Origin of the sequence: Paucibacter sp. JuS9 (genome assembly GCF_044043925.2) — a bacterium.
GTDB lineage: Bacteria > Pseudomonadota > Gammaproteobacteria > Burkholderiales > Burkholderiaceae_C > JAUASW01.
The window spans coordinates 3,573,183-3,685,531 of sequence record NZ_CP194172.1; the positions used below are offsets into that span (position 1 = coordinate 3,573,183).

Sequence of the window (112,349 nt, forward strand, 5' to 3'; positions counted from 1 at the left end):
CCACATGGCCTTGCAGTCCTTGTCGCCGAACAGGCGCCAGCATTTGTAGAGGTACTCGTAGTAGGAGTCGATGCCGCCGCCGATGTGGGCATCGGTGCGCTCCCATTTGCCGGTCTCGACATTGATGGCCGAGCCCACCAGGCCCTGCGGCGAGGCACGGCGGTAGGTTTGCACCAGCGCGCGCTTGGCCTTGTCGAAGTAGACGCTGTTGCCTGTCAGCTGGCTCAGCAGACCGAACTCGAGCACGAGCGTGCCGGTCTCGGCCGGGTTGCTGACCTTGCCGCTGACCTTGCCGGTGCGCAGGTTCACATGCGTGTAGGGCAGGCCTGTGGGCGACTCGAAGACCGGCAGCAATCGCTGGCCCAGGTCTTCGGCCTTGGCCAGCAGGCGAGCGTCGCCCGTGAGCTGGTAGGCCGAGAGCAGGCCGCCGAGCAGGCGGATCGTGATCTCGAAGTTCTGCACCGGCATGTCGTGGTCGAAGGACAGCTGGCTGGCGATCAGCTCGCGCGCCTCGTCGGCCTCCTCCTTCAGGCCCATCAGGATCAAGGTGTCCAGCGCATCCACCGGCGTCATCAGGAGCGACTTGGCATACCAGTCATGCGGCTTCTTGCTCAGGGGCTTCAGGGCGTCGTGGCCCCAGGCGTATTGCTTGTAGCCCTGCCAGGCGTGGCGGGTTGCTTCCTTCACGCGCTGGGCCAGCACGGCGGCCTCGGCTTCGGTGACCGGCTTCAGCGTCGGTGTGACGGCCTGCGACAAAGTTGGCAGCAAGGCGACGAGCGCGGCGCACAGGCCCTTCATGACCATGCGGACAGGGGCGAACGAAATCTGATTCATCACGGGGAAACCTTTCCTTTTTGCAGCATCGCGAACAGTCGGTTCATGGCTTGCGGATCTGGTGGTGTGGCGCCTGATTGCAGGCAGGCGGCCGAGCCTGCAGCCAGCGCGGCGTGCAGATGGGCCTGCAACGGGCGGTCGGGGTGGCGGCTGAGGCTGTGGAGCAGGCCGGCCGCGCTGGCGTCGCCGGCGCCGACGGTGTCCACCACCTCGACCTGGGGCGCTCTCGCATCGGCTGACTCCTCGCCGCGGAACAGGCTCGCGCCCTGCCCGCCGCGAGTCAGCAGGCACAGCGCCAGCGGATTCAGGGCACGCAGGCGGCGCAAGGCTTCATCCACTTCGACACCGGGGTAGAGCCCGCGCAAATCGTCGTCCGACACCTTGATCAGGTCAGCCAGCGCGGCCATGCGATGCAGCGTCGGCGTGTAGCGCGCGTCCATCAGCTTGCGGTAATTGGGGTCGTAGCTGATGGCCACACCCTGCGCCTTCAGCGCCTCGGCCAGAGCGACCAGCTTCGAGGCCAAAGGCTCGCGCGCCAGACTGATGCCGCCAAAGTGCGCCCAGCGCAGTGATTGCGACCAGCCTTCGGGCAAGGCCTTGGCGTCAAAGTGCAGGTCGGCGCTGTCGTCGCCGATGAAGAAGTAGTGCGGCGGCTCGCCCTGCTCGACGATGGCCAGCAGTGGCGAGCGGTCCACGCGCTGCAGCAGGCGCGTGTCCAGACCGACGGCCTGGCTCGCGGCCCACAAGTCGTCGCCGAAGCGGTCGCTGCTGATCGCACCGGCGAACGCGGTGGGCTCACCCAGAGACGCCAGCGCACGCGCCACGTTCCAGACCGAACCGCCGACGCGGGCCACCCAGTGCTCCTGGCCCTGGTGGATCATGTCGGTCAGCGCCTCGCCGGCGCAAAGCATCAGCGGCGCGTCATCCATGGCTGGCTCCTGCGAGTGCGGCCACGATGTCGTAGCAGGCGCCCATGGTGTGATAGTCGACCTTGCCGGCCGGGCTCTTCTCGTCGCTGTACTTGCGGTTCTCCTGGTCCAGGATGCGGTACCAGGCGCCGTGCTGGTGATCGACGAAGTGCGTCCAGCTGTATTCCCACAGACGCTGGTACCAGTGCCAGTAGCTCGCGTCACCGGTGCGCTCGGCCAGCATGGCGGCGGCGGCGGCGCTCTCGGCCTGCACCCAGAAGTACTTGTCTGCATCGCAGACCGTCAGGTCCGGCGCAACCGAGTAGCAAAGCCCGCCATGGGCCGCGTCCCATCCCTTCTCGACCGCCACATTGAACAGCCGCTCGGCCGTGGGCAAGGCCCAGCTCAGGTCCAGGCCCAGTGCAGCGCCACGCGCCTCCAGCAGCAGGAGCAGCTTGGCCCATTCGGTGAAGTGGCCGGGCTGGTAGCCCCAGGGGCGGAAGAGATTGGCCGGATCTTGGATGTTGAACTGCCAGTCGGGCTGCCACTGGGTGTCGTAGTGCTCCCAGATCAGACCGCCACAGCGCTCGGCCTGGCGTTGCGTGATGTTGAAGGCGAGCATGTGGGCGCGCTCCAGATAGCGCCGCTCGCCGGTGGCCTGGTGCGCCGCCAGCATCGCCTCGCAGGCATGCATGTTGGCGTTCTGGCCTCGGTAGCTCGAGCGCACACGCCAGTCCTGGCTGGCTTCATCGGCATAGAGGCCGGCCTCGGCATCCCAGAAGTGCCGCTCCATCATCTCGAAGGCCTCGGCCACCCAGGGTCGGGCTTCGTCAAGGCCTGCTATCACCGCATGCGAATAGGCGAGCAGCACGAATGCCTGGCCGTAGGCATGCTGCGTGCCATCGCTGATCTCGCGCTGGCCGGCGTCGCATTTCAGGAGCCAGGAGTAGCCGCCATGCCTTGTGTCGCGATGCGCCTCGCGCAGGAAGCGCAGCGCATGCCTGAGCCCCTCCAGGTAGGCCGGATCGCCAAAGTGGCGGTAGGCCATCGCATAGGTGAACACGAAGCGCGTGCTGCTGACCAGGTGGCGATGCTGCGCGTCGTAGACGCTGCCATCGTCCTTGAAGAAGTGGTACATGCCACCACTCGCGTCGATGCAGCGCGGGTGATAGAAGCTCATGCTGTGCCGCGCGTGGTCGAGCAGCACCGCCCGAGAGCGGAAATCGGGGAAGTCGGACATGGTCAAGGTGTGGTGGTTGGTGTGCGAGCTATTCGTCGCAACTGCTTTCGCGCACGATCATTTCGACGGGCAGGGTCATCTCGGCGGGCGGTTCGTCAGGCTTGTGGTTCAGGAGCAGCTGGATGCCGGCAGCACCCAGCCCTTCCTTGTCCACGCGCACCGTGCTCAGCGGCGGCACAGCCACCGCCGCGCTGCTGATGTCGTCGAAGCCGACGATCATGATGTCGTAGGGAATCTTCAGGCCTTCGCTCAGGCAGGTCTTCATGGCCACCAGCGCCGTGCTGTCGTTGTAGCAAAACACGGCGTCGGGACGCTTGGACAGGCGCAACAGGCTGCGCATCGCCTCGACCACGCCCTCGTCCCCCTCACCCATGGTCGGCACGATGACCTCGAGGTCGGGGTCGGCATGCACCTTGGCCTCGAACAGCGCGCGGCGAAAACCGCGGTTGCGCTGCTGGATGCTGTAGTGTGCCAGCGAGCCCGACAGCATCGCGATACGGCGCCGGCCGCTGCGCAAGAGATGGCGCGTGGCGAGGAAGCCGCCGAGGAGGTTGTCCGGGTTGATCGAGCTGAAACCGCGGCGCTGCATGTCCACAAGCACCATGGGCTTGCCGGTCAGCATCAAGGCGCCCAGCACCTCGGGCTCGAAGAAGCCGGCGCACAGGATGGCATCGGGCTGGTGCACGCGCACCTGGTCCAGCACCGGCTCTGCAGGGCCGACCACGATGAAGGACAGCGCGATGCCCTCGCGCCGGCAGGCCTCTTCGGCGCCATGCAGCACCGGCGAGAAGAAGGGGCTGGAGGCCAGCGTGTTGTGCTGGCTGTGCAGCAGGAAGGCAATGCGGCGGATGCGGGTCTTCTTCAGTTGCGAGAAGTCGTAGCCCAGGCGCTGCGCGGCCTCGCGCACCTTGTTGCGCGTCAGCTCGGTCATGCCGGCCTGGTTCTTGAGCGCGCGCGACACCGTGCCTATCGACAGGCCGGTGGCCTCCGCGATGTCGCGGATGGTGACCTGGCTCACGGCCGCGCCTCTGGGTGTCGTGGCCGCTCATGCGGCAGGCCAGGCGGCGGAATCATCAGCATCAGGCGTCTCCGGTATTCGGTTTAATAAACGCTTCTGGGAGCGCTTCCGGGCATGCGGCGGACTGGAATCACCGCCTTTGTTCATGGGTGATGTTTGTATCCGCCGCCTCCTGAGGCGTCAATCAAAGTCGCCGGATCGGCGCTCTTTTAGCGCGTTTTACTAAACACGAGTTGAGCCGGTACAGCCCGGGGCAGTGGTGCCGGGCATGGCAGCGACGGCGTGGCCCTGCGGGGTGCGCGCCTACATTTCCTTGAACAGGGGCAGGTAGCTGCGGCTCACGGGCAGGCGTTCGGTGCGGCCCTTCAGTTCGATCTCGCCCGTCTCGTTCTCGCTGCGGGTGATGCGGCGTATCGAGCGCAGATTGACCACCACCGAGCGGTGCACCTGGCTGAAGTGTGCGGGGTCCAGCTGCGCCAGCAGGTCCTTGAGCGGCGTGCGTATCAAGGCCTCGGCCGCATGCCCCTCATCGCGATAGGCCACCAGCGTGTACTTGGTGTCGCTCTTCAGATAGTCGATGTCGTCAACCGGGATCATGCGCAGGGAGCCAGCTACCGTGGCGCGTACCCAGCGCAGCGGCTCGGGCTGGTCCAGCTTGAGCCGGCTGGCCAGCTGCGCCAGCAGCGCCTCGCTGTGCACGGCCGGCTGGGCCTGCTGCAGGCGCGCCTTCAGGCGCTCCACCGTCTCGGCCAGGCGCACTGCCGTGACCGGCTTGACCAGGTAGTCGAGCACGCCGTGCGCGAAGGCCTCGAGCGCGTACTGGTCGAAAGCGGTGACGAACACCAGGTGGGCGCGCTTGCCGATAAGCCGCGCCACCTCCACACCGCTCAGGCCCGGCATGTGCACGTCCAGAAAGCAGATGGCCGGCTGATGCTGCTCGAACAGCTCGATCGCCTGGCGGCCATTGCGCGCCTGGGCGACGATCTGCAGTTCCGGCCAGACGGCGGCCAGGCGCGCTTCGAGAATCTCCCTCAGCAGTGGCTCGTCGTCGGCAATCAGGGCGGTCGGGGCGGTCGGGGCGGCAGTGTTCATGGCTGAGCTTGGGTGAATGCTATCGCCGCCTCCACGCCATGCGGCGCCACCTCGCTCAGCTCCAGCGTGGCCGCGCCAGCATAGGCCCAGTGCAGGCGTTCGCGCAGCGCGGCCAGGCCGGTGCCGAGTCCGCCGCCACTGGCCTGCAGGCCGATGCCGGTGTCGACGACGCGCAACCGGCAGCGCCCGCCGTCCAGCACCTCGGCATGCACGTCGATGCGGCCGCCCTCTTCGCTCGGGTCGATGCCATGCTGCACGGCGTTCTCCACCAGGGTCAGCAGGGTCATCGGCGGGCAAGGCAGCTGAGCCACGCCGGGGCCGATGTGCAGCGCAAAGGCCAGCCTGTCGGGCATGCGCATCTGCATCAGCTCCAGGTAGGCGCGCACCAGCTCGAGCTCCTGGCCCAGCGTATTGGCCGAGCCATCCAGGCGCGGCACGGCGGCGCGCAAATAGTCGGTCAGGCTTTGCAGCAGTTGGGGGGCGCGCGGCGAGCCGGCCTCCACCAGCGCCTGCACATTGGCCAGGGTGTTGAACAGGAAATGCGGCTGAGCCTGCGCGGTCAGCAGGCGCATGCGCGCATCGAGCGCCTGGCGGGCCAGCTCGCTGCGTTCCAGCTCGAAGTCGATCGCTTGCTTTTCCACTCTTGCCTCACGTTGGCGCAGCAGGGCCGTCAGGGCCACCCAGGGCGCCACCAGCATGCCGAAGAAGACCAGGTTGGTGAAGCCCGTCAGGCGCTTGGGCGACTCCCAGAACATGGGTGCACCCGGTGCCGTACTCAGCATGTAGATCACGAACAGGGTAATGGGCACCGCCAAGCCGACCGCCGCCACCTGCAGCGCCCAGCGTGCCAGCCATCTGGGCAGGCGGCGCGGCCATTGCTCGAACAAGCCGAAGACCAGCAGCAGCACCAGGCCGGTCGTGAACACGCGCAACACCACGCTCATCAAGCCGGACGCCCAGTTGAAACTGAACAGCAGCGTCAGGAGCGCACAGATGAGGCCGACGACGCGAACGCGTCGCCAGGCGAGCCAGGTCCGCCATCCGCGCGCGTGGCTTGTCTGGGGAATGAGAGGAGACATCACGGCAGGTTACTCGATGGCAGCGCTGAGTTCGCCAGCTTCCCATGCCAGCGGCGCTCAGCGCCAGCGCTGGCCAGGCTTGCGGAAATAGTGGTGCGCGATATAGCGCCATGGCAGCACCAGCGGCGTCAGCACCACCCCCATCGCGCAGGCAAAGGCGGTCTCTTCCACGGCCGGGGTCATCGCCCCGCCCCGCCACAGCGGGTAGGCGATGGCAATCAACCAGACCGACTTCCAGATCAGCTCGAAGATCAGCAGCGGCAACATCTGCAGCGGGTAGCGCAGCCCCCACAGGCACAGGATCGCCAGCCCGCTCACCAGCGAGGCCGTTTCGCCCTTGCGCTGTGCCCAGAGGTCGGTGTGTTGCAGCATCACGGGGCCGAACGAGAGGGTCAGGCCCACCGTGATCAGCAGATAGAACGCGCGCAGCAGGCGCAGGCGCCAGAGAGGGACGTCGTTGTCATTCATGGGAGGGGTCCGTGGCTTGAAGTCGATCAGGGCTGCGGCGAGGTGAGGTGGGCGCCATCAGCCGAGCTTGGCCAGGCGCTTTCGGACCTCGTCCACATTGGCCGGATTGGCGCGCTTGTTGGCGATGAAGCGCTCGTAGGCGGCCAAGGCTCGCGCCTTGTCGCCCTTGGCCAGGTAGGCGTCACCCAGGCGATGGTCGACGGGCAAGGCCTCGGCGCCGCTCAGCGTCCTGGCCCGCTCCAACAGGCGAATGCCTTCGTCGAGTTGGCCCTGGGCGACGTGGACACGACCCAGGCCGTAGTGGCCGGCAGCCTGACTCGGCTGATCGCGCTGCAGGCCCTCATAAAGACTCCGGGCCTTGGCCAGGTCCTTGCCGTCCTTCAGAAAGATCAGCGCCAGCTGCATGGTGGCGTTGCGCGCCTCGTCCCGCATGGCCGAGTCCGTACCCGGCTTGAGCGCCAGCAACTCGGTTTCCATCTCGCGCCAATTCTTGGCCTCGGCGGCGATATGGACGCGGATGAGGCGCGCGGTTTCAGGCTGGCTGCTGCGCACTGCGGCCTCCAGCTCGCGGGCCTTGGAAACGCTGCCGCCCATCATGCCGGGCACCGTCAGGTAGAGCTTGGCCAGCTCCACCCGTGCCACAAAGCTGGCCGGATCCAGGGCCAGGGTGCGGACCCAGGACGCCTTCAGGCTGTCCAGCAGGCCCATGGCCTTGAACATGCCAAGGTCGAGCATCTGCATGCTGAGATTCTGGGCGGTCGCCAGATGGCAGACCGCCACCGTCGGGTGCTGTTCGGTGCAAAGCCTGGCCTGCTGCGCGCCAGCCTCGAGCCGCTTTGCATCGCGGGGATCACTGAAGGTCAGCGCCAGGGACAAAGCCGCGCTGGCTTCGGCATCGCCGGCGTTGGCCTTCAGGCGGGCCCGGGCCTGCTGCTCCAGTTCGGCGTACTTGCCGGCATCCTGCAGCGACTCCAGCTGGGCGTCCTTGAAGATGGCGGCCTGGGCGCTGCCCAGAGCACCCAGCGAGGCCAGCAGGGCAATGGCCACTGTGATCGAGCGGGGGCTGCGTGTGGGGAAGGATTGCGTGTTCATGGGTGGTTTGGGCTGAAGGCAGGCCGTTGGAGACACGGCCTGCCGTTGAAAATTCGAAGGGACGGCGTCATTGTTTTCATCCCATCGACCCTGGATGCCCGCGCTCAGACGAGTGACGGGCTGCGGCTACTCAGTCACGCCCGGTAGGGACGAACGGCCCGGCCCGGCGAGAAGCGCATGCCAGCGCCATTGGTCGCCGCCGAGCGTCACTCGTCATGGCGGCGCCGTCGCCGATCTGGCACGGCTGGGCCAAGGCCCGGTTGCCAAGGCACAGTAGGCGTGCTCACTCCATCGACCGCTTCGTCATGAACAACTTCCTGCGCTACTTGCTGCTTGGCCTTCTGGGCCTGTTCGCCCTGCTGGCCGTGCTGGCCGGCTTGTTCGGCTACTTCGTCTATACGCCCGATCCGGCGCAGCCGCAGCTGTCTGGCACCCTGGCCAAGGGATCGATCGACATGTCCGGCGTGACGCGGCGCTACCGCCTCTATGTGCCCAAGAACCTGCCCAAGGGCGCGCCCCTGGTCGTGGTCATGCATGGCTCGGGCGAGGACGCACAGCGCATCCGCGCCGGCACCGGCTATGGCTTTGACCGGTTGGCCGACCAGCATGGCTTCGCGGTCGTCTACCCGAAGTCCTTTGGCTTCAGCTGGAACGACTGCAGCGTGATAGGCGACGTCAAGGTGAACGGTGTCAGTGCCGACGACGCCAGCTTCGTGGCCGCCATGGTCGACAAGTTGGTCGGCGAGATCGGCATTGACCCGGCGCGGGTGTTCGCGACCGGCGTTTCATCTGGCGGCTCGATGGCGATCCGCCTGGCGCTGGAACACCCGACCCGCTACCGGGCGGTGGCCGCAGTTGCCGCCAATCTGCCGACGCCGCAGAACTTCCAATGCCAGCCGGCGGCGAATGGCACGTCGGTGATGATCATGAACGGCACGCGTGATCCGCTGGTGCCCTATGAAGGTGGCGAGATCAATCTGCTGGGGCTGTTCTACGAGGGCGGCCCGGTCATGTCCTCGCGCGCATCGGCCCAGTATTTCGCCGATTGGAACCACCTGGGTGGCGCGCCCCAGGTCAGCCACGTCGATATGGACGAGGGTGTCAGGGTCGAGCGAGCCCGCTGGCACAAGCAGGGCAAGAACGAGGTGGAACTGGTGAGCATTCACGGCGGCGGCCACGGCCTGCCGCAAGCCTACGCGCAGCGCCCCCGCCTGCTGGGACCTTCACCGATGCAGCCCGACGGGCCCGCAATGATCTGGGACTTCTTTGCACGCCAGCAACGCTGAAGCACCCCGCGCTCCGCCCCACCTGAAATCAAGCCCTGAACAGTCCGAGCCATGCCCATTCTCCAAGTCAACCCCGACAGTCCTGCCCTGGTTCACGCCGCCGCCGCGGCCGTGCTCTACCTGCATATTGGCGCCGGCAGCGTCGGCCTGCTCTCCGGTGCGGCCTCCATGGTGTTCCGCAAGGGCTCGCGCCTGCACCGCCGGAGCGGCAAGGTCTTCGTCATTGCCATGTTGCTCATGTCCGCCATCGGGGCTGCCGTAGCGCCCTTCCTCCCCACGCCCGAACGCGCCTCGGTGGTGGCGGGGGTGCTGACCTTCTACCTGGTCCTGAGCGCCTGGGCGGTGCTCAAGCGCAAGCCCGGTCAGATCGGGGCCTTCGACTACGGGCTGCTGCTGACTTCAACGGGCATCGTGGCAGCCGGCGCCTACTTCATGCGGCTTGCCGCACAAAGCCCGAATGGCCAGCTCGACGGGCAGCCGGCGGCGGCTTTCGTGCTGTTCATGATCGTGGGCAGCCTGGCGGCGGTGGGCGACCTGCGCCTGATCCTGCGGCGCGGCGTCAGCGGTGCCACCCGCCTGGCGCGCCATTTGTGGCGCATGTGCGTTGCGCTCTTCATTGCGGCCAACTCGCTGTTCCTGGGCCAGCAACAAGTCTTTCCGAAGTCCTTGCAAGGCTCGGCCTGGCTGTTCGTGCCGGCACTTGCGATCCTGGCGACGCTGCTGTTCTGGCTGTGCCATGTGGGCTATGGCGCCTACAGGCGCAGGCGTGCTGCCTGAATGCCAGGGAAGCTGGCTGCTCAGTCGGCCAGGGAACGCAGGCGCAGTGATTTGCGCAGCGCTTCAAGGCCGGACTGGGAAGACAGGCGCAGGCTGATGCGCTCGCCAGGCAGCAGGGTCAGGGCGTTGTCGGAGACCTCGGCGTCAAGGTCTCCGAAATCGACCCACAAGGCACGGACCAGCCTCGTCGCCTTCAGCAGAAGCTTGAAGCCTTGGCCATCGCGGCTCAGCTCGGCCTGCAGGCGAGCATCACGCCAGCTCATGTCCTTCGCCGCCCTGAAGTAGACGACGCCGCGCGACGCCGGCTCGCCCTCCACCTGTAGGTCGAACACCGCGACGGTGGATGCCGGATCGGCAACGCCCGCCAACTCGGCATCGGTGTAGTGAGCCAGCTTCGTTGCTGAAAGCGGCGCCAACTCCACCGGCCGGCGTTCGTCGCGCAGCGTCTTGCCATCGAGCGTCATCAAGCGCAGCCGCAGCTCGCCGCGCCGCGCTTGCGTGCGGTCGTTGAGCAGGCTGACCGAGGTCTTGCCTTCGGCGTCGCGCAGCGCAGCCACAGCGACCGGCGCATAGAAGCGCCGCGCATGGAACTGCAAAGCCTTCCAGCGGCAGAACCAGTCGATGCCGGACCAGGAGGCGCCCGGCCACACGTCGTTCAATTGCCAGTACAGCGAGCCCATGGTGAACGGCCGGCTGGCGCGGTGGTGCAAGGCGGCGAGCTGGATGCCCTCGGCCTGCATGACCTGGCTCAGATAGGCGAAGTCAGCAAAATCCCTGGGCTCACCGAACTCATCCTTCACGTACTTCTTCAGGCGCTCGTTGCCCTTGCCGGCCATGAACTTCTGGTGCGCCACGATCACCGGCGTGGCCAGGCCCTGCTCGCTGCGCTTGGCGAAGGCGTCGATCGTGCGCTGCACCGGCCAAGCCTGCAGGCCGTACTCGGACATGAAACGCGGCGTGATCTCCAGGTACTTGGTCACCGGATGCGCCGGGTTTCCCCAGACCTCCCAGTAATGCATGTCGCCGCTGGCCGGCGTGTTGGCCACGTCGCCCCCGTCGTCGCTGGGCGAGCTGGCCCAGTAGGCGATGCCGCCCCCCTCCTCGGCCACGAGCTGTCGAAGCTCAGTTCCGAACAGCTGCACATAGCCCTGCCAGACCTTGTCAGCGAAAACAGGATCGGCCTCCTTCAAGGCCTTGCCCTGGCCCCAGTATTTCCAGGCGACTTCTTGCTCGTTGTTGCCGCACCAGAGCACCAGGCTCGGGTGATTGCGCAGGCGGCGCACCTGCTGGCGCGCTTCCTCGATCACATTGGCGCGGAAGGCATCGTCATAGGCCGGCTGCATGCCGCCGCCGAACATGAAGTCCTGCCAGACGAGCAGGCCCAGCTCATCCGCCAGGTCGAAGAACTCCTCGCTCTCGTAATAGCCACCGCCCCAGCTGCGCAGCATGTTCATGTTCGCGTCGCGCGCCGACTGCAGCACGCGGCGCAATTGCGCCTTGGTCACCCGCGGCTGGAACATGTCGAAGGGAATGCTGTTCGCGCCCTTGGCGAACACCGGAATGCCGTTGACGACGAAATGAAAGCTGCGGCCCTTGCCATCCGGCTCGCGGCGCAGCTCGACGCTGCGAAGGCCGGTACGCGCAGTCGTCTTGGCGACGACGTTCTTGCCGTCGCTGACTTCCAGCTCGTAGCGGTACAGCGGTTGCGCGCCGTAGCCGTTCGGAAACCAGCGCTGCGGGCGGTCGATGTGAATCGGCAGTTCGATACGCTGTTCGCCGGCGCTCATGGCCACGCGACGCTCGGCCGCAAGAGAACGCCTGCCGCCCGGTTCGGTCTGCCACAGGCGCAAGTCGAACTGGCCATCGCGCTCAACCTCGGCCGACAGGATCGCAACGACGTCGGCCCGAGCCGCTTGCACATGGTCCTGTCGAAGCTGCAGGTCAGCGATACGCACGGCATTCCAGCTCTGCAGGACGATCGGCTTCCAGAGCCCGGCCGTGACATAGCGCGGCCCCCAGTCCCAGCCGTAGTGATAGCCGGGCTTGCGCGCGAAGTTGCCGGTCATTGCATCGGCCGGCTCGTCACCATGGGGCGATGGATAGTTGCCCGCAAGCTTGTGCGGCATCGCCTGCACCTGCGGCAGCAAGCTGACGATGGGCGAGCGCAGGACGATGCGCAGCGCGTTGCCCTTGGCGCGCAGTCTGGCCTGCACCGGCACGCGCCAGCTGCGGAAGGCGTTGTCGGCTGTCAGCACTTTCTCGCCATTGAGGTAGACCTCGGCGAACGTGTCCAGCCCTTCGAACACCAGGTCGCTGCGCGCACTCGTCAGTGCGGTGCTCGGTGCGTCGAAGCGCGTCTGGTATTCCCAATCGGCCAGGCCTATCCACTGCAGCGCGGCTTCGGGTGCGCCGACATAGGGGTCGGGAATCAAGCCGTGCGCCAGCAGGTCGGTGTGCACCGTGCCGGGCACTTTCGCCGCACGTGCGATCGCTGCTTCCGCATGTTTGGCGACTTGCGCGTTGCCGGGCAAGAGGCGAAAGGTCCAGCCCTTGTCGATGCCGAAACTGGCCGACTCCCTTGCCAACACTGGCAGGGCAGCGGCGAGCAAGGCCAGGCCGCACGCGGCTTGCTTGAGGGACGGCCACAGCGAATCTCTGCTCATGGGGCGGGCGCTTTCCAATAGCGGTCTATCCATTGCTGATGCGTCGGCATGGCCGCGACGGCGCTCGCCAGCGCCGCACGCATGCCGTCGACATAGCTGGCCAGTTTGTCCTCGGGCATGTCATCCACGACAGGGTGGTAACTCTGAGGCAGGATGCGCTGGCCGAGCATCACCTGCACCCAGCTCGGCAAGGCGAAGAAATCTTCACCGTTGCGGAAGTAGCGGCCATCGCAGCGGAACAGGTCCATCGCCTCCTGCAGGCTGTCCGGGATGGACATCGTGCGGCAGTAGTTCCAGAACGGCGTGTCGTCGCGCTCGGTGGCGTGGTAATGCAGGATCAGGAAGTCGCGGGTGCGTTCGTACTCGACGGCCGACTCGCGGTTGAAGCGCTCGCTCAGCAGTGGGTTGAAGTCGCGATCCGGGAACAGGCTCAAGAGCCGGCTGATACCCGACTGCGCCAGGTAGATGCTGGTGGACTCCAGCGGCTCCAGGAAGCCGCTGGCCAGGCCCAGGGCCACGACATTCTTGTTCCAGAATTTCCTGCGCATGCCGGTGGTGAAGCGCAAGGGGCGCGGCTCGGCCAAGGCCTTGCCATCAAGGTTGGCGAGCAGGGTGGCGGCGGCCTCGTCGTCGCTGATGTACTGGCTCGAATAAACATAGCCGTTGCCCACGCGGTGCTGCAACGGAATGCGCCACTGCCAGCCGGCCGCGCGTGCGGTGGCACGGGTGTAGGGCGTGATCGGGGCGACGCCTCCGCTGGGCACCGCCATCGCGCGGTCGCAGGGCAGCCAATGCGTCCAGTCCACGTAGCCGGTCTTCAGCGTCTGCTCGATCAGCAGGCCGCGAAAGCCCGAGCAATCAATGAACAAATCGCCTTCGACCACTCCGCCGCCTTCCAGCTTCACCGATTCGACGAAGCCGCTTTCAGCCTGCTGGTTCACGCTGACGATCTTGCCTTCGATGCGCTGCACGCCGCGGCCCTCGGACAGCTCGCGCAGGAAGCGCGCATAAAGGCTGGCATCGAAGTGATAGGCGTAGGCGATGTCGGCCATCGGCGAGCTGGCCGGGGCATTGGGGTCACCGGGAATGAACCTGCCCTGCGGCGCCATCACCGTCTGCAGCGAGTAGTCGCCGATGGGCGAGGCCCGGCCCGAGAGGAACTGCTTCAGCCAGAACTGATGGAAGGGCAAGGGCCCGAGCGAACGTCCGATGACACCGAAGCCATGGATATAGCTGTCGCCGATGCGGCTCCAGTCATTGAATTGAATGCCGAGCTTGATCGCGCCCTGCGTACGCTTGACGAATTCGGCTTCGTCGATGCCCAGCATCTGCCCGTTGAAGAGGCGGATGTGCGGCACGCTCGCTTCGCCGACGCCGACGATGCCGATCTCTTCGGACTCGACCAGGCGCACCGAAGCCTGCTTGCCGAGATAGGTGGCCAGCGCAGCCGCCGCCATCCAGCCGGCGCTGCCGCCGCCGACGACGACCACGCGTCGAATTCGCTTGCTGCCCGTGTCGTCCATCGCTCGCCTCGGTCTCTGCAAAAGAAAAGATCGGCAGTCGCATTGGTTGATGCTGATGACTGCCGATGTGAAGCCCCCTCACGCCGTCAGACGCGAGGGGGATCGAGGAAAAGAATCCATCAGAACTTGTAGGTCAGCCCCACATAGGCAATGCGACCGGCGTAAGCGTTCGAATAGAAGCGGTCCTTGGTGTCGTTGCCCAGGTGTGCCCGCGTCTCCTGCTTCGTCAGGTTCAGCACCGAGGCGCTCAGGCTCAGTTCCTTGCTGATGTTGTAGGCCGCGTTCAGGTCGATCTGGTCGTAGGGCTCTTCATAGACATTCAAGCCATTGACCAGGCCACCCACCACCACACCGCGGCGGTTGTAGGAGGCGCGCACCAGGTACTGATCGTTGCCGTAGAACACCGTCACATTGGCCTGGTTCTTGGCGCTGCCGACCAGCGGCGACTTGCCGACCTCGGTGCCATCCGCCAGCTTGATGGCCGCCTGGTTGGTCTTGTTGTAGGTGTAATTGAACTGGAAGCCGAGACCGGAATCCAGCGTGTGCTGCGCATACAGCTCGACGCCTTGCGAGACGCCGTCCCGGCCGCCAGCGCTGGTCGCATAGTTCTGCACCGTCACGGTATTGCCGCCGACGTTCATCGCCATGTCGCGCACCACCGGCACCGAGAAGTTGCTGACGTTCTTGCGGAACAGGCCGGCGCCGAGCACCGAGCCGCGATGGAAGTACCACTCCAGGCCCAGGTCGTACTGCGTGGCCTTGTAGGGCTCGAGGCTCTTGTTGCTGCCTTCTCCAAACCAGCCCACCTTGTCGGCGCCACCGATCAGGCGACGATCGTTCACGTACTCCTGGCTGAAGTACTTCAGCCCACCGGGCGAGGCAATGTCGCCATAGCTCGGCCGCGCAATCACCTTGGAGGCGGCGGCGCGCAGCAGCAGGGTCTTCGTCAGGTCATAGGCCAGGTTGAAGCTGGGCAGCAGGTCGTTATAAGTGCGGTCCAGCGAGCTGACCACGAACGACGAGGTGTGGCCGGTGGCCGGATTGGAATTGCTGTCCGGCAGCCGGGTGAAGCCGCTGACGCAACCCGAGCCGGCGGGTGCACCGACTGCAGGCAGGCCGCCCGCACGACAGGGGGCGGGGTTGCCATCCGCGCCGTCGAAGAAGTAGTCGTTGTAGTAGTCGACCTGGTCGGTCGAATCGGCATGCTGCCTGGTGCGCACCATGCGCAGGCCGACGTTGCCGCGCAGCCGCTCGGTGCGGATATTGGCCTGCAGATAGGCCGCCATGATCTTCTCGTCAACGTGGTAGACGAAGTTGTCTTCCTGGCGGGTCTGCATCGCCCCGTAGGTCTGGTTCAGGTAGGCAACATAGGCCGGATAGTTGATCGCCGGGAAGGCGCTGGCCTTGATGCCACCGGCCAGGTCACCCAGCGAGTCGGTGTAGAGGAAGGACGACTGGAACTTGTTGGCCGTGGGGTCGCAGCCGCTCTGGTAGCGCTTGTCGTAGTTGGCCGGGTCGGCGCCCTGGCAGACCCAGTAGTTGTTGCCCGTGCTGCGCCGCGTGCCGCCGTCGCGCAGCTTCATGCCGAACTGCAGGGAGTCCAGCCATTCGCCGTCCTGGTGCCAGGTGAAGTCGGCCTGCGCATAGTTCTGATGCGTGCCGTTCTTGGTCCACGAGGAGGATGTGGAACCGAGGTCGATCTCGCCAATGCCCTTCTGCAGGTTGGCCATCAGCTCGGGCGAGAAGCTCATCGTCGGCGTGCCGCTCAGGCTCCAGGCGCTCAGCGTATTGCCCAGGGTCCAGCTGCCGTTGCTGTTCTGCAGGCGCGGCTTGATGGGCATGGTGAACTGCATCTCCGGGCCGCCCTTGGCCCAGGTGCGGCCCGCCTTGAAGGTGGCGTCCAGCGATTCACCATGCCAATCGGCTTCGAAGTCGGCGGTCTGCGACAGCGAACGCTCGCGGTTGTAGCTGCCGGTGATCTGCGGCGTCGGGACGGTGCAGTCATCCGGCCCCCAGCCACCCGGTGCCTTGCCGCCGGCAGCAGCCGCGGATTCGCTGCAGTAGTAGGTCTTGCCCGGATGCACGCTGTAGTTCGCACCGGTCACGATGGTGCCGCTGCGATCAAAGGTGAGGCTGTCGAGCAGGCGGCCCGTCGCCCAGTTTCCATCGCCGTCGTAACGAGCCAGGTTCCATTCCGGCACCTTCAGGATGTTGGTCTGCGAGTTCTGCGACAGATTGAAGCGGAAGTAGTTGGCCGTCAGCGTCAAGTTGTCCAGCGGCTTGAACTGCAGCGTGGCCTGCGCGCCCTTGCGCTCGCGCTCCTCGTTCTTGACGCTCAGGTTGACCGAAGTCGGCATCATGAAGTTGGTGTAGTACTTGCCGTTCTGGTCGTAGAAGCCCGACTGGCCCCACCAGTAGCTGCTCATGCCGGACGGCTTGCCGTTCACATCGGTGGCCGGATTCGCCTTGTAGTTGTCGCCGTACCACTGCCAGCTCTCGGTGCTCGCGCCCATGGTGCGCGTCGTGCGCTTCTGCTGGGTGTAGCCGAGCAGCACGCCGAGGCGCTTGTCCTGGTCATGCCAGGAGTACTGGCCGGAGAACTGGCCATCGGCCTTCTTGGTGGTATCGGCCCAGGTGCCTTCCGCGTTGACGAAGCCGGTGTTGGACTTCACGTCCAGCGGGCGGCGCGTGCGCAGGATCACCGTGCCGCCCACGCCACCTTCATCGATGCGTGCTTCGGGCGTCTTGAACAGCTCGGCGCTGGACAGCATGTTCGACGGCATCAGCATGTAGTTGAAGGAACGCGTCGGGCTGCCGTTGGACTCGGCGGTGGCGATGTAGTTGCCGTTCAACTGCGTCAGCGTCAGTTCTGACGACAGGCCGCGAACGCTCACGTTCTTGCCCTCGCCGCCGCTGCGGTCGACGATCACGCCGGGCACGCGCTGCAGCGCATCGGCCACGTTCTTGTCGGGGAACTTGCCCACGTCCTCGGCCGTCACCACTTCAACGATGGCATTGGCATTGCGCTTCTGGTCGAGGCTCTTCTCGATCGAGGAGCGGTAGCCGGTGACGACCACCGTGTCCAGCTGCTTGGCCTCGGCCTTCGCATCATCCTTCCTGTCCGACGGCTTCTCGGCGGAAGCGGTTTGCGCCTGAGCACCACCGAAGGCCAGCAGCGCGATGCCCACCGCGGCAGCGATGGGCGTGGCGGGCCAGCGGCGCTGCCGTGCAGCGAGAGGGGTTCCGAAAGTCATGTCTTGTCTCCTGGTCTTGCCCTTGGACGGGCTTTCATTGCGTCGGTTCGGCAGCCGGGGGCTGCTCGAATTCCCGGGCGCGCGGGGCGCATTTCGGGAAGAACCATCGGTATTTACTAAACGACTAAAACGCGGGCCGACTGCGGCCGCAGACAGCGCATTTCACCCAGGGCAATTTGTACAAAGGAAGCAATCCAGGTTCAACTAACTTTCAAAATTGGCGCGCAGTTTAGTTTTGTTTAGTAAACCAAAGTGCAGACGACTCGCGACACTCGTCTCGCGTGCGCCGCGAGGCCCTAGACTGCGCCTCTCACCCGGCAACGAGCCCCAAAGTTCCACTCCAATGACGATGCCTGAGCCCGCCACCTTTCGCTCCTTAGATGGCAGCGCCGCGCTCGCTGCGGCCTCGCGCCACCTGCTTGTTGCAGACATCGGCGGCTCACACATCCGCCTGGCTCGGCAGGCCAGCGATGGCGCATTCGAGTTGCTCATCGATGTGCCCACACCCGCGAACGACTGGGGGCAGTTCTGCGCGGCAATCGGTGAGGCCACAAGCCTCTTCGCAACAGGCTCATCAGCCTTGTCGATCTCCATCGCGGGTGTCGTGGATCCAGGCACCGGTGAAGTCGCCGCCGCGAACATTCCGTGCATCAATGGCCGGTCACTGGCTCGGGATCTCACTGCATTGCTTGGCATGCCCGTTGTGGTGACCAACGACGCCGATTGCGCGGCCCTGGCCGAGGCTCGCATCGGCGCCGGCATCGGCCATGGCGTCGTTTTTTGCGCGATCCTGGGTACGGGCGTCGGTGGTGGCTTGATCGTCAACGGCCGGCTCGTCCGCGGCGCGGGTGGTCTCACCGGCGAATGGGGTCACGGGCCCATCGTCAACGAAGCGGTGGTCGACGCTGGCGATGGCCGAAGCCTGCGCGTTCCGCGCTTCAAGTGCGGCTGCGGCATGACCGGCTGCCTGGATACGGTAGGCGGCGCGCGCGGCCTGGAACGCCTGCATGAGTTCCTGCATGGGAGCATGCAGAGCAGCTTGCAGATCCTGGACGCTTGGATCGCAGGCGAACCGTCGGCGGCAGCCACGGTGCGCGCCTGGATCGAACTGGTCTCGGGCCCGCTGGCCCTGGTCGTCAACGTCACCGGCGCGAGCGTGGTGCCGGTGTGCGGTGGATTGAGCCGCTGCACACCGCTCGTCACGGCGCTCGATCTGGCGGTGCGCCAGCAGATCCTGCGGCGCACCGAAGCCGCCCTGCTCATTCCCAGCCCGCTGAACGACCAGGCCGGGCTCATCGGCGCCGCGTTCGCTTTCGCCGACCTCTCATGAGCAAGGCCATGAGCGTCCTGGAAGTCTGCGTTGATGACGTCGCCGGTCTGAACGCCGCGCTTGAAGGTGGTGCCGATCGCATCGAGCTGTGCGCCAGCCTGGACCTCGGTGGCGTCACGGCGTCAGCCGGCTTGATGGCGGAGGCCAGCAAGTTGGCCATCCCCGTAATAGCGTTGATCCGCCCGCGCGTCGGTGGCTTCACGTATGACGCCGCTGAAGAGCGCGTGATGCTGCGCGATATCGAGAGGGCTGGCGAGCTGGGGCTGGCCGGCGTTGCCATCGGCGCGCTGACGCGCGACGGTCGGCTCGACCTGGCGCTGCTGCAAGGTCTGGTCAAGCGCGCGCAAGGCATGCAGCTGACGCTGCACCGTGCCTTCGACCTCGTGCGCGATCAATCGCAGGCATTGGAGGACGCCATCGCGCTGGGCTTCCATCGCATCCTCACATCCGGCGGTGCATTGACGGCGCCCGAGGGCGCCGCCCAGATCGCATCGCTGGTCCGGCAGGGGCGTGGGCGCATCGGCATCCTGGCAGGCAGCGGCATCACTGCAGCGAATGCGGCCGAGTTGCTCAGCGCGACGGGCGTGCAGGAGCTGCACGCCTCGTGCAGAGGCCCGGGCGCTGAGCCGGATCCCGAGTTGCAGGCCTTCGGCTTTGCGGGTCCATCCCAGCGCATAACTTCCGCCTCGATGGTGCGCGAACTAAAGGCGCGCGTCCTGCGTGACATTCGGCCCATCTAGCCCGGCCACCGGTCGAGAAGGTGGGGCCTCCTGTCCGTGGGTTGGCGCCGCTGCGGCTGCTTGCAGCAAGCCCTGGAACTCACCGGCAGGCATGGGAATCCCCAGCAGGAATCCCTGAATATCGTCACAGCCCAGTTCGCGCAAGCATTCCAGCTGCACAGCCGTCTCGACGCCCTCGGCCACCACCCGAAGTCCCAGGGCGTGCGCCATCGAGATCACCGCCTTGACGATGGCATTGGCATTTACGTCGTCGGGCATGTTGCGGATGAAGGAGCGATCAATCTTCAGCGCATCGATAGGCAGGTGCCTGAGCATGCCCAAGGAAGAGTAGCCAACGCCGAAATCATCAATCGCGATCCGCACGCCCAGGCTGCGCAGGCGGTTCAGTATTTCGGCGCTCGGCTCGACGGTCTGCAACACGCTTTCAGTCAACTCCAGCTCGACACAGGCAGCGATGTCCTGCAGCGAATATTGCTCTAGCGCACCGCCGACCGAAGCGACCAAGTGGTCATACATGACCTGACGGCCGGAAACATTGATGGCCATCCGGATCGGTTCCAATCCTGCATCGACCCATGCGCGCAATTGAGCACAGGCGCGTTGCAGCACCCAGGCGCCCAAGGCGTTGATCAACGACGTCTGTTCCGCGACCGGTACAAATCGATCCGGCATCAGCAGCCCCAGCTTCGGGTGCTGCCACCTGAGCAGAGCCTCCACGCCAGTGACGCTCATGGTCGACAGGTCGAACTGTGGCTGGTAGTGCAGCGTCAGTTCGTTGCGCTCCAGTGCTGCCCGCAGGTCCATCTCCATGGCCAGTTGCTCGCGCACGCTGTCGGTGATCTCTGCGGTGTAGAACTCGAACGTGTTTCGCCCCTGCTCCTTGGCCCGGTACATGGCTGCATCGGCAGCCCGGCTCAGTTCATCGACGCCTTCGGCGTCCTCGGGATACAGGGCAATGCCGAGACTGGCCGACACAACCAGCTCCCGGCCCTCGAGCAGGATCGGAAGGGCCAGTGAGGAAATGATTTTCTGGGCCAGGGTGGCCACATCGTCCACGCGAGCAACGTCCTCGATCACCACCGTGAACTCGTCACCGCCCAGCCTGCACACCACATCCTCGGCGCGCACGACCTTCTTGAGCCTGTGACCGACTTCCTTCAGCAATTCATCTCCGGCGGCATGCCCCATCGAATCGTTGACCAGTTTGAAGCGATCCAGATCGATGAAGATCAGTGCCATCCTGGTCCGATGCCGCTTCGCACGCTCTATCGACTGCTGCAGGCTGCTGACGAACAACAGCCGGTTCGGCAGCCCTGTCAGCGGGTCGTGGTTGGCCAGGTGGCGAAGCCGCTCCTCGGCCTGCTTGAGTCGGGTGATGTCAGTCAGTATGGATACGTAACCCGACACGGCTCCCGCAGCATCCCTGACGACGCTGATGCTCTCCCACACCGGAAACAGCTCGCCGCCCTTGCGTCGGTTCCAGAGCTCTCCCTGCCACTGTCCCGTGGCGGTCAGGCTTGACCAGAGCCGCCCGTAGAAGCGTGCGTCCTGGCGGCCTGATTGCTGGAAGGAAGGATTGCGGCCAAGCACCTCGTCAGCCGTGTAGCCCGTCATGCTGGTGAAGGCATTGTTAACGTTGACGATACGCGCCTCAGAATCGGTCACGATGATGGCCTCCATGGTGCTGTCGAAAACGGCAGCGGCCTGGCTGAGCTGGGCTTCGACGCGGCGTCGGTCACTGATGTCCTGCACAAAGGCCTGCCATTGGCCGTCTGCCAGGATCTTTGCACTGACCTCGACGGGCAGGTAGCTGCCGTCGTTCCTCCTCAGGTTCCAGTCGGCCACATGGGTCTCGCCATGGAGCATCCGCCGCTTTGCCTCCTCAAGCCTGGGCAGATCGGTCGAAGGGATGAAGTCTGCGATGGCCTTCCCGACGATGTCCTCGCGCCGTGCACCCAGCAACCGGCAAGCGGCCCGATTGACATCGACATAGCGGCCATCAAGATCCGCCACGAAGATGCCATGCCCCGCTTGGTCGAACAGATCCCGCAGCCTTTGCTCGCTGCGTCGCATGCGCTCGTGCGAGAACGTGAACACAACGCCCATCGCGAGGAACACCAGCACGGGAACCACCGGCGCCCCGGCATCCTTGAAGAAGCGCAGCTCCGGCGGAATGAACAGGTACCAGACGAGCAGCGCGGACAGCGCCGTCGCATGCAGTCCCGCCACCCGGCCGCCGAACCATGAGCTGACGAAGACGGCCGGGTAGAACAGAAACCAAACATAAGGCCGGATCACCGACCAGAGGCTCCACTGCAAGAGCACGGCGAGCAAAGGTGGCGCAACGCTCATGCCCAAAGTTCTTGCCGGCCGTGACAACAGCCGCCGATGGAGCGCCTGCAAGGCCCTGCGCGTACTGCTCATCCACACTCCTCGGCTGAAGTCATCGCGCTCTCCCAGCTGCATTGCACTGATGGGCTATTCAGACCTTCTGCTCCAGCGGCTCTCGTGCAGACCTTGGCAGGCCGCGCAGCGCGACGCCGCGGGCAACAGCTGCAGACGGGCGAGGCCGACAGGTTCGCCGCAATCGATGCAGTCGCCGTAGCTGCCGTCGTCAACGCGTCGCAAGGCCGCCTCGATGGCCGCCATGGCACCCAGCTCGCGATGCACCTGCGCCTCGTCAAGCTCGTCATGCTGCAGCCGGTCAGCCAGGTCCTTGGTGTCGCCCGCTTCTGGCTCGTCCTGCGCCGCGCCTCGTGCGCGTTGTGCTGCCAGCAGCTCCGCCTGCAACGCCGACAAGCGCGACTCAAGACTCTGGCGCAAGCTGGCCAACTGGGAATTGGTGGAGGTATCCATGAGGCTTCCTGTTCGTTCGTTTGGAACCAGAACGATTCACGGTAGCAAGCCCACCACTGCCGCTGCTTGAGCTGCATCAAGCTGTATCTCGTTGCTCCGAGTCAAGCTCTCACCATGGCATACCCACCGATCAAGAATCCCGGCCCCGTGCGCGCGCTGGCACTGTCCGGTGGCGGCTTCCTGGGCCTATACACCGCGGTCGTGCTCGCCGGCCTGGAGGAGCGCATAGGCGAGCCGCTCGGCAGGCGCTTCGACCTGCTGGCGGGCACCTCCATCGGTGGGCTGCTGGCGCTGGCCCTGGCCTACGAGGTGCCGATGGCGCGCCTGGTGACCCTGTTCATGGAGCAGGGTCCGGCCGTGTTCTCCTCGCGTGAACTGCCCCAAGGCGCCCTGAGCCGGCTCGTCGACCTGAGTCGCTCGGTCATGGGGCCGAAGTACAGCGGCAAGGCACTGCGGGACGCCCTGCGCAACGAGCTTGGTGAGCAGCGCCTGGAGGATGCCAGGCACCGGGTGATCGTGCCTGCGGTCGACGTGCGAGATTGCCAGACCAAGGTCTTCAAGACGCCGCACGCAGCGGCATCGCTGGGCGATGGAGCGAGCAGTGCCGTCGATGTGGCGATGGCCGCCTGCGCTGCGCCGGCCTACTTCCCCTCGGTGCGCATCGGACGCCGGATCTATGCCGATGGAGGGCTGTTCGCCGTGGCACCCGACCAGCTCGCCCTGCACGAGCTGGAGCATTTCATCGGCGTGCCAGGCGAGCATGTGCTGATGCTTTCCATCGGCACCGCCGTGGCGCACTACCGTCCCTCAGGCGGTGTGCGCGAAGACGCCGGTGCTGTGGGCTGGTTGTCCGACGGCCGGCTGGTGTTGACCATGCTCTCGGCCCAGCAGCAGCATGTGCAGGCCATGCTGGAGGACCGCCTGGGCTCGCGCTACCTGCGCCTTGACGCAGACTGGCCCGCTTCAGCAGGCCTGGGCATCGACGTGGCCACGCCAGCTGCCATCGACCTGCTCGGCGCCCTGGCGCAGAAGACACTGAACAACACTGACACAGCCTTGCTGCAGGAGTTCATCGGCTGAGCCCCAAGTCCAGCCGACCGCAAGGAACCAGGACAAGGACATGCAGTCAGCGGGCTGTGACGGCTCCTGGCGGCACCCGACGATGAAAGAGTTCAAGCTTCATGAGCATCCGCAATCTGGACAAGCTGCTGAATCCCGCCTCCGTGGCCGTGGCCGGTGCCTCCGACCGGCCCGGCAGCGTGGGCACCACCGTATGGCAGCAGTTGCTGGGCGCTGGCTTTGCGGGGCCGGTGTATGCCATCAACCGCCATCATGAGCAGTTGAACGGCCAGCCCGTCTATGCCCGAGCCGAGGACTTGCCATCGGCCCCGGACCTGGCGGTGATCTGCACGCCGCCCGACAGCGTGGCAGGGCTGATCACCGAGTTCGGTCGACGGGGCACCCGCGCCGCCATCGTGATGACAGCCGGGCTGACGAGCGCCCAGCGCAGCGCCATGCTGGAGGCGGCGCGCCCCTGGCTGCTGCGCGTGCTCGGCCCCAACTGCCTGGGCCTGATGTCTCCACATCTGCGCCTCAACGCCAGTTTTGCCCACACCGATGCGCTGGCGGGCGAGATCGCCTTCATCTCGCAGTCGGGCGCACTGGTCACGGCCATGCTGGACTGGGCCAAGTCGCGCGAAATCGGCTTCTCGCACCTGGTGTCGCTGGGCGAGCATGCCGACGTTGACTTCGGCGATCTGCTCGACCATCTGGCCAGCGACGCGGGCACTCGCGCCATCCTGCTCTACATCGAATCGATCGAGGCACCGCGCAAGTTCATGTCGGCGGCGCGGGCTGCGGCGCGCAACAAGCCGGTGATCGTCGTCAAGGCCGGTCGCGCCGGCCATGGCGTGCAGGCGGCGGCCTCGCACACGCGGGCCATGGCGGCATCCGACGTGGTCTTCGATGCGGCGATCCGGCGCGCTGGCATGCTGCGCGTTGACCGGCTCCAGGAGCTCTTCACGGCAGCGGCCACGCTGGCCCACCTGCGCGACAGCGCCGGCAGCGTGCTGACGATCATGACCAATGGCGGCGGGGCTGGCGTGCTGGCTGCAGATGCAGCGGCGCTGGCCAAGGTGCCCATGCATGGGCTCGACGATGCGATGCTGGCACGACTCGATGCGAAGCTGCCAGCCACCTGGTCGCGGGCCAACCCGATCGACATCATCGGCGACGCGCCGATACAGCGTTACGTCGACACGCTGCAAGCCCTGATCGATGACCCAGACAGCGGCACCATCCTGTTCATGCATGCGCCCACAGCCATCGTGCGCAGCGAAGACATTGCGACGGCATGCGCGCCGCTGGCCGGCGCAGCGCGGCACCGCATGATGACCTGCTGGCTTGGTGGCGACTCGGTGATCCGGGCCCGCGAGACCTTCAGCGCGGCCGGTCTGGCCGACTACGAAACGCCCGAGGAGGCCGTGCAGGCCTGTGCGATGCTGGCCAGCTATCGCCACAACCAGGCACTGCTGGAGCAGGTGCCCAGCGCCAGCGAAGGACCGCCGCCCCGGCTTGCCGATGCCCGCCGCGTGATCGACCGCGCGCTGGCCGAGGGCCGCGAGATGCTCGACGAGACCGAAGCCAAGGCCGTGTTGCAGGCCTATGGCGTGCCAGTGGTCGAGACCCGCGCCGTGGGCCTGGAGGCCGCTGAAGTGCTGGCTGCAGCCGCCGCCATCGGCTATCCGCTGGCGCTCAAGCTGCGTTCGCCCGACATCGTCCACAAGAGCGACTGCGGTGCGGTGGCGCTGGATCTGGCTGACGAGGCCTCCTTGCTGCGCGCTCGCCTGGCGATGCTGGCGCAGGTGAGCGGCGCCATGCCCGCGGCGCGCCTGACGGGCTTCTCGGTCCAGTCCATGGCCAGCCGGCCGCATGCCAGCGAGCTGATCATCGGCGCCAGCGTGGACCCGATGTTCGGCCCCATCGTCCTGTTCGGTGAAGGCGGCACGGCGGTGGAGGTCCTGGCCGACCGGGCCATCGGCCTCCCACCTTTGAATCGGGTACTGGCCGGCGACATGGTGGCCCGCACCCGCGTGGCGCGAAGGCTGGCCGGCTATCGCGACCATGCGCCCGCCCGGCTCGATGCCATCAGCGATGTACTGATCGCCGTGGGGCAGATGGCGGCCGACCTGCCCGAGCTGGCCGAACTTGACATCAACCCGCTGTGGGCCGACGAAGAGGGCGTGCTGGCCCTGGATGCACGCATCCGCCTCGACGCGCGCGGCCCGGCAGGCATGGCGCACTTCGCCATCCTCCCCTATCCGGCCGAGCTGGCCGAGACCGTCGACTGGAGAGGCGAGGCCCTGCTGCTGCGCCCGATCAGGCCGGAGGACGGACCGGCGCACAAGGCCTTTGTGTGCAAGCTCGAGGTCGAGGACCTGCGGCTGCGCTTCTTCAGCTCGCGCCGCGAGCTGCCGGCGAGCCAGCAGGCGCGTCTGGTGCAGATCGACTATGCGCGCGAGATGGCGTTCATCGCCATGCGCAGCGAAGTCGATGGCTCATCGACGGTGCTGGGTGTCGTGCGCGCCGTGACCGACCCAGACAACGAGGCTGCCGAGTTCGCCATCATCGTGCGCTCCGATCTCAAGGGCCTGGGCCTGGGCCGCATCCTGATGGACAAGCTGCTGCGCTTTCTGGCGGCCCAGGGCACGCGGAAGCTGGAATGCGATGTGCTGCGCGAGAACGAGCCCATGCTGCGCCTGGCACGCCACCTTGGCATGGAGCAGGTGGCCTCGTTGTCAGGCGGTGGCGCATTGCATTTCCGTAAGCTGCTGCATCCCTAGACCGTGGACATTCGAACCATGTCGCCACAGCCACATCCGGCCGATGACGCATCCAGAAGATCGTGAAGAACGCGCACCGCATCAAGCCCTCGGAGCTGTCCTGTTGAAAGCGCTGGACCGCAAGCTGCTGCGTGACTTGCGCCTGTGTGGAGCCAGGCGCTGACGATTGCGCTGGTGGTGGCCAGCGGCATCGGCGGCTTTGTCACCAGCCTGTCTGCGGTCGATTCACTGGCGCAGGCCCGCGACGACTTCTATGCGCAGGGGCGCATTGCCGATGTGTTCGCCAGTCTCAAGCGCGCGCCCGATGCAGTGGCCGCGCAGCTGCGCGAGCTTCCCGGCGTGGCCGATGTGCAGACGACCACCGTGTTCGTGGCCGACGCCGGGCGCGCACGGCTCACCCGCGTGGTGCTGGCAGCCCGCAACGGCAGTTCGGCCTGGTTGCGCGAAGGTGTGAAAGCGGGCGCGCGGGTGATCATGTACCCGGGCGCAGCGGTCGTCGACGGCGCGCGGATACGCGAGCGCAGGGTCTGCGCGTCTAGGCGGCGTCCGGTGCCGGCACACGCACCATCAGCACGGGCACTGAACTGCCGCGCAACACCAGTTCGGCGTCACTGCCCATCAACAGGCGGCTCATGCCTCGCCGTCCGTGCGTGCCCAGCACGATCAGGTCGCATTGCTCCTTGGTGGCTTCATCAACGATCACGTTTGCAGCGCGCTCGCCGATGCCTTCGCGCAGCTGGGAAGAGACCTGCACGCCCTGCCTCTTGCATTGCTCGGCCGCCTTGCTGAGCAAGGCCAATCCTTGCTGACGAAGCACGTCCATCGATTGCAGGAAGGCCGCAGCGCTGGCATGTTCGGCATACATGGGATAGGCATCGATCACATGCAGCAGGCGCAGACCGGCGTCCAGCGGAATCGCCAGGCTGATCGCTTCCTGCAAGCCACGTTCGGCGGTAGCGCTGCCGTCCAGCGGCACGAGAATCAGCTTGTACATGGAGCCTCCTGCGAGCTGCTGCCCGTGCTTGACGCTCCCATGCTGGGCGCAGCACGGCGTGCGCAGCTTGCGCTGCGTCAAGCAAGCAGCATCCGGTACATCGCGGCCGAAGCAGGAGGCCCCTCGCCCCATGCCGCTTGGCATGAAGCGTCGCGACGGCGTCAACGAAAGGCAGCTCCTTGGCAGGCACTGCATCCGCGGGGCTGTTGAATGCGCCTGGTGGGGTAGCATTCAGCGGCGCAATCTCCCAGCCGCAGCTCGACGAATGCCCGCCAACAGCCCCTCCCCCATTCGCCGGATCGCGATCACCACAGGAGGTGGCGACGCGCCGGGCTTGAATTCGGTCATCTACGCCGTGACGCGCGCTGCCGAGCATCAGGGCTGGGACTGCCTGGGCATCCGTGACGGCTATGACGGGTTGCTGCGCCCCGAGCGCTTTCCAGGTGGCGGCTGCATGCGGCTGACGGCGGAGCGCGTGGAAGGCATCGCCGGCCTGGGCGGCACCCTGCTGGGATCCACCAACAAGGGCGATCCGTTTGCCTTTCCGACACCTCAGGCCGACGGCGGCATGCTGCTTTGCGACCGTTCCCAGGACGTGCTTGACGCCCTCGCCCATGAAGGTGTGGATGCCCTTGTCGCAGTGGGCGGCGATGGATCGCTGGCCATTGCCCACCGCTTCGCCCAACGCGGCCTCAAGGTCGTGGGCTTGCCCAAGACCATAGACAACGACCTGGCCCACACGGCCACGACCTTCGGTTTCGACACGGCCGTCGATTTCGCGACGGACTGCATCGACCGCTTGCACACGACGGCCGCCAGCCACCATCGCATTCTCGTTGTCGAAGTGATGGGGCGTTACGCGGGCTGGATCGCCCTGCATGCCGGCCTCGCCGGTGGCGCTCACGTCATCCTGCTGCCCGAGCTGCCCTTCAATCTGGACATCGTGGCCGACCTGATCCGGCGACGCGACGCACGAGGCATGGCTTACTCCATCGTCGTGGTCGCAGAAGGCGCGCGCCCGTTGGACGGCAAACGGGTGGTGGTCGCCCCGGCCGGGGGCGGCCATGCCGAGAGACTCGGCGGCGTGGGCGAGCAGGTCACCACGGAGCTGGCTCAACTGACCGGCAAGGATTCGCGCTGTGTCGTGCTTGGGCATCTCCTGCGCGGAGGCAGTCCGACCGCTTTCGATCGTGTGGCTGCACTGCGTTTTGGCACCGCTGCCGTGCGGAGTCTGGCAGCAGGGCAGAGCGACATCATGGTGGCGCTTGATGGCAATGAGGTCCGTGCCGTGCCGCTTGCCGACGTGGCCGGCCGCATGAAAGTGGTCCCCGTGGATGGAGACACCGTCGCCACGGCCCGCGCACTGGGCATCTGCCTCGGAGCTTGACGGAAGCTCCAGGTGAATGCAACGACAGCAAGCTCAAGCCTGAAGTCGAGGTCTTTGTCCGTACGGTGAAAGACCCAATCTGAAAAGACGCATCACTCGACGGTAACGCTCTTGGCGAGGTTTCTGGGCTTGTCCACATCCGTCCCCCGCGCGCAAGCCGTGTGATACGCCAGCAACTGCAGCGGGATCACGTGCAGGATGGGGCTCAGGGCGCCGTAGTGCTCGGGCATGCGGATCACATGGACGCCGGCATCGCTCTCAATACGCGTGTCGCCGTCGGCGAACACATAGAGCTCGCCGCCGCGTGCGCGAACTTCCTGCATGTTGCTCTTGAGCTTTTCAAGCAGCGCGTCGTTCGGAGCCACCGTCACCACGGGCATCTCGGCCGTGACCAGGGCCAGCGGGCCGTGCTTGAGCTCGCCGGCCGGGTAGGCCTCGGCGTGGATGTAGCTGATCTCCTTGAGCTTCAGCGCGCCTTCCAGGGCGATCGGGTAGTGCAGGCCGCGGCCGAGGAAGAGTGCATTTTCCTTGCGCGCAAAGTCTTCGCTCCAGGCAATGACTTGCGGCTCCAGCGCCAGCACAGCCTGCACGGCCACCGGCAGGTGGCGCAGGGCCTTCAGGTGCTCGGCTTCCTGCTCTTCGCTCAGATGGCCACGGGTCTGCGCCAGCGCCAGCGTCAATACGAACAGGCCCACGAGCTGGGTGGTGAAGGCCTTGGTCGACGCCACGCCGATCTCGGCGCCGGCACGGGTGATGAAGCTGAACTGGGTCTCGCGCACCATGGCGCTGGTCGACACGTTGCAGACCGTCAGCGTGTGCTGCATGCCCAGTGAGCGCGCATGCTTCAAGGCGGCCAGCGTGTCGGCAGTCTCGCCGCTCTGGCTGATGGTAACGACCAAGGTGCGCGGGTTTGGCACGCTGTCGCGGTAGCGGTATTCGCTGGCGATCTCGACGCTGGTCGGGATCTTGGCGATGCTCTCCAGCCAGTACTTGGCCGTGGAACCCGAGTAGTAGCTGGTGCCGCAGGCCAGGATCAGGACCGAGTCGATCTCCTTGAAGGCGCCGTAAGCGCCGTCACCAAAGATCTCGGGGCTGATGCTGGTGATCGCGTCCAGCGTGTTGGCAATTGCCACGGGCTGCTCGAAGATTTCCTTCTGCATGTAGTGGCGATAGGGGCCCAGCTCGGCCGCGCCGCTGTGGGCGTGCACGGTCTTGACCTCGCGCTGCACGGTCTCGAAGCGGCCACTGCCGGCATCGAGATGGCTGATCCAGTAGCGGCCCAGCTGCAGGTCGACCACATCGCCCTCTTCCAGGTAGACGATCTGGTCGGTCACACCGGCCAGGGCCATCGCGTCAGACGCCAGGAAGTGCTCGCCCTGCGCCGGGTCGGTGCCCACACCCAGCACCAGTGGCGAGCCTTCGCGCGCGCCGATCACGCGGTGCGGTTCGTCGCGGCTGAACACGGCGATGGCGTAGGCACCCTTCAGGCGGGTGATGGCTTGCTGCACGGCTTCAAGCAGGTCACCGTGATAGAGATGGTCGACCAGATGCGCGATCACTTCCGTGTCGGTCTGGCTGTGGAATTCATAGCCACGGGCACGCAGCTCGGCGCGCAGCTCGTCGTGGTTCTCGATGATGCCGTTGTGGACCAGCGCAATGCGGCCCGCCGTGGCGGCGCTGGCGTTGGGGCCGTGCGAGAAATGCGGATGGGCGTTGTGCACCGCCGGCACGCCGTGCGTGGCCCAGCGCGTGTGGGCGATGCCGGTGCCGGAGGCGATGCCGTCTTCAGCGGTCTGCCCATGCAGCTCGGCCACGCGGGAAGTGGAGCGCGCGCGCTTCAGTTCGCCGCCCTGGTGCACCGCCACGCCGCAGGAGTCGTAGCCGCGGTATTCAAGGCGCTTCAGGCCTTCGATCAGGATGGGAACGATGTTGCGCTGACTGACGGCGCCGACGATGCCACACATGGTTGGTCTCCCGGAGGGATGGCTGCAATGGCCGGGATACTAGGCAGTCCGACGTGGTATTTGCCGTCAAAATTCAACGACATTTGCAATAATCGTCCGTCGTGAAATATTCACGGCGAATAATTTCACAAATCAAATGCAAACGAACGATTCAATCATTCGCAAGCCAATGGAGTTGGATGCAACCGACTGGCGGCTGCTGGATCTGTTGCAGGAAGACGCCGCCCTGTCCAACCAGGCGCTGGCCGAGAAGGCCCATGTGTCGCCGGCCACCTGCCTGCGGCGGGTCAAGCGCCTGGTGGATGCCGGCATCATCGAGCGGCGCGTGGCCCTGCTCTCGCCAGACAAGCTGGGCGCCGGGCTCTCGGCCATCGTCGAGATCACGCTGGACCGGCAAGGCGCGGAGCACCTGGCCGACTTCGAGTCCAAGGTGATAGCCGACCCTGCCGTGCAGCAATGCTGGCGCGTCTCGCCAGGCCCGGACTTCGTGCTGGTGCTGCAGGTGGCCGACATGCCGGCCTATCACGCACTGGTGCAGCGCCTGTTCACGCAGCAGGCGAACGTTCGCAATGTGAAGAGCTTCTTCGCGGTGCAGCGGAGCAAGTTCGAGCCGAGGCTGAACCTGACGCGCCCCAGCGCCTGATCAACGTTTCAGGATCAGCAAGCCCTTCAAATACTCACCCTCAGGGAAGCAGATCGTCTGCGGATGGTCGGGCGTGGCGCCCACGCGGTCGAGGATGAAGCCGTCGGCCGGCGCGTCCAGGCCTGCACCGGCCACGATCTTGTGGAACAGGTCAGGCGGGATGCCGCCGGAGCAGGAAAAGGTGAACAGGATGCCGCCCGGCTGCAGCAGCTTCAGGGCCAGGCGGTTGATGTCCTTGTAGGCGCGCGCCGCACGCTCGGCGTGCGCGGCGGTGGGCGCGAACTTGGGCGGGTCCAGCACGATGGCGTCATAGCGCTCGCCGTTCTGCAAGGCCTGGCGCAGCGTGGCGTTCACATCGGCATCGAGCGCCTTGTGGTGCGCCGGGTCAAAACCGTTCAGCGCCACATGGGCCGTGGCACGCGCCAGCGAAGGCCCGGAGGAATCGACGCTCGTCACATCTGTGGCGCCGCCCGCTAGCGCGGCGACCGAGAAGCCGCCGGTGTAGCTGAAGCAGTTGAGCACGCGCTGACAGCCGTACTGGCGCACGGTGTCGGCGAACTTCTTGCGGTTGTCGCGCTGGTCCAGGTAGTAGCCGGTCTTGTGGCCCTCGGCCACGTCCAGGGTCAGCTGCCACTGGTGCTCCTGGATCGTGCGCTCGGTCGGGCCCTCGCCGCGCAACCAGGCGCGCACTTCGGGCAGGCCCTCGAGCGCGCGCACATTCGCGTCGCTGCGTTCGAAGATCTTCGTGAGGCCGGTGGCGGCCAGCAGCGCATCGGCAATCTGGGCCTTCCAGCGCTCGGTGCCGGCCGACGAGAACTGCACGCTCAAGACATCGTCGTAACGGTCCACCACAAGTCCCGGCAGGCCATCGGCCTCGCCGTGGACCAGGCGCATTGCGTTCGAGGCGATGGGTAGGCGCGCGCGGACTGCAACCGCTGCAGCGATGCGCCGCTGGAAAAAGGCGGCATCGATGCGCTCCGATTCATCGAAGCTCCAGACCCGCGCCCGTATCAGCGACTGCGGGCTGTAAGCCGCCCAGCCAAGAAACTGGCCGTCGGACGACTCGACCCGCACGGTCTCGCCGCTGTCGCCACCGCCCTTGGCGATGGAGCCCTCGAAGACCCAGGGATGGCGGCGTTGCAGCGAGCGCTCCTTGCCGGCGCGCAGACGAATGGTTTTCATGGGCGGCATTGTCGCCGCCGCCGGCCTCAGCGGCTCACCGCACCGAAGGCATAGCCCAGCGAGAGGTCGAAGGTGCTGGTCGACTGGGTGTCGCCGCGCAGGCTGCGCCATTGGCCGACCGCCATGCGCAAGCGGGTGCGCTTTTGTTCGCCGAAGCGCCATTGCGCCCAGAGCTCGCTCTGCGCCGCCGCGCCGCCCGAGACGGCAACACTGCCGCCACCCGCAGCGCCCAGCAACAGACCGCCGCCGAAATTGAGCCGGCCCTTCATCACCGGGCTGGTCTGCAGGCCGGCGCCGATCAAGCCAACTGAATAGCCGCCCGCCGAGCCCCAAGCCGCGCTGCCGGCACGCACCGTGGCATAGGCATGCTCACTCAGTTCCTGCGTCAACAGCATCTGCAGGTGACCGATGTCCTCTTGCCGGCCATCGCGCATGCGCAGGCCCGGCTGGTGCTGATAGCTGAAGAACAACGCCTGCGAACGCACGGTGCCACTCGTGGGCGTGAAAACCTCGTCGCGGCGGGCCGTGCTGTCCAGCGGCAGGCCGATGGCCACCCGCGTGTACGTGCTCTTGAAGCTGCCGCTCGGCGCGCCCATCAGGCCGGCCTCCAGATGGAGCGACGGGCCCCAGGGGCTGATCCAGCGCAGCGTCGGGCCGGTCTTGACGATCCAGCCATTGCCGGTGTCCAGGTTGCCACCGCCACCCAGGCCGATACCGGCATGCCAGCCGGCGCGCAGCTTCGGCGCGCTCAAGGCCCAGTCCTGCCCCGCCGAGAACAGGAGCTCCATATAGCCGTCGTTGCCCCCGGTGCTGGCGCCGGCGCCTTCGACGCCCCACCAGCTGCCCTCGGTGATGTACTGCCGCAAGGAGGCGCCAGCCTTGCCGATGGCCGCGCGCGTGGGCAGTCCGTCGCGGCCGATGCTGCTGTGCCGCGGGCGATAGCTGCCCACCGTCGGCAAGACTTCGTCGATGCCCAGGCCCGTGCGGCGATACGGCGCCGCGCGACGGCCTTCGTCGGTGGGCGAGAAGCTGAAAAAGCCGTCGGTCACACCGACGACCAGGCTGAGTGAACTCCCGCGCACATTGCCGCTGGGGAAGCGCGTATGCGCCAGCGCCAGACCCGTGTACCAGCTGCCGAATTCGACCCGGTAAGACAACTCGGGGCGCAGCATCAGCCCACCCCCGAAGCGCACCTGTTCGGAGCCGACACCGCCGCCGGCACCTGCAAACAGGCCGGCCGCGACATGGCCGTGCTGGCCGACCCGCCAGCGGCGCTGGGCGGTCATGCCCATCGTGAACAGGCCACCCATCTTGCCCCGCGCCGCGCCGTAGACGCTGGGGCCGACGCCCCAGTCCTCATTCATCGCCACCAGATAGCTGAAGCCGGCCAGCGCCATGCGGTCACCGGTGGGCAGCTTCACGGGCGTCCAGCTGGCTTCGAAGGCGGCCGGCTGGGCCCGCAGCGCGCCCGGCGTCGGTGGTATCGGGTCATCGGCCCAGGCATTGGCAACAAGGCCCAGCGCCAGGCCCGGCAGAAGGCAGTATCGGAACATAGCCGCGCACCATACCAGGGTGCGGCGGCGCATTCGGTCGCTCACTTCTTCTTGGCCCGCGGATGGGCGGCGTCATACACCTTGGCGAGGTGCTGGAAATCGAGCTTCGTGTAGACCTGGGTCGTCGCGATGTTCGCGTGGCCGAGCAGTTCCTGCACCGCACGCAAATCACCACTGGACTGCAGAAGATGCGAGGCGAATGAGTGCCGCAGCATGTGCGGATGGACGTGCGACGGCATGCCCGCCGCCAGCGCGCGGGCCTTCAGGCGCAGGCGCACCTGGCCGGCCTGGAAGCGCGAGCCGCGGGGCCCGACCAGCAAGGCGGGTTCATCGGGCTTGGCGATCTGCTGGCGCAGCGGCAGCCAGTGGTCCAGCGCCTCCAGGGCCGCACGGCCCAGCGGCACCGAGCGCCGCTTGCTGCCCTTGCCCAGCACCTGCAGTTCGGCGTTGCCAAGCTCCACCCAGCCAGCGGCGGCCGCGCTGCCATGGACGTCCAGGCCCACCAGCTCGGCCACGCGCAGGCCGCAGCCGTAGAGCAGCTCGACGATCAGGCGGTCCCGCGCTTCGTTGATCGGGTCCGCTGCCTCGCTCTTGAACTCGGCCAGCTGCACCGAGTCGTCCACCGACAAGGCCTTGGGCAGCGGCTTGCCGGCCTTGGGCGCTCGCAGCCCGTCGATCGGGTTGAAGGCCACGCGCTGCTCCGTACCGAGCCAGCGGTAGAGGCCGCGCCAGGCGGAGAGCATCAGGGCCAGGCTGCGCGGCGCCAGGCCACCGCGGTGCAGCTCGGCCACCCAGCGGCGCGCCTGCTGGGCGGTCAGGCTCAGCAGCTCGACCTTGTCGCGCACAGCCAGCGCGTTGAGGCGCTGCAGCGCCTCGCTGTAGATCGTCAGCGTGCGGCCGGCCAGCCGGCGCTGCACCTGGCAATAGGCCAGGTAGGCCGGCAGGAACTCAGGCTGTGGGTGCAGCAGAGCTTTCGCCGGCATCGGCATCCTGCAGCAGGCGCGCCAGGCCGGCGCTGGCGATCTCGCCGATGCGGGCCAGGAATTCGGTGCCCATCTCGGCCGTGTAGCGGGTGGCGTCGGGCGAACCCAGCACCAGCAGGCCGAAGCTGCGGCCCTGGATCGTCAAGGGAATCAGCGCCAGCGACAGCGCACCGGAGCCCTCGCCCAGCCAGCGTGCCGCCTCGAAACCGGAGTTGATGCCGCAATAGGGGTGGCTGAGGCTTTCGGCAAAGCTGCGCACATCGGCGCTCACGGTCTGCGCGAAGTCAGCCTCGCTGAATTCAGGAGACGTGCCCCACAGGCGCAGGCCGGCCAGCGGAATCAGGAATTGGTGGCGCAACTCGTCGAGCAGCACGGTGGGCAGCTTGGCCGCGTCACTGGTCAGCATCAGGGCACGGGTCCAGCGGTGCAGCCGGTCGGCAATGGCCACGTTCTCCTGGCCGTTGCGGATCATCTCGATCAGCTTCTGCTCCAGGCCCTTGATCTTCTCGCGCAGCATTTCGGCCTGGCGCTCCTGCAGCGACACGGCACGGGCACTGTGCGGATGGCTCAGTTGCACCGAAGCCAGCAGCTCGGCATGGCGCTCGAAGAAGGCCGGGTTGTTGGCCAGGTAGTTGGCAATGTCCTGCTCGGTGATGCCGTCGGTACCTTGGTTTTGGTTGCTGCTCACAGCGTGATCTCTCCTTCAAACACTTGCACAGCGGGGCCGGTCATGAACACGGCCGCATCAAGGCCGGCACTGGCGCCGGCCCATTCAATCGTCAGCACACCTCCGTGGGTCTGCACATCCACTCGCGCGTCCAGCAGGCCCAGGCGGATGCCCGCAACCACCGCCGCGCAAGCGCCGGTGCCACAGGCGAGCGTCTCGCCGGCGCCGCGTTCGAATACGCGCAGTTTCACATGGCTGCGGTCGATCACCTGCAGGAAGCCGGCATTGACGCGACGGGGAAAACGCGCATGGTTCTCGATCAGCGGGCCCTGGCTCAGCACCGGGGCGGCGGCCACGTCCTCGACCACTTGCACCGCATGCGGATTGCCCATCGAGACGACGGCCACCTCGACACCCAGGTCCACCAGGGGCCAGAGCTCGAAGCCATTGACCTCGCGCGGCTGCAGGGCCTTGGCATCGAAGGGCACGCGCCCGGTCTCGAAGATCGGTGCCCCCATGTCCACCGTGACCCGGCCGTCGTCGCGCAGATGCAGCTCCAACAGGGCCGCCATGGTGCGCACGCGGATGCTGCGCTTGGTCGTCAGGCCATGGTCGACCACATAGCGGACGAAGCAGCGCGAGCCATTGCCGCAGTGCTCCACCTCTTCTCCAGTGCCGCCGTTGAAGATGCGATACGCGAAGTCGTCGCCCGGCTCGCGGCCCGGCTCGATGACCAGGATCTGGTCGCAGCCCACACCGAAGCGGCGGTCGCCCAGGCGGCGCATCTGCTCGGTGGTCAGCGCAAAGGGCTCTTTCGTGGCGTCGATGACCACGAAGTCATTGCCCGCGCCATGCATCTTGGTGAAGCGCAAATTCATCAGCCGATTATCAGCTTCAATAGAGCGAGGGCTCGCCAGGCGGCCGGGTCTTGAAACGCTTGTGCACCCAGAGGTACTGCGCCGGGTTGGCGCGGATGCGCTGCTCCAGCCAGGCATGGAAGGTGTGGGCGTCGGCCAGCGCATCGCCGCTGGGGTAGTTGGGAATCGGGTCGCAGGCCTCGATCCTGATGCCCTCGCCGCCCGGCAGCATCGTGATCACCAGCGGCTGGACGATCATCTTCTGGCTGTCGGCCATGCGGGCCGGCGCCAGCAAGGTGCAGGCAGGCACGCCAAAGAACGGCACGAAGGCGGAGTCCTTCTGGCCAAAATCCATATCGGGCGCATTGACGAAGCCATAGCCCTGCTTGATGAAGCGAAGCACCGGGCGGATGCCGTCATGCCGGTCCACCAGCGCGTTCTTGCCGAAGCGGCCGCGGCCGGTCAGCATCTGCTTGTCGAAGACCGGGTTGCTCTGTGCCTGGTAGACGTCCACCGCCGGCGTCTGCTGCCTGAGCATCAAGGCCGGCCCCGACCATTCGAGGCCGATGAAATGCGGCAGCAACCACATCACCGGCTGCTCGCTGCGGTCGGCCAGTCCGAAGTCGCCCTCGATGTGCATCAGCTTCTTCAGCCGCTCCGCCGAGGCGTACCAGAGCAGGCCGCGCTCCAGGAAGCCGCGGCCCATCAGGGCGAAGTGCTCGCGGGCCAGGGCCTCTCGCGCCACTGCATCAAGCTCGGGGAAGCACAGCTCCAGGTTGCGCAGGGCAATGCGCTTGCGCGACTTGGCCAGGCGCCAGAGCAAGGCGCCCAGGCCCCGGCCCAGCGCCGTCAGCATCGGCAGCGGCAGGAAATGCAGCAGCCACAGCAGGCCCAGCAACAGCCGCGCGAACAAGCGGCCCAGCATCAGGCCCCACCCCCCGGATAACTCCCCGGCTTGCCCTCGGGCTTGGCCACGCCGATGTCCAGCCCGCGCGGCTGCTTGTAGCGGTGGTAGCCCCAAAGGTACTGGCCTGGCGCTTGCAGAATGAGGTCTTCCATGGCCTTGTTGATCAAGAGGGCTGCGGATTCTGGCGTGGATTCGGCCGGAATCGCCGGGGCGGGTCGCACCCGCGCCACATAGCCGCGTGCGCCAGGCAGGCGCTCGCCCCAGATCACCAGCAGGGCCGCGCCGGTCTGCTGCACCAGGCGGCCGGCCAGGGTCATGGTGTAGGCCTCGCGGCCGAAGAAGGGCACCCAGGTGCCCAGGCCTTCCGGCGGCACCTGGTCGGGCAGGAGGCCGACGATCTGGCCCTGGCGCAAGGCACGGATCATCTGCCGCACACCGGCCAGATTGGCCGGTGCCGTGGCCAGGCCGGGGCGCCCCCGCGAGGCATCGACCACATCGCGCATCCAGGGCTTGCGGGCCGGGCGGTAGAGCACGGTGATCGGATGCGTGTCGCCCCAACGCTCGGCAATCGCCTGCGCCGTGACCTCGAAACAGCCCATGTGCGGTGTCAGGATCAGGAGGCCCTTGCCCTGGGCCAGGGCCTGGTCGATCAGCTCCGCGCCGTCCCAGCGCAGCATGCCGCCCAGCGGCTGCGTAGGCGGCCGCAACCACAGCCAGGCGGTCTCGGCAATCATGCGGCCGGCCGAGGCGATGGCCGGCCGGCCCTGCGCCGGTGCCAGGCCCGCCTGGGCCACATTGGCAGCGAAGCGACGCCGGTAAGTGGGTGACAGAAGCCAGGTCAACCAGCCCGCCACGGCGCCCAGCGCGTGCAAAAGCCGCAGTGGCAAGCGGGAGAGCAAACGCATCAGGAGGAACATGTTTCTATAATTCGCACATCGCCGAGTTAAAAGGACAACTTGCGGGGCGACGCGGGGGCAACCCCGCCGGGCTGTTTCCACAGCTCAACAAATGCCGCTAAAGCGTTCGCCGCATCGCTCCACCAGCACGGCAACGCCGATGGACTATCTACTGGAGTGTAAAAGTGGCGAACGATTTTCTCTTTACTTCTGAATCCGTCTCGGAAGGTCACCCCGACAAGGTGGCAGACCAGATCTCCGACGCGATTCTCGACGCAATCTTTGCGCAAGACCCCCGTTCGCGCGTAGCCGCCGAGACCCTGTGCAACACCGGCCTCGTGGTGCTGGCCGGTGAGATCACCACCAACGCCCATGTGGACTACATCCAGGTGGCGCGCGACACGATCAAGCGCATCGGCTACGACAACACCGAATACGGCATCGACTACAAGGGCTGCGCGGTCCTGGTGGCATATGACAAGCAGTCCAACGACATCGCCCAGGGCGTGGACCATGCCTCCGACGACCACCTGAACATCGGCGCCGGCGACCAGGGCCTGATGTTCGGCTATGCCTGCGACGAGACGCCCGAGCTGATGCCCGCGCCGATCTATTACGCCCACCGCCTGGTGGAGCGCCAGGCCCAGCTGCGCAAGGACGGCCGCCTGCCCTTCCTGCGCCCGGACGCCAAGAGCCAGGTGACGATGCGCTATGTGGACGGCAAGCCGCACAGCATCGATACCGTGGTGCTCTCCACCCAGCACGCGCCCGAGTACTCGCTCGGCGACCGCATGACGGACGAGTTCTACGAAGCCATCCGTGAAGAGCTGATCAAGCCGGTGCTGCCCAAGGAATGGGTCAACGCCGACACCAAGTACCTGATCAACCCGACCGGCCGCTTCGTCGTGGGTGGCCCGCAGGGTGACTGCGGCCTCACGGGGCGCAAGATCATCGTCGACACCTACGGCGGCGCCTGCCCGCACGGCGGTGGCGCGTTCAGCGGCAAGGACCCGTCCAAAGTGGACCGTTCGGCCGCCTACGCCGCCCGCTACGTGGCCAAGAACATCGTTGCCGCCGGCCTGGCCCGCCAGTGCCAGATCCAGGTGGCCTACGCCATCGGCGTGGCCCGCCCGATGAACGTGACGGTCTACACCGAAGGCACCGGCGTGATCCCCGACGACCAGATCGCCAAGCTGGTCAACGAGCATTTCGACCTGCGTCCCAAGGGCATCATCCAGATGCTGGACCTGCTGCGCCCGATCTATTCGAAGACGGCGGCCTATGGCCACTTCGGTCGGGAAGAGCCGGAATTTACTTGGGAAAGAACCGACAAGGCGGCCGCGCTGCGCGCAGCGGCCGGGCTGTAAAGCCCGGCAACCGCCTTGCGGTTCGGCCGTCTTGGGGCGGCGCTCATATCGCTTGCGATGTGAGCGCAGACCACAAGGCCGCAGCGATCGCCAACCCTAAGGGCCACTCCGGTGGCCCTTTCTCATTTCCTCTGCACAATCCGGCGCATGCCCAGCATCCGCCCCTTGCAGATCACCGCCGCAGCAAGCCTCGCGCTGCTGGCCTTCAGCTACTTCGGCGCCTATGACCGTGCCACCTGGTGGATGGAGGTCGCGCCGGTGATCATCGCCTGGCCCTTGCTTCTGGCCACGCACGAGCGATTCCCTGTCACCAGGCTGCTGCTGGCCCTGGTCTTCATCCATGCCGCCATCCTGATGCTGGGCGGCCATTACAGCTATGCGCGGGTGCCGCTGGGCTTCTGGATGCAGGACCTGCTGGGCCTGGCGCGCAACCCCTACGACGGCATCGGCCATCTGGCCCAGGGCTTCATCCCGGCGATAGCCGCGCGTGAGCTGCTCCTGCGCAAGACACCGCTGAAGGCCGGCGCCTGGACCTTCACGCTCGTTACCGCCGTGTGCCTGGCCATCAGCGCCATCTACGAGCTGATCGAATGGGGCGCCGCAGTGGCCATCGGTCAGGGCGCTGACGAGTTCCTCGGCACGCAGGGCGACCCCTGGGACACCCAGAAGGACATGGCCCTGGCCTGGCTGGGCGCGATGCTCGCGCAATGGCTGCTGGCACGCTGGCACGACCGCCAGCTGAAGAGGCTGCAGGCATGAAGGCACCGACGCTCGACGAGCTGCGCCGCTACGCCATAGCCCGCACACTGTTCAAGCCGACCACCCTGCCCGCAGCGATCAGGAAGCTCGGCTTCGTGCAGGCCGACCCGATGCGAGCACCGGCCCGGGCGCAAGACCTGATCCTGCGGCTGCGCGTGAACGACTACAAGGCCGGCGACCTCGAACAGCGCTACACGCGGCTGCAGATCGAGGAAGACTGCTTCGTCAACTACGGCTTCGTGCCGCGCGACTGGCTGCCCCTGATGCACCCGCGCATCGAGCGCAAGCCCTGGGATGCGGAGCGCAGCAGGCATGCGCAGCAGCTGCTGGACTTCGTGCGGCAGAACGGCCCCACACATCCGAAACAGCTGCTGGAGGCATTTGCGCACCATGGCCGCATGCCGGGCTATTGGGGCGGTGAGCTCAACGTCAGCACGCAATTGCTCGACGGCCTGCATTACCGGGGGCATCTGAGGGTGAAGCGCAGAGACAGCGGCACGCGCGTCTACGAAGCGATCACGCATTCACCCGCGGACGACAGCCCGCAAGCGCGCCAGGCCCGTGCCGAGGCCTTGATGGACAAGGTGGTCGCGCTGTATGCGCCGCTGCCAGCAGCCAGCCTGGGCTACCTGACCACGCTGCTGCGCTATGGCGCGCCGCACCTGCAGGCGCAGACGCGCGCCGTCTGTAAATCTGCAAAGGATCGCTACGCGCATGCGCAGATCGACGGCGAAACCTGGTACTGGCCGATGGATGAGAAACCGCGCTCGGCGAAGTACCGCGCGCCCGAAGGCGTGACCCTGCTCGCGCCGTTCGACCCGGTGGTCTGGGACCGCCGCCGCTTCGAGCGGCTGTGGGGCTGGGAGTACCGCTTCGAGGCCTACACGCCGGCCGAGAAGCGGACCATGGGCCACTACGCGCTGCCGCTCCTCTGGGGCGAACAGATCATCGGCTGGGCCAATCTGCGCGTCGAGCGGGGCCGCCTTGAGTCTGAGTTCGGCTTCGTCGACAAGCGCCCTGCAGGCGCGGCATTCAAGGCCGCGCTGCAGGAGGAGCTGGACGCCGTGGCCCGCTTCCTAGCGCTTGCCTAGCCAGCGCTCGACGCGCTGGTGGGCCTGCTCGCGCTCGTGTGCGCGGCGGGCCTGCCGCGCCTGGCGGCCGGCTTCTTCGTACGCTTCGCGCAGGTCAGCCATCTGCGGCTTCAACTTCACGACCGAACCCTGCAGCGGCGCGCCCAGCACCAGGTTGGCACGCCAGCTTTCGCCCTCGCGCATCTGCAGCGGCGCCGGCAGCTTGTCGAAGTCGCTGGCAGGCATCCAGGGCACGATCTTGCCGGCGGCCAGCTTCAGGCGGGCCCGCAGGCGCGGGTCGCCGATGCGGCCCCGCTGGCCCCAGCGCACATCGCTGGTGACGAGCGCGTCGTTCACCCGCGGCACGAAAGCCGTGTCGCGCAAGACGTCCAGGCGCAGGCTCATCAGCGACTCCTCCACCGTCATTGCCAGGTCCTCGAAGCGCGAGCTGTAGGCGTACATGTCGGTCGCCAGGTCGGCTGCGAACATCGCGCCGATCTGCGTGCCGGTGTAGGCCTTCTGAGCTGCCGTGGCCGTGACACCCTGGAACTTGACCTGGCCCAGCGCCTGCAGCTCGCTGCTGGTCAGCGGGTAGGCCTGCTTCATCAGGTCAGACACCAGCAGCTGCTGGTTGTAGCGCTCGCCAATGAAGGCGTTCAGCGTGGTGCCGGACAAGAGCTTCAGGCTGGCGTAGGTCTCGGCCGGCAGGAAGTCATTGGCATGCGAGAGCTCGTGATACAGAAGCGGGCCGAGATCGGTCAGCACATCGTCCAGGCTGCGCGTGGTGCGCTTGGCTGGGTCGTAGTAGATGCCGTAGCTGTCGTTGGCCTTGGCATAGCGCCAGACATCCTGGAAGGACAGGCCATTGCTGAAAGCACCGCGATAGTCGGGTGCTTCATCGATGGTGTCGCGTTCCTCGGGCGTGATCCAGACGTTGTCGGCATCAAGGTAGATCGCGCCGGTCACCGGCTGGTAGAACGAGGGCCGCACATGCGAGCCGATGACAATGGCCGTGGTGCTCATCAGCATGCGGCGGAAGTCGCCACGCGCGTCATGCGTCTGCAGGAAGCGCTCGAAGTTGGCGCCTTGCCAGTCATGCGACACGACCACACGGTCCATCACCTGCGCGATGGTCGGCAGCGCGCCATTGCTTTCGTGCCCCAGCAGGGGCAGGCGGCCGACGGTGCAGGCGTTGCTGGCCGTCAGCGCCGGGTCATAGACGCAAGCGACCAGCTGCGAGGCGTAGGCGCCCGCCGCTCGGTAGGCATGGACGCGCGACACATGATCGCCCGCCCACACGTGGGTGTTGCTGGCGGAAGCCGGCGCCTGGTCGAGCTTCTCGACCAGGACGAACACCTCCTGGCTGTCGCTGCCGCTGGCGGTCTGGACGGTGGCGCGGAAGCGCAGCAGCGTGTCCTGCGTGACCGTGGGCGCCACGAACTGGCGGGCCAGGGTCTGGGTGTCGACCTCCTGCAGCGCGACGGTCGGGCCTTCAAGCTGCGCCCATGTGACGCTCTGGATCGTCTCGCCAGCGCCGGCCCAGGCGCGCATCGACGCATTGCCACCCATGCGCACGGCCTGGTGGTTGCGCACCAGGGCCTTGGCGGCGGTGGTCGGCGCGGTGATGTTCAGGGACAGGTCGCGCGTCTGCGTGGCGCCTGCGGGATCGGTGTAGCTGACGCGGAAGCCATAGCTGCCGGCTGCCGTCGGCTCGAAATGGATCAACTGGGTCTGGGCGCTCAGCAGCGTGACCGTCGGGCCGCTGGTCTGGGTCCATTGTAGGTTCTTGATCGGGCCGCTGCAGCCCAGGATGCCCGCGGCGGCCTGTTTGCCCACCAGCGCACCATCGGCCTGGATCGAGGCCACCGAGCTGCTGCCGGTACAGGCATTCGTGATCGGCGTGGGCGCTGGCGTGGGCGTCGAACCACCACCACCACCACCACCGCCACCGCCTCCCCCGCCACCACCGCCACATGCGGCCAAGACCATGGCAGCGCTCAGCGCCGTCCAGCGAGCCAGCGCGTGCCAGCCCTCATGCTTGATTGTCGTCATCTGCTCCCCGCTTTGCGGGCTCCCTGGTACTGTGAATGGGCCGGGCGCTGCCCCGCAAGCGGCGCGCTCGTGCTCCAAGGGCGCGAATTTTCACACGTGGACTTTCTGTTTTCGGCCCACTGAACATGCTGGTCTACCCGCATCCAGCATCGACTGGCGCTAGAATTGCGGCCGTCCGAGGAGCGTTGCAACCTTTCACCCCCACCCGGGGCACACAAGGCCAGGCTCGGATGACGAAGTTGCCCGGCAGCTTCAATTGCAACCGCGCTCACCCGCCATGTCTCGCGTGGGTGACCGTTCGTCTCAAGACCGTTTGTCTCAAGACAAGTCCCCATCAGGCATCAGCGGCTTCATGACCGAAGGAGCTATGCAATGACGACCACGACGCTGTCCGCCGACCAATACCTGATCAAGGATCTGAGCCTTGCCGCCTGGGGCCGCAAGGAACTGAAAATCGCCGAGAGCGAGATGCCCGCCCTGATGGCGATCCGCTCGGAATACGCCGCTGCGCAGCCGCTGAAGGGCGCTCGCATTACCGGCTCGCTGCACATGACGATCCAGACCGCCGTGCTGGTCGAAACCCTGCAAGCCCTGGGTGCCGAAGTGCGCTGGGCCTCCTGCAACATCTTCTCCACGCAAGATCACGCTGCCGCCGCGCTCGTCGCCGCCGGCACGCCGGTGTTCGCCTACAAGGGCGAGACGCTGGAAGACTACTGGGACTACACGCACCGCATCTTCGACTTCGGCCCCAAGGGAACTGCTGGCGAAGGCCCGAACATGATCCTGGACGACGGCGGCGATGCCACGCTGCTGATGCATCTGGGCCAGCGCGCCGAGAAGGACCTCTCCGTGCTGGCCAATCCGGGCAGCGAAGAAGAGCGCATCCTGTTCGCGGCGATCCGCGCCAAGGTCGCGCAGGACCCGACCTGGTACACCCGCAAGAGCGCCGAGATCATCGGCGTGACCGAGGAAACGACCACCGGCGTGCACCGCCTGAAGGAAATGTCGGACAAGGGCACGCTCTTGTTCCGCGCCATCAACGTCAACGACTCGGTCACCAAGAGCAAGTTCGACAACCTCTACGGCTGCCGCGAGTCGCTGGTGGACGGCATCAAGCGCGCCACCGACGTGATGATCGCGGGCAAGATCGCCGTGATCGCCGGCTATGGCGACGTGGGCAAGGGCTCGGCCCAGGCCATGCGCGCGCTGTCGGCGCAAGTGTGGGTCACCGAGATCGACCCGATCTGCGCGCTGCAGGCCGCGATGGAAGGCTACCGCGTCGTGACGATGGAATACGCCGCCGACAAGGCCGACATCTTCGTGACCACCACCGGCAACAAGGGCGTGATCCGCCATGAGCACATGGCCGCGATGAAGCACAACGCCATCGTCTGCAACATCGGCCACTTCGACAACGAGATCGACATCGCCTCGATCGAGAAGTACGAGTGGGAAGAGATCAAGCCGCAGGTCGATCACGTCATCTTCCCCGATGGCAAGCGCATCATCCTGCTGGCCAAGGGCCGCCTGGTGAACCTGGGCTGCGGCACGGGCCACCCGAGCTACGTGATGTCGTCCTCGTTCGCCAACCAGACCATCGCCCAGATCGAGCTGTTCGCACACAAGGACGCCTATGCCGTGGGCAAGGTCTATGTGCTGCCCAAGCACCTGGACGAGCATGTGGCCCGCCTGCAGCTCAAGACGCTGAACGCCCAGCTGAGCGAGCTGACCGACGAGCAGGCCGCCTACATCGGCGTTCCCAAGGTCGGCCCCTACAAGCCGGACACCTACCGCTACTGATCGAAAGAAAGAGCCAGCGATGCGCGCCGACCAAGCGCTGCTCGGCCTCGGCATCGCGCCCACCCGGTCTGCCGCCCAGCGGCTGATCGCGGCGGGTGCTGTCGAATGGCGCTCCGGCGCCAGCTGGGTGGCGATCAAGAAAGCCGGGGCCGAAGTGCCCGAGGGCGCGGAACTGCGCGTCAACGACGACGCGGAGCTGCGCTATGTCTCGCGCGGCGGCCTGAAGCTGGAAGGCGCGCTGGCAGCGGCGGGGCTGTCGGTGCAGGGGCTCACCGTGATGGACGTGGGCCAGAGCACCGGCGGCTTCACCGATTGCCTCTTGAAGCACGGCGCGGCGCGCGTGGTCGGCATCGACGTCGGTCACAGCCAGGTGCATGAGTCGCTGCTGGCGGATGAACGGGTCGTCGCGCTGGAAAACCTGCACGTGCGCGAGCTGGTCGGCTCAAGCTTCGCCGAGCATGCGCCCAAGGGCGGCTTCGAGCTGATCGTCGGCGACCTGAGTTTCATCTCGATGCTGGGCGTGCTGCCGCACCTGAAGCCCTGGCTGGCGCCCAAGGGCCAGGTCTTGCTGCTGATCAAGCCGCAGTTCGAGCTCGGAAAAAAGGCCCTCAACAAGGGCGGCCTGGTCAAGAGCCCGGCGCAATACCCGCTGCTGCAAGCGCAGGCCCGCGAGGCCGCGGCGGCGCAAGGCTGGCAGGTGCTGGGCTGGTTCGACAGCGCCATCACCGGCGGTGACGGCAACAAGGAATTCTTCCTGTGGGCAGCCGCAGGAAATGAGAACAAGGATTGAAGAGCATGACGACGACGCCGGTAAGTTTCGAGTTCTTCCCACCCAACACGCCGGTGGGCGCCGAGAAACTGAAGACCGTGGTGCAGGACCTGAGTGTCTTGAACCCCCAGTACTTCAGCGTCACCTATGGCGCCGGCGGCTCCACACGCGACAAGACCCTGGCCACAGTGATGGACATTGCGGCCGCGGGCTTCGAGGCCGCGCCGCACCTGTCGTGCGTGGGTTCCACGCGCGAGAACATCGCCGAGATCCTCGCCACCTACCGCGCGCAGAACATCCGCCGCGTCGTGGCCTTGCGCGGCGACCTGCCCAGCGGCACGGCCACGGCCGGCGAATTCCGCTACGCCGCCGAGCTGGTGCGCTTCATCCGCGAAACCCAAGGCCCGGACTGGAAGATCGAGGTCGCGGCCTACCCCGAATACCACCCGCAGCAGCGCTATGCGGCCAAGGACCTGCAGCACTTTGCAGACAAGATGGGCGCCGGCGCCAGCGCCGCCATCACGCAGTTCTTCTTCAACCCGGACGCCTACTTCAACTTCGTCGATGAAGTGCGCAGGCTCGGCGTTGACCAGCCCATCGTGCCGGGCATCATGCCCTTCCACAACTACGCGCGCATCGCCCAGTTCGCGCAGCGCGACGGCATCGACATCCCGCGCTGGGTGGCCCTGAAGATGGAAGGCTTCATGGACGACAGCGCCTCGATCCGCGCCTTCGGCCTTGACGTGATGACGCGCGTCTGCGAGCGCCTGATCGCCGGCGGCGTGCCGGGCATCCACTTCTATACGCTCAATCAGTCGGGCTTGACGCTGGAGTTGTGCAAGCGCCTCAATCTCGCGCCGAACTCTTGATCTGACACAAGTGGGGCCCGACCCCGGCTTCGGGTTTCCGGCCGGTTTGCGCCACCTCAAGGGTTTACCCGCCCAACCTCGATTCAATGGCTTCCATCGGGAATGTTCCCGCAGACAAGGAGCCCTTGAATGACCAAGAAGATCTTCGCCCTGGCCGTCCTGGCCGCTGCAAGCACCGTCGCCGCAGCCGCGGAAGGCCCGTTGCTGGTGCGCGTTCGTGCCGTCCACCTCGACTCGGCGAACAAGGACACGACCGGCCTCGGCTTGACGGTCAACAACAAGACGATCCCCGAGATCGACTTCAGCTATTTCGTCACGCCCAATATCGCGGCGGAACTGATCCTGACCGTGCCGCAGAAGCACACGCTGTCGGCCGGTGGCGCCGAGATCGGCTCGCTCAAGCACCTGCCGCCGACACTCTCGCTGCAGTACCACTTCGCGCCTGAAGCGACGTTCCGCCCCTATGTCGGCCTCGGCGTGAACTACACCAACTTCAGCGGCGTGCAGTTCGCTCCCGCCGTGGTCACGGCGCTGGGTCCCAATATCAAGCGCAGCAGCTGGGGCCTCTCGGCACAGATCGGCGCCGATATCGAGATCAGCAAGGGCACCTACCTGAACATCGACGTGAAGAAGGTCAAGATCGACACCGATGTCAGCTCCAAGGGCACCAAGGTCGGCACGTTCAAGGTCGACCCGATGCTCGTGGGCGTGGGTCTGGGCTGGCGCTTCTAAGCCCAGCGCCTAGCGGTAGCGCTGGGTCGGCGAGAGCTGGCGCAGCGCGTACTTGATCAGCTGGTCCTGCCCGTCGTAGAGCGTGACCAGCTCGACCACCTCGAGCCCGGGCTTGCCCAGGGCCGCCCCGGCCGCCACGTCCGAGGCCGCCTTCGCGGCGGACGCTGCGGCGGCCTTGTAGGCCGGAAGCTTCGCCAGCAGCGCCATCAGTTGCGCGGGCGAAAGCTTGCTGAGGTCCTGAGCAGGAAGCTGCGCCACCACCTCGGGCGGCAAGTCCGGTGGCAGCAGGGTTTTCACGCGCAGGTGCCGCAGCAGGCGACGCCCGCTGTCGAACTTCCTCTCGTCGGCCTTGCCCAGGCGTTCGCGCAGCTGCTCAGGCCGCGTCGTGCCGGCCTGAAGCTCACGTGCAGCCTGCGCCAGCGGATGATCCGAGGCCAGCAGGGCCGCGTCCACCGGCTGCTGGGGATCGTCAGCAAACTCCATCACCACCCGGGTCTCGTCCGACCAGCGCTTGTCGCCCATGGGCAGGCGGAACATGCGCTCGCGCAGCAGAAAGCCCCAGTCGTACTGCGCGCCCGAGCCCTCGGTCAGGCCCTGCAGCATGGCATTGCTCAGGGCCATCCGGCGCTCGCCATCGACCAGGGTGACGGCAAAGAGGGCACGATCGGCAAAGCTGCTGCCGCTGGACCAGGTGTTGTCGCAGCTGTCAGGCTGCGACGTCAGGGCCCGCACCATGCGGCCCAGGAAGCCGACCTTGTCGCCGCGCGCCACGCCGCTCTCGAAACCCACCTTGCACTGCAGGCGCAGGTCACCCAGCCGCCGCTCATTGGGCGGCAGGCCCGGCGTGCGGATGTCGGCCCGCCAGGTCACGCGACCGTCCAGCAGCTTGCTCTTCAGCTCGGTGGCATCGGGATAGCGGTTCCAGGCCGGGTCGATCGTGAAGTTGTCTTCGGCATCCAGCGGCACCGGCACACGGCCCTGGCGCGTGACCAGGGCGAGGTTGATTCTCTGCTGATGCTCGGCCTGGGTGCGCGCATAGACCTTGAACTTCAGCTCGGCCAGCGGTGCCAGCGCATGCAGCTTTTCGAACAGCTCGCGCGCTTCGTAAAGCGTGGCCAGGGTCTTGAGCTCGCGCTGGGCGGTCGATTCGCCCTGAACCTCGACCTTGGCGAGCTGGGCATCTGGCTTGGGCTCGATGGAAGGCTCCGTCTGCGCAAGGCCTGGCAGCGGCAACGCAAGGCAGAGCAGCAGCAGGATCGGCTGACAAGTGTTCATCGCAGCGCCGCGAACGCATCCCGGGTCATGTTCTCCGGCGCGCCTTCGGCACGGCAGGCGACGTCGTCCTCGATGCGCACACCGCCATGGGGAAGCAAGCGGTCCACCTTGGCCCAGTCCACCGCCGCTGCATTCTTCGAAGCGCGCAACTGCTTCAACAGCGTCGGGATGAAATACAGGCCCGGCTCGATGGTCACCACCATGCCGGCCTCGAGCTTGCGCGTCAGGCGCAGGTAGCGATGACCTTCAGGCTTGGGCGAGACAGCGCCGGTGTCATCGGCCATGAAGCCGCCGATGTCGTGCACCTGCAGGCCGAGCAAATGGCCGATGCCATGCGGCATGAAGATGCTGGAGACGCCTTCGGCCACGATGGCCTCGGCGCTCATCTTCACGACGCCTTGCTCCGACAGGATCGCAGCCAGCCGGCGATGCGTGCTCAGGTGGATGTCGCGGTAATCGGTGCCGGCGCGGACCTCGTCCACGAGAGCCAGCTGAGACGATTCCATCGCCGCCAGCAGGGCCTCGAATTCCTCATGGCCGCCGCGGCTCCAGGTGCGCGTGATGTCGCTGGCATAGCCGTTGACCTGCGCACCGGCATCGATCAGGAAGCTGCGCGACTGGCTTGGCGCAATGGCGTCTTGATACTGGTAATGCAAGACCGCGCAATGCTCGTTCAGGCCGACGATATTGGTGTACGGCAGATCGCGGTCGGTGTGGCCGGTGGCAGCCAGATAGGCGCGATGGATCTCAAGCTCGGAGGCGCCGGCCATGAAGGCATCACGAGCGGCCAGGTGTCCCTTGGCCGCGCAACGCGAGGCGGCGCGCATCTGTTCCAGCTCGTACTCGCTCTTGAAGGCGCGCGGGTACTGCAGGAGGTGCAGCAGTTGTTCGGGGTTGTTGGGCGTGACACCCGCCAGCGCCGCATCGGCCTCGCCAATGATGGCCAGCCTGCCATGGCCTTGCAGATGCGCGGCGGCCTCGGCTGCGTCGCTGATGATGGCGATCTCGAAATGCCCGACCCAGTAGCCGCTCGGCGGGCTTGGGGGCACATGCCAGTAGTCGTCCGGCTGGTAGTACACCAGCAGAGGCTTGCGGCCCGGGCGGATCAGCAGCCAGCTGTTCGGATGCTGCGTCAGCGGCAGCCAATGCTTGAAATGCGGATTGGGCTGGAACAAATAGGGACGGTCATCCAGGAAGGCGAACTTCTCGATGCCGGAGGCGATGGCCAGCGCGTCAAAGCCGCTGCGGCTCAGGGCGTTCTCGGTGCGCTGCTGCAGCTGGGCAATGTGTTGGGCGTAGAGCGTATTCATGCCGGCATTGTGGCGCAGACACCGGGCCCGGCTCAGCCGTTCACATCCCAGACCACGCCCTCCTCGGTCAGCATCGCGTCCAGCGGCACATCGTGCGGCTCGGCTTTGAGCAGCGGCTGGAAACCATGCGCATAGCCGATGCCGGCCGTGGCCGGGCGCGGCTGCAGCGCGGCCAGCGTGCGGTCCATGAAGCCGCCGCCATAGCCCAAGCGCAGGCCGCAGGGCCCGTAGCCCAGGCAGGGCACGATCACCAGCTGAGGCTCGAAGACCTCGGTGTCCTTGGGCTTCGGGATGTCGTAGGCGTCTTCTTCCATCGGGCAGCCCGGGTACCAGACATGGAATCGCAGGGTGCCATGCTCGCGGTCCACCACCGGCAGGCCGATGCGGCGCTCGGGGTGGGCCTCGCTCCAGCGATAGAGCGCCGGCAGCGGGTCGAACTCGCCCTTGATCGGCCAGTAGGCGCCGATGGTCATCTCGCGCCTGCGCACCAGCCAGACGCGCAGCACGCTTTGCAGCTCCTCAGCGAGCTCAAGCCGGTGAGGCAGGTCCAGCCGATCCTGAATCAGCTTGCGGCGCAGGGCGGCACGGTCATTCAAATCCACGGCGACAACCTCCATCCATAGGCGGACCTGGGCATTGTGGCCGACTACGATAGCGCCATGGCCGCCCTGAATGAATTCGTCGCCCATTGCGTGGAACTTCTGCAGCCCCTGGGCAGCGTGCGCTGGCGGCGCATGTTCGGCGGCTACGGCATCTACCTGGACGACTTCTTCATTGCCATCGTCGCCGACGAGCAGCTCTACCTGAAGACCGACGACATCAACCGCGCGCAGTTCGTGGCGGCGGGCTGCGAGCCTTTCGTCTTTCAGCAGAAAGATGGCGCGACGATGGAGATCAAGTACTACCGGCCGCCCGAAGAGGCGCTGGAGTCACCGGCCCTGATGCAGCCCTGGGCTCGGCTGGCGCTGGATGCAGCCTTGCGTGCGGCGCAGGCCAAGACAACCCCGGCCAGGCGCAGCAAGGCATGAGCAGAACGCCGGCCCGACAGCGCCCACTGGCCATCGGTCCGCTGCGCGCGTTCGAAGCCGTGGCGCGGCTTTCCAGCTTTCGGGCCGCGGCTGATGAATTGAACCTGAGCCCCTCGGCCGTCAGCCGCCAGGTGCAGGCCCTGGAAGACGAAATCGGCACCGCCTTGCTGTTGCGTGGCAGCCGCCACGTGGAGCTGACGACCGATGGCGCTGAACTGCTCCGCGCCACCAAGGCCGCAGTGAAGAAGCTGGACGACACCGTGCGCCAGATCCGCGAGACCCAGGGTCGCCGGGTGGTCACCGTCTCGACCTTTGCCTCCTTCGCCTCGCTGTGGCTGCTGCCGCGGCTGCAAGACTTCCAGCGCCAGCATCCAGACATCGACATCCGCGTCTCGGCGCAGGATGCGATGGTCGATCTGGACGAAGGCGAGCTCGATCTCGCGCTGCGCCATCAGCGCAAGTCCGCGCCAACACCGGGTGCCGAGTGGCTGTTCGACGAGATGCTGAGCCCCGTGGCCAGCCCTGCCCTGCTCGCCCAGGGTCCGGCCCTGCGACGCGTGGCCGATCTCGCGCGGCACACGCTGGTAGAAGACGACGACGAGCGCCGCTACGACGGCTCCTTGAGCTGGCGCTCATGGCTCGCGGCGCAGGGGCAGCCGCACCTGCAGCCGCGCCGATGGCTGTATCTGAGCTATGCGCACCAGCAGGTGCAGACCGCGCTCGCCGGCCAGGCTCTGGCCTTGGGGCGATTGGCGATGTGCCAGCAGGCGCTGCTGCGCGGCGAACTGGTCGAGCCCTTCGGTGCCAGCGCGCGGGCCGAAAGCCCCTATGCCTACTGGCTCCTGCTGTCAGCCCAGGGCCGCGAACGGCCGGAGGTCTTGCAGTTTGCAGCCTGGATCCGCGAGCAGGCACAGGTCTGCCGAGGCGACATGGACAGCCTCAGGGGCTGATCACTTCGGTCTCGGTCAAGACCAGGGTCAGGGCCTGGTCATGCGGCTCGATCGCAAAATGCGTGCGCCCCAGGTTCCAGGCCAGGCCGACGCTGATCACGCCTGGATGCTCGGCCAGCCAGCGGTCGTAATAGCCGCCGCCATAGCCCAGCCGGTAGCCCTCGGCCGTGAAGCCCACGCAGGGCACCAGCACCACATCGGGCTGCACCAGCGCACCGGCGCTGCTGCCGATGCCGCATTCGTCGTTCACCGTGGGCACCTGGCCATCCCAGCGACGGTATTCCATGCGGCGGGGGCTCTTGTAGGCGAAGGGCAGGGCCAGGGGGCAATCCAGCAGTTCTGAATGAGGAAGCAGCGCGTCGGCTGCGTTAAATTCACCTTCAAGAGGCCAATAAAGCCCCAGGCATTGCGGTTCCAATTGCTCCAGCACCGCGTGCAGGGAGCGGCTCAGCGCCAGCGCCGCAGCATGAGCGGCCGGCGTGGCCAGCCATTCTTTGCGGCGCGCCAGCAACTCTTGCCGCAATTCGGCCCGCGAATGCGCTGCGGAAGGCTTGGGCTGTGGCACTGTGGCATCCATATTGAGCAAGATGAAAGCGTTGTTGTTGATGATCTCGAAGAGCCGCAGCCGGGCCCTGGCCTGGGCAGTATATGGAGCAGCCCTGCTGGCTGCGCCTGCCCTGGCTGCGCCCAATCCGGAACCGCTGAACCAGGCCAGGCAGGCGCTGGACAAGCGCGACCGCAAGCAGCTGAGCCAGTTGAGCGTCGAAGCCGAGCGCAGCCAGTACCTGCTGGCACCCTGGATCGCCTATTGGGACCTGGGCCTGCGCCTGGCCGAAGTCAGCCAAGCGGAGGTCGAAGCCTTTTACACGCGCTGGCGCGGCAGCTATGTGGAAGACCGGCTGCGCAACGACTGGCTTCTGGAGCTCGGCCGGCGCCGCGACTGGAAGAATTTTGTCCAGGACTTTCCGCGCTTCAGGATGAATGACGACCGCGAGGTCACCTGCTATGGGGTCCTGACCGAGTACCAGGCGGGCCGCGACGTGAAGGCCACGGCCCGTGCCACCTGGCTGGCCCAGAAGGACGGCGACGACGGCTGCAATCTGCTGGCCACCACGCTGTTTGAGGCCAGGAAGCTGAGCCAGGCCGACGTCTGGCTCAAGCTGCGGCTCTCCATCGAGGCCAACAAGCCGCGCGCCGTGAAGCAGGCCGGCACGCTCTTGGGCAAGCCGACGCTGGCCGCGCTGGCAAGCTTGCAGGACAGCGCCGGCAAGTTCCTGAGTCGGCGCGTCGCCAGTGCCGTGCGCGGCCAGCAGGAGCTGGACACGCTGGCGCTGATCCGCGTCGCCGGCAGCGACCCGGGCCAGGCCGCCGAGCTGATGACCAGCAAATGGGAAAGGCGCCTGCCCAACGAGCTGGCCGCCTGGGTCTGGGGCCAGATCGGCCGCCAATCGGCCCTGCGCCTGCAGCCTGAGGCCATGCGCTACTACCAGCGCGCGCTCACGCTCCAAGGCGATAGCAGCATCGAATGGAGCGAAGACACCCTCGCCTGGGCCGCCCGTGCAGCGCTGCGCGTGGCGCATACCGGCCGCGATGCCGAGCTGCTGCAGGCGATCGACCGCCTCGGCCCGAACGAGCAGCGCAGCGACGCCTGGCAGTACTGGCGCGCCCATGCGCAGCTCAACAGCGCCCCGGTAGGCGCACCGGGCGATGCGCAGCGCGCGCAGGCACGGGCCGTCCTGCAGTCGCTGGCGTCGCCCCTGAATTTCTACGGCAAGCTGGCCGCCGATGAACTCGGCCTGATCCTGCGCCTGCCACCAGCGCCGATGCCGCTCACCGCCAGCGAGAAGGAACAAGCCGCCGCCCACCCGGGCCTGCGCCGCGCCTTGGCCCTGCTCGAGCTGGGCCTGCGCAGCGAGGGCGTGCGGGAATGGAACTACAGCCTGCGCGGCATGGGCGACCGGGAGCTGCTCGCCGCTGCCCAGCTCGCTTGCGACCAGCAGGTCTGGGACCGCTGCATCAACGCCAGCGAACGCACCAAGGTCGAGGTCGACATGGCGCAGCGCTTCCCCACGCCCCTGCGCCAGCAGGTGCTGGCCACGGCCGGCGAAGTGGGCGTGGATGCGGCGGCCGTCTACGGCCTGATCCGCCAGGAATCGCGCTTCGTGCACGACGCCCGCTCCAGCGTTGGCGCCTCAGGCCTGATGCAGGTGATGCCGGCGACCGCCAAATGGCTGGCCAGGAAGAACGGCCTCGAGTTCAAGGCCGGCGACCTGAACGACCGCGACCGCAACCTGCTGCTGGGCACGCACTACCTGAAGATGGTGCTCGACAACTTCGACGGCTCCCTGCCCCTTGCTGCCGCGGCCTACAACGCCGGCCCTTCGCGCTCGCGCCGCTGGCGTGACGGCCCGACGCTGGATGCAGCGATCTGGGCGGAGAGCATCCCCTTCAACGAGACGCGCGACTATGTGAAGAAGGTGCTGTCCAACACCACCATCTACGCGCAGATCCTGGGCCGCGACAAGCCCCTGCTCCGCGATCACCTGGGCCGCACCATAGGCCCGCGCGAAGCCAGTTCGGCGGGCTTGAGCAGCGAGCTGCGCTGAACCCGGTCAACGATGCGGCGCCGGCAACGCTGGCTTGCCGAAAGCTCAGCGTTGCCCTAGCGCGGCCGGTCTAGCATGCAGGCCAACATCAAAGGAGCTTCGCCATGCGTCTGATCATCGGCAACAAGAACTACTCGTCCTGGTCCATGAGGCCCTGGGTGCTGCTCAAGGAACTGGGCATCCCGTTCGAAGAGCACAAGGTGCTGTTCGACTTCGCACCCGGCTCGCCCTTCTATACCGCGCTGCAAGGCGTGGGCCCGGCCGGCCGGGTGCCGGTGGTCGTCGAGGCCGATGGCTTCTCGGTCTGGGATTCGCTGGCCATCATCGAGTACATCGCCGAGCAGCATCCCGACAAGGCGGTCTGGCCGCGCGATGCCCGCCAGCGTGCCAAGGCCCGCGCGCTGTGCGCCGAGATGCACGCCGGCTTCGGCAAGCTGCGCGGCCTGTGCCCGATGAATATCGAAGCCGATCTGAAGGCCCTGGGCCCGAAGTTCCTGGCCGAGGAACCCGGTCTCGTGGCCGATCTGGCCCGCATCGATGCGATCTGGAGCGAGCAGCTCGCGGCCCACGGCGGGCCCTTCCTGTTCGGCGAGTTCGGCGCGGCGGATGCCTATTTCGCGCCGGTGGTAATGCGCGTGACGCGCTACGGCCTGCCGCTGTCTGCAGCCGCGCGCGCCTATGCGCAGCGCGTGGAGCAGACCGGCGCAGTCAAGGCCTGGGTGGCGGATGCGCTGCAAGAGCATGTCTGGGTGGCCGAGGACGAGCCCTACCGGACTGCCCCGACAATGGGCTGATGCAGCTCTATCAAGTCGGTGGCGTGGTGCGGGACCGCCTGCTCGGGCGTCCCGTCTCGGATGTGGACTGGGTCGTCGTCGGCGCCCGGCCGGATGAAATGCTGGCCCAAGGCTATCTGCCTGTGGGCAAGGACTTCCCGGTCTTCCTGCACCCGGAGACGCACGAGGAATATGCGCTGGCCCGCACCGAGCGCAAGACCGGCCCCGGCTATCACGGCTTCGACTTCCATGCGGCGCCCGAGGTGACGCTGGAGCAGGACCTGGCACGCCGCGACCTGACGATCAATGCCATGGCGCAGGCCAGCGACGGCCAGCTGATCGACCCCTACGGCGGCCAGCGCGATCTTGACGCGCGCATGTTCCGTCATGTGTCTGAAGCCTTTGCCGAAGACCCGGTGCGCATCCTGCGGCTGGCGCGCTTCGGCGCCCGCTTTCCTGACTTTGCTGTCGCGCCCGAAACGCAGGCGCTGATGCAGCAGATGGTGGCCGCCGGCGAGGTGGACGCCCTGGTGGCCGAGCGCGTCTGGCAGGAGCTGGCGCGCGGGCTGATGGAGGCCAGGCCCTCGCGGATGTTCGAGCTGCTTCGCTCATGCGGCGCCCTCGCACGCCTGCTGCCCGAGCTGGATGCGCTGTTCGGCGTGCCGCAGCCGGCCGAGCACCATCCCGAGATTGACTGCGGCCTCCATGCGCTGATGGTGCTGGACCAATGCGCCAGGGTCGATGCGCCGCTGACCGTGCGCTATGCCTGCCTCTGCCACGACCTCGGCAAGGGCCTGACGCCAGAGGACCTGCTGCCGCGGCACATCGCCCATGAGGGCCGCAGCGCGCGGCTGGCCCGGCAGGTCAGCGAGCGCTGGCGCGTGCCACGCGATTGCGCCGAGCTGGCCGAGCTGGTGGCGCGCGAGCACACGCATGTGCATCAGAGCGAGGGCTTCTCGCCCTCGGCGCGGCTGCGCCTGATCGAGCGCTGCGATGGCTTGCGCCGGCCGGAGCGCTTCGAGCAGATGCTGCAGGCCTGCGAGTGCGACGCACGCGGCCGCCTGGGCCTGGAAGAGCGCGACTATCCGCAGCGCGCGCTATTGCAGCGCGACCTCGGCACGCTGCAGGGGCTGGACCTGGCGGCCGTCTCGGCCGACGCGCTCGCACGCAATCTCAAGGGCGTCGACATCGGGCGCGCCATACAGGCGGCACGGCTGGCGGCCCTGGAAGCTCTGGCCTGAGCGCTGGGCTAAGCGCTGGGCTGAGGGATCAGCCCAGCATCGAATCCACGTCGCTCGCCACGTCGCCTGCCGCTGCGATCTTGGCCTCGAGGTAATCCAGGTCCAGATGCAGATGCTCGACCAGGTCGGGCACGGCCGTCTGCAGTGCATCGGAAGGCTTGATTTTCTGCTCGGCCGCGTCGGCCAGCACCTCGGCCAGGTGCAGCACGGCCGCCATCAGCGAGAACGGGCGCAGCTCCAGCGGGTTGTTGGCCAGCCGGAAGGACTCGGTCAGCGGCGCCGGGAAATGCCAGTGGCTGGCCAGCGAGGCGGTCACGTCGGCATGGGTGCAATCGAAGCGGTGCTGCTCCAGCGAATAGCGGCTGCCCGGCTCATCGGCATGCGCCTCCACGTCGGCCACCAGCTCGGGCTCGGTCATCGCCATCAGAAGCTGGCCGGTGCGCAGCATCAGGCCGGCGAGGTAGGCGGTGTCGGCGTCCAGGCGCACGACGTTGGAGAGGATGCGGGCATAGGCCGCCGTGCTGACGCTGTGGCGCCAGAAGCGCGTCCGGTCCAGGCCCTTGACCACCGGGAAGGCGCCGGCCAGGCAGGCGCCCAGGGCCAGGTTGCGCAGCGTGTCCATGCCGAGGGCGGCCGCCGCGTCCTGCAGGCTGGCGATCTGGTGCGAGGGGCTGTAGCGGGCCGAGTTCGCCAGACGCAGCACCTTGGCGGCCAGCGTCGAATCCTTGCCCACCAGCTCGGCGATGGCCGCCAGGCTGATGTTGTCGTCGTCGAAGCTCTTCAGCAGCCGGCTGGCCACTTCAGGCATGGCTGGCAGGGCGGCGTTCTTGTGGAAGAATTTTTCTGCGGCTTGGGCACTCATGCGCGGGCTCCGGACAGGAAAGAAAATGAAAGTGATGAGCCAGTCTAGGGAGACATGGCGCCGCTGTCCAAGAGGATCTGCCCCACGGGCGAGGGACTATTGCTCAGAAGTTCAAACTGCCGCCGCCTCGCGTTGCAAGGCGGGCAGGTCCAGCAGCTGCACGCGGTAGCCCTGCACCTCGATCAGGCCCTTGCGCTTCAACTCGCGCATCATGCGCGACAGCGTTTCGGGCGCGATGGCCAGTTGCGCGGCAATGTCGCGCTTGCGCTCGTTCAGCTGCAGGAGCGTCGAGCCGTTGGCGGCACTCTGCTTGTGATGCTGCAGTAGCCAGGCGGCGAGACGCTTCTCGGCGCCCTTGTGCATCAGCTCTTGGGTGGCGGCCGTGAGGCGATGTACCTGCTGGGCCAGCGCCCGCATCAGCGAATGCTGCAGAACCGGCTCGCGATGCAGGAGCGGACGCAGCGTCGCAATCGGGAAGTAGAGCACCGTGGCTCGCTCCAGCACCCGGGCGTCCTGGGCGTAGTTGGCGCCCAGCCAGGCGCTGCTGAGGTCCAGCCATTGCGGCGCACGCACGCTGCGTTCCAGCTGGAAGGCCTCACCGGCCTGCATGCCCAGGCCGACCACGCCTTCGATCACCGCGACCAGCTCGGTGGCGGCCAGCTCACGCGACAGCACCGTTTCACCCACGTCAAGGCGACGCCGGGCACCGAGGCTCTCGAACTCCTGCAAGGCTTCGCTTGCGGCGCCCGCCTCACCGAGCAGCAAGGGGCCGACCTTCGCGTCCGACGGGCCAGGACGCGGGTGATGGGAACCGTTGACTTTGATCTGGGAGTCCATGGCGCAAAAGGGCGATCTGACGATGCATCCACTGTCGGCCATAGCGCCGCCGCGATCCTTGTTCTTTGTCAAAGCTTGTTCATCGGACCCGGAGCGGCCTCAGAGAATCAGCAGTGCGCGGAAGTCGTTGACGTTGGTGAAAGTCGGCCCGGTCACCAGCAGGTCCCCGAGGACCTCGAAGAAGTCGTAGGCGCAGTTGGCCTGCAGGAGCTCGCGCGGCTTCAGGCCGAGGGCTTGCGCGCGTGCCAGGCTGTCGGGTGACAGCAGCGCTCCGGCGTTGTCCTGCTTGCCGTCGATGCCATCGGTGTCAGCGGCCAGCGCGTGGACGCCCGCCTCGCCGGCCAGCCCCAGGGCGCAGCCGAGCAGGAACTCGCCAGCCCGGCCACCGCGGCCCTGTGGATTGCGCACAGTCACTGTCGTTTCGCCGCCGGAGAGCAGCACGCAGGGCCGGGCAAAGGGCTGGCCCAGGCGAGCCACGGAGCGGGCGAGGGCCGCATGCATCGCGCCGATATCGCGCGCCTCGCCTTCGATCTCATCGCTCAGGACATGCGCCTGCAAACCCAGCGAGCGAGCCGCTTCGGCTGCTGCGTCAAGACTCTGGCGCGGCGTGGCGAGCATGCGCAGCGCGTGGCCGGCGAAGCGAGGGTCGCCCGGCTTGGGCGTTTCGAAAGCACCGCTCTCAAGGCCGCGGCGAGCGACGTCTGGCAGTGTGATGCCGTAGCGGGCGCAGATGGCCAGGGCATCGCCGCAGCTGCTGGGGTCGGGCACCGTCGGGCCGCTGGCGATGACGGCCGCGTCGTCGCCGGGCACATCGCTGATCATCAGCGTCAGCACCTGGGCTGGCGCACAGGCAGCAGCCAGGCGCCCGCCCTTGATGCGCGAAAGATGCTTGCGCACGCAGTTCATCTGCGTGATGTCGGCACCGCTGTCGAGCAGGGCGCGGTTGAGCTGCTGCTTGTCGGCCAAGCTCAGGCCCTCGGCCGGCAGGCTCAGCAGCGCCGAGCCGCCGCCGGAAATCAGGCAGATCACCAGATCGTCCGGCGTCAGGCCTTGCGTCAGCGCCTGCATGCGCTCGGCCGCTTGAAGGCCAGCCGCATCGGGTACGGGATGCGCGGCCTCGACCAGCTCGATACGGCGCGGCAGATAGTCCGGCGGCCGGTGGCCGTAGCGGGTGATGACGAGGCCGCTCAAGGGCGCATCGGTCGGCCAGGCAGCTTCCAGCGCCTGCGCCATCGAGCCACCGGCCTTGCCGGCGCCCAGCACCAGCGTTCGGCCTTTTGGTGGCGGCGGCAGGTGGGCGGCCAGCACACGCGCAGGCAGGGCACGCGCCACGGCCACCTCGTAGAGATGGCGCAGGAGGGCGCGCGGGTCGGTCAGCATCAGCGTGCTTGTTGTTGCTGCTGCAGCGACTCGAACCAGCGGCCCAGCAATGCGCGCTCGGCCTCGGTGATGCCGGTGGCGTTGTTCAAGGGCATGGTTTTCTGCAGCACAACCTGCTGATAGATCGCGGCCGCCTGCGTCTGTATCGCCTCGGCGCTGTCCAGCCTCATGCCCTTCTGCGCCGCGATGCCGGTGTGGCAGGCGATGCAGCGGGAGTCGATCAAGGCCTTCACTTCGGCCAGTGTCGGCGCGGGTGCGGCGGCCTGCTTCTGTGGGGCCATCCAGACGATCAAGCCGGCCAGCAGCACGAGCGCGCCGGCCACCAGGCCCCAGCTGTTGACACCCTTGTGTCGCTTGACGAAGAAGGTGCGGATGAGAACGCCTGCGGCCATCAGGACGCTCAGCACGAGCCAGTTCTGCGCATGGCTGTAGAGCATGCCGTAGTGGTTGCTGAGCATGGCGATCAGCACAGGCAGGCCGAAGTAGGTGTTGTGCACGCTGCGCTGCTTGCCGCGCTGGCCGTGCACCGGGTCCACCGGCCGGCCGGCACGCATGTCGGCAATCACCTGCTTCTGACCCGGGATGATCCAGAACAGCACGTTGGCGCTCATCATCGTGGCGATCATGGCGCCGACGATCAGGAAGGCCGCGCGGCCGGCAAACAGCTGGCAGGCGGCCCAGGCGGCGATGACGACGAACACTGCAACAAGACCCAGCACGAGGCCGTCGTTGCCGATGCTCCCATCTTTGCGACGCCCAAATTGGCGGCAGATCTGGTCATAGGCGACCCAGCCTGCGGCGAGGAAGCCGAGGGCTGACGCGATGGCCGCAGGAGGCGCCCAGTCATGCACCCGCTTGTCGATCAGGAAGCTGCTGGCATTGAAGAGATAGAGCACGACGAACAGCGCGAAGCCGCTCATCCAGGTCCAGTAGCTTTCCCAGTAGAACCAGTGCAGGTGCTGCGGCAGATTGGGCGGCGCCACCATGTACTTCTGCGGGTTGTAGAAACCGCCGCCATGGACGGCCCACAGCTCGCCGTCCACGCCCTTGCCCTTGAGCTCCGGCGATTCTGGCTTGACGAGGTGGTTGTCGAGCCAGACGAAGTAGAACGAAGCGCCTATCCAGGCGATCACGGTGATCAGGTGGAGCCAGCGCAGCAGCAGATTGGCCCAGTCGAACAGATAGCTTTCCATGCGGAAAAGAGATGTGCTGGAGCCGGCTCACCACAGGCGGGCGCTGTGAACCGTGACAGGTCGCGCTACGGGTTCTGATTGATGAACCAGCCCGGCGCCGCTGCGACGCAGTACGCGGCCGAGTTTACGGGAAGCACCGCCTCCAGCACGATGCCGGCAGGCGGCACATAGCAGCCACACGCTGTTTCCTTCTTTCGCGCTGCCGAGGCCATCGGGTGAGGGCTTGTGCTCCTGTCCCCCGGACCGGGCTTCGCCCGATCCTCCTCCTTTACCTCGCCCAAACCCTCACCCGACGCCCTCGGCCGAACCTGCGCCTGCCACCCGGCGCAGGCCACGGTGGTGCGGAGCAGGACGGCAGTGGGTGCCCCGCAGCGAGGTAAAGGAGGAGGCGCCGGCCGCAGGCCGGTGACGGGGGACAGGAGCGAAGGGGTGCCCGCTGGCGGCCTGATCTTCGACGTACCTTCGAGGAAGAAGGCAAGAGTCCGCAACGTGCCGCATGCGGCCTTCCCGCCAGCTCCAAGCTACAGCGTATGGCAGCGATCGCCTCTGGTGAAGCCCAGGGCATCGAACTCAGCCTCGCCCGCCACAAAGCCGATCACCTTGAACAGCTCGCCCATCTCATGTTCGGTGATCAGCTTGTGGGCCATTGCACGCTCGGCAAGCGGTGCATCGCCCATCAACTCGACCAGCCCGCAGTTGATCAGGAAGTTGGCCTGGCTCGTGTAGCCCAGCACCGTCAAACCGGCGTCCTGGCCGGCCATGGCGACGCCAGTGAAGTTGACATGGGCGGTGATGTCCTTCTCGCCCACCAGGACCAGCGGATCAGGATCGGCCTTGTGCTCGTGATGGCACATCAGCGTGCCACCGATGCGTTGCGGGTGGTAGTACTCGGCTTCGGGGAAGCCGTAGTCGAGCAGGAACACGGCGCCGCGCTCGAGCGTCGCCGCGATGGTGCGGATGAAACCTTCGGCCTGCTCGTGAGTCTCGGTGATCGTTCCGGGCACGAAGGGCGCGTCGAACGGTGGCTTCGCGTCGGTGGGTCGATCTGACCAGCCAAAGCCGGCATCACTCGCCACCACGCCGCGCTCCAGCCACCGGCTGCCGTCGTAGTGCAGCAATTGCACCGGCATCGCATCAAGCACCTCGTTGCCGACGATCACGCCCTCCATGACGTCGGGCAGGCGATCCAGCCATTCGATCTTGTGCGCCCAGGGCGCCAGCCGCTCGGCCTGGCGCTGCCGCAGGCTGCCGGAGAGATCGACGATGCGATAGTGCGCCAGCTTGTCGCCGAGCGCTCTCAGCAACTGCTCGGCCAGCGCGCCGCTGCCGGCGCCAAACTCCCAGACGGTGTCCGTACCCGTGGCGTCCAAGGCCTGTGCCACTTGATGCGCGAGCGCCCTGCCGAACAGCGGCGAAAGCTCGGGCGCCGTGACGAAGTCGGAACCGCTTTCCGGCATCAGGCCGAACTTGCGGCGCTGGTTGGTGTAATAACCTAGATCTGGTGCATACAGTGCCAGTGCCATGAATCGGTCGAAACCTATCCAGCCTTCCGCTGCGGCAATCTCGCGGCGTATCAGCGATTCCAGCACCTGGCTCATGCCTGCCTCGGGCTCCAGGTGCGGGCCCAGGCTTCGAACTCGGCCGCCGGCATCGGGTCGGCAATCAGCTCGCCTTGCAGCTCGTCGCAGCCCCAGTCGGCCAGCAGCTGCCATTGCTCGCGCGTGCGCAAGCCTTCTGCGCTGACCTTGAGCCCCAGGCCGCGGGCCATTTCGGTGATGGCGCGCGTGATGGCCATGGCACCGGCATCGTCGGGCAGCTTGGCAACAAAGCCCTGGTCGATCTTGAGTTTGTCCAGGGGCAGCTGCGTCAGGTGGGCCAGCGAGGTGTGGCCGGTGCCGAAATCATCGACCGAGATCGTCAGCCCCTGCGCGCGCAGTTCGGCCAGTGTGGCCGGTGCGTGGTCGATGTCGTCGATCAGCATGCGCTCGGTCAGCTCGAGCTCCAGCCAGTCACCGCGCGCGCCGGACTCGCCCAGCACGCCGGCCACGGTGCAGGCAAAGCTGTCCAGGCGGAACTGCATGCTGGAGAGATTCACGGCGATGCGCAGCGGCGGCAGGCCGGCGTCATGCCAGCGGCGCGCCTGCCGCGCGGCCTCGGCCAGCACCCAGTCCGACAGCGGCAACATCAGGCGATGGCGCTCGGCCACCGCGATGAAGGCCTCGGGCGTGAGCAGGCCGCGCTGCGGATGGCGCCAGCGCAGCAGCGCCTCGGCGCCAACGAGCTTGCCGCTCGCGGCATCGATCTGCGGTTGATAGAAAAGCAGGAACTCGCCTTCATCCAGGCCCGTGCCCAGCTCACTTTCGATCACCAGATCGGCATAGGCGCTCTCTGCCAGCGATGGCACGAAGAACTCGTAGGTCGCGCGTCCCCGGGATTTCGCCTGGTACATGGCCGTGTCGGCATGCTGGATCAGCTCCTGCGCCGTCTCGCCGTGCTCGGGGAACATGGCCACGCCAATCGAGGGTGTGACCGAGAGCTCGCGCCCGTCCGCATTGACCGGCACCTCGACCACGTCGAGCAGCGCGCGCAGCACGACCAGCACATCGTCGCGGTGGTGGATGTCTTCCAGCAGCACCACGAACTCGTCGCCGCCAAAGCGACCCACCAGGTCGCTGGCGCGCAGGCAGCCGGTGATGCGGCGCGATACGGTGGTCAGGACCTGGTCGCCTTCCAGATGACCCAGTGAATCGTTGACGCGCTTGAAGTTGTCGAGGTCGATGAAGAGCAGCGCCAGCTGGCGGCCCTGCTGGCCCGCTTTCTCCAGCGCCGGCTGCAGCTTTTCCATGAAGGCGCTGCGGTTGAGCAGCTGCGTGAGCGAATCGTGATGCGCCAGGTGCTGGATGCGCGCCTGCGCAGCGATGCGGTCACGGATGTCGCGCACGATGGTCATGCGCAGCTTCTCGCCTTCCATCTCCATGGTGCGGACGATGAACTCGACCGGGATGCGCGTGCCATCCTTGTGCACCACGGCGGTCTCGTAGCGCAGCTCGCGCGAGGCGCCCATCACCTGCTGCACCTTGGCCAGTTCGTCCTCGGCCACGAAGGACAAGGCACGCCGGCCGATCATCTCTTCCAGCGAGTAGCCCACCAGCGTGCACAGCGGCGGGTTCACATCGGTCACCACGCCATCGCGGTGGAAGAGGATGCCTTCCACCGTCGCATGCATGAACTTGTCGAGGCGCTGCTGCGAGTCGCGGGCCCGCTGCTCGGCGCGGCGATGCTTGGAGATGTCGTTGATCAGCACGCAGCTGGCAATCAGCTCGCCCGCCGCATCGAAATGCGGTATCAGGTTGACTTCGATCCAGCGGCCGTCTTCCAGCTGGCGCTCGTAATTGGCTGGCTGCTGCTCCAGCTTGACCCGGTCCACAGCCCACTGGATCTGCGCTGCCGCACCCGGGCCGATGACCTCCGCAAAGCTGCGCCCAAGAATGCTCTGCTCGTCGAGACCGAACATCTGCGCATAGCGGCGATTGGCAAACAGGCAGGCGTCGGTCCTGGCGTCATACAGCGCGATCAAGGCCGGCACCGCGTCGGCGATCAGGCGCAGCCGGGCGTTGGCGATGTCCTGTTGCTCGCGGGCTTCGCTCATCGCGCCGCCTGCGCTTGCAAGGTGCTCATCGCCAGGCACAGGTCTTCCCAGGCCCGGGCCTTGTCCGAGAGATTGCGCAGCAGATAGGCCGGGTGGTAGCTGACGATCACCGGTATGCCCTGGTAGCTGTGCACCTTGCCGCGCAGCCTGCCGATGGCTTCGTTGCTGCCCAGCAGCGACTGCACGGCGAAGCGACCCAGGGCCAGGATGATGCGAGGCTTGATCAGCTGCAGCTGACGTTCCAGATAGGGCTGGCAGGCCGCCAGCTCTTCGGGCTCGGGATTGCGGTTGCGCGGCGGCCGGCACTTCAAGGTGTTGGCGATGAAGACCTGCTTCTCGGGCGGCGCTTCGCTGCGAGTCAGGCCGATCGCGCGCAGCATGCTGTCCAGCAACTGGCCGGCAGTGCCAACGAAGGGCTCGCCCTGCTGGTCTTCCTGCTCGCCCGGCGCCTCGCCGACGATCATCCAGTGCGCCTGCTCGTTGCCAACGCCGAACACCGTCTGCTTGCGGCTTGCGCACAGGCCGCAGGCGCGACAGCCGGCCACGCTTTCCTGCAGTTGCTGCCAGTCCAGGCCCGCGATTTCAGGGCGCGACGAGGGCGCCGCGGCACGCTGAGGCAAGGCCGGCGCGAGCGCCTGCATGACTGGCACGGCAGGCCGGGCCGCTTCCCGCGCGACGGCAGGCGCTGGCGCGGCTGCTGGAGCCGCTGCCACCGCTTCAGGCTCGGCAGGCGCAGCGGCTGGCATCGACCAGAGCTTGTAGCCCATCGCCTCCAACATCGCCTGCTGACGCGCATCCCAGTTCATGTGCCGGCCTCTGCCAGATTGAGACTCATCAGGATCGCATCTTCTCGCTTGCCCGGCCCCGCCGGATAGTAGGCGCGGCGCAGGCCGACCTCGGAAAATCCATAGCGCTGGTAGACCTGCCGCGCGCGTTCATTGCTCTGCCGCACCTCCAGCCAGACCTGTGTACGGCCCAGCGCCCGGCTGCGGGCACAGAGCTCGTCCAGCATCAGGCGCGCCAGGCCCTGACCTTGGCGGGCCGGCTGCACGGTGATGTTGAGCAGGTGCATTTCATCGACGCCTTGCAGCGCCAGGAAGTAGCCCAGCAAGCGCGATTGCTGGCCGCGGCCTTCCCACAGCGCCCAGGCCTCATAGCCGGCCGCCAGCGAATCGACGAAGTTGCCATGCGTCCAGGGAAAGCTGTAGGCCTGCTGCTCGATCAGCAGCACTGCGTCAAGATCGACCAGGCGCAAGGGCAGGATGGCGAACAGGCTTTGCGGCTGGGCGCTCATGGGTGGGCCCCTTGCGCCGCAGCGGCAATGGCCGCGCGCTCCGCCGTGGTCTGCGCCACCTTGTCTCGCACATAGAGCGGCATGGCATCAGCCGCATCGAGCTTTTCGCCGGCCAGCCAGGCCTGCTCGGCCAGGCTGGCGAGTGCAGCGGCACGCGAGCGCGTCGCGGGCCAGGCCGGCACATCGCCCAGCGCCAATTGCGCTGCAAAAGGCTGCAAGGCCGAGCCACAGACGGCGCTCGGCGCCTGATCTTTCCAATGGGCCTTCAAGGCCTCGGGACTGTAGAGCGCGGGCGCATCCAGCGTCTGCCAGCCGCCATCTGCCCATTGATAGCTGCCGGCATAGATCTCGTTCATGCGGGCATCCATCAGAACCCAGAGAGGCGCAGCAAGCGGAGCGCCTTGCTGGCGAGCATCTTCTGCAACCAGCATCAGGCTGTCGATGGCCAGCACCGGCTTGTTCCAGCCCAAGGCCAGGCCCTGCGCCACCGCGCAAGCGGTGCGCAAACCGGTGAACGCCCCCGGGCCGCGGCCGAAGGCAATCGCGTCAATCTGTTCGCCGCGCAGGCCGGCCCGGCTCAGGAGCGCCTGCACCTGCGGCAGGATCTCGGCCGAGGCCTTGGCACCGCCCTCGCCTTCAAAAAAAAAGCGCTCCGGCGGAGCGCTGAGCGCCAGGGTCAGTGCTTCCGTCGAGCTGTCGAGGGCCAGCAATGAAATCATGGCGCAAGTGTAGCCCCCGGCCCGGCGCCCGAGGCGCCGAGGACGGGGGGTTGCCGAGGCACAAGTCTGCTAGAACGAGTAGCCCAGCGACATCGAATAGGCGATCGGCCGGAAGTCGATCGTCGTCGTGCGGGTCACGTCGCCCGTGCGGGTGCTGGTGACCGCCTTCATGTCGCTCTTCACCTTGGCCGTCGCCACCGTGCCGACCAGGGCCCAGTTCTTGTCGATCTGGAAGTTCAGGCCCACATGCGCGGCCAGGCCCCAGGAGTCGGACACGTTGATCTTGGTCGAACCACCGCTGGCAGCATCGCCCGAGGCGGTGCTGTGGGCGCTGCTGAACTTGGTGTAGTTCACACCCAGCCCCACGAGAGGGGTGAGGCGCGGAATGATTTCGCCGAAGCGGTAGTTGACGAAGACCGTCGGCGGCAGCTGCTTGACCGAGGAGATCTGGCCAAAGGGCTCCAGGAAGCCACGGCCATAGACCTTGTGGCGCGGCGGAATGCCCAACGCCACCTCGACCGACCACTGCGGCGTGAAGTGATAGGCATAGCCGAAGCCGGTGGTGCTGGCATCACCGACGTCCAGCAGGCCGCCTGGCGCCGGCACCGCCGGACCACCTTCCAGCGCCGGCGCCTTGGCGTGCACGTCGAGGTAGACACCGCCGATGTAGACGCTGTGGGCCTGCGCCGCAGCCAGGCCGGCCGCCAGGACAAGGCCCAGGCCAAGGGCGAGTTTGAGAACAGATTTCTTCATGGTGTTGTACTCCGCTTGTCGCTCGCCTTACTGACCGGAGGCCAGCACCGTTTGGAAGAAGCCGCGCATCAGCGCCGTGCAGAACGGCGGCACCAGGCTGCCGTGGTACTGCGCTTGCGCATTGGCACCGGCCGCGGCCTTGGCCTGCTGGAAGCCACCGTACATGGTCTGGCCGACGATGCCCGCCGGCAGCGTGGACAGCGTCTCCAGGTCATAGGTAGCTGCCACCAGAGGCGCGGCACGCGTCTTCAGGTCCATGGACATCAGCGTGGTGTTGACGTCATAGAACACCGTCGGATCAAGCTTGCCGCCGCACATGGCCACCGGTCGTTTGGGCGTGAAGCCCAGCAGGGTGTTGGTCTGCAGCGCCTTGCGGTAGTTGGAGCTCTGATAGCCGGCGCGGAAGCTGTCGTTCAACAGGCCACCGGTACCGAACAGCTTGGTGAAGGTCGGGTCGGCCGGCAGCTTGCCGCCGGCGATCAGGTCGGCGATGGGCGTGTCGGTCGGGAACAGCGTCTCGATGCTCGCGGCATACGGTGCCTGATAGGCCTCGGCCGTGCTCGCGTACATGTTCCCGTAGGACTTCTGATAGCTCGTCAGCAGCAGCGGCACGAACAGCGTGGCACCGGCGTTGACCGGGCCTGCTCCAGTCACGACGTCACCGAAGCCGACCATGTTGTAGGGGCCGGACATCGAACCCGAGGCCGTGACGGTGAACTCGGACGAGTAGTCTCGCTCGATGATCTTGTGCGTCGCCATCGACACATGGCCGCCCTGCGAATAGCCGCTGATGAACAGCTTGCTGGAGGGCTTGGTGCTGCTGTCGGCCATCAGGTTGGCCTTGGCGGCACGCAGGCCGTCAACCATGTCGATCGCCTGCGCCTCGGCATTCAGGTAGGGGTGGTAGGACAGCGAGGACTTGTCGTAGCCCAGGTAGTTGGGCGCCACGACGATGAAGCCCTGGGCTGCATACATGGCCATCAGCAGCGAGGCCTCGCCGTTCTTCTGCACGTCGGCCATGTTGTAGCTCTTGGTCGTCGTCGTGCCGTGGGCGTAGAGCAGCACCGGGCGTTCGCCGGTGCAGGCCGCGGCCGTGCCCTTGGGCACCAGCACGCCGGCCGAAGCGGTGGCCGGCAGGCCCATCGGATCGCGCGTCATGTAGAGCACGTAGCGGATTTCGACATCGCAGACCGCCTTGCCGGTCAGCGCCTGGGCGCCAGAGGCCGCCGTGCCGGCATCGACCTGGGCGGCCGTGGCCGCACCGGCCACCAGGGCCGTGATGATGGTCGCGCGCGCGGGCGGCGGATCATCGGTCTTGTTGTTTGCGCCGCCGCCGCAGCCTGCCAGCGCGGCGCTGGCCAGGACCGCCAGGGCCAGATGTTTCTTGGTGCTCATGCAAACCTCGCAGTGAGTTGTCTCTCTTGTTGATCGGAATGTTGAAAATAGAACGACCGTTCGTTTTTCACAAAAAGACTATAAGTGCGCCACTCCGCGCACCCGGAAAGTAAAAACCCCGACCTTGTCGCCAAGGTCGGGGTTTCGTTGCGCTTTATGCGACAGCGATCAGGCAGCAGCGTCAGAACGGGTTGTTGACAGCCCGCGAGAGTGCTTCCTGGCCGATCACGTTCTGGCCAGCGGGGCCGAGCCAGTAGTCGTTGGCCCACAGCCAGCCGTCGGCACTGGCCTCGGCCAGCAAGGTCTTGGTGGTGCAATCGGTGATGGCCACCGTCGTCAGGCAGGCGGGGTCGGTCCCGTTGCTCAAGTTGAAGTAAGCCGGGTAGCGCGCTGCATTGAGGATGCGCTCGTCCGCCAGCACCAGGCCGATCTTGCGGCCATCGTTGCGGATGTTGAGACGGAAGTTGGTGTTGAACTCGGTCGTCAGCTCGCTCAGGAACTTGGCCCGGTCGGTGTCCTGCTTGGTCAGCTTTTCCTTCAGCGCATAAGGCGTGACACCCATGTCCGGCACGGTCGGCACGACCACCCGGCCGCCGGCATCGGCAACACGGTTCACCTGGGCGGCCCACAGCTTGCCCAGGTCGCGGGCACTGTTGATCAAGGATTCGCGGCTGACGGCCGGGAATTGCTTGTACAACTCCAGGATGTCGTTCGACCCGGCCATCATCGCCACCAGATCGTGGGCATTGAAGGTGCCGGTCGAGAAGAACACGTCCAGCTGGCTGCGCACGTCAGCTACCGTGGCGCCGGCCTTTGCAAACATTTGGCCCTGCGGCGCAGCAATGTTTTCCGGGTTGCACTGCGGGAACACCAGGCCGAAGTAGCTGGAAAGCGATTGCACCCAGACCGGGTTGCCCTGGCAGACCAATTGCCCGTTGGTATCGACGGCATTGATCGTGTACTTCTTGCCCTGGGGTGTGATGGCCAGGTTTTCGTCGCCGAAAGCCATGATGCGCTTGGGTGCGAATCTCTCGATGGGCTCGGAACCGCCGCCGCATCCAACCAGGATGGCCGCCGCCACCCCCAGCATTGCCAGACCGAAGCGTCGGGCGCCATGCTTGAACCTGTTCATCAACTCTCCATCCATTGCTTGTAGACCGACTCGCTGCACGCGGGTTCAGCCTTTGAAGGCTGCCGCCGCGCGCGACAACCGATCCCTGACGCCGTCCCATGCGCGATCAGGCGGCGGTTCCTCAATCCATATCTCGCTGGCACCAGAGGCGTCCAGCTCGCGCAGCACCGCAAAAAGCTGCTGCGCCGCCGCCAAGGCGTCGTCGGGCATGCGCTGCATCAGCGCGCCCGCGCCCAGCGCGACGGTGCGTGAATATACCGCCAGCGTCGGTGACCAATGTTTCGCCACCTGTTCTGCCAGGTCATCGCCGGTAAACAGGCGCACCCGGGCCCGTGGCGCGTAATGGGCGGCCAGCGTGCCGGAAGCCCGCGGGGCCTCACCGTCCGGCAGGCGCAGAGGCTCACCGGCCGCGGCCTCGATCTGGGCCGGCGTCAGCACGCCGGGGCGCAGGAGCACCGGATGACCCCGGCTGCAATCCACGATGCTGGACTCGATGCCCACGTCGCAGTCGCCACCATCGAGCACCAGCAGGCCGGGCTCGAATTCTTCGATCACATGGCGGGCGCGCGTCGGGCTGATGCGGCCGAAGCGGTTGGCGCTGGGCGCGGCCACGCCGCGGACGCCCAGCGCACGGGCCGCTTCCAGCAGGGCCCGGGCCACCGGATGGGCCGGGCAGCGCAGGCCGATGGTGCCCTGCCCACCAGCCGCCGCAGCAGCCACGCCTTCGCGGCGCGGCACGATCAGCGTCAAGGGGCCGGGCCAGAAGGCAGCGATCAGGCGCCGGGCCACCGGTGGCAGCTCGGCGGCGAAATGCAGGGCGTCCTCGGCGTCCAGCACATGGACGATCAGCGGATGGTCGGCCGGGCGGCCCTTGGCGGCAAAGATCTTGGCCACGGCCGCGTCGACATCGGCACGTGCAGCCAGGCCGTAGACCGTCTCGGTCGGCAGGCCCACGAGCTCACCCGCCGCCAGCGCCTCGGCGGCGCGGCGCAGCTCGGCCGGGTCCTGTCCGTTCAAGAGCATCGGTGTCTACCAGTCGGTCGGCAGGCCCAGCAGCACGGCCGCCTGGCGAGCGGCAGCGGCAGCGAGCTCGGGCGTAGCAGCCGTCACGTTCAGATGGCCCATCTTGCGGCCGGGGCGCGCGCTGGTCTTGCCGTAGAGATGCAGATGCGTGCCCGGAATGGCCAGGACTTGGACCCAGGCCGGGCTCCGTTCTTCGCCATCGGCATCGAACCAAAGGTCGCCGAGCAAGTTCAGCATAACGACCGGCGAATGCAGACGTGGCGTATTCAGCGGCAGACCGGCGAGTGCGCGAACTTGCGCCTCGAACTGCGTGATGTCGCAGGCATCCAGCGTGTAGTGGCCGGAATTGTGCGGGCGCGGCGCCATCTCGTTGACCAGCAGGCGGCCGTCGGTCAGCAAGAAAAACTCGACGCAGAGCACGCCGACATAGCCCAGCTCGGTGGCGATGCGCGCAGCCGAGGCACGCGCCTTGGCTTGCACATCAGCCGGCACGCTGGGCGCCGGCACCTCGGTGACGGCCAGGATGCCGTCGCGATGCAGGTTCTGCTGCACCGGGAACTCGACCACCTGGCCATCGGCGCCGCGCGCCACGATCACCGACAGCTCGAGCTGCAAGGGCAGCAGTTGCTCCAGCACGCAGGGCACGCCCTTCATGGCGGCAAACGCGGCGGCCAGCTCGGCGCGGTCGCGCACGCGGGCCTGGCCCTTGCCGTCATAGCCCATGCGGGCGGTCTTGAGAATGCCGGGCAGGAGCGACGCATCGACAGCGGCCAGATCGGCCTCGCTGCGGATCACGGCATAGGGTGCGCATTCGACGCCGCTGGCCTTGAAATGCGCCTTCTCGTCGGCGCGGTCCTGGCACTTGGCCACGGCACTGCCGGCCGGCGCCACGGTGCGCGTGGCGGCGAGTTGGGCCAGCGCCTGTGCCGGCACATTCTCGAATTCGGTGGTGATCGCGTCGCAGGCCTCGGCCAACTGGGCCAGGCCCTGCGGGTCGAGGTAGTCGGCACGGATCTGCTGATGGGCGACTGCGCCCGCCGGGCTTTCGGCATCGGGGTCCAGCACCACCGTGCGATAGCCCAGGCTTTGCGCCGCCTGCACGAACATGCGGCCGAGCTGGCCGCCACCCATCACACCCAGCGTGGCAACGCCCGGCAGCAAGACCTTGGACATCAGACGAGGTCCTTGCTCATGCCGTTGGCGTGCTCGGTCTGACGGACCCGGTAGGCTGCCAGCTTGGCACGCAGGCCTTCGTCATGCGCCGCCAGCATGGCCACGGCAAACAGGGCCGCATTGCCTGCGCCTGCTGTGCCGATGGCAAAGGTGGCGACCGGGATGCCCTTGGGCATCTGGACGATGGAATGCAGCGAATCAACGCCCTGCAAATGGCGGCTGGCCACCGGCACGCCCAGGACCGGCACCGGTGTCTTGGCGGCCAGCATGCCCGGCAGATGGGCGGCACCGCCCGCGCCGGCAATGATGGCGCGCAGGCCGCGGCCTTCAGCGGCTTCTGCGTAGCGGAACATCTCGTCCGGCATGCGGTGCGCGGAGACGACCTTCGCCTCGAAGGCGATACCGAACTCGGAGAGAATGTCGGCGGCGTGCTTCATGGTGTCCCAGTCGCTGCTGGAGCCCATCACCACGCCAACCAAGGGGGAGGCGCTTTGCTGCATAGGCTGCACGGCTCGCTCATTGGGCTGGAAAGCCTTGAATTGTAGGCGGCCGCTGCCACCTGCCCCTTCAGACCCCATCCGACGCTGACGCCATGACCGACATCACCCTGCAAAATTTTGAAGCCGAGCTGCTGGCTGCCTCGATGCAGCAGCCCGTGCTGCTGGACATCTGGGCACCCTGGTGCGGCCCCTGCAAGGCGCTCGGCCCGATCCTGGAAAAGCTGGAAGCCGCCTACGCTGGCCGCTTCAAGCTCGCCAAGCTCAACAGCGATGAGCAGCAGGAGATTGCCAGCCAGCTGAGCCAGGCCTTCGGCGTGCGCTCGATCCCCTTCTGCGTGATGTTTGTCGGCGGCCAGCCGGTGGACGGCTTTGTCGGCGCCATTCCCGAAGGCCAGATCCGCGAATTCCTGGACAAGCATGTGCCGCCCGCGCTGGAAGGCGAAACAGCCCTGCCCGATGAGCAGGCCGTTGCGCCTGCCGAGGACGAAGGCAATGCGCTGGACCGCCTGATGGCTGCCGTCGAAGCCAACCCGGCGGACGAGACCGCCCGCTTCGACCTGGTGCGCGCGCTGCTGGAAGTCGACCAGGTGGGCGCCGCCCGAGATGTCTTCACGCCCGTCGCAGCCAAGGCCGCCGACACCATCACGCCGCACGCACGTTTCGCGGCCCTGGCCCATTGGCTGGCCGCCGCCGAAAGCCGGGCCGACGCCACGGCCGCCCAGGCTGCCATCGCCAGCAACAAGCGCGACTTCGACGCCCGCTTTGCACTGGCCCAGTCGCACTTTGCCGCGCGGCGCTTCACCGAGGCTATGGACGAGCTGCTGGAAATCATCATGCGCGACAAGGCCTGGAACGGCGAACTGGCGCGCAAGACCTATGTGGCCATCCTGGAGCTGCTGACCAAGCCGACCCCGAAGGCTCAGACCACCGAGGCCAAGGGCACGCTTGAGATTGCCGGCAAGGCCAATGTGCCGCCGGCCGACCCGCTGATCGACCAGTACCGGCGCAAGCTCAGCATGGCGCTGTTCTGATCAGCGCGAACTGATCAGGCCGGCTTGACCAGGCCGGCTGCTTCCAACGCCTCGGCCCATTGCTTCTTCTGGGCCGCAAACTCGGCCCATTCCCGTTCCGCCGCCTCGCGGTGCCAGGCCGCCTTGCCCGCTTCGTCCAGCGCCTCATAGACCTGGGCCAGGCGGCTGTGGGTCGCAGCGCGGTCGTCCACCTCGCAGCCCGGGTCGAGCTCCACCTCCGCCTCGTGCGCCTGGCGCAGGGCATGCTCGCGCTGGCCGCAGTTGAGCCGGCACCAGGCCAGGTCGGCCAGCAGGCTGCTGCCCAGGCGCGCCAGGCCATGCGACATGGCCACCGGCAGATGCTGCTCGAACAACTCGCGGGCCTTGTCGAACTCGCCCTGCAGCACCAGGGTCTGCGCCCGCAGGATGGGGGTGAGCGACTCCATCGCCGAGCCGCCAAAGGCTGCATCGAAATTCTTCACCGAGTCGGCGCCCAGCAGGAGCTCGGGCTTGCGGCCGGAGGCGTCTGCCAACGCCGCGTGACGGGCCTGCGCTGTCTGCATCTCGGCCATGTTGTAGATCAGGGCCGACAGGGTGGCATCGTCGCCATCCAGCGTCGCGTGACGCCGCGCCGCCGCATACCAGGCTTGGGCCAGGTCGGCGCGGCCAGAGTAGTGGTGGGCCAGCGCCAGCACCATGGACAGGCGCGAGCGCGCCGCATGATGGCCCGCGCCTACCACCTTCAGGCCCTCTTGCGCATGGCCGATCAGGGCCGGCAGGTCATGCCGTGCATAGGCCAGATGGGCCAGCCAGGCCAGGCTCAAGGCCTCGACTTCGGCCAGCTTGGCCGTGCGGGCGATGGCCAGGGCGCGCTGCGTCTTCTCGCGCGCCGCGCTGCTGAAGTCGGTGAAATAGCTCATCAGGCCTTCGGCCAGATGCAGCCAGGCGCCGATGGAGGAATGCGGATGCTGGAAGGCGAGCTGATGCAGCGTTGTCAGCTGGTCGCGCGCCTCGCTCAACTGGCCGTGGCGAACCAGCGCGATGGCGCGCTGCGCCATCAGGCAGGCGCCCTGTACCGGGTTCAGGGCCGCAGCGATCTGCTGGTCCAGCGACTTGATCAGTCTCGATTGGGTCTGTTGCATGAGCCCTCCCGTCGGCTCCGCCCGGACTTCAGCGTGTCAGTCGTTCAAGTGCTTCGCGGTACTTGGCCGCGGTCTTGGCGATCACTTCTTGCGGCAGCGCCGGCGCCGGGGCCACCTTGCCCCAGGGCTGGCCGTTCACTTCAGCCTGCTCGAGCCAGTCGCGCAGGAACTGCTTGTCAAAACTGGGCGGATTGCTGCCCACGGCATAGCTCTCAGCCGGCCAGTAGCGCGAGGAGTCGGGCGTCAGCACCTCGTCCATCAGGGTCAGGGTGCCATCGGCATCCAGGCCGAACTCGAACTTGGTGTCGGCAATGATGATGCCCTTGGAGCGCGCGATGTCGGCCGCGCGCTGGTAGAGCTGGATCGAAATGTCGCGCACCTTCTCGGCCAACTCGCGGCCGATGATCTCGACGCAGCGGTCGAAGTCGATGTTCTCGTCGTGATCACCCATCTCGGCCTTGGTGGCCGGTGTGAAGATGGGCTGCGGCAGCTTGGAGGCGTTCTGCAGGCCGGCTGGCAGCTCGACGCCACAAACGCGGCCGTTGCTCTTGTATTCGGCCCAGCCGCTGCCAGCCAGGTAGCCGCGCACCACCGCTTCGATCGGCAGGGGCTTCAGGCGCTTGACCAGCATCGCCCGGCCCTGGACCTGCGACTTCTCGGCCTCGCTGACCACGGAGAGCGGATCGTCACCGGTCAGGTGATTCGGCACGATGCCTTCGAGCTTGTCGAACCAGAACAGCGCCATCTCGGTCAGCAAGGCGCCCTTGCCGGGAATGGGCTCGCCCATGATCACGTCGTAGGCCGAGATGCGGTCGCTGGCGATCATCAGGATGCGGTCGCTGCCCACCGCATAGTTTTCGCGCACCTTGCCGCGGGCGATCAGGGGAAGCGAGGTCAGCGACGATTCAAGCAGGGCAGCGGTCATGAGGGGCATCCAGGACGAAGCCGGCATTTTAGTCGGGCGAGCAACGGACAAAAAAAGGCCCGCCAGCGAACTGCCGCTGGCGGGCCAATGCGTTCCTAACCTTTGATGACGGTAGACGCTTGTGGAGTGATGGTTGCAGGGCCCGGCTTACTGCACGACCTGGGCCAGTTCGCCGCGCGCATAGGCGGCGGCAATGTCGACGAGGCTGCGCGCCTGGATCTTGCCGGCCTGGCCTTCGCAGCCGAATTCCATGTAGCGCTGCTTGCAGACCAGCTTGGCCGCTTCGCGCGCGGGCTTCAGCCATTCGCGGGCATCGAATTTGTCGGGGTTCTCGAACAGGAACTTGCGCACGGCGCCGGTCATCGCCAGGCGGATGTCGGTGTCGATGTTGATCTTGCGCACGCCATGCTTGATGGCTTCCTGGATCTCTTCGACCGGCACGCCGAAGGTTTCCTTCATCTTGCCGCCGTACTGGTTGATGATGGCCAGCAGCTCCTGCGGCACGCTGGACGAGCCATGCATCACCAGGTGGGTGTTGGGGATGCGCTTGTGGATTTCCTTGACGCGGCTGATGGCCAGGATGTCGCCGGTGGGCTTGCGCGAGAACTTGTAGGCGCCATGGCTGGTGCCGATGGCAATGGCCAGCGCATCCAGCTGCGTGGCCTTGACGAAGGTGGCCGCCTCTTCCGGGTCGGTCAGCATCTGGCTGTGGTCCAGCTTGCCGACGGCGCCGATGCCGTCTTCCTCGCCGGCATCACCGGTTTCGAGGTTGCCCAGGCAGCCGAGCTCGCCCTCGACCGTCACGCCCACCTTGTGCGACATCTCCACCACGCGGCGGGTCACGTCGACGTTGTATTCAAAGGAGGCCGGCGTCTTGCCGTCGTCCATCAGCGAGCCGTCCATCATCACCGAGCCAAAGCCCAGGTTGATGGCGCCTTCGCAGACCTTGGGGCTGGTGCCGTGGTCCTGGTGCATCACCAGCGGGATGTGCGGATAGGCTTCGACGGCGGCCTGGATCAGGTGCTTGATGAAGCTCTCGCCAGCGTATTTGCGGGCGCCGGCCGAGGCCTGCAGGATCACCGGTGCGCCGACCTCGTCGGCAGCGGCCATCACGGCCTGGACCTGCTCGAGGTTGTTCACATTGAAGGCTGGAATGCCGTAGCCATGTTCGGCCGCGTGGTCCAGCAGCTGTCGCATCGAGACAAGTGCCATGATGAAAAGTCCCCAGATGGTTTGAAATTCCTGCAGGCGCAGCTTCGCATGTAACCACGCCGTAACTCGTCGCATTCTAGCTGGGCGACCTTCGCCCGAAGTCGGCCCCCACCCCCGCATCCGGACGCCCAGCAAGTTCGCCTTGCGCAAGACCCGGCCCCCCGGGTAGGCTCTCGCACTCATGACCGTGCGCCTCTCGATAGACCAGATGACCCTGTGGATCACCGCCGCCGCGCGTGAGCATTCACTGGACCTGGCTGACCATGTCGTCGAGAAGACCGGTGCCAGCCGCCGCTCGGCGCTCTCGGCCCTGCGCCGCCTGGGCGAGGCCAACTGGCTGACCCGCACGGGCTCGCGCAGCCGGCCGGTCTACGGCCCCGGTACGCTGCGCCAGGTGGCCCGCAGCTACACGCTCCACGGCCTGCAGGAAGACCTGCCCTGGCAGCGCGACTTCGCGCCCAATTTCGAGTTTCCGCGCCATGTCACGCGGATGATCCAGCATGCCTTCACCGAGCTGGTGAACAACGCGGCCGACCACAGCGGCGGCAGCAGCGTGACCGTGTCGCTGCGCCAGACGCCAACGCACGCGCAATTGCTGGTCTCGGACGATGGCTGCGGCGTGTTCGACAAGATCTGCACCACCTTCGACCTCGCCGACGCCCAGCATGCAATGCTGGAGCTGTCCAAGGGCCGCCTGACCAGCCAGCCCGAGCAGCACACTGGCCGCGGCCTGTTCTTCAGCTCGCAATTGGCCGATGTGTTCGACATCCACGCCAATGGCACTGCCTTCCAGCGCCGCGCCTGGGAAAGCTCGGGCTGGACCAAGGGCCGGCCGCTGCCGCGCCAGGGCAGCTCGATCTACATGGCGATATCGCTCGACACCACGCGCACGCTGGACCAGGTGATGGAGGCCTGGAGCATGGCCGGCGACGGCATCGAGTTCGACCAGACCAAGGTCAGCCTGAAGCTCCTGGCTGGCGAAGGTCAGGCGCTCGATTCACGCGCACAAGCCCGGCGCGTGGCGGCGCGGCTGCCCACCTTCCGGCGCGTCGAAGTCGCGTTTGACGGCGTGCAGGATGTCGGCCACGGCTTCGTGGATGAATTGTTCCGCGTCTTCGCCCGAGCGCACCCCGAAGTCGAGCTGGTCGCCACCGGCGCCAATGCCCGCATCAAGGCACTGATCGAAAGCGCGCGCCGCGGCTGAAGGCGGCCGCTCAGAGATCGCTGTCGATCAAGGCGCGGATCGCCGCCCGCTTCACTTGCAAGGCCTTGTTGATGCGCGGCAGCACGTCCGCGAGGGCTTGCCCGTGGCCCACAGCAAAATGCACCGCCTCCAGCGCCAGCGGCGTAGGCAGCACGGCCAGCGTTGCCGAGAGGCCGGTGAGCTCGCGGGCCCGCCGCTCCAGCAGCCAGGGGTCGGGGCTGCGGTGCGAGCCCAGCGCCATGTCGCAGCGGCCAGCCATCAACATGCGCAGCCGCGCGCCGAGGTCACCGTCCACATACTCGACCTTGAACAGCTTGCCCTTCACCGCATCGAAGCTGCCGCCGTAGCTGATGCCGCGCGAGATGCAGACCGTGCGCTCGCGCAGGTCATCAAGGCTGTGGAAGTCCAGCGCCTGGTCGCGCCGCACCAGCATCCAGACATGGTTGTCGAACACCGGCGCACTGAAGGCGAACTGCTCCTCGCGCGGCTTGGTGCGCGCCATGCCGAACGCCAGCGCCTGGCCCCGCTCGGCCAGCACCAGCACCCGCGCCCAGGGGGCCTGCAGGATCTGCCATTCAATGCCTGCCGCCTCGCCGATCAACTGCAGCAAGGGCACAACGAAGGGGCGCGAACTGTTTTCGCCAATGGCCACCGGCACGCGCAGAGGCTCAGCAGCGCAGGCAGTCGGCGGCGGGAGCAGGCCCAGAGCCAGGGGGCCAAGGCCAAGCAGCCAACGACGACGTTGGAGGCTCTCGGGTCCTGACATGCCGGCGTCCATCGGGCTCATCCGGCCCCAGGATAACGCCGCCCGCTTCAGCCGACTCGGCAGACCTTCAGCATATTGGTGCCGCCGGGGTAGCCCATCGGTTCGCCGCAGGTGATGGCATAGGTGTCGCCGGGCATCAGCACGCCGCGGTCCACGAGTATCTTCTCGGCCGCTGCGAGGGCGGCGTCGCGGTCGTCGAACTTGGGCATCACCAGCGGCTGCACATTGCGGTACAGCGTCATCTTGCGCTGGCTGACCACGCTGGTGGTCAGCGCAAAGATCGGCACCTGGATGCGGTGACGGCTCATCCAAAGCGCCGTCGAGCCCGACTCGGTCAGCGCCACGATGGCCTTGCAGCCCAGGTGATAGGCGGTGAACAGCGCGCCCATGGCGATGGACTGGTCGATGCGACCGAACTGGCGGCCAGCGAAGTCGGTGTCCAGGCTGACGAACTCGGCCCGCTCGGCTTCCAGGGCAATCGCGGCCATCTGTTCGATGGTCTCGACCGGGAACTTGCCGGCCGCGGTTTCGGCGCTGAGCATCACGGCATCGGTGCCGTCCAGCACGGCGTTGGCCACGTCCGAGACTTCGGCGCGGGTGGGCACCGGGTTCACGATCATCGACTCCATCATCTGGGTCGCGGTGATCGCCACCTTGTCCAGCTCGCGGGCCATCTTGATCATGCGCTTCTGCAGTGCCGGCACGGCCGCGTTGCCGACTTCAACCGCCAGATCGCCACGCGCCACCATGATCCCGTCGCTGGCCTTCAAGATGGCCTCCAGGTGCGGAATGGCTTCGTAGCGCTCGATCTTGGCGATCATGGCCGGCTTGTGGCGATAGGGCTCGCCGGCCACATTGGCCAGCTGGCGCGCCATCTCCATGTCGGTCGCGTTCTTGGGGAAGCTCACCGCAAGGTATTCGCACTGGAAGGACATCGCGGTCTTGATGTCTTCCATGTCCTTGCCTGTCAGGGCCGGAGCGGTCAGGCCACCGCCCTGCTTGTTGATGCCCTTGTTGTTGCTCAGCTCGCCACCGACCTTGACGATGGTGTGCACCGCCGCGCCGCGCACGGCCTCGACCGTCAGCACCAGCAGGCCGTCGTTCAGGAGCAGCGTGTCGCCCGGCTTCACGTCGCGCGGCAGCTCCTTGTAGTCCAGGCCCACGGCCTGCTCGTTGCCGAGCTCGGTACGGTCGGCATCCAGGATGAAGGGCGTGCCATTGACCAGCTCGATCTTGCCGTTCTCGAACTTGCCGACGCGGATCTTGGGGCCTTGCAGGTCCGCCATGATGGCCACCGACTTGCCGGCCGCTTCAGCCGCCTCACGCACCATGCGGGCGCGATCGATATGGTCCTGTGCCTTGCCATGCGAGAAGTTCAAGCGCACCACATCGACGCCGGCGCGGATCATGCGCTCCAGGATCTCGGGTGAGTTGGATGCCGGGCCCAGGGTGGCGACGATCTTGGTGGCACGGGTCATGGGGCTTGTCTCGCTGAAATTTAGTTACAGACGGCTGATTATGGGCCGCTGCGGGCCCATGATCGGTTCCATCGAGTTACCAAATCAAGCCCAATCAAGCTGTCGCTTTCCCTGCTCGCACATCGGCAACCGCCAGGGCCGTCATGTTGACGATGCGGCGCACCGTGGCCGAAGGCGTCAGGATATGCACCGGCGCTGCTGCGCCCAAGAGGATCGGGCCGACGGTCACGCCGTTGCCGGCGCTGATCTTCAGGACATTGAAGAGGATGTTGGCCGAATCCAGGGTCGGCAGCACCAGCAGGTTGGCCGAGCCCTTCAGCGTGCTGTCGGGCAGGAAGGTCTCTCGCACGCTTTCCGAGAGCGCCGCGTCCCCATGCATCTCGCCATCGCTTTCGATTTCCGGATGGGCCGCCGCGAACAGCTCATGCGCCCGGCGCATCTTCACGGCCGAGGGCCGCTTGCTGGAACCGAACATCGAGTGCGAGACAAAGGCCAGCTTCGGCGGCAGGCCGAAGCGCTGCACCTCCTCGGCCGCCATCGCGGCGATCTCGGCGAGTTGTTCGGCGTCGGGGCAGTCGTTGACGAAGGTGTCGGCGAGGAACAGCGTTTGCGACTCCAGCATCACCGCGTTCATCGTGGCGAAGCAATGCGCATCCTTGCGCAGGCCGATCAGGTCGTTGACATGCTCCAGATGCGAGTCGAAGCGGCCGACCATGCCGCAGATCATGGCGTCGGCATCGCCGAGCTTGATCGCCAGCGCGCCGATGGTGGTGTTGGAGCGGCGCACCGCGGCCTTGGCCATCTCGGGCGTGAAGCCGCGGCGGCCCATGGCCTGGTGATAGGCCTCCCAGTATTGGCGGAAGCGGCTGTCGTTCTCGGGGTCGATCACCGCCACGTCTTCGCCCAGCTTCAGGCGCAGGCCGGCGCGCTGGATGCGCATCGCTATCACCTCGGGCCGGCCGATCAGCGTGGGCTTGCACAGGCCTTCGTCGAGCGCGACTTGCACCGCACGCAGCACGCGCTCGTCTTCGCCTTCCGAATAGATCACCCGCGCCGGGTGGGCCTTGGCAGCCGCGAACACCGGGCGCATGAACATGCCGGTCTGATAGACGAAACGCTCCAGCGACTGGCGATAGGCCTCCAGGTCGGCAATCGGGCGCAGCGCGACGCCGGACTCGGCGGCCGCCTTGGCAACGGCCGGCGCAATGCGCAGGATCAGGCGGGCGTCGAAGGGCTTGGGAATCAGGTAGTCCGGGCCGAAGGCAAGCTCCTGCCCGGCATAGGCGGCCGCCACTTCGTCGCTCGTCTCCGCCTTGGCCAGCGCCGCGATCTCGCGCACGCAGGCCAGCTTCATCTCTTCAGTGATCTTGCTGGCGCCACAGTCCAGTGCGCCGCGGAAGATATAGGGGAAGCAAAGGACGTTGTTGACCTGGTTCGGATAGTCCGAGCGGCCGGTGGCGATGATGCAGTCCGGCCGCACGGCCTTGGCCAGCTCAGGCCGGATCTCCGGCTCCGGGTTGGCCAGCGCAAGGATGATGGGCTGCGGTCCCATGGTCTTGACCATCTCGGCGGTCAACACACCAGCGGCCGAGCAGCCGAGGAACACATCGGCGCCGCTGATCACGTCTGCCAGCGTCTTGGCATCGGTCTTCTGGCAATAGCGCTGCTTGCTCTCATCGAGCTTGCCGTTTTGAAAGTCCTCGCGTCCCTCGCGGATCACGCCCTTGGAGTCGCAGACGAAGACGTTATCGCGCCGCACTCCGAGGCCCACCATCACGTCAAGGCAGGCAATCGCCGCCGCGCCCGCACCCGAGGCGACGAGCTTGACCTTGGCGATGTCCTTGCCCACCAGCTCCAGGCCGTTCAGCAAGGCCGCGCTGGAGATGATGGCCGTGCCATGCTGATCGTCGTGGAAGACCGGGATGTTCATCCGCTCCTTCAGCTTCTTCTCGATGTAGAAGCATTCGGGCGCCTTGATGTCTTCGAGGTTCACGCCGCCGAGCGTGGGCTCCATCGCGGCGATGATCTCCACCAGCTTGTCCGGGTCGCGCTCGGCCAGTTCGATGTCGAACACATCGATGCCGGCGAACTTCTTGAACAGGCAGCCCTTGCCTTCCATCACCGGCTTGGCGGCCAGCGGGCCGATATCACCCAGGCCCAGCACGGCCGTGCCATTGGTGATCACGCCAACGAGGTTGCCACGCGAGGTGTAGTCGGCCGCGAGGGTCGGGTCTTTCTCGATGTCCAGGCAGGGATAGGCCACGCCCGGCGAATAGGCCAGCGACAGGTCGCGCTGGTTGGAGAGCGCCTTGGTCGGCGTGACCGCGATCTTGCCGCGCGTGGGACTGCGGTGATATTCGAGTGCAGCTTCACGCAGGGCGGCTTCGGCCGGCGACAAGGGCTGGGTCATGGGGCGGTCTCCTGCTGGACTTCTTTTCGAGGGTCGGACAGGTTAGCGCCGAACCTCCAACTGTCCAATGCCGGCCCCTTTGGCCCTCATGCAAGAAACGCAACAAGCCTTCATCAAAAGAAAAGGGACCCTTGCCGGGCCCCTTCAGCTGCGAGCGGGTTCGCTCAGCCTGCCGCGCGCTTGGCCAAGATCTCGAAGGCCGGCAGGGTCTTGCCCTCCAGCACTTCGAGGAAGGCACCGCCGCCGGTGGAGATGTAGCCGACCTCTTTTTCAATGCCGTACTTGGCAATGGCCGCCAGCGTGTCGCCACCGCCGGCAATGCTGAATGCAGACGATGCCGCAATCGCGCGGGCGATGGTTTCGGTGCCGCCGGCAAAGGCGTCGAACTCGAACACGCCGACCGGGCCGTTCCAGACGATGGTGCCGGCGGCCTTCAATTGCTCGGCCAGCAGTGCGGCAGTCTTGGGTCCGATGTCCAGGATCAGGTCGTCTTCGGCAACCTCATGGGCTGCCTTGACCGTCGCTTCGGCATCGGCCGCAAAGCGCTTGGCACAGACCACGTCCACCGGGATCGGCACCGCGGCGCCGCGCGCCTTCATGCTGTCGATCACGGCCTTGGCCTCGCCCACCAGATCAGGCTCGGCCAGCGACTTGCCGATGGACAGGCCGGCCGCCAGCATGAAGGTGTTGGCAATGCCGCCGCCGACGATCAGGCCATCAACCTTGTCGGACAGCGCCTTCAGGATGGTCAGCTTGGTCGATACCTTGGAACCGGCCACGATGGCGACCAGCGGGCGCTTCGGTTGCGCCAGGGCCTTGGTGATGGCGTCGATCTCGGCGGCCAGCAGCGGGCCGGCGCAGGCCACCTTCGCGAACTGGGCGATGCCGTAGGTCGTGCCTTCGGCGCGGTGGGCGGTACCGAAGGCGTCGTTGACGTAGATGTCGCAGAGCGCGGCCATCTTCTTCGCCAGCTCTTCGCTGTTCTTCTTCTCGCCCTTGTTGACGCGGCAGTTCTCCAGCATCACGAGCGAGCCCGGTGCGACCTCCACGCCATCAACCCAATTGGCCACGACCGGGATCTCGCGGCCCATCAGCTCACCCATGCGCTTGGCAATCGGCGCCAGCGAGTCTTCCGGCTTGAACTCGCCCTCGGTCGGGCGGCCCAGGTGCGAGGTCACCATCACGGCCGCCCCTGCTTTCAAGGCTTGCTCGATACAGGGAATGGAGGCGCGGATGCGCGTGTCTTCGGTGATCTTGCCGTTGTCGTCTTGCGGGACGTTCAGGTCGGCACGGATGAAGACGCGCTGGCCAGCAACTGTGCCGGCAGCGACCAGGTCGGAGAAACGCAGGACGTTCATGGAAAGGTCTCGGAGGTCAGAAAATTGGAGCGAAGCTTACCAAGTCGGCCGTCCGCACCAGGTTTCTTGCGATTACCAGCCAAGCCCGATTCGCAATGTGAGCATGACGGCGGTGCCGCAAATGATGGTGCCGAGGATGCCGCGCTTCCAGAAGAAGTAGGCGGTGCCGGCCAGGGTTGCGTAGATGCGCGCGTCCTGCCAGGTCGAGATCAACTGGCCCTGGGTCAGGACGATCTCAGGCACGATGACCGCCGCCAGCGCAGCCAGCGGCGCATAGCGCAGGCCGTTCTTTGCCCAGTCGGGCATCGGTATCTCGTTCTTGGGAAGCATGAAGAAGCTGCGCGTGATCAGGGTGATCACCGCCATGCCAAGAATGCCCAGCACTGCCCACCAGAAGCTCATGCCTTGCTCCTCACCGGCACCCAGCGTTCCATCAGCAGCCCCACGGCCACCGCCGCCGCAATCGCCACCAGGATGTTGAGCCGCAGAGGCAAGGCGTAGGCAGCCACGGCAGCGCAGCCGGCCACCGCAGCCGAGACCCAGGAGTTGCGGTCCGACAGCAGCGAGTACGCCAGGCCCAGCAGCGCCAGGACGCCTGCGAAGCCCAGGCCCCATTGCGTGGGCACCTGGTCGGCCAGGAAGATGCCGATCAGCGCCGGCACCTGCCAGGAGCTCCAGTTCACCACCACGCCGCCCCAGTAGTAGGGCAGTTGCTCCGGCCCAGGCTGGCCGTCCGGGAAGCGCTTCAGGAAAGCGACGTAGTTGAGGTCGGCAGCAAAGTACCCGATGGCCATACGCAGCCAGCGCGACTCATGGCTGAAATACTGGCGCCACTGCGCACTGAAGATCAGGAAACGCAGGTTCACGCAAAAGGACGTCGCCCACAGCACCCACAGCGGCGCGCCGCTGGCGAGCAGCGGCAAGGAGGCCAGCTGCGAACTGCCGGCAAACACGGTGAGGCTCATCAGGAGCGCCAAGGGCAGGGAGAGCCCGCTCTTGATCATCGCCACGCCCGTGACCAGACCCCAGGCCGAGATGCCCAGCGTGATGCCAGCCATGTCGCGCGCACCCTCGGCAAAGGCCGGGTGGCGCCACAGCGGCGCAGAAAGAGAAAAGCCCATTCGAATACTTTCGGATGGGCTTTCTGTAAGAGCCCATACGGCTGATTGTCGTATGGGCTTTCGTCCGATGCTGCCGTACGGGATCTCTTGCCAAGCGGCGCCCGAGGATCCGGCTTTGCCGGGCCTCCGGGCGCGCCCCCTTGAGGGGGCCGGCGAAGCCGGTACGGGGTGGTCAGTTCAGCTTGCGCACCTTGCCGCTGCCGGCCACGGAGCTGCTGATCTCGGGCGAGCCGAGGTAGCCGACGTCGCCGCTGCCAGCAATCTTGACTTCGAGCTTCTTGACGGCATTGACGCGGGCATCGCCGCTGCCACTGATGGAGATCTTGACCTCTTCGGCCACCGTGTCGGTCGCCTTGACGTCACCCGAGCCGGCGATCGAGACATTCAGCTGGCCGGTGCGCCCCTTGGCGCTGATGTCGCCGCTGCCCGCCACGCGCAGGCCCAGCTTCTCGCTGGTCAGCTCGCTGAACTGGATGTCGCCCGAGCCGGCAATGCTGGCTTCGACCGCGCCGGTCTTCATCGCATCGACCTTGACCAGTCCCGAGCCGGCCACCGAGATGGCGCGCAGCTGCGCCATGCTGATGCTCACTTCGGGCGTGGTGCTGGTCGAGAAGCTGACGCCCTTCTTGGGGCCGATCTCCAGCGTGCGGCCCTTGCCGCTCTCGACGACACGGGTTTCCAGATACGGCAGGAGGTTCTTGTCGGCCTTGATCTCGAGCTTGTGCGAGTCGGCCTGGCGGATGTAGATCTTGAAGCCACCGACGGCGGCAATGCCGTCGAAGGCGCCGACATCGCGGCTCTCGCTGGTGACTTCGCCGGAGCCCTTGATGGTTTCCTTGCTGCCCCAGCTCCAGTCGAAGGCGTGTGCTGCGCTGGAAGCGGTGAAGGCGGCGCCGGCCAGGGCAGCAATGGCAAACAGATGACGACGGTTCATGATGCGGGACTCCGGTTGTGTTGGGGTGAGCGCATCATCTCGAAGCGACCCGGGCACCGCGAGCCGCAATCGACCAAGTGCTGGAGCCGGAGGACGAAGTGCGGGAAGCCAGGCGCCGCGCAACGGCTGGGGTTCGCGTTCGCCTACTTGGACTTGCTCGCGTCCTTGCCTGCTTCCTTGGCCGCCGGCTTGCTGCTGGCCGGCTTCTCTTCCGCCGCATGGCTCTCGGCCGGCTCCGGCGGCGGCAGGGCCTTGCCGTCGGGGCCGCGCGGCACGACGGGCGCCACACCCTCGAGCTTGTTCTCGCGCATGTACTCGTCCATTTCCTTCCAGCCGGTGAAGACCGCGGCCTTCAGGGCTTTCGGATTGAGCAGGTAGCAGTCCTCGATGGCGCGCGAGGCATGGCGGCAGGCGCTGCCCACGGCCTTGCCTTCCGCCTCCTTGGCGGCGGCAATCTTGGCCGGATCTTCAATGCCCAGTTGCTCGCAGGCAGCCAGGCTGGCGAGCAGGGGCAGGGTCAGCAGCAGTCGCTTCATCCCGGAACTATCGGCGAAATTGGAGCCGGCTTTAGTGGGATCAACGGCCACGTGCCATCGCCATCAGGCGTTCGATGCGTTCCTCCGTCGACGGATGCGTGCTGAACAGGCCCGCCAGGCCGCGACCCGAGAGCGGATTCATGATCATCATCTGCGCCGTTTCCGGGTGGGCTTCGGCGGGCGCCAGCGGTATGCCCTGGGCATAGCGGTGGATCTTGTCCAGGGCCGAGGCCAGCGATGCCGGGTCGCCGGAGATCTCGGCGCCGCCGCGGTCCGCCTCGAACTCGCGGGCACGGCTGATGGCCATCTGGATCACGCTGGCGGCGATGGGCGCCAGGATGGCAACCAGGATGCCCACCAGCGGGTTGGCCGGGCGGCCTTCGCTGTCGCGGCCGCCGAACAGCACGGCAAAGTTGGCCAGCATCGAGATCGCGCCGGCCATGGTGGCGCTGACGGTGCTGATCAGGATGTCACGGTGCTTCACATGCGCTAGCTCATGGGCCATCACGCCACGCAGCTCGCGGGCGGACAGCACGCGCAGGATGCCCGTGGTGGCGGCCACGGCCGCATGCTCAGGGTTGCGGCCGGTGGCAAAGGCGTTGGGCGCGTCTTCGTCGATCAGGTAGACGCGCGGCATCGGCAGCTCGGCCTTTTGCGCCAGCTCACGCACCATGGCGTAGAACTGCGGCGCCGAGGTTTCGTCCACCTCGCGGGCGTTGTACATCTTCAGCACCATGGTGTCGGAGAACCAGTAGCTGAAGAAATTCATGCCCAGTGCGACGACGAGCGCCAGCATCATGCCGGCGCGACCGCCGATCATGGCGCCGATGGCCATGAACAAGGCAGTGATCGCGGCCATCAGGATGGCGGTCTTCATCAGATTGAACATTGTTGAACGCTCCGAAAACAAGGGATCAGGCTGGGCTAGATGATGGCCCTCGGCCGGAATTCAAGCCAGATCGAACTGTTCGCCGGCGCTGATGGGCCGGGCCTGCAGCAGGGCCGCTGCCGGCAAGCGCTTGCCGCCGGCGCGCTGCAGCTGGGTCAACCGCAGCGCCTGGTTGCCGCAAGCGACCACGGGGCCTTGCGAGTCCACAGACAACACGCTGCCGGGCGTGCCGCTGGCATCCACCAGCTCGGCGCTCCAGACCTTCAAGGTCTCGCCGCCCAATTGCGCCTGGCCGCCGGGGAAGGGATCGAAGGCACGCAGGCGGCGCTCGATCTGGGCGGCGTCCTGCCGCCAGTCGATCTGGCTCTCGGCCTTCTCGATCTTGTGCGCATAGCAGACACCCTCATCCGGCTGCTTGACCGGATGAAAGCCGCCGCAGGCCGCCAGTTCGAGCGCCTCGACAATCAGCCGCCCGCCGAGCACGGCGAGCCGGTCGTGCAGGCTGGCCGTGGTGTCGGCCGCTGCAATGCCCAGCTTCTCGACCAGCAGCATGTCGCCAGTGTCCAGGCCCGCGTCCATCTGCATGATGGTGATGCCGGTCTCGGTGTCGCCCGCCTCGATGGCGCGATGGATGGGCGCTGCGCCTCGCCAGCGCGGCAAAAGGGATGCGTGGATATTGAGGCAGCCGCGCCTCGGCATATCAAGCACCCATTGGGGAAGGATCAGGCCGTAAGCTGCGACCGCCAAGACATCGAGCCTGGCGTCCAGCAGCGCTTGCCGGCCCATCTCGGCCTCTTCAGGAAACTTGCCATCCAGCCGCAGACTGCGCGGCTGGGCCACGGGGATGCCACGCTGAACGGCCAGCTGCTTCACTGCCGAGGCCTGCAGCTTCATGCCGCGGCCGGCCGGGCGGTCCGGCTGGGTCAGCACCAGGGGCACCTCGAAGCCCGCCTGCAGCAGCGCTTCCAGCGCCTGCGCCGCGAACTCGGGCGTGCCGGCGAAGCCGACCCTCAAGCCTGAATTCATTGGAGCACCCTTCGGCCTGCGGCCTGCCGCCCACAGCGGGAGCGAGCTTGCTTGGGGCGGCCCGGCGCGGCGCTCATCGACGCACGCGCTCCGGCTGCTCTTCGCGCGCCTTCTTGACCAGCTTGGTCTTGATGCGGTCGCGCTTCATCGGGCTCAGGTACTCGACGAAGACCTTGCCCATCAGGTGATCCATTTCATGCTGGACGCAGACGGCCAGCAGGCCCTCGGCCTCGAATTCCCAGACCTGGCCCTCCCGGTTCAGCGAGCGCACCTTTACCTTGGAATGCCGCTTGACCTTGTCGTAGACGGTGGGCACCGAGAGGCAGCCCTCCTCACCATCAACCCAGTCTTCGCTGAACGAAACCAGCTCCGGGTTGATCAGCACACGCGGCTCGTTGCGCTCGTTGGAGGTATCGATCACGACCACCCGCTCATGCACGTCGACCTGGGTTGCGGCCAGGCCCACGCCCTCGGCCGAGTACATGGTCTCGAGCATGTCATCAACCAGGGTGCGGATGCGCTCATCAACTTCTGCCACCGGTTTGGCAACAGTATGGAGGCGGGGATCCGGGTATTTCAGGATATTCAGCAGGGCCATGGAGGAGGAGGGTTGTGGACGGCACACAACGCCTGTTTGCAAGTGTTTGCAAGGGCGCCAATGCCCTTGCCTCATTCATTGCGACCGCCATTCATTGAAGGCAGAATCGCCGCAGTCCGGCGGGATTTTCGCCGATATAAGAACAAGCCGCAGCGATACCGCTGCAATACCCGGCAATCAGCCCGTCTGGAGAGAGTTTTCGATGCACTCTTGCGTGAAACCGTTGACGCTCAGCCTGCTGGCCACCTCGCTTGCGCTGGCCGCCCTGCCAGCCAGCGCACAGGGCCAGTACCCAGTCACCGACACGCAGCGCCGCACGGCCGAGACGGTCGCGCAGTCCGGCGTGCCCCTGTCCGAGCTGGCGCCTGATGCGCCCGACTCGCACACCGTCAAGGCCGGCGACACACTGTGGGACATCTCCAAGCTCTTCCTGAAGAGCCCCTGGCGCTGGCCCGAGCTCTGGGGCATGAACCGCGAGCAGATCGCCAACCCGCACCTGATCTACCCGGGCCAGGTGCTGGTGCTGGTCAAGAAAGACGGCCGTGCGCAGCTGCTGATGGGCCAGCCGCGCGGCGCCAATGCCGACATGCAGGGCCTGCCTTCGGGCAAGCTCTCGCCGCAGGTGCGGGCCAGCAAGTTCGAGGACAACGCCATCCTCGCGATTCCGCAGCACCTGATCGAGCCCTTCCTCAATGAGGCCGTGGTGCTGGACACCGATTCGCTGGACAAGGCACCCCGGGTCGTCGCCGCCCAGGAAGGCCGTGTTCTCCTGACCAAGGGCGACCTGGCCTATGCCCGGGGCGACATGAAGCAGGCTCGCGACTGGCGCTTGTTCCGCCAGGTCAAACCCCTGCGCGACCCGACTACCAAGGAAGTGCTGGGCTATGAGGCGCCCTACCTCGGGACGGCCGAGATGACCCGGTTGGCCGAGGAGCGCAAGAACGCCGACGGCAAGAGCGAGCCCACGGTATCGACGCTGACCATCAAGTCCGTGCGCCAGGAAATCGGCGCCGGCGACCGGCTCGCACCGGTGCTGCAACGCGAGTTCATCCGCTATGTGCCGCATCCGCCGGCCGTTGCCATGAATGGCCAGATCATCTCGGTCTATGGCGACGCCCTGACCGGCGGTCAAAACCAGATCGTCTCCCTGAACCGGGGCCGCCGCGACGGCATGGAACGCGGCCATGTGCTGGCCCTGTGGCAAGACGGCCGCACCATCACCGACAGCACGGGCGAGAAGCGCGAGCAGATCAAGCTGCCGGACGAGCGGCATGGCGTGCTCTTCGTCTTCCAGGTCTACGAGCGGGTGAGCTACGCGCTGATCGTCTCGGTCAAGCAGCCGGTGCAAGGCGGCGACCGCTTCACCAAGCCCTGAGCGCCTTGAGCTGATGCCTGCGCGCTCCTGGTCTTCTCCGCCCCCCGGAGGGGCGTCGCAGTACCGACGGGCAACCGGGCGGTACTGAGATGGAGCGCGTCGAGCTGGCAGCCTGGCTGCGCCTGCTCGAAACGCCGGGCCTGGGCCTGGCCCGCGCGCGCCAGTTGCTTGCGGCCTTCGGCTCCGCTGAAGCGCTTGTCGGCGCCAGCCCGGCCGCCTGGCGGGAAGTGCTGGGCGCCAAGGCCGCGGAGGTGCTGAGCCAGCCGCCTGATTCGCTGCCCGACCAGATCGATCGCACCATCGACTGGCTGGCCGCCGATCCGCGCCACCAACTGCTGACCCTGGGCGACCCGGACTACCCGGAAGCGCTCCTGCAGATCGCCGACCCGCCTCTGCTGCTCTACATGAGTGGCCGGCGCGAGCTCCTGAGCACCGAAGGCCTGGCCATCGTGGGCAGCCGCACGCCCACGCCCCAGGGCCGAGACAACGCGGCCAGCTTTGCGCGCGAGGTGAGCCGGGCCGGCTACTGCGTGGTGTCGGGCCTCGCGCTGGGCATCGACGGTGCCGCGCATGAAGCAGCCCTTTCCGGCCCGGGCTCGACACTGGCCGTACTCGGCACCGGCCTGGACCAGCTCTACCCCAGCCGGCACCAGGCCCTGGGCCGGCGTATCGAAGACGAGGGCTTGCTGGTGAGCGAGTACTCGCTGGGCACGCCGCCGCTGTCACCCAACTTCCCCCGGCGCAACCGGATCATCGCGGGCCTGAGTCGCGGCTGCCTGGTGGTGGAAGCTGCCCTGCGCTCGGGCTCGCTGATCACGGCCCGCCTGGCATCGGAAGCCGGGCGCGAGGTCTTCGCCATTCCCGGCTCCATCCATTCGCCGCTCGCACGCGGCTGCCACGAGCTGATACGACAAGGCGCGACCCTGGTGGAAAGCCCGGCGGAGCTGCTGGAAGCGCTGCGGCCCATTGTTGGCAAATCCAAGGCTTTGCCCGCGGTTGCAGAAGATCCTGAACCGGGCGGCGAGCCTGGCCTCGTGCTGCAGGCACTGGGCCACGACCCAGTCACGCTGGATGCGCTGATCGCACGCGGCGGCTGGCCCGCTGCCCAGCTGAACGCCCTGCTGCTGGAGCTCGAGCTGGAGGGTCTGGTGGCCCGGCTGCCGGGTCAGCTGTTCCAGCGCCGTCGGCGCGGCTGAAGCGGGTCTTTGCTGGCCTTTTTGCCAGAGATGGCTTGGGGGCCTGCGTTATCATCCCGCCATGTTTGACGTCCTGGTCTACCTGTACGAAACCTACTGGCGCCCTGACGCCTGCCCGGACCACGCACAACTGACGCGCAAGCTGTCCGCGGTTGGCTTCGAGACCGACGAAATCCAGGAAGCGCTGTCCTGGCTAGACGGCTTGTCGGGCGTCGCTGAGTCGCACCACGGCCAGCAAGGCGAGTTGAGCCTGCGGGTCTATTCGGTCGACGAGCTGGACCACCTGGGCGAGCCCTCGGTCGGCTTCATCAGTTTCCTCGAGTCGGCCGGCGTGCTGCCGCCGCCGATGCGCGAGATGGTGATAGACCGCGCCATGGCCATCCCCGGCGCACCCATGGACCTGGAAGACCTGAAGATCATCGTCCTGATGGTGTTCTGGAGCCTGGGCGAAGAGCCCGATGCGCTGATCCTGGACGAACTCTTCGTCGCGCCGGAAGACCGGCTGATCCATTGAGCACAAGACGCTTGCGCAAACAACAAGGCCGCTTTTCAGCGGCCTTTGTCATTGTTGCATTGCGGGCTTAGTTCAGGAGACGGCTCGGGTCGACGTCGAGCTTGGCCAGCGCATTGCGAGTGGCCTTGACGGTGAGCGCTTCATCCTGCGCCGGCAACAACAAGCCCGCCTGCAGGAAAGCCGCCAGCCGCGCCTGCTGGAACAGCACGCCGCGGCCATTGGGCGAGACGAACAGCACCATATTGCGGCGATTGCCGCGCCAGGCGAGCTGCACCGCCTCGTTGCGGCCGCGGTAGTCCAGCATGTACCAGCCGCCGACCTGCAGCTCCTTGGCCCAGGCCAGCATGGCCGGCGTCGGCGCCGAGCCGCCTTCGGCCACCACTTCCAGGCCTTCGGTTTCGTGGCCGGAGAGGTCGCGCATCAGCGTGTCGTTGATCTCCACACCCTCCGCCTCGGGCAGCATCGCTTCCAGCGTCTCGAGCTGGTCCATCAGGTCGTCCAGGCGCTCGCGCGGAATTGCCGCGGCCTTGGCCGTGAAGGCGGCGGCCAGCGAGTTGTTGAGCGAGCGGATGTGGTCATCCTGCTTCTCGGCCTGAAGGCCTGCGTGGCCCATGCCGTCGCGCAGCGTCTTGAGGAGCGGCGGCAGGCGACGGATCACCTCGGCCCGTTCCTCACGGGAGACCTTGGCGCTGGCGGACCAGATCAGGTCGGCCGCGGCGCGCTTCATTTGGCGGGTGACCTCGGCCTGCGCGCCCGAACGCACGGCGGTCACCGCCAGCACGTCGGCCCAGACCTGGAACAGGAACTGGCGCACGCCGTCCTGCACCGGCACCTCGTTGAGCATCTTGCGCAGCTCGATGGTGTACTGGATCGCCATCGTCTCGCGCTGTTCGACCTGCTGGGCCAGCGAGACGCCCTTGGCCGAGGCCTGGTTCTCTTTCTCGAAATACTGCTCGAGGAATTTCTCGAACTCGGTCAGCACGGTCTGGAAGACGCGCCGGCCGGTGTCTGGATAGGCCTCGACCACCTGCACGATGCGCTTGATCTCGCGCTCCAGGCTTTCGCTGCCCGAGGCACCGGAGAAACCCATCACGCAGGCGCCCATGCGGTCGATCAGGCGGCGGGCCGGATGATCGGCTTCGGCGAAGAATTCGGGCTCGCCGACCGCGACGCGCAGCACCGGCATCTGCAGCCGGGCGAACCAGACCCGCACGGCGGCCGGGATGCGCTCTTCAGTAAGGATGCTCTGGAACATCATGGCCACGATCTCGATCGTGGCGCGCTCGGCCGGCGAATCGGCGGCCTGCTTGAGGACCTGCTTGAAGGCCTGGTTGCGGACCTTGAGCTCGTCCAGCACCTGCGGCGCTGGCGCCTCGGCCGGTGGCAGGCCACCCGCCACTGTCTTGCCGCCGCGCTTGGGCGGTTCGGGGCGACGCACCAGGGCGTCCTGTGCCCGGTTGATTGCTGCGTTCAGGCGGGCCGAGGGTGGGGCATGCTGCACCGCGGTGCCCCCGTCTCCGTCGCCCATCACGGTCGCGGCAAAGGCGGGCACCTGCCGGCCGACGATACGCTGCAATTGCGCAAGCACCTCGGCGGCCTGGGCGCTGTAGGGGCTCAGCGCGGCCTGGTCGGTGGCGACCGGGCGGGCCATGTAGCGGGTCTGCTCACCCGCGGAGCTGCCGGTATCCAGGTTGGTCGGGCTGCCGGTGCTGGTCACCACGCCACTGCTGCTGTTGCCCGTGTTGCCGACCACCACCACGCCGCTGGCCAGTGCAGCCAGCAGGGCGCCCTGGCGGGCCTCGGGTGAGCGGCGGATGAAGGGTCGCAGGTCGACCTCGGGCATCACCTGGCGCTCGACCAGCCAGTGATTGACCTCGTGATAGGCCTCGCTGACCAGGTGCGCGAACTCCTCGTGCAGCACCGCCTGGAACAGCGACCATTCGCTCGGGCCGAGGCCGCTGCTGTGCCAGGTGTCCAGCACCATCGCGGCCAAGGCCGGCGCGCGCAGCAGGTCGTGCGGCGGGAGTTCATCGCTCTGATCGAGCACGTTGAAGCGCGTGCGCAGATCGGTGAACTCCCAGGAGGCCCGGTCCATGATGGCCAGGGCCAGGCGCGAGCTGGTGATCTCGCGCTCGATGATCTTGTCTTCAACCAGGGTCAGTTGCCCCGGCGACGTGATGGCAGTATGCACATCGCCAGCACCCGGCAGCGCGGCCTGGCGCAGGGCCTGTATCAGGGTGGCCTGCCAGAGCGGGCCCAGCTTGATCCAGGCGCCAACGCCCTCTTTGCGTGCCTGGGCCACGTTGTACTCTGCGGCCATCAGCAGCAGCTGGCGCGCGGCCTCGCTGAGCGAGTGCACCAGCGCCGGCACACCACGCAGCACGGCCTCCAGATAGACCCGCCGCGCGTGCGCTGCCAGTGCCGTGCTGCGGGCGGTGTCTGTCATGGCGTGAGTAAGGGCTGCTGCTCGAAGTTGCTACTGGTCTGACTCTATACCACCGCTCCAGCGTTCGGATCGTCGGGATCTTCCTTGTTGCCACTGGTGGTCTTGATCAGATCCTCGCGCTTGACGCCCAGCCACATCGCGATGGCAGCGGCAACGAACACCGATGAATAGATGCCGAACAAGATGCCGATGGTCAGCGCGACGGCAAAATAGTGCAGGGTCTGGCCACCGAACAGCAGCATCGAAAGCACCATCAATTGGGTACTGCCGTGGGTGATGATCGTGCGGCTCATGGTGCTGGTGATCGCGTGATCGATCACCTCGTGAGTGTTCAGCTTGCGGTACTTGCGGAAGGCTTCGCGCACCCGGTCGAAAATCACCACCGATTCGTTCACCGAGTAGCCCAGCACCGCCAGCACCGCCGCCAGCACCGAGAGCGAGAACTCCCACTGGAAGAAGGCGAAAAAGCCCAGGATGATGACCACGTCGTGCAGGTTGGCGATGATGCCGGCCACTGCGAACTTCCACTCGAAGCGGAAGGCCAGGTAGATCATGATGCCGATGACGGTGAAGGCCAGGGCCTTGGCCGCATCCTGCGTCAGCTCGTCACCGACCGCCGGGCCAACCACTTCGCTGCGCGAGAGCTTGATCGGCTCAGCCGTGCCGGCCATGCAGACCTGCTTGCTGATGGGCTCGCCCTTGTCGCTGATCGTGTCGCGTTGCGAGATCGTGCCGGACTCGGCCTTGCACAGCTCGGTGAACACCTTGCCCACCAGCTCGGTCTGCTTGACGTCGCCGCGGATCGGCAGCTTGACCATCACGTCGCGCGAGGTGCCGAAGTTCTGCACCACGACTTCGCCCAGACCCATGGCCTCGACGGTCTGGCGGGTCTTCTCGACGTTGGCGCTCTGCGCGTACTCGACCTCGACCACCGTACCGCCGGTGAACTCGATCGAGACATGCAGGCCGCGCGTGGCCAGGAAGAACACCGCCAGCGCGAAGGTGAGGAAGGAGATCGCGTTGAAGATCAACGCGTGCTTCATGAACGGGATGTCCCGTTTGATGCGGAAAAGTTCCATGACTTGTTTCCTCAGGCTTCCGGCGTGGCGGCGGGGACGTTGCCGTCAGGGCGCCAGACGGTGCCGATCGAGACCGACTTGAGCTTCTTCTGGCGGCCGTACCAGAGGTTCACCAGGCCGCGCGAGAACACGACGGAGGAGAACATCGAGGTCAGGATGCCCAGGCAGTGGACGACGGCGAAGCCCTTGACCGGGCCGGAGCCGAAGGCCAGCAGGGCCACACCGGCGATCAGCGTGGTGACGTTGGAGTCCAGGATGGTGGCGAAGGCCCGCTCATAGCCGGCAAAGATGGCCACCTGCGGCGAGGCGCCCGCTCGCAATTCCTCTCGCACCCGCTCGTTGATCAGCACGTTCGAGTCAATGGCCATGCCCAGCACCAGGGCAATGGCGGCCATGCCCGGCAGGCTCAAGGTGGCCTGCAGCATCGACAGCATCGCCACCAGCAGCAGCAGGTTGAAAGCCAGCGCCAGCGAAGAGAACACGCCGAACAGCATGTAGTAGACGCACATGAAGGCGGCCACCGCCACAAAGCCCCACAGCACCGAGTTGAAGCCCTTGGCAATGTTCTCGGCACCCAGCGTCGGGCCGATGGTGCGCTCCTCGATGATGTCCATCGGCGCGGCCAGCGAGCCGGCGCGTGTCAGCAGCGCCAGGTCGGCGGTCTGCTCGGCGGTGAAGTTGCCGGTGATCTGGAAATCGGAACCCAGCTCGCTGTTGATGTTGGCGACCGAGACAGCTTCGCCCTTGCCCTTCTCGTACAGGACGATGGCCATGGGCTTGTTGATGTTGTCGCGACTCATCGCCTTCATCGCACGCCCGCCGGCATCGTCCAGCCGGATGCCCACGGAGGGGCGCTGGTTCTGGTCGAACTGGGCGTTGGCGGTCTGCACTCGGTCGCCGGTCACGTAGACCTCCCGCTTGAGGCCCACCGGCTTGGTCGTGCCGTCGCGCAGCCGCTCCATCACGACTTCGGGCGCGCCTTCCACGTCGGTCACCAGGCGGAACTGCAGCGTGGCCGTGCGGCCGATGATGTCCTTGGCCTTTGCCGTGTCTTGAACACCAGGCAATTGCACCACGATGCGGTCGGCACCCTGCTGCTGGATCACGGGCTCGGCAACGCCCAGCTCATTGACCCGGTTGTGCAGCGTGGTGATGTTCTGCTTCAGCGCATTGTCCTGGGCCGCCGTGGCAGCGGCTGGCGTCAGCGCGCCGACCAGTTGCAGGTCTTCACCAGCCTCGCGGGGCGTCCACTGCACCTCGGTCATCTTGTCGCGCAGCAAGCCCTGGGCCTGCTCGCGCAGCGCGGCTTCACGGAAATTGATCACCACCAGATTGCCGTCACGGTTGATGCCGGCATGACGGATGCTCTTGTCGCGCAGCATGCTGCGCACGTCACCGGTCAGCGCATCGGCCTTCTTGGTCAGCACCGACTTCATGTCGACCTGCATCAGGAAGTGAACGCCGCCACGCAGGTCCAGGCCCAGATACATCGGGAAGGCGTGCAGGCTGGACAGCCAGGCCGGCGAACGCGAAACCAGGTTCAGCGCGACGATGTAGCTCGGGTTGCTGGCGTCAGGGTTGAGCGCCTTGCTCAGCACATCCTTGGCCTTGATCTGGGTGTCGGTGTCGGAGAAGCGCGCGCGCACCGAGGCGCCCTCGAAATGCACGAAGTCCGGCTTCAGGCCGGCATCCGCCAGCGCCTTCTCGACCCGGCTGCTGACTTCCGACGTGACTTTGACAGTGACCTTGCCACTGGACACCTGCACGGCAGGCGCCTCGCCGAAGAAATTCGGCAAGGTGTAGATGGAGCCGATCAGCAGCGCGACGATGAGCATCGCGTACTTCCACAGCGGATAACGATTCATGGTGACGTCCTCTCAAGGGACTGAAACAGGGCCCGGTGTCATGGCAGGCAGGGGCCGGGCCGGTCAGGGCCCGCCCGAACCGGCCGGGCGGTGGCGCCAAGACTGCGGCTTACTTGACCGTGCCCTTGGGCAGCACCTGCACGACGGCCGAACGCTGCACTTGCAGCTCGACGCCGCTGGCGACTTCCAGGGTCAGAATGGATTCGTTGATCTTGCTGATCTTGCCCAGCAGGCCGCCGGAGGTGACGACCTCGTCGCCCTTGGCGATCGCCTCGATCATGGCCTTGTGTTCCTTCTGGCGCTTCATTTGCGGCCGGATCATCACGAAGTACAGCACCACGAACATGGCACCCATCAGGATGAACTGCGAATAGCCCGGATCTGCAGGAGCTGTAGCCGCTTGAGCGAAGGCGTTGGAGATAAACACGTCGATTTCCTTTGTACGGTGCCCGGTGCGCATCATTCGGGCAGGCCAAGACCTGCCATGCGCGGGCAGAAGAACGGCGGATTGTAAGCGTCCGACCGGTGCACCCCACCCCGGCACAAGCACCGAGGCACAAGCGCAGGGGTCGCGGCACTTGCCAGCGCGCCAGATGTGGTTGACAAGCGGCAAATGCAACAATATCCTTTAAGTATATTTGCAGAATACTTGGAGTCAAATGATGAACACCCCCCTGCCCCGCTGGACCGGCGTCTACCCGGCCGTCACCACCAAATTCCATGCCGACGAGTCGCTGGACATCGCCGAGATGGAGCGCCACTTTGATTTCCAGATCCGGGCCGGCGTGCACGGCCTGGTCACCTGCGGCTCGCTCGGCGAGGCCAGCACGTTGACGCTGGAAGAAAAGCTGGAGGTCGCCGCCACCGCGCTGCGCGTCTCCGAGGGCCGCGTGCCGGTGCTGGCCAATGTTTCGGAGCTGTCCACCCGCGAGGCACTGCGCTATGTGGAAGGCGCCGCCAAGATCGGCGTGAATGGCCTGATGCTGATGCCGGCGCTGCTCTACGGCGCCGACGCGGCCGAAGCCAAGGCCAATGTGCGCACGATTGCCGAGGCTGCCCAGTTGCCGGTGATGGTCTACAACAACCCGGTCTCCTACAAGGTGGACCTGAAGCCGGAAGACTTCGCCGAACTGGCCGACTGCCAATGGCTGGTCGCGATCAAGGAGTCCAGCGACAACATCCGCCGCATCACCGACCTGCGCAATGCCCTGGGCACGCGCTACCAGCTCTTCATCGGCGTGGACGACCTGGCCTTCGAAGGCCTGGCCCTCGGTTGCGACGGCCTGCTGGCCGGCCTGTGCGACGCCTTCCCGGCCGAGACCGTGGCGATTTACTACCTGATGCAGGCCAAGCGCTACGACGAAGCCCTGAAGCTCTACCAGTGGTTCATGCCGCTGCTGCACCTCGACGTGCATGCCAAGCTGGTGCAGAACATCAAGCTGGCCGAAGCCATGGCCGGCGTGGGCAACGAGCATGTGCGCCGCCCGCGCCTGCCGCTCAGCGGCGTCGAGCGCGAGCGGGTCACGGCCATCATCCAGAAGGCGCTGGACACCCGCCCAGAGCTGCCAGCCCTGCGATGATCCGCACCCATGACAGTTGACGCTCCCGAAGCAGACAAGCGCCGCGTGGCCGACCAGGCCTATGACGCCATCGAGGCCATGATTGCCACGCTGGTGCTGAGGCCGGGTGCGCCCATCGTCGAAGCCGAGCTGATTGAACGCACCGGCCTGGGCCGCACGCCCACGCGAGAGGCGCTGATGCGATTGGTGGCCAATGGCCTGATTGTCCAGCTGCCGCGGCGCGGCCTGCTGGTGAGCGACATCGCGCTGGCCGAGCATCTGGACCTGCTGGAAGCGCGCCGCGTGCTGGAGCGATTGATTGCCTCGACATCGGCTCGACGAGCAACGCCGCCGCAGAGGCAGGCCTTGCTCGAAGCAGCGGACGCGATGATGGCCACCGTGGCCGCCGACGATCTTGCCGCCTATATGCAGGCCGACCAGGGGCTGGACCGCATCAACCATGCTGCCTGCCGCAATCCATTTGCGGTCGCCGCGGTCGTGCCCATGGTGATCCAGTGCCGGCGCTTCTGGTACGCCTACCAGCACCAGGGCGATATCGGCGAGGGCGCGCGCGGCCATCTGGCGCTGGCGCAGGCGATTGCGGCCGGCCAGCCCGAAGCTGCCGCGCAGGCGGCCGACGCCTTGATCGACTACCTGCGCCGCTTCGCGCAGCAGGTGATTGAGTAAACAGCCATGACGACAAGATTCATCGATTCGCACACGGGGGGAGAGCCCACGCGACTGGTCATCGAGGGCGGTCCGGATCTTGGGCGAGGCACGATGGGCGAGCGCCTGGCCCGCTTTCGTGGCGAGCATGACCACTGGCGGCGCGCCCTGGTCAACGAGCCGCGCGGCTCGGAGGTGATCGTCGGCGCATTGCTGACCGAGCCGGCCGAGCCCGGCAGCACGGCCGGCGTGATCTTCTTCAACAACGTCGGCTACCTGGGCATGTGCGGTCACGGCAGCATCGGCCTGATCGCCACGCTGGCGCACCTGGGCCGCATCCGGCCGGGACAGCACCGCATCGATACGCCGGTCGGCACCATCACGGCCACACTGCATGAAGACGGCAGCGTCAGCATTGCCAATGTGCCGGCCTACCGGTATGCGAGCGATGTCGCAGTGGAGGTGCAAGGCCGCCGCGTGCATGGCGACATCGCCTACGGCGGCAACTGGTTCTTCCTCTGCGCCGACCATGGCATGACGCTGGAACTTGCGAACGTCGAGGCACTGACCGAATTCAGCTGGGCCTTGCGCGAGCAATTGCAGGCCCGCGGCATCACGGGTGCCGATGGTGCAGAGATCGATCACATCGAACTGACCGGCCCCGCCCTTGACGCGGCCAACAGTGGCCGCAACTTCGTGCTCTGCCCGGGCAAGGCCTACGACCGCTCGCCCTGCGGCACCGGCACCAGCGCCAAGCTGGCCTGCCTGGCGGCCGATGGCAAGCTGCAGCCTGCCGAGCTGTGGCGGCAGGAAAGCGTGATTGGCTCCGTGTTCGAGGCGAGCTGGCAGGCGGGTGTTGCCAAGGGCCAGGTCTTGCCCCTGATTCGCGGCCGCGCCCACGTGCAGCTGGACGCCACGCTGCTGTTCGACCCGAACGATCCCTTTGCCTGGGGCATCGTCTGAAAAGAACTGCCGACGTCCTGATCATCGGCGGCGGCATTCTCGGCGCCGCTTGTGCGCGGGAGTACCTGCGCCAGGGTCTGAGCGTCGCCGTCATCGAGCGCGGAGCCGTGGGTGCAGGCGCCACGGCTGCATCGATGGGCCACCTCCTGCGCGTCGATGCCGAAGGCGCTGCCGATCAGCACGAATACCAGCTGAGCCATCGCTCGATGCAGCTCTGGCAGGCCTGGCTCGATGAATCGCGCGACCATGTGGAAGCGGCCGAGCATCAGCGCTGCGGCACGCTGTGGATTGCTGCCGATGAAGAAGAGATGGCAGCCGCCGCGCGCAAACAGGCCTGGTTGCGGGCGCAAGGCCATGCTGCCGAGCTGCTCGATGCGCAGCAGCTTGCACGCACCGAGCCCTTGCTGCGGAGCGGACTCGCCGGCGCCTTGCGCGTGCCGGACGACTCGCGCGTCTACCCGCCGCGCATCGCCGCGCGCTGGCTTGACGGCGCTCACCTGATCCACGGCGAAGTCACGCATATCGATTCGCTAGGCTTGCAGCTCGCCGATGGCCGGCGACTCTGGGGCGCGCTCACCGTGCTTTGTGGCGGACTGAGCAGCCAGCGCTTCCTGCCAGCCGGAAGTCTGGTGCCGAAGAAGGGGCAACTGGCCATCACGCAGCGCCAGCCGCATGCGGTCCGGCATCAGCTGGTCGAGCTCGGCTACCTGAAGAATGCGCATCGCACCGACATCGATACCGCTTCCTTCAATGTGCAGCCGCGCCCCGGCGGGCAACTGCTGATCGGTTCTTCGCGGCAGCTGCATCGCGATGATGCCGGGCTGGACATGAGGATGCTGAGTCGCATGCTGGCCCACGCGACCGCCTTCATCCCGTCACTGAAAGACATGAGCCTGCTGCGCTGCTGGAGCGGCATCCGCCCGGCCAGCGCCGATGGCCAGCCGCTGATTGGCGCGCATCCGACCCTGCCTCGCGTCTGGACCGCCTGCGGCCACGAAGGCCTGGGCATCACCACCAGCCTGGCCAGTGCCGAGCTGGTCGCACAACTCAGCCTCGGCCAGGCGCCCCTGCTCGACCCGGCCCCCTACAGGCCCCAGCGCTTCATCAAACCATGAAGATCACGATCAACGGCCAGGTCCATGAGCTCGACGCCGGGCTCAGCGTTGCCGCTGCCCTGGCTCGCGTCGGTGTCGTCGCATTTCGTCATTCGCTGAACGGCGATGCGCGCGCGCCACTGTGCGGCATGGGCGTCTGCCAGGAATGCCGCGTGCGGATCGATGGTCGGGGCGAGCGCCTGGCCTGCATGACGCTGGTCAGCGAAGGCATGACGGTGGAGACCGGGCCATGAAGCGGCTGCAAGCCGATGTGCTGGTGGTCGGCGCCGGCCCCGCCGGCATGGCTGCCGTGCGCGCCTTGCTCAAGGCCGGCCGGCAAGTGATCTGGATCGACAAGCAGGACCGGCCCGGCGGACAGATCTGGCGGGGCGGGCCGCCGCCGGCCTGGCAGCACATGACCGATCTACCTGGCCTCACGCTGCTCGGCTCGCATGTGGTGATAGCCGCTGACGGACCGAGCGCGCTTGTGCTGCACGACACGGCGCAAGACCTGGCCCTGCGTGCCGAAGCGCCGCAATTGCTGCTCGCGACCGGCGCACGTGAGCGCATGCTGCCCTTCCCGGGCTGGACCCTACCCGGCGTCACTGGCGCAGGCGGCCTGCAAGCGCTGGTGAAGGGCGGTTGGCCGGTCGCGCGCAAGCGCGTGGTGCTCGCCGGTTCAGGCCCCTTGCTGCTCGCAGCCGCCGATACGTTGAAGGCCAGTGGCGGCCAGGTCCTGGCCGTTGTTGAGCAAGCGCGCCCGGTAGCGTTGGCCGGCTTTGCCGCGCGACTGCCCCTGGGCAAAGTGGCGCAGGCGCTGAACCTGCGCTGGCGGCTGCGCGGCACGCCCTACCTGCACGGCGCCTGGGTGCAGAAGGCTTATGGCGACGCAAGGCTTGAAGGCGTGAGCCTGAGCAATGGCCAGCAGCTCGCATGCGAGGCTCTGGGTATCGGCTTCGGCCTCCTGCCCAATACCGAACTGGCCGCGCTGCTGGGATGCGCGCTGCGCGATGGCGCCATCTCGGTCGATGTGCAAATGCAGACCTCCGTCAAAGGCATCTTTGCTGCCGGCGAATGCACGGGCATCGGTGGCGTAGAAAAATCAATGCTGGAAGGCGCGCGAGCAGCCCAGGCGATGCTTGGCCGCACCGCATCTCGCACCCGCCAGCATGCACAGGCGCTCGCCTTCGGCCGGGCGCTGCAAAGCAGCTTCGACTTGCGGCCGGAGCTCCTGAAGCTGGCCGACGCCCGCACCCTTGTCTGCCGATGCGAAGACGTCAACCTGGGCGAACTCAAGGGCTGCAGCAGCTGGCGCGATGCCAAGCTGCAAACCCGCTGCGGCATGGGCGCCTGCCAGGGCCGGGTCTGCGGCGGCATCGCCAACGAGCTTTTCGGCTGGCGCGATGCGCCGGGCCTGCCGCGGGCGCCCTTGCAGCCGGTGCCCATCCATGTCTTGCTGCAGCTCGATGAAGGATGTGGACAATCGGCGCCATGATAGCCGATCGTCCCCAAACCCTGGGCGAGGAAATCGCCAACTCGATCAGCCATGGCCTGGGCTTCGCGCTGGCCGTGGCAGCCCTGCCCATCCTGGTCTATTTCGCCGCACAGCAGGGCACGGCCGTGAACGTGGTGGCGGCCAGCGTGTTCGCCGGCACCATGATCCTGCTCTACCTGATCTCGGCGCTGTATCACGCCGTGCCGCCGGGCACGGCCAAGAAATGGCTGAACCGGCTGGACCATGCGGCCATCTATGTCTTCATCGCCGGCAGCTACACACCCTTCGCGCTGGGCGTGCTCAGCGGCGGCTGGGGCTGGACGCTGTTCGGCCTGACCTGGGCCATCGCCGCCGTGGGTGTGGCGGCCAAGCTGTTCAACCGCCTTCGCCATCCGCTGTGGTCCACCGGCCTTTATGTGGCCATGGGCTGGGTGGTGCTGATCGCCCTGAAGCCGCTGCTGGAGCGCATGCCCTCAGACGGCCTCTTCTGGCTAGTGGCCGGCGGCGTGGCCTATACGCTGGGTGCGGTCGTGTTCCTGCTCGACAACCGGGTGCGCTATGCGCATGCGGTGTGGCACCTCTTCGTGCTGGCTGGCAGCGTCTGCCACTTCTTCGCGGCCCTCTGGTACGCCATCTAAGCCTTTCGCAATGAACATCGATCTCATCGAACTGGAATCAGCACCGAACCCCAACGCCTGCATCATCGTCCTGCACGGTCTGGGCGCCGATGGCAACGACTTCGTGCCGATCTGCGAGGAGCTGGACCTTGGCGAGATCGGTGGCGTTCGTTTTGTCTTCCCGAGCGCGCCCGAGATGCCGGTGACGCTGAACGGCGGCTACCGCATGCGCGCCTGGTACGACATCTATGGCCCGCATCCACAGCCGCGCGAAGACGAGCAGGGCCTGCGCCGCTCGCAAGCGATTGTCAGTGCGCTGATCCAGCGCGAGGTGGACCGCGGCATACCGGCGGAGCGCATCGTCCTGATGGGCTTTTCGCAAGGCTGCGCCATGACCCTGATGGCCGGCCTGCGCCACCCGCAGCGCCTGGCAGGGCTGGTCTGCCTGTCCGGCTATCTGCCGCTGGCTTCAACAAGCGCCGCAGAGCGCAGTGCGGCCAATGCCGACACGCCGATCTTCATGGCCCACGGTGGCGCGGACGGCGTCGTGGTGATCGGCCGCGCCCAGGCCTCGCGCGAGCAGCTGGAAACGCTCGGCTACCAGGTCGATTGGCATGACTATCCGATCGAGCATTCGGTTTGTCTGGAAGAGGTCCAGGACCTGAGCGCCTGGCTGCAGCAGCTGCTTGGGCCACGGGCACAGGCGCCTGTGGCATAGTCAGCCCACGATGAAAGCGCTGAAGAGCCCCCTCGCCAAGCAGTTGCTCGCCGACCCGCGCGCCGCCGCAGAGTTGCGCGGCTATCTGGCGCGCAAGTCCACTGGGGCTGCATCCGGCCCGGCCGTGGTCATCGAAATCCGCAACGGGCAGGACCAGCAGGTCCGCGTCGTACAGCCCATCGTCGTTCCCAAAGCCGCCTGATTCCGCGCCCGCACCGCGATGAACATCGCCCTGCCCGCGCTGGTCGTCTTTGCGCTGCTGTTGCCCGGTTTCATCGCGCGCTCGCGCATCAAGCGGGCTGAGCGCAGTTCGCTCGACTATTCGCCGTTTGGCCAGATCGTCACCGAAGCGGTGCTCTGGGCTGGCGGCCTGCACCTGCTGTGGCTGGCACTTGCCGCCCTGTTCTTCGGTCGCCATGTGCAGCCAACGCTGCTGCTCGGGCTCGTGGTCAGCGACGCCGCCGCGCAAGCCCGCTCGATCAGCAATCTCGCCAGCGAGCTGTCCTGGATCGCCGCCTACTTCGGCAGCCTCTTTGCCTTTGCCTACGGGGCCCCGGCACTGATTCGCGCCGCCATCATCCGCTGGCGGCTGGACCGCGCGGGTGCGCCCTTGAGCCCCTTGCTGCGCTTCCACGCAGCGCCCTGGTACTACCTGCTCACCGGCGCTGATTTCCCGCCGGGCGAGGAACCGGACTGCATCGTCGTCAGCGCCATCGTCAACATCAGCGGCAGGCCCTGGATCTATATGGGCATCCTGGACGACTTCTTCCTCGACCCCGAGGGTCGCCTGGACCGCATGGTGCTGGAGAAAGTGATGCGCCGCCCGTTGGACGCAGACAAGCAGCCCAGCACGCAAGCCGACGAAGAGCTCGCGCGCTTCTATGTGGTGGACGGCGACTACTTCGTGCTGCGCTATGCCGAGACGGTGACGCTGAACGTCGAATACATCAAGCTGCGCCCGGCAGCCTGATTCGGCGCTCAATCCTTCTTCTTGCCCAGATAGGTTTCGACGACGCGTGCGTCGCCGGCCAGTTGGCTGGCCGGGCCTTCGAGGCCGATCTCGCCGGTTTCCAGCACATAGCCATAGTCGGCCACTTCCAGCGCGGCGCGGGCGTTCTGCTCGATCAGCAGGATGCTGACACCGGCATCGCGCAGGGCGGAGACGATGCGGAAGATCTCCTTCACGATCAGCGGCGCCAGACCGAGGCTGGGTTCATCCAGCATCAGCAGCTTGGGCTTGCTCATGAGCGCGCGCCCCACGGCCAGCATCTGGCGCTCGCCGCCCGAGAGCGTGCCTGCCATCTGCTTGCGACGTTCGAGCAGGCGCGGGAACAGCGCATAGACACGGTCCAGCTCGCCTCGCCAGGCGCGTTCGCCCATGCGCATCGGCCGCCAGCCGCCGAGCACGAGGTTGTCTTCTACCGTCATCGTGGTGAACAGCTCGCGCTTCTCCGGCACCAGGGCCAGGCCGCGCATCACGCGGGCTTCGAGGCCGAGATTGGAGATGTCTTCACCTTCGAACAAGACCTGACCCTTGTGCGGCAGCACGCCCATCAGCGCGTTCAAGGTGGTGGACTTGCCGGCGCCGTTCGGGCCGATCACGGTGACGACCGAGCCCTTGGCCAGCTTGAGATTGAGGCCGGAGAGCACTTCAGCGCGGCCGTAGCCGGCGTGCAGGTCAATCACTTGCAGCAAATCACGCATTTCAATGCTCCGTGCCAAGGTAGGCGGCCCTGACTTCCGGGCTGGCCTGCACTTCGGCGGGCGTGCCTTCGATCAGCTTGGTGCCGAACTCCATCACGACAATGCGGTCGGTCAGACCCATCACGAAGTCCATGTCGTGCTCGACCAGCAGGATCGACAGGCCTTCCTGCTTCAGCTGGCGCAGGACATGGCCCAGCGCCTGCTTCTCCTTGTGGCGCAGGCCGGCAGCGGGCTCGTCCAGCAGCAGCAAGGCGGGGTCGGTGCACAGTGCTCGCGCGATTTCCATCAGGCGCTGCGGGCCCAGGGCCAGGTTGCCAGCGAGTTCATGCATCTGCTCGGCCATGCCGATGCGACGCAGCTGCGTCTCTGCCTCCTTGAACAGGCGCTGCTCTTCCTGGCGATCAAGCCTGAGCATCGCACGCATCGAGCCACTGCTGCCGCGCAGATAGCCGCCCAGCGCCACGTTCTCGAGCACGGTCATGTCGGCAATCATCTTCACGTGCTGGAAGGTGCGCGACATGCCGCGCCGCGCGATCAGGCGGGAAGCGAGGCCGCTCACCGGCTGACCGCGGAAGCTCACCTGGCCGCTGGTGGAAGACAGCACGCCGCTGACGAGATTGAAGGTCGTGGACTTGCCCGCGCCATTGGGCCCGATCAGGCCGACGATCTGGCCGGCGCGGATCTGGAAGCTCACGTCGTTCACCGCGACCAGGCCGCCGAACTGCTTGCGCAGGCGGTCGACGTCGAGCAGCAGTTCACCCGGGGCCGGCTTGTCTCGCAAGGGCAGCGGCGCGGCGCCCTCCCAGTCGCGAGGCCGTGGCACAGCGGGCCACCAGCGGCGCAGGGCGGTCTCGATGAATGGCCACAGGCCCTTGGGCGCGTACTTCAGCATCAGCACCAGCACCACGCCCAGCACGATGATTTCGTAGTTGCCGCTGCTACCCAGCAAGGCCGGCAAGAGCTCCTTCAGCTGGTCTTCGATCAGCTTGACCACGCCGGCACCGACAAAGGCGCCCCACACCGTGCCCACGCCGCCCACGACGGCCATGAACAGATACTCGATGCCCATCTTCAAGGCGAAGGGGCTGGGGTTCACCGAGCGCTGAAACTGCGCGTACAGCCAGCCCGAAGTGGCAGCCAGTACAGCAGCCAGAACGAAGATCACGACCTTGTAGCGAAAGGTCGAAACGCCCATGGCCTCGGCCATCGTCGTGGCACCGTTGAGCGCGCGGATCGCGCGACCGGGGCGCGAGTCGAGCAGGTTCTTCACGCCCCAGGCGGCAAGCAGCGCAATCACCCAGATCAGGCCGTAAAGCGCGCGGCCGCCGCTCAAGTCCATGCCCAGGAGGCTCAGGCTCGGCAGGCCTTGCAGGCCGTCGTACTTGCCGAGGAACTCCATGTTGCCCATCGTGTAGTTCAGGCTCAGCGCCCAGGCGATGGTGGCGAGCGGCAGGTAGTGGCCCGACATGCGCAGCGTGAGCCAGGCCAGGATCAGAGCCACCACGATGGTGATGGCGATGCCGGCAACGAGCCCGACCCAGGGCGAGAGGCCCCAGCGCGTGCTGAGCACGGCCGTGGTGTAGGCGCCAAGGCCGACGAAGGCCGCCTGGCCAAAAGACGTGAGGCCGCCAACGCCGGTCAGCAAGACCAGGCCCAGGGACACCAGCGCGAACATGCCGATGTAGTTCAGCTGGGTGATCCAGAACTCGGGCACCGGCAGGAGGGGCAAAACGGCCAGCAGGAGCAGGCCTGCAGCAGGAAGAATCTTTCGCAACATCTGCATCGCTCGCTCTTCAATGCTCTTCGGAATGCGGGTCGCGCAAGGAGCGCCACAGCAGCACCGGCAGGATGGCGGTGAACACGATCACTTCCTTGAAGGCGCTTGCCCAGAAGGAGCTGAACGATTCGAGCAGGCCCACCAGCAAGGCGCCCAGCGCCGCGCCGGGGTAGCTGGACAAGCCCGCAAACACCGCCGCGACAAAGCCCTTCAAGCCGATGACGAAGCCGCTGTCATAGAAGATCGTCGTGGTCGGGCTGATCAGGAGGCCCGAGAGAGCGCCGATGAAAGCCGCCATCGTGAACGAGAGCCGCCCGGCCGCGCCGCTGGAAATTCCCATCAGACGTGCGCCCAGGCGATTGACTGCCGTGGCGCGCAAGGCCTTGCCGTAGAGGCTGCGCTCGAAGAACAGCCACAGCAGCACGATCAGCGCTGCGGACGCGCCAATGATGATCAGGGTCTGGCCCGACAAGAGCAGCGGGCCGGCATTGAAGTTCGCATCCCAGAAGCTCGGGTTGCGGCTGCCCTCGGCACCGAAGAACACCAGGCCGAAGCCGGTCAACGCGAAGTGCACGCCCACCGAAACGATCAGAAGCACCAGCACCGAAGCATCGGCCAGTTCTTCATAGGCCAGGCGATAGACCAGCGGGCCCATGGCGGTGACCAGCGCGAGCGTGATCACCGCCTGGCCAAGGAGGGGGAGTTGGCGCGGCCCGGCCCAGATGGCAAGCGCCGCTATCAGCACCGGTGCCGCCGCGCTGCGCAGGAGCTTCACCAGCAAGGCCGGCAAGGGCTGGCGTGAGCGCAGGCCACCAACACCATCCAGCACAGCCACCAACGCCGCCATGGCGAGCAGGAACCAGGCAGTGCCCGGCGTCTTGCCCATCTGGAAACCAGCCATGGTCAAGGCCCCATAGGCCACGAATTCGCCCTGCGGTATGAAAATCACCCGGGTCACGGCGAACACCAGCACCGTGGCCAGGGCCAGCAGCGCATAAATCGCCCCATTGGTGACGCCATCCAGCATCAGGATGCTTGCGATCGAGAAATCCATCAAAGCTCCGTCGGTCGGCCGTTTCGGCCTGTTTGCGACTCTACGCAAAATCCAAGGGATGACCCCTAGGTTCGGGCCCAATTGACAAAAGTCGTCCGACCGGTAGGTCGAAAATACCGCGCCGCAACAAGCCCTAGACTGCGACCATGCCTGACAAGACCCCTTCGCTGATCCTGGAAGGCCCGCTGGCCCGCATCGAACTGCGCCGCCCGCAGCAAGCCAATCGCCTGGAGTTGCAGGACCTGGATGTGTTCGCCAGCCACCTGACGCAAATCGAGGCCGACCCGGCGATCCGGGTGCTCCTGATCACTGGCCGAGGCAAGCATTTCTGCAGCGGCTTCAACATTGGCAGCGTGCCGGGTGTCGATGCAGGCGCCTTGTTCGAGCGTCTGGCCGATCAGCTGGAAGCCTGCCGCGCCGTCACGATCGCCGCGATCAACGGCGGCGTCTATGGCGGCGCGACCGACCTGGCGCTGGCCTGCGATTTCCGCCTGGGCGTGCACAGTTGCGAGATGTTCGTGCCGGCCAGCAAGCTGGGCTTGCACTTCTACCGGGGCGGGCTGGAGCGCTATGTGACCCGGCTGGGAATCAACACTGCCAAGCGTGTCTTGCTGGCCTGCGAGACGCTGGATGCGCAGCAAATGCTCGAATGCCAGTTCCTGGACCGCCTGCTGCCCGATGTGGCGACGCTGCTCGAAGCAGCCGATTTGCTGGCCCGGCAGCTCGGTGAATTGGCACCATTGGCGCTGCTCGGCATGAAGCAGCACCTGAACGCGATTGCGCGCGGAAAGCTCGATATAGCTGGGCTGCAGGCCGATATCGCCAAGGCCAACGCCTCTGCCGACCTGGCCGAAGGCGTGCGCGCCTGGCAGGCCAAACGCCTACCTCGTTTCGGCGGTTCTTGAGCCCTCCCCCATTCGGGTGAAAGCCCCGACTAGGGGCGACGCCCGCACATGGTGGAAAATACGGGTCTGGCGCTTTGCGCCGAAACCCCACAACACTAGACCCAGGACCAGCGTGGCCAAGGACAGTACCAAGACGACCATCGAAGCAGATGGTCTGCGCTATCGCTCGAAAGCACCCGGTTCGCCCTTCGCGGCAACCTCCTCGTTCGGCGCCGCGACCATGTCGTGTTTCCTGTGCGGCAAGCACCGCCCTCGCGCCATGCTCAAGTCCAAGAAGCTGCTCGGCAAGTCGCAGCCGGTGTGCTCGCCGTCGTGCAAAGAGCTCGACGCCCAGCTCAGCGCAAAGTAATCCATCAAGCAGCCCTAGCCTCCCGGCCGGGGCAGTTTTCAGCTCTGCCTGAAGCAGCGCCCGCACACCGACCGGTAGCGGGCATTGCCGCCGATCTCGACCTGCGCGCCCTGCGTGACCTTGCGGTTGCCGGCGTCCACGCGCATGTTCATCGTGGCCTTGCGGCCGCAGTCGCAGATCGTCTTCATTTCGTCCATCTCATCGGCCAGCGCCAGCAGCGTGGCCGAGCCTTCAAACAGTTCCCCCTGGAAGTCGGTGCGCAGGCCGTAGCAGATCGCCGGCGTGTTGCCGATATGGGCCAGCTGATGCAGCGCCCAGACCTGGGCCTTGGTCAGGAACTGCGCCTCGTCGATCAGGAAGCAGGCAATGCCAGGCTGCGCCGCATTCAAGGCCAGGAAGTCGGTGTCCTTGTCGAACACCTCGGCCTCCCGCTTCGGGCCCAATCGTGAAGTGATGAAGCCCACGCCATAGCGGTCATCCACACCGGAGGTGAACAGGCGTACCTGGTGGCCGCGCTCTTCGTAGTTGTGGGCCACCTGCAGAAGTGCAGTCGACTTGCCCGCATTCATGGCGGCATAGCGGAAAAACAGTTTGGCCATCGGGAGGGTGCGCTGGAACAAAAAGGGGAGATGAAGGCGAGCCGCGATTGTGCCGTCAGCCTTGGATTCATCGCCGGGCGCATGTCGCACAAATACCCCGGACAAACCCGCGACATCGGGCAAGCGAGCAGACAAATGTCACAGCTCGCGACCTACTATCGAATGGATGACGAGGGAACGCGTCTGGCCCGATGCCCACAAGGCACGGATCCTTGGAAGCCGAGCACAACAATGAGCAAAGACACCTACACCAGCGTGAGCAACGACGGGCTGCGTTACGAGTCCAAACTTGGCGGCTCGCCGTTCCTGGGCAGTGGCCATACCCGCTCCTGCTTCAAGTGCGGCAAGCACCGCCCGCCCAGCTCCTTGCAAAGCAAGCGCATCCTGGGTCGTACCGAAGTGGTGTGCAAGCCCAGTTGCGCCAAGCCCAAGCAGGAGAGCGAAGCGCCAGTGGCCGAGGCAGCTGTCGAAGCCTGAAGCCCGCAATTGAATAAGCCGCGACCAGATCGCGGCTTTTTTGCATGCGCCGTCTGGCGCGCCGATGCGCGCGCCGCTCAGGCCACGCGACGCAGTTGGGTTCGCCCGCCGCGGGTCAGCCGGAACAGGTCCTTCGGATCGTCTTCGGCCGGCGGCACCAGGGCCACGTCCTCACCGATTTTGCGGGCCAGCGCCAGCTTGTGCACATAGCTCAGAGCCGAGAAGTCTTCCAGCGCGAAGCCCACTGAATCGAACACCGTCACCTGCTGGGCGCTTTCGCGGCCGGCAGCGGCACCCGTCAACACCTGCCACAGTTCGGTGACCGGATGATCGGCCGGCAGCTGCTGGATGTCGCCTTCGATTCGGGTCTGCGGCTCGAACTCGACAAAGATCTTGCCGGCGCGCAGCACATCGGCATGCAGCTCGGTCTTGCCAGGGCAATCACCGCCGACACCGTTGATGTGCATGCCTGGCTCGATCATCTCGGGAGTGATGATGGTGGCTAGGGCCTTGTCGGCCGTCACCGTGGTGACGATGTCGGCGCCGCGCACGGCTTCGGCCATAGATTCACAGCGGATCAGGCGCAGGCCCGGGAAGGCTGACAGATTGCGCATCAGCTTGTCGGTGGCACGTGGGTCCACGTCGAACAGCCGGATTTCCTCGATGCCCAGCTGGCTGTGGAAGGCCAGGGCCTGGAACTCGCTTTGCGCGCCATTGCCGATCAAGGCCATCACGCGGGAGT

General features: G+C 66.5%; 103 protein-coding genes and 1 riboswitch (2 of these 104 cut by a window edge). Of the genes, 38 read left to right on the plus strand and 65 right to left on the minus strand.

Annotated features, from left to right (window positions below):
* The 8 genes from ABT392_RS15890 to ABT392_RS15925 form a co-directional block, all read right to left on the minus strand.
* Positions 1-804, minus strand: partial view of a glycoside hydrolase family 47 protein gene (locus ABT392_RS15890; RefSeq protein WP_464970819.1) — the 5' portion only. It extends 573 nt beyond the left edge of the window; the window shows 804 of its 1,377 coding nt (coding positions 1-804); the start codon lies at positions 802-804; its stop codon lies off the left edge, out of view.
* A gap of 29 nt (positions 805-833) precedes the next feature.
* A complete protein-coding gene (locus ABT392_RS15895; protein ID WP_395385317.1) occupies positions 834-1,763 on the minus strand; it encodes a carbohydrate kinase family protein in 930 nt (309 codons plus the stop codon).
* Positions 1,756-2,982: an AGE family epimerase/isomerase gene (locus tag ABT392_RS15900; protein ID WP_395385316.1), complete on the minus strand. Its 1,227-nt coding sequence runs from the start codon at positions 2,980-2,982 to the stop codon at positions 1,756-1,758. Before ABT392_RS15900 ends, ABT392_RS15895 begins: the two co-directional genes overlap by 8 nt.
* A 28-nt stretch (positions 2,983-3,010) precedes the next feature.
* Positions 3,011-4,000, minus strand: coding sequence for a LacI family DNA-binding transcriptional regulator (locus ABT392_RS15905; protein WP_334278328.1), 990 nt, complete (start codon positions 3,998-4,000; stop codon positions 3,011-3,013).
* A gap of 303 nt (positions 4,001-4,303) precedes the next feature.
* Positions 4,304-5,092 (minus strand): LytR/AlgR family response regulator transcription factor, encoded by a 789-nt coding sequence (locus tag ABT392_RS15910; RefSeq protein WP_395385315.1) that lies wholly within the window; start codon positions 5,090-5,092, stop codon positions 4,304-4,306.
* On the minus strand, positions 5,089-6,171 hold the full coding sequence (locus ABT392_RS15915; protein ID WP_334278462.1) for a sensor histidine kinase: 1,083 nt from the start codon (positions 6,169-6,171) through the stop codon (positions 5,089-5,091). The genes ABT392_RS15910 and ABT392_RS15915 overlap by 4 nt, the downstream gene beginning before the upstream one ends.
* 57 nt (positions 6,172-6,228) lie before the next feature.
* A complete protein-coding gene (locus tag ABT392_RS15920; RefSeq protein ID WP_395385314.1) occupies positions 6,229-6,639 on the minus strand; it encodes a hypothetical protein in 411 nt (136 codons plus the stop codon).
* Positions 6,640-6,696: 57 nt separating this feature from the next.
* Complete coding sequence (locus ABT392_RS15925) at positions 6,697-7,731, minus strand: tetratricopeptide repeat protein (RefSeq protein WP_395385313.1); 1,035 nt, start codon at positions 7,729-7,731, stop codon at positions 6,697-6,699.
* A 305-nt stretch (positions 7,732-8,036) separates the two neighbouring features.
* On the opposite strand from ABT392_RS15925, the gene ABT392_RS15930 reads away from it, so the two are divergent.
* Entirely contained in the window at positions 8,037-9,017 is a 981-nt protein-coding gene (locus ABT392_RS15930) for an extracellular catalytic domain type 1 short-chain-length polyhydroxyalkanoate depolymerase (protein ID WP_395385312.1), read from the plus strand.
* Between the two features lie 51 nt (positions 9,018-9,068).
* On the plus strand, positions 9,069-9,794 hold the full coding sequence (locus ABT392_RS15935) for a hypothetical protein (RefSeq protein WP_395385311.1): 726 nt from the start codon (positions 9,069-9,071) through the stop codon (positions 9,792-9,794).
* Between the two features lie 20 nt (positions 9,795-9,814).
* Here ABT392_RS15935 and ABT392_RS15940 read toward each other — a convergent pair whose 3' ends face one another.
* The 3 genes from ABT392_RS15940 to ABT392_RS15950 all read right to left on the minus strand — a co-directional run bounded on the left by ABT392_RS15940 (position 9,815) and on the right by ABT392_RS15950 (position 17,234).
* Entirely contained in the window at positions 9,815-12,457 is a 2,643-nt protein-coding gene (locus ABT392_RS15940) for a beta-mannosidase (protein WP_395385310.1), read from the minus strand.
* Entirely contained in the window at positions 12,454-13,980 is a 1,527-nt protein-coding gene (locus ABT392_RS15945; RefSeq protein ID WP_395385309.1) for a tryptophan halogenase family protein, read from the minus strand. Before ABT392_RS15945 ends, ABT392_RS15940 begins: the two co-directional genes overlap by 4 nt.
* Before the next feature lie 119 nt (positions 13,981-14,099).
* Positions 14,100-17,234 (minus strand): TonB-dependent receptor, encoded by a 3,135-nt coding sequence (locus tag ABT392_RS15950; RefSeq protein ID WP_464970820.1) that lies wholly within the window; start codon positions 17,232-17,234, stop codon positions 14,100-14,102.
* 343 nt (positions 17,235-17,577) lie between these two features.
* Between ABT392_RS15950 and ABT392_RS15955 the strand changes: the two genes are divergently transcribed.
* Positions 17,578-18,564, plus strand: a complete 987-nt coding sequence (locus ABT392_RS15955; RefSeq protein ID WP_395385306.1) for an ROK family protein — start codon at positions 17,578-17,580, stop codon at positions 18,562-18,564.
* An 8-nt stretch (positions 18,565-18,572) separates the two neighbouring features.
* On the plus strand, positions 18,573-19,304 hold the full coding sequence (locus tag ABT392_RS15960) for a copper homeostasis protein CutC (RefSeq protein ID WP_395385305.1): 732 nt from the start codon (positions 18,573-18,575) through the stop codon (positions 19,302-19,304).
* Here the strand turns inward: ABT392_RS15960 and ABT392_RS15965 are convergent.
* Both ABT392_RS15965 and ABT392_RS15970 read right to left on the minus strand, forming a co-directional pair.
* Positions 19,266-21,656: an EAL domain-containing protein gene (locus ABT392_RS15965; RefSeq protein WP_334278338.1), complete on the minus strand. Its 2,391-nt coding sequence runs from the start codon at positions 21,654-21,656 to the stop codon at positions 19,266-19,268. The genes ABT392_RS15960 and ABT392_RS15965 overlap by 39 nt on opposite strands.
* Positions 21,657-21,782: 126 nt before the next feature.
* Positions 21,783-22,160: a TraR/DksA family transcriptional regulator gene (locus tag ABT392_RS15970; RefSeq protein ID WP_334278339.1), complete on the minus strand. Its 378-nt coding sequence runs from the start codon at positions 22,158-22,160 to the stop codon at positions 21,783-21,785.
* A gap of 114 nt (positions 22,161-22,274) precedes the next feature.
* Here ABT392_RS15970 and ABT392_RS15975 point away from each other — a divergent pair, with 114 nt between their 5' ends.
* Both ABT392_RS15975 and ABT392_RS15980 read left to right on the plus strand, forming a co-directional pair.
* A complete protein-coding gene (locus ABT392_RS15975) occupies positions 22,275-23,240 on the plus strand; it encodes a CBASS cGAMP-activated phospholipase (RefSeq protein WP_334278340.1) in 966 nt (321 codons plus the stop codon).
* Between the two features lie 101 nt (positions 23,241-23,341).
* On the plus strand, positions 23,342-26,002 hold the full coding sequence (locus ABT392_RS15980) for a bifunctional acetate--CoA ligase family protein/GNAT family N-acetyltransferase (RefSeq protein ID WP_395385304.1): 2,661 nt from the start codon (positions 23,342-23,344) through the stop codon (positions 26,000-26,002).
* Between the two features lie 535 nt (positions 26,003-26,537).
* Here ABT392_RS15980 and ABT392_RS15985 read toward each other — a convergent pair.
* Complete coding sequence (locus tag ABT392_RS15985; protein WP_334278342.1) at positions 26,538-26,996, minus strand: universal stress protein; 459 nt, start codon at positions 26,994-26,996, stop codon at positions 26,538-26,540.
* Positions 26,997-27,261: 265 nt separating this feature from the next.
* Between ABT392_RS15985 and ABT392_RS15990 the strand changes: the two genes are divergently transcribed.
* Entirely contained in the window at positions 27,262-28,383 is a 1,122-nt protein-coding gene (locus tag ABT392_RS15990; protein ID WP_395385303.1) for a 6-phosphofructokinase, read from the plus strand.
* Positions 28,384-28,475: 92 nt separating this feature from the next.
* Here ABT392_RS15990 and glmS read toward each other — a convergent pair whose 3' ends face one another.
* On the minus strand, positions 28,476-30,347 hold the full coding sequence (gene glmS / locus ABT392_RS15995) for a glutamine--fructose-6-phosphate transaminase (isomerizing) (protein ID WP_334278344.1): 1,872 nt from the start codon (positions 30,345-30,347) through the stop codon (positions 28,476-28,478).
* A 169-nt stretch (positions 30,348-30,516) separates the two neighbouring features.
* Between glmS and ABT392_RS16000 the strand changes: the two genes are divergently transcribed.
* On the plus strand, positions 30,517-30,990 hold the full coding sequence (locus ABT392_RS16000; protein WP_334278345.1) for an Lrp/AsnC family transcriptional regulator: 474 nt from the start codon (positions 30,517-30,519) through the stop codon (positions 30,988-30,990).
* Here ABT392_RS16000 and ABT392_RS16005 read toward each other — a convergent pair whose 3' ends face one another.
* Genes ABT392_RS16005 through ABT392_RS16035 form a run of 7 tightly spaced genes read right to left on the minus strand, consistent with a single transcriptional unit; the run spans position 30,991 to position 38,056 of the window.
* Positions 30,991-32,172 (minus strand): class I SAM-dependent rRNA methyltransferase, encoded by a 1,182-nt coding sequence (locus ABT392_RS16005; protein WP_334278346.1) that lies wholly within the window; start codon positions 32,170-32,172, stop codon positions 30,991-30,993. It abuts the gene before it with no gap.
* A gap of 26 nt (positions 32,173-32,198) precedes the next feature.
* Positions 32,199-33,725 carry a hypothetical protein gene (locus ABT392_RS16010; RefSeq protein WP_395385302.1) on the minus strand — a complete coding sequence of 509 codons (1,527 nt, stop codon included), beginning with the start codon at positions 33,723-33,725 and terminating at the stop codon, positions 32,199-32,201.
* 41 nt (positions 33,726-33,766) lie between these two features.
* Positions 33,767-34,714 (minus strand): tyrosine recombinase XerC, encoded by a 948-nt coding sequence (locus tag ABT392_RS16015; protein ID WP_395385301.1) that lies wholly within the window; start codon positions 34,712-34,714, stop codon positions 33,767-33,769.
* On the minus strand, positions 34,674-35,396 hold the full coding sequence (locus tag ABT392_RS16020; RefSeq protein ID WP_334278349.1) for a DUF484 family protein: 723 nt from the start codon (positions 35,394-35,396) through the stop codon (positions 34,674-34,676). Before ABT392_RS16020 ends, ABT392_RS16015 begins: the two co-directional genes overlap by 41 nt.
* The gene (dapF, locus tag ABT392_RS16025) at positions 35,393-36,253 is read right to left on the minus strand and encodes a diaminopimelate epimerase (protein ID WP_395385300.1); all 861 of its coding nucleotides are present in this window, start codon (positions 36,251-36,253) and stop codon (positions 35,393-35,395) included. The genes ABT392_RS16020 and dapF overlap by 4 nt, the downstream gene beginning before the upstream one ends.
* Before the next feature lie 16 nt (positions 36,254-36,269).
* Positions 36,270-37,157 carry an LpxL/LpxP family acyltransferase gene (locus ABT392_RS16030; protein WP_464970821.1) on the minus strand — a complete coding sequence of 296 codons (888 nt, stop codon included), beginning with the start codon at positions 37,155-37,157 and terminating at the stop codon, positions 36,270-36,272.
* Positions 37,157-38,056 carry a lysophospholipid acyltransferase family protein gene (locus ABT392_RS16035; protein ID WP_334278352.1) on the minus strand — a complete coding sequence of 300 codons (900 nt, stop codon included), beginning with the start codon at positions 38,054-38,056 and terminating at the stop codon, positions 37,157-37,159. Before ABT392_RS16035 ends, ABT392_RS16030 begins: the two co-directional genes overlap by 1 nt.
* Positions 38,057-38,220: 164 nt before the next feature.
* Here ABT392_RS16035 and metK point away from each other — a divergent pair, with 164 nt between their 5' ends.
* From metK to ABT392_RS16050, 3 genes are all read left to right on the plus strand, one after another.
* A complete protein-coding gene (metK, locus tag ABT392_RS16040) occupies positions 38,221-39,402 on the plus strand; it encodes a methionine adenosyltransferase (protein ID WP_395385297.1) in 1,182 nt (393 codons plus the stop codon).
* A gap of 147 nt (positions 39,403-39,549) precedes the next feature.
* On the plus strand, positions 39,550-40,161 hold the full coding sequence (locus ABT392_RS16045) for a DUF2238 domain-containing protein (protein ID WP_395385296.1): 612 nt from the start codon (positions 39,550-39,552) through the stop codon (positions 40,159-40,161).
* Positions 40,158-41,252, plus strand: a complete 1,095-nt coding sequence (locus ABT392_RS16050; protein WP_334278355.1) for a DNA glycosylase AlkZ-like family protein — start codon at positions 40,158-40,160, stop codon at positions 41,250-41,252. Before ABT392_RS16045 ends, ABT392_RS16050 begins: the two co-directional genes overlap by 4 nt.
* On the opposite strand, the gene ABT392_RS16055 is transcribed toward ABT392_RS16050, so the two are convergent.
* Positions 41,238-43,283, minus strand: coding sequence for a hypothetical protein (locus tag ABT392_RS16055; RefSeq protein ID WP_395385295.1), 2,046 nt, complete (start codon positions 43,281-43,283; stop codon positions 41,238-41,240). The genes ABT392_RS16050 and ABT392_RS16055 overlap by 15 nt on opposite strands.
* Before the next feature lie 171 nt (positions 43,284-43,454).
* A riboswitch (S-adenosyl-L-homocysteine riboswitch) is annotated at positions 43,455-43,560 on the plus strand.
* Between the two features lie 95 nt (positions 43,561-43,655).
* Between ABT392_RS16055 and ahcY the strand changes: the two genes are divergently transcribed.
* The 4 genes from ahcY to ABT392_RS16075 all read left to right on the plus strand — a co-directional run bounded on the left by ahcY (position 43,656) and on the right by ABT392_RS16075 (position 47,453).
* Positions 43,656-45,083, plus strand: a complete 1,428-nt coding sequence (gene ahcY / locus ABT392_RS16060) for an adenosylhomocysteinase (RefSeq protein ID WP_334278357.1) — start codon at positions 43,656-43,658, stop codon at positions 45,081-45,083.
* A 19-nt stretch (positions 45,084-45,102) separates the two neighbouring features.
* Entirely contained in the window at positions 45,103-45,873 is a 771-nt protein-coding gene (locus tag ABT392_RS16065) for a TlyA family RNA methyltransferase (RefSeq protein WP_395385294.1), read from the plus strand.
* Positions 45,874-45,878: 5 nt separating this feature from the next.
* A complete protein-coding gene (gene metF / locus ABT392_RS16070; RefSeq protein ID WP_334278359.1) occupies positions 45,879-46,721 on the plus strand; it encodes a methylenetetrahydrofolate reductase [NAD(P)H] in 843 nt (280 codons plus the stop codon).
* A 129-nt stretch (positions 46,722-46,850) separates the two neighbouring features.
* On the plus strand, positions 46,851-47,453 hold the full coding sequence (locus ABT392_RS16075) for an OmpW/AlkL family protein (protein WP_334278360.1): 603 nt from the start codon (positions 46,851-46,853) through the stop codon (positions 47,451-47,453).
* Between the two features lie 9 nt (positions 47,454-47,462).
* On the opposite strand, the gene ABT392_RS16080 is transcribed toward ABT392_RS16075, so the two are convergent.
* From ABT392_RS16080 to ABT392_RS16090, 3 genes are read right to left on the minus strand one after another with little or no spacing between them, the layout of a single operon-like run.
* Positions 47,463-48,728: a hypothetical protein gene (locus ABT392_RS16080; RefSeq protein WP_395385293.1), complete on the minus strand. Its 1,266-nt coding sequence runs from the start codon at positions 48,726-48,728 to the stop codon at positions 47,463-47,465.
* A complete protein-coding gene (gene pepQ / locus ABT392_RS16085) occupies positions 48,725-50,038 on the minus strand; it encodes a Xaa-Pro dipeptidase (RefSeq protein WP_395385292.1) in 1,314 nt (437 codons plus the stop codon). The genes ABT392_RS16080 and pepQ overlap by 4 nt, the downstream gene beginning before the upstream one ends.
* A gap of 32 nt (positions 50,039-50,070) precedes the next feature.
* On the minus strand, positions 50,071-50,640 hold the full coding sequence (locus ABT392_RS16090; protein WP_334278365.1) for a 5-formyltetrahydrofolate cyclo-ligase: 570 nt from the start codon (positions 50,638-50,640) through the stop codon (positions 50,071-50,073).
* Between the two features lie 57 nt (positions 50,641-50,697).
* Between ABT392_RS16090 and ABT392_RS16095 the strand changes: the two genes are divergently transcribed.
* Both ABT392_RS16095 and ABT392_RS16100 read left to right on the plus strand, forming a co-directional pair.
* Positions 50,698-51,066 carry a TfoX/Sxy family protein gene (locus ABT392_RS16095; RefSeq protein WP_334278366.1) on the plus strand — a complete coding sequence of 123 codons (369 nt, stop codon included), beginning with the start codon at positions 50,698-50,700 and terminating at the stop codon, positions 51,064-51,066.
* A complete protein-coding gene (locus tag ABT392_RS16100; protein WP_334278367.1) occupies positions 51,063-52,016 on the plus strand; it encodes a LysR substrate-binding domain-containing protein in 954 nt (317 codons plus the stop codon). Before ABT392_RS16095 ends, ABT392_RS16100 begins: the two co-directional genes overlap by 4 nt.
* Here ABT392_RS16100 and ABT392_RS16105 read toward each other — a convergent pair.
* Positions 52,006-52,581 (minus strand): 5-formyltetrahydrofolate cyclo-ligase, encoded by a 576-nt coding sequence (locus tag ABT392_RS16105; protein WP_334278368.1) that lies wholly within the window; start codon positions 52,579-52,581, stop codon positions 52,006-52,008. The genes ABT392_RS16100 and ABT392_RS16105 overlap by 11 nt on opposite strands.
* 22 nt (positions 52,582-52,603) lie before the next feature.
* On the opposite strand from ABT392_RS16105, the gene ABT392_RS16110 reads away from it, so the two are divergent.
* The 3 genes from ABT392_RS16110 to ABT392_RS16120 all read left to right on the plus strand — a co-directional run bounded on the left by ABT392_RS16110 (position 52,604) and on the right by ABT392_RS16120 (position 56,636).
* Positions 52,604-54,622, plus strand: coding sequence for a lytic transglycosylase domain-containing protein (locus tag ABT392_RS16110; protein ID WP_395385291.1), 2,019 nt, complete (start codon positions 52,604-52,606; stop codon positions 54,620-54,622).
* 104 nt (positions 54,623-54,726) lie between these two features.
* Positions 54,727-55,416, plus strand: a complete 690-nt coding sequence (locus ABT392_RS16115; protein ID WP_395385290.1) for a glutathione S-transferase family protein — start codon at positions 54,727-54,729, stop codon at positions 55,414-55,416.
* Positions 55,416-56,636: a multifunctional CCA addition/repair protein gene (locus ABT392_RS16120; protein WP_395385289.1), complete on the plus strand. Its 1,221-nt coding sequence runs from the start codon at positions 55,416-55,418 to the stop codon at positions 56,634-56,636. The genes ABT392_RS16115 and ABT392_RS16120 overlap by 1 nt, the downstream gene beginning before the upstream one ends.
* Before the next feature lie 28 nt (positions 56,637-56,664).
* On the opposite strand, the gene ABT392_RS16125 is transcribed toward ABT392_RS16120, so the two are convergent.
* The 15 genes from ABT392_RS16125 to purE all read right to left on the minus strand — a co-directional run bounded on the left by ABT392_RS16125 (position 56,665) and on the right by purE (position 72,546).
* Positions 56,665-57,498 carry an HDOD domain-containing protein gene (locus tag ABT392_RS16125; RefSeq protein ID WP_395385288.1) on the minus strand — a complete coding sequence of 278 codons (834 nt, stop codon included), beginning with the start codon at positions 57,496-57,498 and terminating at the stop codon, positions 56,665-56,667.
* Between the two features lie 111 nt (positions 57,499-57,609).
* On the minus strand, positions 57,610-58,335 hold the full coding sequence (locus ABT392_RS16130; protein WP_334278373.1) for a Crp/Fnr family transcriptional regulator: 726 nt from the start codon (positions 58,333-58,335) through the stop codon (positions 57,610-57,612).
* A gap of 99 nt (positions 58,336-58,434) precedes the next feature.
* The gene (locus ABT392_RS16135; RefSeq protein WP_395385287.1) at positions 58,435-59,715 is read right to left on the minus strand and encodes a glycerate kinase type-2 family protein; all 1,281 of its coding nucleotides are present in this window, start codon (positions 59,713-59,715) and stop codon (positions 58,435-58,437) included.
* Entirely contained in the window at positions 59,715-60,908 is a 1,194-nt protein-coding gene (locus ABT392_RS16140) for a urate hydroxylase PuuD (RefSeq protein ID WP_395385286.1), read from the minus strand. Before ABT392_RS16140 ends, ABT392_RS16135 begins: the two co-directional genes overlap by 1 nt.
* Before the next feature lie 521 nt (positions 60,909-61,429).
* Positions 61,430-62,506, minus strand: coding sequence for a class I SAM-dependent methyltransferase (locus tag ABT392_RS16145; RefSeq protein ID WP_395385285.1), 1,077 nt, complete (start codon positions 62,504-62,506; stop codon positions 61,430-61,432).
* Positions 62,503-64,557, minus strand: a complete 2,055-nt coding sequence (locus ABT392_RS16150) for a putative bifunctional diguanylate cyclase/phosphodiesterase (protein WP_395385284.1) — start codon at positions 64,555-64,557, stop codon at positions 62,503-62,505. Before ABT392_RS16150 ends, ABT392_RS16145 begins: the two co-directional genes overlap by 4 nt.
* Positions 64,554-65,363: a uracil-DNA glycosylase gene (locus ABT392_RS16155; protein ID WP_334278378.1), complete on the minus strand. Its 810-nt coding sequence runs from the start codon at positions 65,361-65,363 to the stop codon at positions 64,554-64,556. Before ABT392_RS16155 ends, ABT392_RS16150 begins: the two co-directional genes overlap by 4 nt.
* Positions 65,360-65,851, minus strand: coding sequence for a ribosomal protein S18-alanine N-acetyltransferase (gene rimI / locus ABT392_RS16160; RefSeq protein ID WP_334278379.1), 492 nt, complete (start codon positions 65,849-65,851; stop codon positions 65,360-65,362). The genes ABT392_RS16155 and rimI overlap by 4 nt, the downstream gene beginning before the upstream one ends.
* Positions 65,848-66,570 carry a tRNA (adenosine(37)-N6)-threonylcarbamoyltransferase complex dimerization subunit type 1 TsaB gene (gene tsaB / locus ABT392_RS16165; protein ID WP_464970822.1) on the minus strand — a complete coding sequence of 241 codons (723 nt, stop codon included), beginning with the start codon at positions 66,568-66,570 and terminating at the stop codon, positions 65,848-65,850. The genes rimI and tsaB overlap by 4 nt, the downstream gene beginning before the upstream one ends.
* A 69-nt stretch (positions 66,571-66,639) precedes the next feature.
* Positions 66,640-67,323 (minus strand): OmpW/AlkL family protein, encoded by a 684-nt coding sequence (locus ABT392_RS16170; protein WP_334278381.1) that lies wholly within the window; start codon positions 67,321-67,323, stop codon positions 66,640-66,642.
* A 27-nt stretch (positions 67,324-67,350) separates the two neighbouring features.
* Positions 67,351-68,718: an alpha/beta hydrolase family protein gene (locus ABT392_RS16175; protein ID WP_334278382.1), complete on the minus strand. Its 1,368-nt coding sequence runs from the start codon at positions 68,716-68,718 to the stop codon at positions 67,351-67,353.
* Between the two features lie 181 nt (positions 68,719-68,899).
* Positions 68,900-69,850: an SGNH/GDSL hydrolase family protein gene (locus ABT392_RS16180; protein WP_334278383.1), complete on the minus strand. Its 951-nt coding sequence runs from the start codon at positions 69,848-69,850 to the stop codon at positions 68,900-68,902.
* A 45-nt stretch (positions 69,851-69,895) separates the two neighbouring features.
* On the minus strand, positions 69,896-70,873 hold the full coding sequence (locus tag ABT392_RS16185) for an L-threonylcarbamoyladenylate synthase (RefSeq protein ID WP_395385282.1): 978 nt from the start codon (positions 70,871-70,873) through the stop codon (positions 69,896-69,898).
* Between the two features lie 6 nt (positions 70,874-70,879).
* Positions 70,880-72,046 carry a 5-(carboxyamino)imidazole ribonucleotide synthase gene (locus ABT392_RS16190; RefSeq protein ID WP_395385281.1) on the minus strand — a complete coding sequence of 389 codons (1,167 nt, stop codon included), beginning with the start codon at positions 72,044-72,046 and terminating at the stop codon, positions 70,880-70,882.
* Positions 72,046-72,546 carry a 5-(carboxyamino)imidazole ribonucleotide mutase gene (gene purE / locus ABT392_RS16195; RefSeq protein ID WP_395386816.1) on the minus strand — a complete coding sequence of 167 codons (501 nt, stop codon included), beginning with the start codon at positions 72,544-72,546 and terminating at the stop codon, positions 72,046-72,048. The genes ABT392_RS16190 and purE overlap by 1 nt, the downstream gene beginning before the upstream one ends.
* Before the next feature lie 92 nt (positions 72,547-72,638).
* On the opposite strand from purE, the gene ABT392_RS16200 reads away from it, so the two are divergent.
* Positions 72,639-73,577: a tetratricopeptide repeat protein gene (locus ABT392_RS16200; protein ID WP_334278386.1), complete on the plus strand. Its 939-nt coding sequence runs from the start codon at positions 72,639-72,641 to the stop codon at positions 73,575-73,577.
* A gap of 14 nt (positions 73,578-73,591) precedes the next feature.
* Here ABT392_RS16200 and ABT392_RS16205 read toward each other — a convergent pair whose 3' ends face one another.
* From ABT392_RS16205 to fba, 3 genes are all read right to left on the minus strand, one after another.
* The gene (locus tag ABT392_RS16205) at positions 73,592-74,698 is read right to left on the minus strand and encodes a hypothetical protein (RefSeq protein WP_395385280.1); all 1,107 of its coding nucleotides are present in this window, start codon (positions 74,696-74,698) and stop codon (positions 73,592-73,594) included.
* Positions 74,699-74,726: 28 nt separating this feature from the next.
* A complete protein-coding gene (locus tag ABT392_RS16210) occupies positions 74,727-75,623 on the minus strand; it encodes a phosphoribosylaminoimidazolesuccinocarboxamide synthase (RefSeq protein ID WP_395385279.1) in 897 nt (298 codons plus the stop codon).
* 147 nt (positions 75,624-75,770) lie between these two features.
* Positions 75,771-76,835, minus strand: a complete 1,065-nt coding sequence (fba, locus tag ABT392_RS16215; RefSeq protein ID WP_334278389.1) for a class II fructose-bisphosphate aldolase — start codon at positions 76,833-76,835, stop codon at positions 75,771-75,773.
* Positions 76,836-77,016: 181 nt separating this feature from the next.
* Between fba and ABT392_RS16220 the strand changes: the two genes are divergently transcribed.
* A complete protein-coding gene (locus tag ABT392_RS16220) occupies positions 77,017-78,039 on the plus strand; it encodes an ATP-binding protein (RefSeq protein ID WP_334278390.1) in 1,023 nt (340 codons plus the stop codon).
* 10 nt (positions 78,040-78,049) lie between these two features.
* Here the strand turns inward: ABT392_RS16220 and ABT392_RS16225 are convergent, their stop codons facing one another.
* From ABT392_RS16225 to def, 11 genes are all read right to left on the minus strand, one after another.
* Positions 78,050-78,805: a substrate-binding periplasmic protein gene (locus ABT392_RS16225; protein ID WP_395385278.1), complete on the minus strand. Its 756-nt coding sequence runs from the start codon at positions 78,803-78,805 to the stop codon at positions 78,050-78,052.
* Between the two features lie 47 nt (positions 78,806-78,852).
* The gene (gene pyk / locus ABT392_RS16230) at positions 78,853-80,283 is read right to left on the minus strand and encodes a pyruvate kinase (protein WP_334278392.1); all 1,431 of its coding nucleotides are present in this window, start codon (positions 80,281-80,283) and stop codon (positions 78,853-78,855) included.
* Between the two features lie 94 nt (positions 80,284-80,377).
* Positions 80,378-82,693 carry an NADP-dependent malic enzyme gene (locus ABT392_RS16235; RefSeq protein WP_395385277.1) on the minus strand — a complete coding sequence of 772 codons (2,316 nt, stop codon included), beginning with the start codon at positions 82,691-82,693 and terminating at the stop codon, positions 80,378-80,380.
* A gap of 164 nt (positions 82,694-82,857) precedes the next feature.
* Entirely contained in the window at positions 82,858-84,051 is a 1,194-nt protein-coding gene (locus ABT392_RS16240; protein WP_395385276.1) for a phosphoglycerate kinase, read from the minus strand.
* Positions 84,052-84,123: 72 nt separating this feature from the next.
* Positions 84,124-84,453, minus strand: a complete 330-nt coding sequence (locus tag ABT392_RS16245) for an AzlD domain-containing protein (RefSeq protein ID WP_334278395.1) — start codon at positions 84,451-84,453, stop codon at positions 84,124-84,126.
* Complete coding sequence (locus tag ABT392_RS16250; RefSeq protein ID WP_395385275.1) at positions 84,450-85,172, minus strand: AzlC family ABC transporter permease; 723 nt, start codon at positions 85,170-85,172, stop codon at positions 84,450-84,452. The genes ABT392_RS16245 and ABT392_RS16250 overlap by 4 nt, the downstream gene beginning before the upstream one ends.
* 172 nt (positions 85,173-85,344) lie before the next feature.
* Positions 85,345-86,106 (minus strand): head GIN domain-containing protein, encoded by a 762-nt coding sequence (locus ABT392_RS16255; protein ID WP_334278397.1) that lies wholly within the window; start codon positions 86,104-86,106, stop codon positions 85,345-85,347.
* Between the two features lie 143 nt (positions 86,107-86,249).
* Entirely contained in the window at positions 86,250-86,642 is a 393-nt protein-coding gene (locus ABT392_RS16260; RefSeq protein WP_334278398.1) for a hypothetical protein, read from the minus strand.
* A gap of 40 nt (positions 86,643-86,682) precedes the next feature.
* Complete coding sequence (htpX, locus tag ABT392_RS16265; protein WP_395385274.1) at positions 86,683-87,531, minus strand: zinc metalloprotease HtpX; 849 nt, start codon at positions 87,529-87,531, stop codon at positions 86,683-86,685.
* A 60-nt stretch (positions 87,532-87,591) separates the two neighbouring features.
* On the minus strand, positions 87,592-88,545 hold the full coding sequence (fmt, locus tag ABT392_RS16270) for a methionyl-tRNA formyltransferase (RefSeq protein ID WP_395386815.1): 954 nt from the start codon (positions 88,543-88,545) through the stop codon (positions 87,592-87,594).
* Positions 88,546-88,630: 85 nt separating this feature from the next.
* Positions 88,631-89,155: a peptide deformylase gene (gene def / locus ABT392_RS16275; protein WP_395385273.1), complete on the minus strand. Its 525-nt coding sequence runs from the start codon at positions 89,153-89,155 to the stop codon at positions 88,631-88,633.
* A gap of 202 nt (positions 89,156-89,357) precedes the next feature.
* Between def and ABT392_RS16280 the strand changes: the two genes are divergently transcribed.
* The 3 genes from ABT392_RS16280 to ABT392_RS16290 all read left to right on the plus strand — a co-directional run bounded on the left by ABT392_RS16280 (position 89,358) and on the right by ABT392_RS16290 (position 92,240).
* Positions 89,358-90,530 (plus strand): LysM peptidoglycan-binding domain-containing protein, encoded by a 1,173-nt coding sequence (locus tag ABT392_RS16280; protein ID WP_334278401.1) that lies wholly within the window; start codon positions 89,358-89,360, stop codon positions 90,528-90,530.
* 89 nt (positions 90,531-90,619) lie between these two features.
* Entirely contained in the window at positions 90,620-91,726 is a 1,107-nt protein-coding gene (gene dprA, locus ABT392_RS16285) for a DNA-processing protein DprA (protein ID WP_395385272.1), read from the plus strand.
* A gap of 61 nt (positions 91,727-91,787) precedes the next feature.
* On the plus strand, positions 91,788-92,240 hold the full coding sequence (locus tag ABT392_RS16290; RefSeq protein ID WP_334278403.1) for a Smg family protein: 453 nt from the start codon (positions 91,788-91,790) through the stop codon (positions 92,238-92,240).
* Positions 92,241-92,307: 67 nt separating this feature from the next.
* Here ABT392_RS16290 and ABT392_RS16295 read toward each other — a convergent pair whose 3' ends face one another.
* From ABT392_RS16295 to yajC, 4 genes are all read right to left on the minus strand, one after another.
* A complete protein-coding gene (locus ABT392_RS16295) occupies positions 92,308-94,686 on the minus strand; it encodes a DUF1631 family protein (protein WP_464970823.1) in 2,379 nt (792 codons plus the stop codon).
* 44 nt (positions 94,687-94,730) lie between these two features.
* Positions 94,731-95,765 carry a protein translocase subunit SecF gene (gene secF / locus ABT392_RS16300; protein WP_334278405.1) on the minus strand — a complete coding sequence of 345 codons (1,035 nt, stop codon included), beginning with the start codon at positions 95,763-95,765 and terminating at the stop codon, positions 94,731-94,733.
* An 11-nt stretch (positions 95,766-95,776) separates the two neighbouring features.
* Positions 95,777-97,630, minus strand: a complete 1,854-nt coding sequence (gene secD, locus ABT392_RS16305) for a protein translocase subunit SecD (protein ID WP_395385270.1) — start codon at positions 97,628-97,630, stop codon at positions 95,777-95,779.
* Between the two features lie 109 nt (positions 97,631-97,739).
* Positions 97,740-98,057: a preprotein translocase subunit YajC gene (gene yajC, locus ABT392_RS16310; protein WP_334278407.1), complete on the minus strand. Its 318-nt coding sequence runs from the start codon at positions 98,055-98,057 to the stop codon at positions 97,740-97,742.
* A gap of 235 nt (positions 98,058-98,292) precedes the next feature.
* Here yajC and ABT392_RS16315 point away from each other — a divergent pair, with 235 nt between their 5' ends.
* The 10 genes from ABT392_RS16315 to ABT392_RS16360 are packed head-to-tail and all read left to right on the plus strand — an operon-like array spanning position 98,293 to position 105,712.
* The gene (locus ABT392_RS16315; protein ID WP_395385269.1) at positions 98,293-99,210 is read left to right on the plus strand and encodes a dihydrodipicolinate synthase family protein; all 918 of its coding nucleotides are present in this window, start codon (positions 98,293-98,295) and stop codon (positions 99,208-99,210) included.
* 9 nt (positions 99,211-99,219) lie between these two features.
* Entirely contained in the window at positions 99,220-99,876 is a 657-nt protein-coding gene (locus ABT392_RS16320; protein WP_334278410.1) for a GntR family transcriptional regulator, read from the plus strand.
* Positions 99,877-99,882: 6 nt separating this feature from the next.
* Positions 99,883-100,818, plus strand: coding sequence for a 4-hydroxyproline epimerase (locus tag ABT392_RS16325; protein ID WP_334278411.1), 936 nt, complete (start codon positions 99,883-99,885; stop codon positions 100,816-100,818).
* A gap of 23 nt (positions 100,819-100,841) precedes the next feature.
* Positions 100,842-101,933 carry an NAD(P)/FAD-dependent oxidoreductase gene (locus tag ABT392_RS16330; RefSeq protein WP_464970984.1) on the plus strand — a complete coding sequence of 364 codons (1,092 nt, stop codon included), beginning with the start codon at positions 100,842-100,844 and terminating at the stop codon, positions 101,931-101,933.
* The gene (locus ABT392_RS16335; RefSeq protein ID WP_395385267.1) at positions 101,930-102,166 is read left to right on the plus strand and encodes a (2Fe-2S)-binding protein; all 237 of its coding nucleotides are present in this window, start codon (positions 101,930-101,932) and stop codon (positions 102,164-102,166) included. The genes ABT392_RS16330 and ABT392_RS16335 overlap by 4 nt, the downstream gene beginning before the upstream one ends.
* Positions 102,163-103,407, plus strand: a complete 1,245-nt coding sequence (locus tag ABT392_RS16340; protein ID WP_395385266.1) for an FAD-dependent oxidoreductase — start codon at positions 102,163-102,165, stop codon at positions 103,405-103,407. Before ABT392_RS16335 ends, ABT392_RS16340 begins: the two co-directional genes overlap by 4 nt.
* Positions 103,404-104,045, plus strand: a complete 642-nt coding sequence (gene trhA / locus ABT392_RS16345; RefSeq protein ID WP_395385265.1) for a PAQR family membrane homeostasis protein TrhA — start codon at positions 103,404-103,406, stop codon at positions 104,043-104,045. Before ABT392_RS16340 ends, trhA begins: the two co-directional genes overlap by 4 nt.
* Before the next feature lie 10 nt (positions 104,046-104,055).
* Entirely contained in the window at positions 104,056-104,742 is a 687-nt protein-coding gene (locus ABT392_RS16350; RefSeq protein ID WP_395385264.1) for an alpha/beta hydrolase, read from the plus strand.
* Positions 104,743-104,752: 10 nt separating this feature from the next.
* A complete protein-coding gene (locus ABT392_RS16355; protein ID WP_395385263.1) occupies positions 104,753-104,944 on the plus strand; it encodes a hypothetical protein in 192 nt (63 codons plus the stop codon).
* 18 nt (positions 104,945-104,962) lie between these two features.
* On the plus strand, positions 104,963-105,712 hold the full coding sequence (locus ABT392_RS16360) for a hypothetical protein (RefSeq protein ID WP_395385262.1): 750 nt from the start codon (positions 104,963-104,965) through the stop codon (positions 105,710-105,712).
* A gap of 8 nt (positions 105,713-105,720) precedes the next feature.
* Here the strand turns inward: ABT392_RS16360 and ABT392_RS16365 are convergent, their stop codons facing one another.
* The 3 genes from ABT392_RS16365 to ABT392_RS16375 are packed head-to-tail and all read right to left on the minus strand — an operon-like array spanning position 105,721 to position 109,277.
* Positions 105,721-106,446 (minus strand): ABC transporter ATP-binding protein, encoded by a 726-nt coding sequence (locus tag ABT392_RS16365; protein ID WP_334278418.1) that lies wholly within the window; start codon positions 106,444-106,446, stop codon positions 105,721-105,723.
* Between the two features lies 1 nt (position 106,447).
* Positions 106,448-108,229 (minus strand): branched-chain amino acid ABC transporter ATP-binding protein/permease, encoded by a 1,782-nt coding sequence (locus ABT392_RS16370; RefSeq protein ID WP_395385261.1) that lies wholly within the window; start codon positions 108,227-108,229, stop codon positions 106,448-106,450.
* 10 nt (positions 108,230-108,239) lie between these two features.
* Entirely contained in the window at positions 108,240-109,277 is a 1,038-nt protein-coding gene (locus ABT392_RS16375) for a branched-chain amino acid ABC transporter permease (protein ID WP_334278420.1), read from the minus strand.
* Positions 109,278-109,423: 146 nt separating this feature from the next.
* Between ABT392_RS16375 and ABT392_RS16380 the strand changes: the two genes are divergently transcribed.
* Together ABT392_RS16380 and ABT392_RS16385 are read left to right on the plus strand one after the other, a co-directional pair.
* Complete coding sequence (locus ABT392_RS16380) at positions 109,424-110,182, plus strand: enoyl-CoA hydratase/isomerase family protein (RefSeq protein ID WP_334278421.1); 759 nt, start codon at positions 109,424-109,426, stop codon at positions 110,180-110,182.
* Between the two features lie 112 nt (positions 110,183-110,294).
* The gene (locus ABT392_RS16385; protein WP_282824626.1) at positions 110,295-110,531 is read left to right on the plus strand and encodes a hypothetical protein; all 237 of its coding nucleotides are present in this window, start codon (positions 110,295-110,297) and stop codon (positions 110,529-110,531) included.
* A gap of 38 nt (positions 110,532-110,569) precedes the next feature.
* On the opposite strand, the gene ABT392_RS16390 is transcribed toward ABT392_RS16385, so the two are convergent.
* Entirely contained in the window at positions 110,570-111,130 is a 561-nt protein-coding gene (locus ABT392_RS16390; RefSeq protein WP_334278422.1) for a thymidine kinase, read from the minus strand.
* A gap of 231 nt (positions 111,131-111,361) precedes the next feature.
* Here ABT392_RS16390 and ABT392_RS16395 point away from each other — a divergent pair, with 231 nt between their 5' ends.
* The gene (locus ABT392_RS16395; RefSeq protein WP_334278424.1) at positions 111,362-111,607 is read left to right on the plus strand and encodes a hypothetical protein; all 246 of its coding nucleotides are present in this window, start codon (positions 111,362-111,364) and stop codon (positions 111,605-111,607) included.
* Between the two features lie 77 nt (positions 111,608-111,684).
* On the opposite strand, the gene ABT392_RS16400 is transcribed toward ABT392_RS16395, so the two are convergent.
* Positions 111,685-112,349 carry the 3' portion of an ornithine cyclodeaminase gene (locus ABT392_RS16400; RefSeq protein WP_395385260.1) on the minus strand. The gene runs 382 nt beyond the window's last position, so the window shows 665 of its 1,047 coding nt (coding positions 383-1,047); its start codon lies off the right edge, out of view; its stop codon occupies positions 111,685-111,687.

Bases quoted from the DNA above. Each gene is read 5' to 3' on its own strand.
- ABT392_RS15895 (WP_395385317.1), bottom strand. From the start codon at position 1,763: ATGGATGACGCGCCGCTGATGCTTTGCGCCGGCGAGGCGCTGACCGAC.
- ABT392_RS15900 (WP_395385316.1), bottom strand. From the start codon at position 2,982: ATGTCCGACTTCCCCGATTTCCGCTCTCGGGCGGTGCTGCTCGACCAC.
- ABT392_RS15910 (WP_395385315.1), bottom strand. From the start codon at position 5,092: ATGAACACTGCCGCCCCGACCGCCCCGACCGCCCTGATTGCCGACGAC.
- ABT392_RS15915 (WP_334278462.1), bottom strand. From the start codon at position 6,171: ATGTCTCCTCTCATTCCCCAGACAAGCCACGCGCGCGGATGGCGGACC.
- ABT392_RS15920 (WP_395385314.1), bottom strand. From the start codon at position 6,639: ATGAATGACAACGACGTCCCTCTCTGGCGCCTGCGCCTGCTGCGCGCG.
- ABT392_RS15925 (WP_395385313.1), bottom strand. From the start codon at position 7,731: ATGAACACGCAATCCTTCCCCACACGCAGCCCCCGCTCGATCACAGTG.
- ABT392_RS15930 (WP_395385312.1), top strand. From the start codon at position 8,037: ATGAACAACTTCCTGCGCTACTTGCTGCTTGGCCTTCTGGGCCTGTTC.
- ABT392_RS15935 (WP_395385311.1), top strand. From the start codon at position 9,069: ATGCCCATTCTCCAAGTCAACCCCGACAGTCCTGCCCTGGTTCACGCC.
- ABT392_RS15940 (WP_395385310.1), bottom strand. From the start codon at position 12,457: ATGAGCAGAGATTCGCTGTGGCCGTCCCTCAAGCAAGCCGCGTGCGGC.
- ABT392_RS15945 (WP_395385309.1), bottom strand. From the start codon at position 13,980: ATGGACGACACGGGCAGCAAGCGAATTCGACGCGTGGTCGTCGTCGGC.
- ABT392_RS15950 (WP_464970820.1), bottom strand. From the start codon at position 17,234: ATGACTTTCGGAACCCCTCTCGCTGCACGGCAGCGCCGCTGGCCCGCC.
- ABT392_RS15955 (WP_395385306.1), top strand. From the start codon at position 17,578: ATGACGATGCCTGAGCCCGCCACCTTTCGCTCCTTAGATGGCAGCGCC.
- ABT392_RS15960 (WP_395385305.1), top strand. From the start codon at position 18,573: ATGAGCGTCCTGGAAGTCTGCGTTGATGACGTCGCCGGTCTGAACGCC.
- ABT392_RS15965 (WP_334278338.1), bottom strand. From the start codon at position 21,656: ATGAGCGTTGCGCCACCTTTGCTCGCCGTGCTCTTGCAGTGGAGCCTC.
- ABT392_RS15970 (WP_334278339.1), bottom strand. From the start codon at position 22,160: ATGGATACCTCCACCAATTCCCAGTTGGCCAGCTTGCGCCAGAGTCTT.
- ABT392_RS15975 (WP_334278340.1), top strand. From the start codon at position 22,275: ATGGCATACCCACCGATCAAGAATCCCGGCCCCGTGCGCGCGCTGGCA.
- ABT392_RS15980 (WP_395385304.1), top strand. From the start codon at position 23,342: ATGAGCATCCGCAATCTGGACAAGCTGCTGAATCCCGCCTCCGTGGCC.
- ABT392_RS15985 (WP_334278342.1), bottom strand. From the start codon at position 26,996: ATGTACAAGCTGATTCTCGTGCCGCTGGACGGCAGCGCTACCGCCGAA.
- ABT392_RS15990 (WP_395385303.1), top strand. From the start codon at position 27,262: ATGCCCGCCAACAGCCCCTCCCCCATTCGCCGGATCGCGATCACCACA.
- glmS (WP_334278344.1), bottom strand. From the start codon at position 30,347: ATGTGTGGCATCGTCGGCGCCGTCAGTCAGCGCAACATCGTTCCCATC.
- ABT392_RS16000 (WP_334278345.1), top strand. From the start codon at position 30,517: ATGGAGTTGGATGCAACCGACTGGCGGCTGCTGGATCTGTTGCAGGAA.
- ABT392_RS16005 (WP_334278346.1), bottom strand. From the start codon at position 32,172: ATGAAAACCATTCGTCTGCGCGCCGGCAAGGAGCGCTCGCTGCAACGC.
- ABT392_RS16010 (WP_395385302.1), bottom strand. From the start codon at position 33,725: ATGTTCCGATACTGCCTTCTGCCGGGCCTGGCGCTGGGCCTTGTTGCC.
- ABT392_RS16015 (WP_395385301.1), bottom strand. From the start codon at position 34,714: ATGCCGATGCCGGCGAAAGCTCTGCTGCACCCACAGCCTGAGTTCCTG.
- dapF (WP_395385300.1), bottom strand. From the start codon at position 36,253: ATGAATTTGCGCTTCACCAAGATGCATGGCGCGGGCAATGACTTCGTG.
- ABT392_RS16030 (WP_464970821.1), bottom strand. From the start codon at position 37,157: ATGCTGGGCCGCTTGTTCGCGCGGCTGTTGCTGGGCCTGCTGTGGCTG.
- ABT392_RS16035 (WP_334278352.1), bottom strand. From the start codon at position 38,056: ATGTTCCTCCTGATGCGTTTGCTCTCCCGCTTGCCACTGCGGCTTTTG.
- ABT392_RS16045 (WP_395385296.1), top strand. From the start codon at position 39,550: ATGCCCAGCATCCGCCCCTTGCAGATCACCGCCGCAGCAAGCCTCGCG.
- ABT392_RS16050 (WP_334278355.1), top strand. From the start codon at position 40,158: ATGAAGGCACCGACGCTCGACGAGCTGCGCCGCTACGCCATAGCCCGC.
- ABT392_RS16055 (WP_395385295.1), bottom strand. From the start codon at position 43,283: ATGACGACAATCAAGCATGAGGGCTGGCACGCGCTGGCTCGCTGGACG.
- ahcY (WP_334278357.1), top strand. From the start codon at position 43,656: ATGACGACCACGACGCTGTCCGCCGACCAATACCTGATCAAGGATCTG.
- ABT392_RS16065 (WP_395385294.1), top strand. From the start codon at position 45,103: ATGCGCGCCGACCAAGCGCTGCTCGGCCTCGGCATCGCGCCCACCCGG.
- metF (WP_334278359.1), top strand. From the start codon at position 45,879: ATGACGACGACGCCGGTAAGTTTCGAGTTCTTCCCACCCAACACGCCG.
- ABT392_RS16075 (WP_334278360.1), top strand. From the start codon at position 46,851: ATGACCAAGAAGATCTTCGCCCTGGCCGTCCTGGCCGCTGCAAGCACC.
- ABT392_RS16080 (WP_395385293.1), bottom strand. From the start codon at position 48,728: ATGAACACTTGTCAGCCGATCCTGCTGCTGCTCTGCCTTGCGTTGCCG.
- pepQ (WP_395385292.1), bottom strand. From the start codon at position 50,038: ATGAATACGCTCTACGCCCAACACATTGCCCAGCTGCAGCAGCGCACC.
- ABT392_RS16095 (WP_334278366.1), top strand. From the start codon at position 50,698: ATGGCCGCCCTGAATGAATTCGTCGCCCATTGCGTGGAACTTCTGCAG.
- ABT392_RS16100 (WP_334278367.1), top strand. From the start codon at position 51,063: ATGAGCAGAACGCCGGCCCGACAGCGCCCACTGGCCATCGGTCCGCTG.
- ABT392_RS16110 (WP_395385291.1), top strand. From the start codon at position 52,604: ATGAAAGCGTTGTTGTTGATGATCTCGAAGAGCCGCAGCCGGGCCCTG.
- ABT392_RS16115 (WP_395385290.1), top strand. From the start codon at position 54,727: ATGCGTCTGATCATCGGCAACAAGAACTACTCGTCCTGGTCCATGAGG.
- ABT392_RS16120 (WP_395385289.1), top strand. From the start codon at position 55,416: ATGCAGCTCTATCAAGTCGGTGGCGTGGTGCGGGACCGCCTGCTCGGG.
- ABT392_RS16125 (WP_395385288.1), bottom strand. From the start codon at position 57,498: ATGAGTGCCCAAGCCGCAGAAAAATTCTTCCACAAGAACGCCGCCCTG.
- ABT392_RS16130 (WP_334278373.1), bottom strand. From the start codon at position 58,335: ATGGACTCCCAGATCAAAGTCAACGGTTCCCATCACCCGCGTCCTGGC.
- ABT392_RS16135 (WP_395385287.1), bottom strand. From the start codon at position 59,715: ATGCTGACCGACCCGCGCGCCCTCCTGCGCCATCTCTACGAGGTGGCC.
- ABT392_RS16140 (WP_395385286.1), bottom strand. From the start codon at position 60,908: ATGGAAAGCTATCTGTTCGACTGGGCCAATCTGCTGCTGCGCTGGCTC.
- ABT392_RS16145 (WP_395385285.1), bottom strand. From the start codon at position 62,506: ATGAGCCAGGTGCTGGAATCGCTGATACGCCGCGAGATTGCCGCAGCG.
- ABT392_RS16150 (WP_395385284.1), bottom strand. From the start codon at position 64,557: ATGAGCGAAGCCCGCGAGCAACAGGACATCGCCAACGCCCGGCTGCGC.
- ABT392_RS16155 (WP_334278378.1), bottom strand. From the start codon at position 65,363: ATGAACTGGGATGCGCGTCAGCAGGCGATGTTGGAGGCGATGGGCTAC.
- rimI (WP_334278379.1), bottom strand. From the start codon at position 65,851: ATGAGCGCCCAGCCGCAAAGCCTGTTCGCCATCCTGCCCTTGCGCCTG.
- tsaB (WP_464970822.1), bottom strand. From the start codon at position 66,570: ATGATTTCATTGCTGGCCCTCGACAGCTCGACGGAAGCACTGACCCTG.
- ABT392_RS16170 (WP_334278381.1), bottom strand. From the start codon at position 67,323: ATGAAGAAATCTGTTCTCAAACTCGCCCTTGGCCTGGGCCTTGTCCTG.
- ABT392_RS16175 (WP_334278382.1), bottom strand. From the start codon at position 68,718: ATGAGCACCAAGAAACATCTGGCCCTGGCGGTCCTGGCCAGCGCCGCG.
- ABT392_RS16180 (WP_334278383.1), bottom strand. From the start codon at position 69,850: ATGAACAGGTTCAAGCATGGCGCCCGACGCTTCGGTCTGGCAATGCTG.
- ABT392_RS16185 (WP_395385282.1), bottom strand. From the start codon at position 70,873: ATGCTCTTGAACGGACAGGACCCGGCCGAGCTGCGCCGCGCCGCCGAG.
- ABT392_RS16190 (WP_395385281.1), bottom strand. From the start codon at position 72,046: ATGTCCAAGGTCTTGCTGCCGGGCGTTGCCACGCTGGGTGTGATGGGT.
- purE (WP_395386816.1), bottom strand. From the start codon at position 72,546: ATGCAGCAAAGCGCCTCCCCCTTGGTTGGCGTGGTGATGGGCTCCAGC.
- ABT392_RS16200 (WP_334278386.1), top strand. From the start codon at position 72,639: ATGACCGACATCACCCTGCAAAATTTTGAAGCCGAGCTGCTGGCTGCC.
- ABT392_RS16205 (WP_395385280.1), bottom strand. From the start codon at position 74,698: ATGCAACAGACCCAATCGAGACTGATCAAGTCGCTGGACCAGCAGATC.
- ABT392_RS16210 (WP_395385279.1), bottom strand. From the start codon at position 75,623: ATGACCGCTGCCCTGCTTGAATCGTCGCTGACCTCGCTTCCCCTGATC.
- fba (WP_334278389.1), bottom strand. From the start codon at position 76,835: ATGGCACTTGTCTCGATGCGACAGCTGCTGGACCACGCGGCCGAACAT.
- ABT392_RS16220 (WP_334278390.1), top strand. From the start codon at position 77,017: ATGACCGTGCGCCTCTCGATAGACCAGATGACCCTGTGGATCACCGCC.
- ABT392_RS16225 (WP_395385278.1), bottom strand. From the start codon at position 78,805: ATGTCAGGACCCGAGAGCCTCCAACGTCGTCGTTGGCTGCTTGGCCTT.
- pyk (WP_334278392.1), bottom strand. From the start codon at position 80,283: ATGACCCGTGCCACCAAGATCGTCGCCACCCTGGGCCCGGCATCCAAC.
- ABT392_RS16235 (WP_395385277.1), bottom strand. From the start codon at position 82,693: ATGACCCAGCCCTTGTCGCCGGCCGAAGCCGCCCTGCGTGAAGCTGCA.
- ABT392_RS16240 (WP_395385276.1), bottom strand. From the start codon at position 84,051: ATGAACGTCCTGCGTTTCTCCGACCTGGTCGCTGCCGGCACAGTTGCT.
- ABT392_RS16245 (WP_334278395.1), bottom strand. From the start codon at position 84,453: ATGAGCTTCTGGTGGGCAGTGCTGGGCATTCTTGGCATGGCGGTGATC.
- ABT392_RS16250 (WP_395385275.1), bottom strand. From the start codon at position 85,172: ATGGGCTTTTCTCTTTCTGCGCCGCTGTGGCGCCACCCGGCCTTTGCC.
- ABT392_RS16255 (WP_334278397.1), bottom strand. From the start codon at position 86,106: ATGAACCGTCGTCATCTGTTTGCCATTGCTGCCCTGGCCGGCGCCGCC.
- ABT392_RS16260 (WP_334278398.1), bottom strand. From the start codon at position 86,642: ATGAAGCGACTGCTGCTGACCCTGCCCCTGCTCGCCAGCCTGGCTGCC.
- htpX (WP_395385274.1), bottom strand. From the start codon at position 87,531: ATGTTCAATCTGATGAAGACCGCCATCCTGATGGCCGCGATCACTGCC.
- def (WP_395385273.1), bottom strand. From the start codon at position 89,155: ATGGCCCTGCTGAATATCCTGAAATACCCGGATCCCCGCCTCCATACT.
- ABT392_RS16280 (WP_334278401.1), top strand. From the start codon at position 89,358: ATGCACTCTTGCGTGAAACCGTTGACGCTCAGCCTGCTGGCCACCTCG.
- dprA (WP_395385272.1), top strand. From the start codon at position 90,620: ATGGAGCGCGTCGAGCTGGCAGCCTGGCTGCGCCTGCTCGAAACGCCG.
- ABT392_RS16290 (WP_334278403.1), top strand. From the start codon at position 91,788: ATGTTTGACGTCCTGGTCTACCTGTACGAAACCTACTGGCGCCCTGAC.
- ABT392_RS16295 (WP_464970823.1), bottom strand. From the start codon at position 94,686: ATGACAGACACCGCCCGCAGCACGGCACTGGCAGCGCACGCGCGGCGG.
- secF (WP_334278405.1), bottom strand. From the start codon at position 95,765: ATGGAACTTTTCCGCATCAAACGGGACATCCCGTTCATGAAGCACGCG.
- secD (WP_395385270.1), bottom strand. From the start codon at position 97,630: ATGAATCGTTATCCGCTGTGGAAGTACGCGATGCTCATCGTCGCGCTG.
- ABT392_RS16315 (WP_395385269.1), top strand. From the start codon at position 98,293: ATGAACACCCCCCTGCCCCGCTGGACCGGCGTCTACCCGGCCGTCACC.
- ABT392_RS16320 (WP_334278410.1), top strand. From the start codon at position 99,220: ATGACAGTTGACGCTCCCGAAGCAGACAAGCGCCGCGTGGCCGACCAG.
- ABT392_RS16325 (WP_334278411.1), top strand. From the start codon at position 99,883: ATGACGACAAGATTCATCGATTCGCACACGGGGGGAGAGCCCACGCGA.
- ABT392_RS16335 (WP_395385267.1), top strand. From the start codon at position 101,930: ATGAAGATCACGATCAACGGCCAGGTCCATGAGCTCGACGCCGGGCTC.
- ABT392_RS16340 (WP_395385266.1), top strand. From the start codon at position 102,163: ATGAAGCGGCTGCAAGCCGATGTGCTGGTGGTCGGCGCCGGCCCCGCC.
- trhA (WP_395385265.1), top strand. From the start codon at position 103,404: ATGATAGCCGATCGTCCCCAAACCCTGGGCGAGGAAATCGCCAACTCG.
- ABT392_RS16350 (WP_395385264.1), top strand. From the start codon at position 104,056: ATGAACATCGATCTCATCGAACTGGAATCAGCACCGAACCCCAACGCC.
- ABT392_RS16355 (WP_395385263.1), top strand. From the start codon at position 104,753: ATGAAAGCGCTGAAGAGCCCCCTCGCCAAGCAGTTGCTCGCCGACCCG.
- ABT392_RS16360 (WP_395385262.1), top strand. From the start codon at position 104,963: ATGAACATCGCCCTGCCCGCGCTGGTCGTCTTTGCGCTGCTGTTGCCC.
- ABT392_RS16365 (WP_334278418.1), bottom strand. From the start codon at position 106,446: ATGCGTGATTTGCTGCAAGTGATTGACCTGCACGCCGGCTACGGCCGC.
- ABT392_RS16370 (WP_395385261.1), bottom strand. From the start codon at position 108,229: ATGCAGATGTTGCGAAAGATTCTTCCTGCTGCAGGCCTGCTCCTGCTG.
- ABT392_RS16375 (WP_334278420.1), bottom strand. From the start codon at position 109,277: ATGGATTTCTCGATCGCAAGCATCCTGATGCTGGATGGCGTCACCAAT.
- ABT392_RS16380 (WP_334278421.1), top strand. From the start codon at position 109,424: ATGCCTGACAAGACCCCTTCGCTGATCCTGGAAGGCCCGCTGGCCCGC.
- ABT392_RS16390 (WP_334278422.1), bottom strand. From the start codon at position 111,130: ATGGCCAAACTGTTTTTCCGCTATGCCGCCATGAATGCGGGCAAGTCG.
- ABT392_RS16395 (WP_334278424.1), top strand. From the start codon at position 111,362: ATGAGCAAAGACACCTACACCAGCGTGAGCAACGACGGGCTGCGTTAC.